We start from the raw sequence: 111,415 nt of genomic DNA, 5'->3' as shown, positions 1-111,415 counted from the left end.
TGCCCGAACACAAGACCCGCATGACCATCAAGAGCCAGACCCACAAAGGCGATGGTTTCAACGAGCTGCGCTTCGAGGACGAACTCGGCAAGGAAGAAGTGTTCATCCATGCCCAGCGGGACCAGAACAATGTAGTCGGCAATGATGAGACCACGCGTGTGGGGCGTAATCGTGTCGAGCAGGTCGGCAATGATGAGCACTTGAATATCGGCAATGACTTCCGCCAGGAAACCGGGGGTGACCATACCCAGCTCATTGGGCAAACCTGCCACGTAGACATCAAGCAGGACCTGATCGAGAAGATAGGCAACGACCGTAGCGAATCAACAGGGGCCAATCACCGGGCCCTTGTCGGGAAAGACGCCGAGCTGGTCGTCAAAGGTACGCAAAAGGTCACCGTCGGGCAGGGCATCGAGCAACATACGACGATCTATCAGCTGCGCGCCAGTGAGCGCATCGAGTTCAGAACCGCGGGCGGCAGCATTGTGCTGGACGGGCAGGGCATCACTATCAACGGGCTGAAGCTCGAGCTGTTGGGGCAAACCAGCGCGGCTGCGTCAGGGACTGGAAACAGCCAGCCACTTACGCTTGCGCCTGACGCCAGCAACAAGTGCGAGGCCAAGGCCTGATGCGCACTGACAACCTGGCGAGGCTCATCGAAAGCCATCATGGGGCGCACTTGTACTGCCATGTGCTGATAGATCCGCTTGCGACTGCTCACGATGGCGACCACGCCGTGCTTGCCCCGCTGCGCAATGCCCTGGGTGAGCAGGCATTGACCCGTGTGCACCGGGCCGACCTGGCCCATGCCCCCCAACTGCATCCCGTACTGGTCTGCTTGGCTTCGCCCGGCATGGTCCCCAGTCGCCGTCTGCTGGAACTGACCGCCCGAGCGGCGCAGAGGGCGTTGTTTCAGCAACGGCGTTACCTGTGTGGCTGGCTGTTCAGTGAGGCGCCTTCGGCCACTGTCGCGTCCCATCTCACGGCCTTGTGTCGGCTACCCGATTCCAATCGGGAATTTGGCTGCTACCCGGTCTACGAACCCGTCCGGCTGGAGTTGCTTGCGGCGACGTTCGAGCGGCTTGAACAAGGCCCATGGTGGCCGATCAGTGACTGGTTGTTCCTGAGTAGCGGTGGGAGGTTGGCAAGCCTGAAAGGGCAGAGCGGGCAGCGACACCCTTTGCCGACCCCTGCGCGGCGAATTCAGGATGACGTGGGGCTGATCGAATGTGTGCTGGCTACCTGGAGAGTGTTGCGGGCGGGTTCGCAGCACATCAATCAGTGTCAGATTCCACCGTTTGCTGCGGTGCGTGCTTCGAACCATATCGATGATGCACGCAGGTTGGGCCTGAGCGCGATGGAGGACATCGTGGCCTTCGCTCTCCATCACCTGTGCATTCACCCGAGGCTGCATACCGTGCCTGCGGTGGGCGAAATGATCGATGCAGCGGCCAGAGGTCAGGCGCCTCTTGCCGCGTTGCTCGCCCGCTACTCCGAGGCGCAATGGCGCCAACTGATCGAATGCCTGCCGAAATCCGAGAATCGCTCATGACCATCAGCCAACGTATTGCCCTCGCGATCGCCGAAGCCGGGCTGCCGCACGACCAGTGCATGTTCTGCGAGCGCCAGGGCCTGCCGATCCTGCCGCTGCGCCGCGCCCTGGTGCCCGATGCCCGCCCCGAGTGTGTCTCCACCGTGGCGGATAACCGGCATATCTCGACAAAGATCGGCTTGCGCACCTTGCGCAGGGGCTTCCTGTATGTGCTGCTCGACCAGCAGGTCTGGCATGCCTATGCCGTCAGCGAGCAAGGTCATCTGCGCCGCTTCAACCCTTACGAGCCGCCAGATGGCCCGCCTTCGCCGCTGCCCGAAAAATGCGTGAACGCAGATCACGACATTCCTTCGGCCTTTCTCAACCTCGATACCGGCAGGTACACCAGCGCCTGGCTGGCCTTCTCCAGTGACGCCTGGCCGGTGAGCGTGCTGAACGCCTACAAGAGCGGCGCGTCGCCTGCGCATCGCTTCGAGGGCCTGGACCTGATCCAGGCCCGCAACAATCCCGAACTGCTGGGCATCGCCATGACGCCCGATAAGCTTGGGGTCGACCAGCAGGTGTTCGAATATGCCCAGCATGGCTGTGCCCCCTTCGACAGTGCGCATGGCTTCCACAGCCGCTGGTTGCGCCGGTTCGCCCTGCGAGGGTATCTGGTCAATGCGATCAACCGGCACAAGCTGGAAAACGGCGTGCTGGCAGTGGTGCTCGACGACACTGTCGGGCTGATTCAGGAGTACAACCATCAGCGGCTGAACTGGGTACTGAAGCGTCAGGCCTGGCGTGAAGACCCGATGCGCGCCTATCAGCTGCAGACCTCGCAGATCCTGCAGATCATTCGTGCCACGCACAGGGAATGGGCGGCGCAGAAGGTGCCGTCGCTGGAACCGATGACGGGTGATGGGCCGCCGGTGTTCACCGACCCGGCAGTCGAGCGGCAGCTGTTGGTCGAGCGTGCACAGCAGGAGAGTGACGAGCGGCTTGAAGAGCGCTACCACGAACCGCAGCGGGCCGCCTTCCAGGCCGAGTACGACCAGCAGGAACGTGAGTTTCAGCGTTACATCGACAAGGACGCGCAGGCGTACGTTGCCTTGTTCGATACGCCCATGTTCAAGGTGGCCGAGGCATACGACTACGACGGTAACGATCGTGAGTCCGGGGTGGCCTACGCCAAGACCATGGCACTGTGCCTGGGCGGTGGGGTTACGGAAGCTGTCGTCCCCCGCCTTGAACCGCATGTTCCCGCTTCCGGCACCAGCGAACTGCTCTGGCTGAAATGGCTGCAGGACCCTGACAGCCCGCCCTACCGCGCCTTGCTGATGCGCGACCAGGCACTGCTGGCCGGGCTGCTGCCCAGTTTCTCCGCCACAGAAGCGATCAACTGGAACGACAGCGACAAGCTTTACGGCATGCTGAGCAAGATCATCGCCAGCGATGACGCCGGCCTGCGCACGCGCAATACCCTCAAGCAGGCCATTGCTGAAACGCAGGGTGCGCTCAATGCGGCCAGTCAGCGGCTGGCGCCATGTCTGTCGCCAGGTATTCAGAAGGCTGTGCGGCATTTGAACAGCGCCACGCAGTTTCTCTACAACGGCGTCCATCTGATCGAGTTGGAAGTGAAGATGAAGCTGGGCGAGTACTACGCCTTGCAGAGCGCCCACCTCCGGGAGTTGCAGCACAAGGCCAACGCGTCGATCGCCGAGGCGCGGGACCGGATGCACCGCAATATCGATGACTTCGAGTTTGGCTCGATGAAGGCCATGCGCAAGGTGCGGCCGATCATCCAGCATGGCTTGATGAGCCTTGCAATGCTCGACCCGCGGTTCACCAATACGATGATCAGCGTGACGGTGTGGGTCGAGGGCAAGGCCGAGGAAGTGCATGGGCGGTTGTTCAAGGAGGCCAGCATGGGGGTAACCCAGGCGAGCAGCGCGGCACAGCTTGCCTTGGTGAATATCTCGGTGGCGGCGGGGACGTTGGAAACCGATGCGCGCAGGTTGTTGCACGGGATGAAGATCACGACGCAGCAGGCGGCTCGATTGGTAAAAACCGGTTTTTCTGGGTTACGCGGGATTGCTGGCAGCTGGGAGGTCCTGCTGGCGATAGGCGGGTTGTATTTACAGCAGGACAGCCTGGGCAGGAATCAGGAAAAGGCGGAAACGGAGATCGGGCCGAAGGCGCATGAGGCCAGGTTGGCATTGCAAGGATCGTACTTGGGAATATTGGGAGGGAGTATCGAGCTAATAGGGCTCTTGTTGAACTCAAGTACTAAGCATACTGGAATATCGTGGGCTAAGGGCGCCTCAGAAACTGGAGTGTCGCTGATAAAAATCGGTGCGATGATAGGTGCAATAACCGGGGTTTTGGATACGGCACAAGCATTTTCTGCCGCTAACCGTACACGAGCAGCTGGGGACAACCTAGCAGCGAGGAATTATTTTAGTGCAGGTCTTGTGTACATCTCTTCAACTGGAATGTTTGTCTATGCAATTTTCAAACCCGTCCTATTAGGGCCTTTAGGTCTGGCTATCGTACTGGCTCTCATCGCTTACGCATTTGCCAAGTCAGCTGAAGAAAGCGAATCTAATGCATTAGAGCGCTGGGTGCGACGCTGCTGCTTTGGGACTAACGATGAAAATCCGGTCGTGTCTTGGAAGACACCTGAATATGCAGATATAGCGTTTGCAGAGCTCAATGCCGCCACGCTCGGCGTACATGCGGCGATTCATTTCGAATCCAAGCGTTTAAGCGACCCGGCCACTTCTAAGATTGGTGGGTTGCTTAGCTTGGAACTAGAGCAAAAGCTAAAATTCCAAATCATATTGCCCAAATACCGTGATGAGCATTCGGCCTATCGTTTGATGCTTGTTGTACATCGTCATGGTGACGGAACCTTCCCCGACTTCAGTGGCGGAGAGACTGTTGTTCTTGATGAATACCAACCTGTCCGAGCCGAGGCGCTTACCAAAGCGGCAACATTCCATGACTTTTTTCAGCCGAGGTTGCCCGATTATAAGAGTGATATTTTAGTTGAAAAAATACTACGGTCGCCTAGCCAAAATGAGCCGCATATGTCTTGGCTAGAAATTACGGGGGCTGTGAATCTGATAGCTACGATTGGGTCGCATACCATTAGAGCCGCGACACTGCTAATAAGTTATTGGCCGGATAGAAGGCTGCCAGACGCATATGTTGAGGTCTGCATTAAGGAGGCTAACGAATGAAAACTAAGCCCAGGATCCTTTCGGAGCGAGCTCTGTGTTGGAGTCATGATCTGCCTGGTGTCAGTTCGGATGAAGCTCCGCGCTTAAGCTTTGAAGATATAGATCCGCCACCAAACTACTGTGATGATGTGTTCCTGGAGCTTCCCCGATCTACTGTCAGTTTGCGTGGTGTCGCAGTGCTGATAGGGGGACCAATTCTGGTTTTTTCTGTGGGTGCATTAATCTACATGCATTGGAGGTTTTTTGGTATCTACTGGTCGAATAATTGGGGCGTTGACATCCTCTCATCGCTAGCGATTTTGATTGGCATGTGGGCTACTGCGACATATGTAAAAATGGACCTATTGCTCCCACGGGACGAACCCATTCGCTTCAATCGCCTACGACGCAAAATCTATCTCTATCAATTCAGATTCCACTACATCTATCTGTTCAGCCGCAAACACTGGGGCGTCAAACCGGTCGCCTACAACTGGGACGACGTAACCGCCGAAGTCTACCGAGTCTACGCCCCAGGCCACGGTGGCCTGATCGAGAACGTCATGCTGTCGGTCCGCAACCCGGAAACCAACGAAGTCATCGACCGCGTCTTCTTCACCCACGACCTGTATCACGGCGAAGCCTACTGGGCCATCGCCCGGCTATTCATGCAGCAAGGTCCCGAAGCCCTGCCGAAGTTCGTGCACCCACCCCGTGACTGGAACGATGACGATGGCCTGAGCCACATGCATTGCCTGGCACCCAAGGTTAATTGGCCAGAGGAGATAGACCGTGAATCTCGCACCGGGCCATCAGAAGGAGAGGCCCAATGAATCCTGTCGTACTTGTAGGCCATCGACATGTCTGTCCGCTGCATGGCATCAACGAAGTGGAAAGCGGCAGTGCCACGTACACCTTCAATGGCAGGGCGGTTGCCAGGGTGGGGGATCGGACCACGTGCGGTGCCGTGATTGAGAGTGGAGCCGAGCATTTCCTGATTGAGGGCGCGGCTGTGGCGCGTAAAGGAGACCGGACGGATCACGGTGGTGTGCTGGAGGAGGGCGATGATGGGTGGATGCTGGACTGATCAAATGTCTCTTGTACAAGATCGGGCCCACAGATCTCTGTGCGGCTTTGGCCGCGAACACCGACGCAGCCGGATGGGTTTGCTATCTCGGTGTTGACACCGAGTGCGCCGCGCCACCATTATCCAGCCATATCCACGCAACGGGCTTGCCGGCATGTCCATTTCCAACCACGCCATTTTCGCTTCGGGCTTCATCGCCCAGGCAGGCGCGTGCGTTGCCGTTGCCAAGAAATCCAAGAAACAGCCGCTCATCTGACCGAGGCGCGCTGTCTCGTCAGGTGGGCTGACGAGACAGAAGGCGCCAGGTATCCCTGCCAGACCACTTCGACTCTCCGCCCTGCTGACGCTGACTTTCGGTCAACATCAGGAGTTTCTGCATGTCGAATTTCCGTGGTATCTGGATTGCCCTCGTCACGCCATTGCGCGCCAATGAAGTCGACTTCGCCGCCCTGGAAAAACTGGTGAAGAAGCTGCTCGAAGAGGGTGTGGCCGGTTTTGTGGTATGCGGTACCACGGGCGAGGCGGCGGCGCTGTCCAAGGCCGAACAACTGGCTGTGCTGGATGCCGTGCTGGCCTGGGTGGAGCCGGGCAGGGTGGTGATGGGCCTGTCGGGCTACAACTTGCGCGAGCTGTTGGCCTTCCAGGCTGAAATCCAGCGGCGTGAGATTGGCGGGCTGCTGGTCCCTGCGCCGTGCTACATCCGGCCTTCGCAGGCCGGCATCGAAGCGTTCTTCAGCACCGTGGCAGATGCCGCCAGCGTACCGGTGATCGTCTACGACATACCCTACCGCACCGGGGTACGTATCGAGCGTGAAACCCTGCGCCGCATCGTGCGCCACCCGCGCATCGCGGCGGTGAAGGACTGCGGCGGTGACAGCGAGACCACCATGGCACTGATCCAGGACGGCCACGCCCAGGTGCTGGCCGGTGAGGACGTGCAGATCTTCAACAACCTGTGCCTGGGTGGCGCAGGGGCCATTTCGGCTTCGGCGCATGTGCGGGCCGACCTGTACGTGCGCATGCTGCAGCAGGTCGACCATGGCGACTGGGTAGCCGCGCGCGGCACGTTCTACCAATTGCTGCCTTGGATGAAGATGGCCTTTGCCGAGCCCAACCCGGCTGTGGTCAAGGCGGCCTTGCAGCTACAGGGGCTGATGAGCGACGAACTGCGAGAGCCCATGCAGCCGTGCACCGAGATGACCCGGGGCAAGCTGCAAGGCGTGCTGGATTCGCTCGGTGCTTGAGATAGAACGGCACATAACTCATTGAATCAGCAAGGCCCCTGTGGGAGCGGCTTTAGCCGCGAACACCGGCGCAGCCGGTGCCATGCAGCGCGTTGGATTCTTCGCGGCTAAAGCCGCTCCCACAGGGTACGCGGATCGCTTGCTTCTGAATCTATGAGAACGACCTGGCCTCACCAATCAGGATGTCTTCGAAAAACGCCCCGACCGGCTCGCTAGGGTGGCACAACTGGATCTCCAGCACCCACACCACTTCGCTCGGGACGATTTCCACCTCGGCCAGTTTGTCCTGCCCATACAGCACATGCGGGAAGTCGGCGATGCGATGCCCGGCCAGGTTGCGCTCCAGCTGCCAGCCTTTTACCTGGGCACTGCGCTCGGCGAAGTCGTACAGTTCGCGCCCGGTCAGGCCACGGCCCCAGGCCTGGCGGGTTTCGTCGAACACCTCATGCAGTGCCTTGACGCAGGCGTGGTGCAGCTCGTGCTGGCCGAACACGAAGGTGTCGCCATAGTCGCCCTCATAGCCATCCCATACCGGGCCGACGTCGACCACGACGATATCCGTAGTACGTAATACACGTTGCAGATCAATGCCTTGGCGCGGCGTGCGCACGGTGTCGTCGCCAAAGCGGATGTAGGTCGGGTGCCAGGTGTGCGATGCACCCATCGCCTGCAAGGTTTGCGCGGCCATCTCCAGCGCCTGGGCAGTGGTCATGCCGACTTTCAGCTGGTTCGCTATCGCAGCAACGGCCCGCACCGACTGCTCGCGGGCAGCGAGCATGCCGTCCAGCGAGTAGCGTGGGCCGACTTTTTCCAGCTCCGGGTGCAACGGGCTGGCTGTTGAAGCCTCTGGCGCCAGTGTGCCGCTGGCAACGAAAGCCTCCGCGACAAAACGATGGGGCTGCAGGCCTGCTGCGAGGCACTGCTCGCGAACCTGGCTGATCATCGTGGCATTGCCGCAGGCATAGACCTGGGTGTCGGCCCAGCGATGGGCCTGGGCCAGCGCCACCTGCTGCACGCGCGCCTGGTCCGACAGCACCGGGTGCCAGCGAAAGTGAGCGTGTGCACGGCTGGCCTGGTCGAGAAACTCACGGTCATAGAAGTCGGCGTCCGATCTGCCGCCCCAGTACAACGTGACCTCGGCATCACCTGCCAGGGCGGTCAGCAGCAATGGCTTGATGCCGGCGTAACCTGTACCGGTGGCGAACAGTACCAGGGGGCGCTGGGCCTCGTGCTGCCAGGTGCAGGCACCCACCGGTCCTTCCAGTTTCAAGGTGTCACCTGCTTGCAGGGTTGGCAGCAGGAGTTCGGTAAACAGGCCGCCACTGACCTTGCGGATGTGAAACACCAGTTTCCCCTGGTCCCGGTCGGGCAGGTTGGCGATGGAAAAACAGCGGCTGTCGCCGTTGGCGAGCCGAAAGCGCACGTACTGGCCAGCCCGTACCGCCAACGGCTGCGCAGGCTGAAGCACCAGTTCGACGATATCGGCGCTCAGTTCGCGTTTGCCATGAACCTGCGCGTGGATTTCCAGCGCCTGGGTTTCCAGGGACCAGCCGGGGATTTCCAGGCGCATGTCGCTGCAGGCGTGGCTCTGGCACAGCAACATTTCGTCGGCGGCGAGGGGGTAGCAGGGCGCGGGCATGTCTGCCGTCCGCTGCTTGTCCCGATACTGCCCCGACACCACCTTGACCTTGCACGAGCCGCAGGCGCCGCGGCGGCATGAGAAGGGCACCGGCAGACCGCTGGCGAGCATGGCATCGAGCAGCAGCTCCTGGCTGGCGTCGAAGGTTTTGCCCGAGGGCGACAATTCAATCACGTGGCGGTTCTGCATAGGCACCTCGGGGCAAGTGGAGGTTCGATTGTTGCTATAGTCCAGGACCAGTAGAACCTCCAGTTTCGGTTAATTCACATGGTCCAGCTTCGCAAATGGCAGCCGCTGCTCAAGCTCGACGGGGCGCAGCCGCAGGCTTCGTACAGGCAGATCGTCGAGGGCCTGGTAGCCGCTATCACCGAGGGCCGCCTGCGCCCCGGCACGCCGTTGCCTGGCACGCGGGAAATGGCGCAACTGCTGAACGTCAATCGCAAGACGGTGATCCTCGCCTACGAGGAAGCCGAGACCAAGGGCTGGCTGGAAAGCGTGCAGCGCCGTGGCACCTTCGTCAGTCGGCAGCTGGCGGCTGGCACCCTGACCGAGCCCGACGCAGCGCAGCCCTTTGCCCTGGTGCTCCAGGAGGAGCCTGCCGTTGCCTACTTCGCGGCCAACGAACAGGCTGCCGCGCAGCAGGATCGGCCGGGTGCGCTGTTCTTCGACAACGGTGCCTGTGACCACCGCCTGCTGCCGCAGACCGTTCTGCACCGCTATTACCGTAATGCCTTGCGCAACAGCTTTGCCGCCAACACCGTGCGCCATGGCAGCGCGTGCAGCAGCCACTCCCTGCGCAGCGCCTTGGCCGACATGCTGCGGCACAATCGCAGCCTGAACGTTGGCGCCGAGCATATCTGCCTGACCCAGGGCGTGCAGATGTCGCTGTACCTGGTGGCCAGCGTGCTGCTCAAGCCCGGTGACGTTGTGCTGGTAGAGCGCCTGAGCTATCCGCCTGCGTGGGAGATCTTCCGCCAGCTGGGCGCCCGGCTGGTCACCGTAGAACTGGATGAGGAGGGCTGTCGGGTCGAGCAGATCGATGCATTGTGCCGGCTGCACCAGGTACGCATGCTGTACATCACACCCCATCACCAGTTCCCGACCACGGTCAGCCTGCCTGCCGGGCGCCGGCAGCAGTTGCTGGAACTGGCGCGGCAGCACGACTTCTGCGTGGTCGAGGAAGACTACGACCATGAATACCACTTTGCCGGGAGGCCTTACCTGCCGCTGGCCAGCGACCGTCAGCAGCGGCATGTGATCTACATTGGCTCATTGTCCAAGTCCTTGGGCAGTACGTTCCGTTGCAGTTTCATCGTGGCGCCGGCGGAGGTGGCCGCAGCGCTCGAACGCAGGGCGACGCTGACCCTGGGGCAGGGCGATGCGGTGATGCAGCAGATGCTGGCGGACTTGATCAATGATGGCGAACTGAAGAAGCACTTGCGTCGGGTCACCCGGGAGTATCGCCGACGTCGAGAGACACTGTTGGTTTGCTTGCGCGATGCCTTTGGCGAGCAGGTAACCGTGCGCGAGCCGGAAGGTGGGCTGGCGCTGTGGGTGAGGTTTGCTGACGAGATCAATGTGGATCAGTTGGTTGGCAAGGCGTTGGAGTTGGACCTGGTGGTACGCAGTGGCCGGCAGTTTTCGCCGTTTGGTCATGCGGAAAATGCCTTGCGCCTCGGGTTCGCCTCGCTGGACATGGATGAAATCCGGCTGGCTACACAACGTTTGGCGCAGGCGGCGAAGGCGATTACCGGGTAGTAGAATGGACAGCCTGCCTGGCAGTCCTGACCAGCGACGAAGTTGCCTATATCACCGGGCAGAACAATAGCGTCGCGCGCAGCGTCTTGCCGCCGTCAATGCGCAGCCGTCGGCAGCATGCCCGAGCCCTGGGCCTTGTGCGCGGCTTCTATCAGCTGCAGGTTGCGGCTGCGCAGGGCGTGATTGTTGCCAACACGCAGGTTGGAGCGAAGCGCCAGGGTTTCGGCCTGTTCATACTGCCCTTGCTGAAGGCGCAAAACACCAAGGTAGTGCAATGTTGCCGGGTTGTTCGGCTGAATGTGCAGCGCACGCTCCAGGGTGGCCGCCGCCTGGTCCAGCTGGCCGTCGGCATACTGTTGCGAGGCGGTTTCGATCAGCACCGTCGAAGCATTGTTGCTGCGTGTGGGCGCGTAGCGTTCGCCGGCCAGTGCGCCCTGTGCCGTGATTGCGCTGAACAACAGGAGCAGGGCTGACAGAACAGGTGTGCTGGGCATCGGCGGAAGACTCGGCAGGGCTTGGGCGGGCCAGGTTGGAGGGCGAGGGGATGCTATCGACCGAATTGGAGCGTTGAAGTTCCCGCCTGGTCGGCTTGTTGCCCGTTGCCGGTATGTGCCTCGACAACATCTGTTCGGTTACCGCCCATAACCGCACTCCGGCGCCTCAAGCCTGGGGTAGTACCTCCGATAGCAGCACACCCACCGTCGAATCATCGACCAGAAGTGGTGCCAACAAGGAGTACTGCCCCCATGCTTGCCAACCTGAAGATCCGCACCGGAATGTTCTGGGTGCTGTCGCTGTTCAGCGTGACCCTGCTGTTTTCCACCGTCAGTGCCTGGCGGGCGGCGGTGGGCAGCGACCAGCAGATCACCGAACTGGACCAGACCGCGCACCAGTCGGACCGGTTGAACAATGCGTTGCTGATGGCGATTCGCGCCAGTGCCAATGTGTCCTCGGGCTTCATCGAGCAGCTGGGTGGTCATGAGGAAAGCGCCAACAAGCGCATGGCGCTGTCGGTCGAGCTGAACGACAAGAGCCAGAAGCTGGTGGACGAGTTTGTCGAAAACGCCCGCGAGCCTGCGCTGCACGCACTGGCAACGGCACTGCAGGCCACCTACGGCGAGTATGCCAAGGCGGTCGCCGGGCAGCGTGAGGCAACCCGTCAACGTTCACTCGAGCAGTATTTCAAGGTCAACACCGACGCCGGCAACGCCATGGGCCGGCTGCAGGCGCTGCGCCAGCAGCTGGTTGGCGCATTGAGTGAGCGCGGTCAGCAGATCATGCTGGAATCCGACCGGCGCCTGGCGCGCGCCCAACTGCTGAGTCTGGGGCTGCTGGGCGTGACGTTGGTGTTGGCGGTGCTGTGCTGGGCCTTTATTGCCCAGCGCGTGCTGCACCCGCTGCGCGAAGCTGGCCGGCACTTCCAGCGCATTGCCGGCGGCGACCTGAGCGTGCCGGTGCAGGGGCAGGGCAGTAACGAGATCGGCCAGCTGTTCCATGAACTTGAGCGCATGCAGCAGAGCCAGCGCGACACCCTGGGGCAGATCAGCAACTGTGCCAGGCAGCTGGACGCAGCCGCCACGGCGCTGAATATGGTCACCGAGGAAAGCGCCAACAACCTGCGCCAGCAGGGCCAGGAGCTGGAGCAGGCCGCTACCGCCGTTACCGAAATGACCACGGCCGTTGAGGAGGTTGCGCGCAATGCCATCACCACCTCGCAGACCACCAGCGAATCCAACCAGCTGGCGGCGCAAAGCCGCCGGCAAGTCAACGACAACATCGACGGCACCGAGGCCATGACTCGGGAGATCCAGGCCAGCAGCGCGCATCTGGAGCAACTGGTCGGGCAGGTGCGGGACATCGGCAAAGTGCTGGAAGTGATTCGCTCGGTGTCCGAGCAAACCAACCTGCTGGCACTCAATGCCGCCATCGAGGCCGCCCGTGCGGGCGAGGCCGGGCGCGGCTTTGCGGTGGTGGCTGATGAAGTGCGTACACTGGCTTACCGCACGCAGCAGTCGACCCAGGAAATCGAACAGATGATCGGGCGCGTGCAGGCGGGTACCGAAGCGGCCATGACCTCGATGCAGGCCAGTACCAGCCGCGCCCAGTCGACGCTGGACGTGACCCTGGCCTCGGGGCAGGTGCTTGAGGGTATCTACAGTGCGATCGGCGAGATCAACGAGCGTAACCTGGTGATTGCCAGCGCAGCCGAAGAGCAGGCCCAGGTGGCGCGAGAGGTAGACCGCAACCTGCTGAACATTCGCGAGTTGTCGACATCCTCGGCTGCGGGGGCGCAGCAGACCAGTGAGGCGAGCAAGGCGTTGTCGGGGTTGGTGGGGGAGATGGCGGCGTTGGTGGCGCGGTTCAGGGTTTGAGGTTTGGCGGGCACCAGACTGTGGCAGTGGGCGCGCCCGCGAACACCGGCGTAGCCGGTGCCTTCCACCGCGTCGCCTGCTTCGCGGGTAAACCCGCTCCCACAGGGACCCCACCAGCTGAAGGAATGCGCCATACCTGTGGGAGCGGGCGCGCCCGCGAACACCGGCGCAGCCGGTGCCATCCACGGCGTCGCCTGCTTCGCGGGCATGCCCGCTCCCACAGGGACCCCACCAGCTGAAGGAATGCGCCATACCTGTGGGAGCGGGCGCGCCCGCGAACACCGGCGCAGCCGGTGCCATCCACGGCGTCGCCTGCTTCGCGGGCATGCCCGCTCCCACAGGGAGCCCATCAGCTGAAGAAATGCGCCGTACCTGTGGGAGCGGGTTTACCCGCGAACACCGGCGCAGCCGGTGCCATCAACCGCATCGCCCGGTTCGAGGGCACGCCATCTGCGCTTTCAGTTATCGATCGTGCTTCGAAGAGGAGCGCCCGGCCTTGTTGTGTTCCTTGGAATGGGCAATGCCGGACCGGGTAGTGCCACGGCCGTTGTCATCATTGCGCAGGCTTCCATAGTGATTGCCGCTCTCGCCATGGTTGCGGGTGGCCTTGCCTGCATGATCACTCTCGTAGCCGGCGCCATTACCGTTGAACCCACCTTTGCCACCGCCATTGCCATTACCTTTGGCATATGCGGAACCAATCGGCGAGACATCGGCAGGCAACAATGCAGTTACGCCGAGCGCCAGCGCACAGGTAAAGACGGCTACCAGGGTTTTTTTCATGTTTGTTCGCTTCCAAAAGGCGCAGGGGGGAAATTTGAGTGCGGATACGACATAAGGTTGCCTTTTAAGTTCCGCAGTGCGCAGCCTTTCGACGAAGCGGCTGCCAGGCCCTTTCAGTACCTGGCAGCCTTAAGCTCATCGATCATTCTTGGAGGAGTTTTGTACCGCGCCGCTCAGCCCCTTGGCATTGTGATCACCGGGCGTAGTCCCCGAGATAGCGGTAGATTTCGTCAAGCCGCGAGTATCCTTGGACTGGGCAATGCCTGAGGTGGTGGTCCCATGGCCGTTGTCCTGGTTACGTGAGCTTCCATAATGATTGCCGCTCACACCATGATCGCGCGTAGCCTTGCCGGCATGATCACCCGCGAGACCCGCACCATTGCCAGTACCATTGTGCCCACCCATGCCGGCGCCACGTCCACCGCCATTGCCGCCGCCGTGGCCACCACCACCACCGTGGCCGCCACCGCCACCGCCACCGCCACCGCCACCGCCTTTGGCATACGCGGAACCCATCGGCGAGATATCGGCAGGTAACATTGCCGTCGCGCCGAATGCCAGAGCACACGCAAAGACGGCCACCAGGGTTTTTCTCATGTTGTTTCGCCTCCAACGGCGCAGGTAGAGCTCAGGTGCTGGTAAGACAAGCAGCGGCTTTGCAAGTTCTGTCGTCCTGACAAAAGGATCGTGGTCCATGACTGCTCAGATCTCGACCTGGGTGCCAAGCTCGATCACCCGGTTCAGCGGCAGCTTGAAGTACTTCAGGTTGCTGTTGGCATTCTTCAGCAGGAAGACAAACAGGTGCTCACGCCAGCGGGCCATGCCCATTTGCCTGCCTGCAATGACCGTCTCCCGGCTGAGGAAATAAGTGGTGCGCATGGGGCCGAACTCAAGGTCCGCACGCTGACAGCGGCTTAACGCCAACGGCACGTCGGGCTCCTCCATGAAGCCGAAATGCAGGCTCATGCGGAAGAAACCATCACCAAATTCCTCGACCTCAAAGCGCTTGCCAGCGTTGACCCGTGGCTCGTCCTCGAACACGACGGTCAACAGCACCACTTGTTCATGCAGTACCTGGTTATGCAGCAGGTTGTGCAGCAAGGCGTGAGGCACCGCCTCGGGCCTGGCGGACAGGAATACGGCAGTACCGCCCACGCGGTGAGGCGGCTGGGCCTTGAGGCTGGTAATGAACAGGTCCAGCGGCAGCGAACTTTCGTCCAGCCGCTCGACGATCATCCGTCGCCCGCGCTTCCAGGTAGTCATCAGGGTGAACAGTGCAAGGCCGGCAATCACCGGAAATGCACCGCCCTGGAGGATCTTCGGCGCATTGGCGGCGAAATACAGGCTATCGACCAGCAGGAATGCCAGCAGCATCGGCAGTGCCAGCCAGCGGGGTGCCTTCCACAGCAACAGCACCACTGCCGAAGCCAGCAGTGTGGTGATCAGCATGGTCCCGGTCACGGCTACGCCATAGGCTGCTGCAAGCGCCCCGGACGACTCGAAGCCGACCACCAGCAGCACCACGCCAACCATCAGTGCCCAGTTCACCATACCGATATAGATCTGCCCCTGTTCCTCGCTGGAGGTGTGCTGGATGAACATGCGCGGTACGTAGCCCAGCTGGATGGCCTGGCGCGTCAGCGAGAACGCACCGGAAATCACGGCCTGGGACGCGATGATGGTGGCCAGCGTGGCCAGCCCGACCATAGGCAGCAGGGCCCATTCGGGCGCCAGCAGGTAAAACGGGTTGCGCACTGCCTGCGGGTCGCCGAGGATCAGTGCGCCCTGGCCGAAGTAGTTCAGTACCAGGCCGGGCAGCACCAGCAGGAACCAGGCCCGGGCGATGGGTTTGCGGCCGAAGTGCCCCATATCGGCGTAGAGCGCTTCGGCGCCGGTCAGCGCCAGCACCACCGCGCCCAGGATCGCCACGCCCATGCCCGGGTGCAGCACGAAGAACTTCACCGCCCAGAGCGGGTTGAGTGCCTGCAGCACCTCCGGGCGCTGGACGATGCCGTGCAGGCCCAGTGCACCCAGCACGACGAACCACAGCACCATGATCGGCCCGAAGAGGATGCCGATGCGCGCGGTGCCATGCTTCTGGATCAGGAACAAGGCCACCAGCACCACCACCGACAGTGGCACGACCCAATGCTCGATACCGTCGAAGGCCAGTTGCAGGCCCTCGACGGCCGATAGCACGGAAATCGCCGGCGTGATCATGCTGTCGCCGTAGAACAGCGCGACGCCGAACAAGCCGAGCAGCACCAGTATCCTGCCCAGGCGCTGGTAGGGCGCCGCCGCCCGATGCGCCAGGGCGGTCAGGGCCATGATGCCACCTTCGCCCTGGTTGTCGGCACGCAGGATGAACAGTACGTACTTTAGCGATACCACCCAGAGCAACGACCAGAACACCAGCGACAGCACTCCGAGTACGCCAGCGGTGTTGGCCTGTACGCCATAGTGCCCGGCGAACACCTCCTTGAGGGTGTACAGCGGGCTGGTGCCGATGTCGCCATACACCACGCCGACAGCGGCGACGAGCATGCCGACAGGGTTGGACTTGGCGGGAAGGGATTGATTTGCGATGACGGTGGGCTGGCTCACGAAAGGTTTCTCTGGACTGGCGGGTATAAATGCATGCCATCCCTGAGCATCGCGCGCCCAGTATTCCTTCTGTCTGCCGGCTCAGTCGTAAAAAGAGCGTAAAAAATCAGCCAGCGCCCCAATATTTTGTCAGTTAAGCAATTCGGGGCCGCTTTGCGGCCCGGCCAGCTCCCACAGGTACAGCGCAGACTTCAAGAGTTTACGTGGTCCCTGTGGGAGCTGGCCTGCCGGCGATGGTTTGGTCAGCCAGGTTGCGCCGCCAGGCTGTTGCTGACGTTACGCCCCAGCACCAGCACCGTAGCGAAACCGCAACCCACCAGGGCCGTGGCCAGGCTCAGCAACACCGAGCTGCCCAGCTGGTCGACGATCCGACCGCCGAAGAACGAGCCCAGTGCAATGATCACCTGAAACATGGCAACGAACAGCGGCATGCCACGTTCGACATCCTTGGGCGCGACGACGAACATCCAGATACTGGCGCAGGCCGGGAACGCGCCGAAGGCGAAGCCCCACAACCCGATCAGCATCGCGGCACCGGTCATGCCGGTGGCGAAGTGAGGGAACAGGGCAGTGCTGGTGCCGATCATCAGCGCTACCAGCAGCAGGGTGTGACGTACGCTGCGGTTGGCGGCGAAACCGGCAAAGATATTGCCGAATACCCCGGCCACGCCATAAAGCAGCAGCAACGAGCCAATGGTAGGCCCATCGAAGCCGGAGCTTTGTTTGAAGAAGGGCGCGACATAGGTGTACGCGGCAAAGTGCGCCAGGCCGATCAGCAACACGGCAATCAGGCCAACCCGCGCCTGTGGGTTGATGAACAGGGCCGGCAGGTCGCTGATGCGAATGGCTTTGTCCGGGTTGAGCCGCGGGAGCAACAGGATCTGCGCCAGCAGCACCGGTATGCCCAGTAGCGCGGTTATCAGGAAGGTCATGCGCCAGCCCATCAGGCCACTCAACCAGGTGCCTACCGGCACGCCCAGCACGGTGGCCAGGGTTACACCGACCATGATGATCGAGGTGGCCTGGGCTACGCCCACGCCCTTTGGCGCCAGGCGGCCGCTGAGGGCAATGGCCGTTGCCCAGAAGCCGCCGATACTCACGCCCAGCAGCACGCGGCCGAACAGCAGCAGGTTGAAGTCGCTGGCGTAGGCCACCACCGCATTGGCGATGATCATGATCAGCGTCAGGCCGATCAGCAGGTAGCGACGGTCCAGGGCGCCAATGCCCACCGACAGTAGCGGGGCGGCGAGGGCGGCCATGATGCCGGGCAGGGTGACCATCAGGCCGGCGTGGCCTGCACTGATGCCAAGGTCGCTGGCAACATCGTTGAGTACGCCCACCGGCAGGAACTCGCTGGTCACCAGGGCGAAAGCGCCGACGGCGACCGAAAGGATTGCCAGCCACTGCTGGCTGACGCTTTGTTGATCATGTTCGGGGAGGCCGCGAGGGGCCTGGCTGGCACTTGGCATGGTATTGGATTCCAAGAGAGGGATGTCGCCTGAAGCAGGCGCAAGGAGCGGGGGAAATTTGCCGGGGATTATAGGGGGCGGTTTCGCCTGGCCAACATGCGGGTCGCTCGATAGTAATCATCAGCGCAATCGATGAAACGCCTTGCGCAGAGCGCCCGCTGTTGGAGGGGAGAAATGCTTTGGTGCCTGAAGCCAGAAAAAACAGAGGGCGCTACGGTCGTGCCCACAACCTGAAGGCCAGCGCGATCCATGTGGGAGCGGGTTTACCCGCGAAGCAGGCGCCGCGGTGGATGACGGGTGCTTCGGTGGAGGACACGCAAGCGTCCTCCACATCACTTGCATCCTATGGCGATACCAGCACATCGCACTGGGATTCGTTCAGCACATGCTTGGTGACGCTGCCTATCAGCAGCTCTTCAAGCGCGCTTTCCCCTTGCTTGCCAACCACGATCAGGTCGCATTCCAGTTCTTGTTCCTGCTCGGCAATCCGCCAGGCAGGGTCGCCATGCACCACGATTTGCCGAGCATCTGCCACTCCGGCGGTTTCGCTCAAGGCCGCGAGCTGCTGGACCGCATCCTTGCGGATGACATTGCGGTAGTGTGCAAGGGTGTCATGGTCGATGTGGGCGAAACGCATGCTGCCTTCGAACGGCGCTTCGTAAACATGCAACAGAATGATCTCGGCCTGTGGGGCAATGGCTTTTGCCAGTTCGATGGAGCGCAGTGACGAAGGCGAAAAATCAACTGCAACCAGCAAGGTCCGGTAGGCATCGCGTGGCGCCTGCTTGACCACCAGCAAAGGGCAGGGCATGCGGTTCAGCATCTTCTGCACCGTGGAGCCCAGCAGCAGGCGCCGCGCTACGCTCTGGCCCTTCGCCCCGCATACCAGCAGGTCGCTGCGTTTATCCTGCACCACACGGGTGATCTCCGTGGTCACCGAGCCATGCGCTACCTGCACGCCAGCGGCGATGTCATGGCGCTGGAACAGCATTGCAGCCAGTGCGCGGATTTTTTCGCCAGCGGTATCCAGCACGCGCTTCAGCAGATCATCACCAGGTGCGACCAGCTGCTTCAAGCGCTCGAAGGGGGCCGGGTTGGCAACGTACAGCAGGTCCAGCGATGCCTGCTGCGCCTTGCTCAGGTGCGCAGCGCGCTCTGCCGCGTTGCGGGCGGAGGTGGACATGTCGGTTGCTACCAGTACGTGGTTCAGGTGGCTCATGTGGGACTCCTTATCCAAGGCCGCGCACAGTGATCGATGGCGATGGCCTTGAGCACAATGCGCATGGCGGTTTTCGATTCGTTCCTTGCTGACAGCCATCGTCGCGCGAACCCGGCCCAGCGGCTTGACGTGCGTCAAGGGAGCACTTCGGCTGATAGGCTCGCAGGGCTATTGCGATTGTTTGCATGAGTCAACTTGATGCTTTCCCGTAGCAGTACTAATACTAAGAGACTGCCGGGAGGGGGATGATCATGCAGATGCGCTTTGTTGTGGTTCCCGCTGTGCCGCTCAAGAAAGAGATTTACCCGCGTAGTATTGGCTTTCCCGCAACGTTAGGGGAGGGCTATGACCTTTATGACACACAGGAAAAGCTGCGCCTGACCCTCAACTACCCCACACGTGCCGAGGCGGAATTCGTATGCGCATCCCGCAACAGTTGCCGGGATGCCGACACGGCGGATATCGCCGGGAATGGTTGATGCTGTGGCGGACACCGGCGTAGCCGGTGCCATGCATCACATTGCGTTCTTCGCGGGCACGCCCGCTCCCACAGGGATTGCGCCCGGTTCAGGGCTTGCGGTCATGCGTGCTTGAGCGCTTCCACCAACTGTGCCTTGGTCATGGTGGAGCGCCCTTTGATGTTTTTGCTGCGCGCTTCCTTCATCAGGCTTTGCTTGCTCTGGGTTTCCAGGGAGCTGCCCGATGTGCGGGAATGACCTTGGCGCGACTTCGCCGCCCGTTTGGCCGAGTCCGACCGGGCAGTTTTCTTCTCGCTGGAGGATGTAGCCTTACCCGAGCCACCTTTCTTCTCGCCTCCACCGGACTGTTTGTTCACGGTGGCCCAGGCACGCGCTTCGGCCTGGTCTTTCGGCACGCCTTTGTGCTCGTAGCTTTCCTCGATATGTTCGGCCTTGCGCTTCTGCTTGTCGGTGTATTTGTCCTTGTCGCCGCGTGGCATGGCATTCACTCCCGTCTGGTTTACATGAGCGGTTGAATGCCGCGGCAACGCCAGAGTGCCCGGTAATCGACCAGCGGTGCCAGCAAACCGGTTGCCCTCTCTAAACAGTCATTCAACCGACACATCGAAGCCGTAGGGTTCAGACAGGAACCGCTCCAGGGCTCTGGCCCCTGATGTTGCCGTGATGGCGCCGCCAGACGGCTCTACCGTGCGGCCTGCCATTCATCGGTCACAAAGCTGTAACATTGCTGCTGCAAAGTGTGCCGGCCATCACACGGAGCGCTTTTCGATGATACGCCTGATGAAATCTGCTGCACTCGCCGTTGCCGTTTCTCTTTGCGCCACTTCGGCATCCTTTGCCGCAGAGAACATCCGCCTGACCGGTTCCGGCGCAAGTTTCCCGGCACCGATCTACCTGACCTGGTTCAAGGCCTTCAGCAAGGAAACCGACGGTGTCACCGTTGACTACCAGTCCAAGGGGAGCGGGGCGGGTGTTCAGGACTTTCTGAACAAGACCGTCGACTTTGCCGCCAGCGACTCGGCAATGAAAGCCGAAGAAATCGCCAAGGTCGGCGAAGGCGTGCAGTTGCTGCCAATGACCGCCGGTGAAATCGTCCTGGCTTACAACCTGCCAGGCAACCCCAAAGGGCTGAAGCTGCCACGCGATGTGTACTCCAACATCTTCCTCGGCAAGATCACCCAGTGGAACGACCCGCAGATCGTCGCGGCCAACCCTGAGCTGAAACTGCCAGCTACCCCGATCACCGTGGTCGTGCGTGCCGACTCCAGCGGCACCACTGCGGTATTCACCAAGCACCTGTCGGCCATCAATGCTGACTTCAAGCAAGCGCTGGGTGAAGGCAACACCGTCAACTGGCCGGCCAGCGACAAGTTCATCAAGTCGCCGAAGAACGATGGCGTAACCGCCACCGTCCGCCAGACCCCAGGCGCCATCGGCTACATCGAATACGGCTTTGCCAAGCTGGCCAAGGTCGACTTCGCCCAGCTGCAGAACAAGGCCGGCCAATACGTAGTGCCGAACGCCGAGAGCGGTGCCGAGGCGCTGGCTGCGGTGAAGATGCCGGAGAACCTGGTGGCCTGGCTGCCTGACCCGGACGGTGCCAAGTCCTACCCGATCACCTCCTACACCTGGATGATCTTCCGCAAGGACAACGGTAACCCGGCCAAGGCCAAGGCCATGCGCGAAATGGTCGAATACAGCCTGACCGAAGGCCAGAAGATCGCCGACTCGATGGGCTACATCCCGCTGCCAGCGTCGGTTGTCGACCAGGTACGCAAAGCGTCCGCCAACATCCAGTAACACGCCCAGGCGCTCCCGGTGTGGTCTGGCGGCCATGCCGGGTGTGTTTGCCCTCTGTCCCGGAACTTGCCCATGAACACTCCTTTTGCCATCCCGGCTAACCCCGACTCCGCGTGCCAGCCACCGTCTGCGAAAGACTTCCTGGTTGATCGCACCTTCCGTGCGCTTGCACGCATCGGTGTGGTGCTGGTGCTGGCGCTGGTCTTCGCGCTGGTCTACGAAGTGGGCCGCAAGGCACTGCCAGGCATCGAGAAGCACGGCTTTGACGTGCTGTTCGGCAGTGTCTGGGACGTCAACCAAGGCAAGTACGGTATTCTGCCAGCGATCTGGGGCACGCTCTACAGCGCCCTGATCGCCCTGTTGATCGCCGGTTTCTTCGGCGTCAGCATGGCCATCTTCCTGACCCAGGACTTCCTCCCGGCCCGGCTGGCGGCGGTGTTCCGCACCATCGTCGAGCTGCTCGCTGCCATCCCCAGCGTCGTCTACGGCCTGTGGGGGATCTATGTGGTCATCCCGGCCATTCGCCCGCTGACCACCTGGTTAAACAGCGAGCTGGGCTGGATTCCCTTTTTTGGTACTTCCCTGAGCGGCCCAGGGCTGCTGCCTGCCGCGCTGGTGCTGGCGATCATGATTCTGCCGACCATCGCCGCCGTTTCGCAGGACGCCCTGACCAGCGTGCCGATGAAGACCAAGCAGGCCGCCTACGGCCTGGGCGCCACCCACTGGGAGGCCATTCTCAAGGTAATGGTGCCATCGGCAGCTACCGGTATCTTTGGTTCGCTGGTGCTCGGCCTGGGCCGTGCGCTGGGTGAAACCATGGCGCTGGCCATGCTGGTGGGCAATGCCAACAACATTTCCCTGTCCTTGTTCGCCCCGGCCAACACGCTGGCGGCCTTGCTGGCCCTGAACTTCCCGGAGGCCGGCCCGAACGAGGTCGAGGTGCTGATGTACGCCGCACTGGTGCTGATGTTCATCACCCTGCTGGTGAACGTGCTCGGCTCGATGATCATGCTCTACGCCCAGCGGGGTAACAAATGATGACCAACCTCACCACCCCTGCAAACGCGTTGCCCAGCCTGCAGCGCAAGCTGGAAGGCCGTTCCCTGCGCAGCCTGGTGTTGACCACGCTGGCATGGTTCGCGGCACTGGTTGCCAGCGTGCCGCTGATCTCCGTGCTGTACATGCTGATCACTCGCGGTGGCGCACGCCTCAACCTGGAGGTGTTCACCGAGCTGCCACCCACCGGCTTCGAGATGGGCGGGGGCTTTGGCAACGCCATGGCCGGTACTTTCGTCATGGTCGGCATTGCTGCTGCCATCGCCGTCCCGGTCGGTATCCTGGCCGCGGTGTTCCTGGCCGAACTCGGCCCGGACAGCAAGCTGGCCAACGCCGCGCGCTTTGCCGCCAAGATGCTCACCGGCCTGCCGTCGATCCTGGCTGGCGTATTCGCCTATGCCCTGGTGGTGATGACCACCGGCACCTACTCCGCGCCGGCAGGTGGTGTGGCCCTGGCGGTACTGATGCTGCCCATCGTCGTGCTGACCGCTGAAGAGTCGATGAAGATGGTGCCCAAGATCATGAAGGATGCTGCCTACGGCATGGGCTGCACCCGTGCCCAGGTGATCTGGAAAATCGTCCTGCCCACCGGCCTGCCGGCCATCCTGACCGGCGTCATGCTGGCCGTGGCCCGTGCCGCCGGCGAGACCGCGCCGCTGCTGTTCACCGCGCTGTTCAGCAACTACTGGATCCTGCACGACGGCGACCTGGCAGTCATGAACCCGACGGCCTCGCTGGCCGTACTGATCTACAACTTCTCCGGCATGCCATTCGACAACCAGCTCGAGCTCGCCTGGGCGGCCTCGCTGGTACTGGTGATGATCGTGCTGGTAATCAACATTCTGAGCCGAGTATTCGGCAAGCCCAAGTATTGAGAAAGGGAGCATCCGACCTTGAACGTATCCACTGCGCCAAAAGCCGCTCCCGTGGTCAGCGAAGCCCCCATCGTCATGGACTGCAAGCTGGACAAGATCTTCTACGGCAATTTCATGGCCGTTCGCGACAGCCATGTGCCGATCCGCAAGAACGAGATCACCGGTTTCATCGGGCCGTCTGGCTGCGGCAAGAGTACCGTCCTGCGTAGCCTCAACCGCATGAACGACCTGGTGAAGGGCTTCCGTTTCGAAGGCCATGTGCACTTCCTGGGCCAGGACGTCTACGGCAAGGGCGTCGACCCTGTGGTGGTGCGCCGCTACATCGGCATGGTGTTCCAGCAGCCCAACCCGTTCTCCATGAGCATCTTCGACAACGTCGCCTTCGGCCTGCGCCTGAACCGCTACAAGGGCGACATCGGTGACCGCGTCAAGCACGCGCTGCAGGGCGCCGCGCTGTGGGACGAGGTGAAGGACAAGCTCAAGGTCAGCGGCCTGGCACTGTCCGGTGGCCAGCAACAGCGTCTGTGCATCGCCCGCGCCATCGCCACCGAGCCGGAAGTGCTGCTGCTGGACGAACCCTGCTCGGCACTCGACCCGATTGCCACCCGCCGGGTGGAGGAGCTGATGGTCGAGTTGAAGAAGGACTACACCATCGCCCTGGTGACCCACAACATGCAGCAGGCAATTCGTGTGGCCGACACCACCGCGTTCTTCTCGGTCGATATCTCCAAGGGCACCCGTACCGGTTACCTGGTCGAGATGGGCCCGACCACGCAGATTTTCCAGAACCCGCGTGAGCAGCTGACCGCCGACTACATCAGCGGCAAGTTCAGCTGAGGCCGCACGTGCCAAGGTGGCCGGGTGTTGCAGTCAGGAAGGCTGCAACACCCGGCCGCATTACCTTCCGTCAAGTGTTACCAGGGATTTCCAATGCCAGCGACGCGTCGTATTGATCTGCCAGCGGTAGAGCGCGCACTGCGTGAGGTGCAGGCCCGCTTTGCCGAACTCAGCCAGCATTTCACCGAACCGCGCGATCCGTTTACCGACGAGGTGCTGCTGAATGTGGTTGAAGGCTATGCCCTGATTGACGACTATGTCGCCCGGGGTGTCGACCTTTTCGACCTTCAGCAACTGAACCTGATGCTGGAGATCAACGCCACCGTGCTGTGCGGCAGCGACCCGGCACGCAGGCTGGAGTTTGCCCCGCACCTGGCGGCGACCGAGGCGCACTTTTTCAACAACGTGGAGGGCGGCATCAAGGACCTCTACAACTGGTATTGCTCGTACGGCAGCGATTCGATCTGGAAGCGCGCGGCGGGTGTCTACGTTCGAATTCTGAGCAAGCCGCAGCTGTTCATCGAAGGCAACAACCGCACAGGGTCGCTCATTGTCAGCTACCTGCTGATGCGCGCGGGGTTACCGCCATTCGTGTTGTCGCTGGACAATGCCGAGGGTTACTTCAACCCATCCTCGGTCATACGCAACTCTGCCAAGCATGGTGTCAAGGCTTTGTACGAACTACCCAAGATCAAGAAAAAGTATGCAGCTTTCCTTGAAGCGCACGCGCCTGAGCCCGGCAAGTTCTTCCTGGACGTCACATCCATGCCTGCGCGCGAGAGGTGCCGCTGATGCAAAGCTCTTCTCTGTTCCAACGCGGGCGGCAAGCCATCGAGCGCACGTTCAACCGCCCGCAGATACGCATTTCGTTCGATATCGACGACACGCTCGCCTGCCAGGCCGACCATGCCGCCGCCGAGGACAGCAAGCTGCCGGCGTTCCTCCACCGCTGGTTGGGTGAACCCCTGCGCAGTGGCACGCGCTCGCTGATCCGCGACTTGCGCCGCCAGGGCTGCAGCATCTGGATCTACACCTCGTCGGGGCGCACGCCGTCCTACATACGCCGTTGGCTGATGCTCTACGGTATCCGCGTCGATGGCGTGGTCAACAGTGACCGGCACCAGCATATCCTGGCCGTGAACGGGCTTGAGAATGCGCCTTCCAAGTTGCCGTCGGCCTTCGATATCGACCTGCATGTCGATGATTCCGAGGGCGTGCGGCTGGAAGGCGTGGACCACGGTTTTCGCGTGGTGGTGGTGTGCCCCAAGGATGAGAACTGGGCGCAGAAAGTGATGGATGCGGCGGTCGATGTCCAGGCACAGCTGGCCTGGCAGCAACCGCACCGCTATGAAATGCCGGTACAGCAGCGTTCGCAGGCCCTCGCTTCCTGAGGGCCTCAAGGTACTTTTCTCGTTACGCCTCTTCGCTACTTGTTGCCCCCCAACACCTCCATTCGCGGCTTCCCATTTTCAGCTTCGGCTTGACTCGTGAAATTTTTCATGTAATTTTTCATGAAAAATAACTCTAAAAATTTCACGGCAGTCTCAAACGATGAAGATGCACGAAGAGGTTGAAGCCCTCGCGATCCTTATTCACGACCTGCGCAAATTCAAGAACCTGACCCTGGGCGAACTGGCCGAGCGCATCAACCGCTCGGTCGGCTTTCTGTCCCAGGTCGAGCGCGGTGTTTCGCGCCCTACCGTGGCCGATCTCACCGCCATCAGTGAAGCGCTCGGCGTATCCACCGCGTACTTCTACAACCTGAGCAAGCCCCGCAGCGTCAGCTGGGTCACGCGCCCCCACGAGCGGCGCACGCTGTACCTCGAGTCGGGCATCACCGATGTGCTGGCTTCGCCCACCATCGGCGGCGCGTTCTCCATGCTCGACAGCCATCTCGAGCCAGGCGCCAGCAGTGGCGAGCTGTACCTGACCGACCGATCCGAGCAGGGCTGTTTCGTGCTCGAAGGCGAACTCACGGTCTGGCTGGACCACGGCGACGCCGTGACCCTGCAGGCCAACGACTGCTTCCAGCTGCACCCCCACGCGCAGTTCCGTTACGCCAACCTGACGGAAAAAACCACCCGCGTGCTCTGGGTCTTCAACTGAATTCGTTCACCTCACAAGGACAAGAAGATGAGTGTCGTCTTTCCGGATCTGCTGACTGAAGTGCGCTCGTTCCGAGCGAAACACCCAGAAATACGTTATGTCGACCTGATTGCGCTGGATATCCCCGGGCACTTCTACGGCAAGCGCTACCCCATGGACATGCTGGAAAAAGTCGCAGCCGGCACGCCGCTGAAGTTGCCGCAGAACTGCGTGTTGCTGGGCACCCAGGGGGGGCTCTACCCGATCGGTGACTACTGCTTCGCCGACGGCGACCCGGATGCCGCCCGCCGCCTGGTGCCGGGTACCCTCAGGCCGGTGCGCTGGGAAAAGGAACCGATCGCGCAGATGCTCATCACCTCCGACGGCACCGCCAAGCCCATCGAGTTCGAGCCCCGTGAAGTGCTGGCCCGGGTGATCCAGCGCCTGGCCAGGCGCGGCATTCGCCCGGTGGTGGCCTTCGAGCTGGAGTTCTACCTGTTCGACCGCAAGCTCGATAACGGCCTGCCACAGTACCCACGCGACAAGGCGACCGACGACCACGACGACCAGCCGAACATGCACATCGAGCGGCTGTCGCGCTTTGCACCGGTGCTGCACGAGATGGTCGATGGCGCCAACGAGCAGGGCGTGCCGGCGAACGTGATCACCGCGGAGCTGGGCCCCGGCCAGTTCGAGATCAACTTCTCGCACAGCGACGATGCCATGAGCGCGGCTGACTGGTCGGCGCTGTTCTGCCGCAGTACCCGCGGTATCGCGATGAAGCACGGCTACCGCGCCAGCTTCATGAGCAAGCCGTACCTCGATGCGCCGGGCAGCGGCATGCATGTGCACGTCAGCATGTACGACAACGCCGGCAACAACATCCTCGCCGGCGATGACCAGCGCAAGCTGCGCCATGCGGTGGCAGGGTGCCTGGAGTTGCTGCCCCACTGCATGCCGATCTTCGCCCCGAACCACAATGCCTACCGCCGTTACGGCGCCATGGTCAACGCGGCGAGCAAGGCCAGCTGGGGTTTCGAAGATCGCGATGCGTGTATTCGCATCCCCGAGTCCGACCCCCGCAACCTGCGCATCGAACACCGCCTCGCCGGTGCCGATGCCAACCCGTACCTGGTGCTGGCGGCCATCCTGACCGGGATGGAGCATGGCCTGGAGCGTGGCGTCGAGCCCATTGCCCCGCTGAACGACAACCGCCAGAGCGGCATCGAGTTCCCCAAGGATGCCTTCAGTGCCCTGGCGGCCATGCGTCACCACCCGGAGGTGAACGAGGGCCTGGGCAGTGAATTCGTGATGGTCTACTGCGAAAACAAATACCAGGAGCAACTGGACTTCATGCGCCACATCGATGCCCGCGAATACCGCTGGTTCCTGTAGCTGCCGGGGTCGGGGCAGCGCCGCTGCACCCTGCCTTTCTACCGTTTCAATACAACGCGCAATATGGATTTGCCGGAGGAAGATATGCCACGTGTGCCCGTTATCGGCATTACCGCATGCACCAGCATGATCGAGCTGCATGCAACCCAGACCATCAGCGAGAAGTACGCGCGCGCGGCGGCCAAGGCAGCGTGTGGGCTGCCCATCGTGATACCCAGCCTCGCAGACCTGATGGACAGCGCCGATATTCTCGACGTGGTGGATGGGCTGATCTTCACCGGTTCGCCGTCCAACATCGAACCGTTCCACTACAACGGACCGGCCAGTGCAGCGGGCACCCATCACGATCCGCTGCGTGATGCCACCACACTGCCACTGATGCGTGCGGCCATCGCCGCCGGAGTGCCGGTGCTGGGCATCTGCCGTGGTTTCCAGGAAATGAACGTGGCGCTGGGTGGCACCTTGCACCAGAAAGTGCATGAGACCGGCATGTTCATGGACCACCGCGAAAGCAAGGGTGAGCCCATCGAAAAGCAATACGGCCCGCGTCACGCCCTGCATATAGAGCCCGGCGGCATGCTCGACCGCATGGGTTTGCCAGCGGTCATCGATGTCAATTCCATCCACGGCCAGGGCATCGATGTACTGGCCCCCGGGCTGAGGGTGGAGGCGCTGGCACCCGATGGCCTGGTGGAAGCTGTTTCGGTCGAGAACAGCAAAGGCTTTGCCCTGGCCGTGCAATGGCACCCCGAGTACCAGGTCATGGACAACCCGCATTACCTGACCATCTTCCAGTCCTTTGGCAAGGCCTGCCGGCATCGCTCGGTACTGCGCCAGATGCTGTTGAAGACCGCCTGACAGCGATCTTTCCCAATTACAAAAAAAGTACCTGCGCAGCACGGCTGCGCAACTTGATGGAGTGAAGTCAATGAGTGAGCAGAATTCGCAGACCCTTGCCTGGCAAGCCATGAGCCGCGACCACCACCTGGCCCCGTTCAGCGATGTTCGGCAGCTGGCCGAGAAAGGCCCGCGCATCATCACCTCGGCCAAAGGTGTGTACCTCTGGGACAGCGAGGGCCACAAGATTCTCGATGGCATGGCGGGCCTGTGGTGTGTGGCGGTGGGCTATGGGCGCGATGAGCTGGCCGACGTCGCCAGCCAGCAGATGAAGCAGCTGCCGTACTACAACCTGTTCTTCCAGACCGCGCACCCGCCCGCGCTGGAACTGGCCAAGGCGATCGCCGATGTGGCCCCGCAAGGCATGACTCACGTGTTCTTCACCGGCTCTGGCTCCGAAGGCAACGACACCGTGCTGCGAATGGTCCGCCATTACTGGGCGCTCAAGGGCCAGAAGAACAAGAAGGTCATCATCGGCCGAATCAACGGTTACCACGGCTCCACCGTGGCCGGCGCGGGCCTGGGCGGCATGAGCGGCATGCACCAGCAGGGCGGGCTGATCCCGGATATCGTGCATATCCCGCAGCCATACTGGTATGGCGAAGGCGGCGACATGACCGAGGCCGACTTCGGCGTGTGGGCGGCCGAACAGCTGGAGAAAAAGATCCTCGAAGTTGGCGTGGACAACGTTGCCGCCTTCATCGCCGAACCGATCCAGGGCGCTGGCGGGGTGATCATTCCACCGCAGACCTACTGGCCGAAGGTGAAGGAGATCCTGGCCAGGTACGACATCCTCTTCGTCGCTGACGAAGTGATCTGCGGCTTCGGCCGTACAGGCGAGTGGTTCGGTAGCGACTACTACGACCTCAAGCCCGACCTGATGACCATCGCCAAGGGCCTTACCTCCGGCTATATCCCCATGGGCGGCGTGATCGTGCGAGATGAAGTGGCCAAAGTCATCAGCGAAGGCGGCGACTTCAACCACGGCTTCACCTATTCCGGCCACCCGGTGGCGGCTGCGGTCGGCCTTGAGAACCTGCGGATCCTGCGTGACGAAAAGATCATCGAGCAGGTGCACGACAAGACCGCGCCTTACCTGCAACGACGCCTGCGCGAGCTGGCGGACCACCCGCTGGTAGGCGAGGTACGCGGCCTGGGCATGCTCGGTGCGATCGAGCTGGTGAAGGACAAGGCCACCCGCGCGCGCTATGAAGGCAAAGGTGTCGGCATGATCTGTCGCCAGCACTGCTTCGACAACGGCCTGATCATGCGTGCCGTGGGCGACACCATGATCATCGCGCCGCCGCTGGTTATCAGCATCGAGGAGATCGACGAACTGGTGGAAAAAGCCCGCAAGTGTCTGGACCTGACGTACGAGGCTGTTCGCTGAGCGTCTGGGTCTGATACCTGTAGGAGCGGGTTTACCCGCGAAGCAGGCGCCGCGGTGGATGGCACGGACTTCGTCCGTGTTCGCGGGTAAACCCGCTCCCACAGGGATCGCACAAACTTCTGGAGTCTGGGCTAGACAGTCGCAGGCATATCGTCGCCGGCATCTTGCAATGCCGCGAAGCATCTTGCTTTGTGAAATGAATCATGTACTTTTCAGGGCATCAATTTTCCCATCCGTAGTCGCGATTCAACCATGAAAGTGCACGAAGAGATCGAAGGCCTGGCCGTACTGATTCGCGACCTGCGCAAGTTCAAGGGCCTGACACTGGGCGAACTGGCGCAGCGCATCGGCCGTTCGGTGGGCTTTCTGTCCCAGGTCGAACGGGGCGTATCCCGCCCAACCGTGGCCGACCTCACGGCTATCAGCGAAGAGCTCGGCGTCTCCACGGCCTATTTCTACAAGCTGGACCAGCCCCGCGAGCTCGACTGGGTCACCCGCCCTCACGAGCGTCGTACCCTTCACCTGGCCGGTGGCATCACCGATGTGCTGGCATCCCCCACGATAACGGGCGCGTTCTCCATGCTCGACAGCCACCTGGAGCCGGGGGCCAGCAGTGGCGAGGAGTACCTGGATGACAGCTCGGAGCAGGGCTGCTTCGTGCTCGAAGGCGAACTGACCGTCTGGCTGGATGGCGGCGAGCCGGTAACGCTGCGCGCCAATGACAGTTTTCAGCTGCAACCCCACGCGAGCTTTCGTTACGCCAACCTGACAGACAAGCTCACCCGCGTGCTCTGGGTATTCAGCTGAGAGGGGAATCCAGGCTGGCTCTGGAGTCACCAGGCAATCGGTGTCCCGTCCCACGCCCAGAATGTACCGCTCTGTTCCGGGCCGTGTCGGCTCACCAGCGCTAGGATGCATGTCGCTGCAAACGCCGGCGAGAACAGTTTTCCTGGCGCCACATTGCCCTGAAAGGGTTGGGAAAGGCGGGTGTCGGTGGTCCCGGGATGCAGCAACAGTACCGTGGAAGCAGGGTTCAGTCGCTTGAGCTCGATGCTCGCGGTACGCATAAGCTGGTTGAGCGCGGCCTTGCTGGCGCGATAGCTGTACCACCCGCCAAGATGATTGTCGCTGATCGACCCGACCCGCGCCGACAGCGCCACATAGGTCATCGGTTGCTGTCGCAACAAGGGCAGCAAGTGCCTGAGCAGCAGGACAGGGGCGAAACAGTTGGTCGTGAAGCTGGCCAGCAGCCCCGCCATATCTACCTGTGTCAGCGCTTTTTCGGCCCGCGCGGGCGGCGCTTGCAGCACCCCAAGCGTGCAAAATACAAGGTTCAAGTGGTTGCAGCAGGCTCCCACCCGCGCCGCCAGTGTTTGCAGTGCCACTTCGGAACACGCGTCGCAGTCGATGCGAACCAACTGTCGTGGGTGCTCGGCGAACAAAGCATCCAGCGCAGGGCTGCTGGTGGCATGTCGCGAGACGGCAAACACCCGTCCGATGTCGTCGCGCGCCAGCAGCTGGGTGCACAGTGCAAGGCCGATCCCCTGGCTGGCTCCGCAGACCAGTACGTTGGCGGGGGTATGAAGGTTATTGATAAGGCTCACTGAACTGCCTCCTTTGCCGGCGCCGACGCTGGTATGCCACTGTCACTGGCTCTGCCGAAACAAGGCCCTGAGACCCGCAAGTAAAAGTTGTACAACCTCATAAAAAACTGTACATAGTTTCTAATATTGTATAGGTATTTCACGTGCTCGAGGTCAGTATGGGGCACACAACTCGTTGGGCCTGGCTTTGCCTGCTATTGACTGCCCTGTCGGAGGCGGCGGACTGGCGAGCGGAGCTGCCGGCAGCGCAACGGCTGGGCGTCGGTGAGTTCAGCTGGTTTGGCTTGCGCCTTTACACCGCACAGCTCTGGGCGGCAGGTCCGGTCCAGGACTGGAGCCGGCCTTTTGCCCTTGAGCTGGCCTATCACCGAAGCCTGTCCAGGGACACGCTGGTACAGGCCAGCCTCGAGGAAATGTACCGGCTGGCACCTGAAAACGTGACGCCGCAGCGGCGCGCGGCGTGGTCCCAAGCCATGCAGCAGGCGTTTGTGGATGTACAGCCAGGCATGCGCATCACCGGCTTGTACATGCCGGGGCAGGGCTGCCGCTTCTACGTCGATGGCAAACTCAGCCGGGCGGTCGCCGACCCCGTTTTTGCACGGGCGTTCTTCGCCATCTGGCTCGATCCGCGGGCCAGGGATCAACAACTGCGTCAGCGTCTGCTGGGGGGCATGCCATGAATCTGCATAACGGTAACGCTGACCAGCCAGGGGTAGCCTGAAGATGCGCCTGGGTCTGGTACTGGGTGACCAGCTGTCCTTCGACCTGGCAAGCCTCAACGCCCTCGATCCTGCCCGCGATGCTGTGCTGATGGCGGAAGTGGAAGGGGAGGCCAGGTACGTGCCGCATCATCCGCTGAAGATCGTCCTGATCTTCAGCGCCATGCGGCACTTCGCACTGGCACTGCGCGAGCGCGGTTGGCAGGTGCATTATGTGCAACTCGATGATGACGGCAACAGCGGAACCATCGTTGGCGAGTTGCGGCGCTGGCAGCAGGCCCTGGGAGCCACGCATATTCACCTGACCGAGTGCGGAGAGTGGCGCCTGGAGCAGGCGTTGCGCGATGCCGCACTGCCGCTTGTGTGGCATCGCGACACGCGATTTCTATGCTCTCGCGAAGCTTTCGCGCGCTGGGCCCGGGAGCGCGGCCAACTGCGCATGGAACACTTCTACCGTGGCATGCGCAAACGCACCGGCCTGCTGCTGGAGCCTGACGGCAGCCCGGCAGGTGGAACCTGGAATCTCGATGGCGACAACCGCAAGGCCTTGCCTCGCCAGCTACGTGGCCCCTTCGCCGCACATTTCGCACAGGACGACATCACAGCTGCAGTCATAGCCCTGGTACGGCAACGCTTCAGCGACCACTACGGAGCCATCGACGGTTTCGACTACCCGGTGACCCATGCCGAGGCACAGCAGCTCTGGCAACACTTTCTGGATTTCGGCCTGGCGGCTTTCGGTGACTACCAGGATGCGATGGCCGAGGGCGAGCCGTACCTGTTCCATGCGCGCATCAGTGCAGCACTCAACATCGGGCTTCTTGATGTGCGTTTTCTATGCGACGGGGTCGACAAGGCCTGGCGCGAGGGGCGAGTGCCGCTCAATGCAGCAGAGGGCTTCATCCGCCAGCTGATCGGCTGGCGTGAGTATGTACGCGGCATCTATTGGCTGCGCATGCCGGAGTATGCCGCGCTCAATTACCTGGGTAACGAGCGAGCGTTGCCGGAATTCTACTGGACCGGTCGCACCCGCATGCGCTGCATGGAGCAGGCCATCGGGCAAACCCTTCGCTTGGGTTACGCTCACCATATCCAGCGCCTGATGGTCACCGGCAACTTCGCCTTGTTGGCCGGTATCGCGCCCACCGCAATCTGTGAGTGGTACCTGGCTGTCTACATGGATGCCTTCGACTGGGTCGAACTGCCCAACACGCTTGGTATGGTGATGTACGCCGACGGCGGCTACCTGGGCTCCAAGCCTTACTGCGCCAGCGGTCGCTACATCCAGCGCATGTCCGATCATTGCAAGGCCTGCAGTTACAGGGTTGACCAGGTGGCCGAGGAAGGTGCCTGCCCGTTCAATGCCCTGTACTGGCATTTTCTCATCCGTCATCGCCACCTGCTTTCGGCCAACCCGCGTCTGGCGCTGGTCTATCGAAACCTCGATGGCATGTCGGCTGACCGTCGCGATGCCATCTGGCAGCGTGGCCAGTCACTTTTGGCGCGACTCGATGCGGCGCAACCGATATGAAAAAGGGTCTTTTGCCCAGCAAGGTCTGCGTGGTGTGTGGGCGGCCGTTCAGCTGGCGCAAGCGCTGGTCACGTTGCTGGGAGCAGGTGCGCTACTGCTCCGAACGATGCCGCAAGTCAGCACCGCACCGCAAGGCGCACGAGCAGGGGGAGGGTAACGGCCCATATCGGCATCAGTAGCAGGCCGGTTACCAGTGGGCCCATGGGCAAGTCGACATTTGCCAGCCCCGCTCCGCCTACATAGGCCAGCGGGCCGCCAACTGCACCCAGCAGTGCACCGAGCTGCCAGTGCCTGTCGGCCCATGCCAGGCTATGGCGCATGCCGCTGGCCAGTACCAGCCACAGCAGCACAAGCCACAGCGGCAATGGCCAGGTGTCGAAGCTGAACACGCCCAGCGCGCCCAGCACGCTATCCAGCACACACCCGACCGGCGTTACCAGCAACAGCGCCTTGACCTCTGCGTGGACGGCCGGGCACAGGCTCAGATGCACGGCCAGGCCAGCAATCACCAGCATCGACAGGAAGGGCTTTTCGGCCCCCAGTACGCATAGCCACCAGCCAGCCTGTAGCCACAAGGCATTGGCGAGCAGCCAGCCACGGCTCATCAGGCACTGCCAGGCAAGGGCGCGCGCCGTGCCTGGGGCGCTGCCCAGAGCAGATGCGCGACACCGATGGTGCGCTCCTCGAAACCGCCTTGGCAGTAACACAGGTAGAACTCCCACAGGCGCTGGAACATGTCGTCGTAGCCCAGGTCCGTCAGCGCTGCGCGTGCCTGGCGCAGGTTTTCTCGCCAATGCCGCAATGTGTGGGCATAGTCCTGGCCGAAATCTTCCATGTGCAAGAGGTTGAGTGCGGTGTGCCGGCTGGCAGTTTCCAGCATCACGCTCAATGAAGGCAGTGCGCCACCGGGGAAGATGTAGCGCTGGATGAAATCGACCGACCGCCGCGCCTGCTCATAGCGCTGGTCGCGTATGGTGATCGCTTGCAACAGCATCAGGCCGTCGGCCTTGAGTAGCGAGGCGCACTGGCGGAAATACACCGGCAGGTAACGGTGGCCGACAGCCTCGATCATCTCGATCGAGACCAGTTTGTCGAAGGTGCCTTGAAGATCGCGGTAGTCTTCGCGAAGCACTTTCACCCGCTGCTCCAGCCCCAGGGCCTGAACGCGTTGCAGGGTATGGCTGTACTGCGCCTCGGAAAGCGTGGTGGTGGTGACCTTGCAGCCATATCGGGTGGCGGCGTGGATCGCCAGGCTGCCCCACCCGCAGCCGATCTCCAGCAGGTGGTCGGCAGGGCTCAGCTCCAGCTTCTGGCAGATGCGCTCCAGCTTGTGCAGCTGTGCTTGCTCCAGTGTCTGCCCCGGGTGTTCGAACTGAGCTGCCGAATACATCATGGTGGGGTCGAGCAGCCGCTCGAACAGGGCATTGCCCAGATCGTAGTGCGCCAGAATATTGCGGCGGGCACCACGCCTGTTGTTGCGGTTGAGTTTGTGCTGCAACCGCAGGGCAGGGCGGCCGAAGCGGGCCAGGCCCCCCTCGAGGGCGTCAAGTACCTCAAGGTTTGCGACGAACAGACGAGTCACCAGCGCCAGGTCGGGACTGCGCCAATAGCCGTGAATGTAGGCTTCGCCAGCACCGATCGAGCCATTGCCGGCTATCAGGCCCCAGGTGATGTCATCAAGGATCTCCACCTCGGCCTGCAACGGGCTGTGGGCGTCACCGAAACTCCACTGCTGCCCGTGGCTGAGCAGGCGCAGGTGGCCATGGCGCAGCCTGCCCAGCCGGGCGAGCACGGCATTTCGTGCCAGCCCGCCGAACAATGGCCCGAGGCCTGCGAACTTGCTAACGCTCAGGGTGGGGTTCGACATCATCAGGGTCCTCGCAGGAATGGCCGAGCGCCAGGTCACGCTGGCTGGCCGTGTGGTCATGGACGGGTGTGCGTTTGAACAGCAGGCGCAATGCCTGCCAGTAAATGGCCGAGACGGTGCGCAGGCTCATCCATGGGAAGGCCAGTACGTATCGGTGCACAGCGGCTCTATCCAGCGCCTGGCGTTGCAAGGCCAGGTCGGCCTCGAACACCTTGCTATCGCCTTGCCAGTTCTCCATGTGGATGCGCACATGTTCAGCGTCCAGGGCGAAGCGCAAGCGATAGTCCATGTGCAGTGGCATGAACGGCGACACATGGAAGGCCTTGGCGACGGTGAAGGGTCCGGCAAGGTTTCCGCGCACCGGCAGCACGTAATGGAAGCGTTCACGCCATGGTGTGTTTCGCACCTCCAGCAGGATTGCCGTCAGCCGTCCGTCGCGGTCATGGCAGAAATAGAAACTGACCGGGTTGAACGACAGCCCCCAGCAACGCAATTGCGTGAGCAGGTGCACCGGCCCCTCAGGCATTTCTCCCGTCGCGCTGCGCACCAGCAAACGTGCGGCCTGGGCCAGGGTCTCGCCCCGGCGGGTCTGGGCTGGCAGGTAATCTGCCTGGTTCCAGCTCAGCGGCGCCAGGCGCCAGCGCCACAGCCAGCGTGACAGGCCTGTCAGCAAGGCTTGCTCGTCCAGGTCCAGGTAGAACATGCCGATCCTGTAGCGGAAGGCGTGGGGGCGCGGCGCCAGGCGCCGGTGGCTGACCCAGCCCACGCAAAGGCTGCTGTTCACAGGTGCTCTCCGAAATGCGCGGCCACCTTCAACGCACTGACTACGCCATCCTCGTGAAAGCCGTTGCCCCAGTAGGCGCCGCAGAAGTAACTGTGGCGCTGGCCCTGCAGCTGCGCCTGGCGCGCCTGCGCGGCGCACGCCGCAAGGCTGTATTGCGGATGGTCGTACTGGAAGCGGGCAATGATCTGCGCCGGATCCACCAGCGCGGTCTGGTTGAGGCTCACGCAGAAGGTCGTCGGTGCCTGGATACCTTGCAGAATGTTCATGTTGTAGGTCAGCGCGGCAGGCGCCTGCTGCGGCCCGCCGAGACGGTAGTTCCAGCTGGCCCAGGCGCGCTTGCGGCGGGGTAGCAGACGGGTATCGGTGTGCAGCACCACATCGTTGCTGGCATAACCGATGGCGCCGAGCACTTCCCGTTCCTGCACGCTCGGCGCTTCGAGCAAAGCCAGGGCCTGGTCGCTGTGGCAGGCGAACACCACATTGTCGAAACGCTCGGTACCGGCAGCGCTCGTCAGGGTGACGCCACCTTCGTCGCGGCTGACCCGGAAAACCTTGCAGTCGAGGCGGATGCGCCCGGCAAACGGCCGGCACAGCGGACTGACATAGCTGCGCGAACCCCCTTCGATCACGCGCCACTGTGGACGTTGGTTGACCGACAACAAGCCGTGGTTGCGACAAAACCGCACAAAGAACGCAAGTGGGAAGCCGAGCATGTCCGCGCGGGACATCGACCAGATCGCCGACCCCATCGGTACGATGTAATGGTCGATGAAGCGCTGTCCATAGCGCTGAGCCCGGAGGTAGGCGCCCAGGGTCGCGTTGGCATCGATACGCTGGTTATCCAGGTCGGCGAGTGCCTGACGATTGAAACGCAGAATATCCCGTAGCATCCCCCAGAACCCCGGGGACACCAGGTTGCGGCGTTGGGCGAACAGGGTATTCAGGTCGTGCCCGTTGTATTCCAGGCCAGTGACCGGATCATGCACCGAGAAACTCATTTCGGTCGGCCGTGAGGCGACCTTCAGGTGGTCGAGCAAGCGGATGAAGTGCGGGTAGGTCCAGTCATTGAAGACGATGAAGCCGGTATCTATTGCATGGCGTTCACCCTGCCAGATCACATCGAGGGTATGCGTGTGGCCCCCGATCCATTTCTCGGCTTCGAAAACCGTCACCTCATGCTTGCGTGACAGCAGATGAGCGCAGGACAGCCCTGCAATGCCGCTGCCGATGATTGCTATACGCATGGATCATCATTCCTGTTCATGACGGGCAAGGCGTTGCCCAAGCCCCAGGCGCAGGCGCGCGGGCAGTGCGCCAAGCAGGCGCAATACCAGGATGAAAAGCCGGGGGAAGTTGATTTCCAGCGGGCGCTCGGGAAGGCGTTTGGCAATATGGCTGGCTGCGCGCTGCGCCGACCACAGCTGCGGCATGGGGAAATCGTTGCGACGGGTCAATGGCGTGTCGACAAAGCCCGGGTTGACGAGGGTGACGGCGATGCCTTCGCGGGCCAGGTCGATGCGCTGCGATTCCACCAGATAACGCACGGCTGCCTTGGACGCGCCATAGGCGCCGGCACGGGGCAAGGCCAGCCAGGTCACCGAACTGCCCATGACCACCAGATGAGGGCGTTGACCGGCGCGAAGCAAGGGCAGGGCCGCTGCCAGGCAGTAGCTGACAGCAAGGAAATTGGTACGGACCACACGCTCGACCAAGGCAGGGTCGAAATGGTCCGGCTCCAGGTACTCGCAGGTGCCTGCATTGAGGATCACCCTGTCCAGCGCTCCCCAGGCCTGCTCGATACGGGTTGCGATCCCGGCGACCTGTACGGGGTCGTCCAGGTCGCCAATGGCCAGCAGCACCTGCCCGGGAAAACGTTCAGCCAACGGGGCCAGACGATCTGCATGCCGTGCGCCCAAGGCGACCTGGTGGCCTTGCTCCAGCAGGCATTGTGCAAGTGCGGCACCGATACCGCTGCTTGCGCCTGTCAGCCAGCAGCGGCTCATGCCATCCGGCCTTTGAGCCATCGAATCGCACCGCCCATGACCGGAACATGTTCGTAGAGCAGGGCTGCTGCGTCGAAATAGTCCTGGTGAAAATGGACCCGGTCATGCCATTGCAGGTAACTGCATCCCTGCAAGCTGATCTGCTGACCGCGGGCCAGGCGTGGGTGGCGAAACTGCAGGGTCCAGCGCAGGTAACCTTGCCCGGGCATCACTTCGTCGATGCTGGAAAAGGCATAGCGAATGTCATGAGCGTTGGCGTACAACTGCGCGAAATAGGTTCGCAGAGCCCGCAGCCCCTGGATCTGATGCAACGGATCGCGAAAGGTGACATCGTCGCTGTACAGCTTTTCAAGGGGGCCGAGGTTGCCCCCGTCGAGTCTGCTGAAGTGCTCGGCGAATTGCTGCAGATACGCTGACATGCTGGACTCCAGGAAATCCTGTACAGAAATGGCTTGTTGTACAGGTATATCTGAAGTCTAAGCGTAAATCTATACAAGTCAACGATCTTGTATAGGTTTTGTTCAGCGCTCCGCCTGGCCCAGTTGTCGGCGCAATTCAGCCACCTCGGCCTCCAGCTCGCGTAGTTTCTCCTCAGCGAAAATCTGCGCTGTGACATCGCGCTGGATGCCGATGTAGTACGTCAACTGGTCCGCCTCGTTGTACACCGGCGTGACGGACAACTCGTTCCAGAACAAGCTTCCGTCCTTGCGGTAATTGCGCAGCACCTGGCAGCACGGCAGGCCTCCACGGATCGCCTCGCGGATGTTGGCAAGGCCGGCCTGGTCATGATCGTCGCCCTGCAGAAAACGGCAGTCCTGATACAGGATGTCCTCGGCGCGATAGCCGGTCAGGCGCTCGAAGGCGGGGTTGGCGTAGATAAGGATGCTGTCGTCGCCCTCCTGCTCTGCGACGACGATGCCATCGTTGGAATGCTCGACCATCAGTTGCATGAGTTTCGCGTTGATCATGGGGCCCACCTACAGGCATTTAGGATGCGAAGTGCGTAGCCTGGCCTGCGTGGAGAAGGCCTCGGCGCCGTTTGTTGCATGATGACCCAAGGAGGCTCGCCGCAGAAGGTGCATATGGGTTTAGAATGTGCCACCCCCCAGATAAACCCTCATCATGACTGACGCCACCCCAGCCGATTTGCTACCCATGCGCGATGTGGTCAGCCTGACCGGCATCAATCCGGTGACCTTGCGGGCATGGGAGCGGCGCCATGGGTTGATAAGCCCGCAGCGCACCGAGGGCGGCCATCGCCTTTATAGCGCTCGCGATGTCCAGCGCATACGCGACATCTTGCGCTGGACCGGCAATGGGGTGCCCATCAGCAAGGTAGGCGGCATGCTCGCAGGCCAGCCGGATGCGCCGGTGCAGCAGCACTCGGCGTTCGACGACTGGCGCGCTGCCGTGGAGCGTGCAACCAAGGCATTCGATACACAAGCGCTGGAAAGCATCCATGGGCAGTTGTTCACCGTCCTGCCCAAGGCCACCGTGCTGCGTGATGTGCTGATGCCAGTCTGGCATGGCCTGGCCTCAGGCATTGCGCCGGGCCAGCGTAGCCAATGGCTGTTTCTGGACATGTTCCTGCGCGCCCGCCTGCTGATGCGCCTGCAGATGAACCAGGCCGATGCACCGCGCGTGCTGCTGGCAGGCACCGAGGGGCAAGCCGAACTGCAGGTGTTGTGCACCGGGCTGCTGTTGAGCAGCGAGCAGCAACGCATCGAAGTGCTCGGTTGCGGGCAGCCGCTGGAAGAAATACCCATGCTGTGTGCAGCAATGCAGCCCGCGGCAGTGGTGATCAAGGTCCAGGTGCCGGTGGACCCTGCCTTGGCCAGGCGGCTGCGTTCGCTGCAAATGGCAATCGTTTGTCCGCTGGCCTTGATTGGCGAGGGATTGGCCGATTTACAACCAGCCTGGCAAGGCCTCCCGCTGTGTCTGCTGGACGAGCAGCGCGCTGACGTCGCACCCATGCTGAACGCCTTGCTCAGTGGTGCCCTGGACCTTTGACAGGGGCCCGCCGTAGTCTGCCGTACTGATCCTCGCCTGCTCCTGTGGGTTACGCCAGAAGTCTTGCCTCTGGGCGTAACCCGGTCCTGGGCCGGAATCATCACGCCGCGCGCGCAGGCCCAAAGCATCTGGCAGCCCCCTCCAAGGCAGCGTTTCTGGCTGTTTGCCAGCTTCTGATAATCGCCTCCGACATCCCGTCCCCGTTTCGGAGCGCGCCATGTACAACAATAAGAATCTGTCCCCACGTTTGCTGGCGGCTGTTACCGTCAGCCTGTCGACCCTTTGCCTGAGCAGCCTGGCCCAGGCCGAGATCATGCTGTACGACAAGGACCAGACGACGTTTTCCACCGACGGCTATATCAACGCCTTCTACGTCAACAGCGATGTCGATCGGCAGGGCGAGCAGTTCGATCGCCGCCAGTCACGGGTGAAGATGGGCTTTCTGCCCAACTACCTGGGCTTCAACATGGGCAAGCAGGTGGATGACCTGAAGCTCGGCGCGCGAGCCTCGTTCTGGGTGACCATCAACGACAGCGAAACCAACGGTACCGACACCGCCATCGACGTGCGCCAGTTCTACGGCACCGTGGCCAACCCCGAGTGGGGTGAGGTGCTGATCGGCAAGGACTTCGGGCTGTTCGCCCGTTCCAATATCCTGCTCGACGAACTGCTGGCCGGTTATGGCCAGGTCAGTGACACCCTGGGGCTGGTTGACGGCGGCGGGGTCTCGTTCGGCAACATCGGTAGCGGCTACCCGTACCCGTTCCCCACCTCGCAGATCACCTATCGCACCCCAGTGATGGACGGCCTGCGGGTGGCGGTGGGCATCATGGACCCGGTGGACACCAACGACAGCAGCCCGACCGGCAAGGCCTACCAGGAAAACCCGCGTACCGAAAGCGAGATCACCTACCAGTTCGACCTGGGTGGGGCGCAGATCTACAGCTGGCTCAACGGCAGCTACCAGACCTCCGACAACACCGACCCGGCGGTGCAGTCGGTCACCTCCAAAGGTGTCGGCTACGGTGTGCAGGCGAAGATGGGGGGGCTGTCGCTGACCGGCTCGGGGTTCCAGGCCAAGGGCATCAACCCGTTCTTCACCAACAACGCTGGCGAACCGACCTTGCGCAATGTCGACAGCGACGGCTACCTGCTGCAGGGCTCCTACAAGGTCGGCAAGAACCGGGTGGCGCTGTCGTATGGCAAGACCAAGGACGATGGCAACGGTGCGGTGGGCAGTGGTGCGGATTATGAAACCCGTGGCGTGGCGCTGTTCCATGACGTCAACGACAACCTCAAGCTGGTTGCCGAGTACAACCAGTTTTCCATCGACGGCCATGAAACCAGTGACCAGAACGAAGACACCGATACCTTTGCGGTGGGGGCGGTGTTGACCTGGTAAGCCCTCGGCCTCGACTCAAGACTGCTGGGGCTGCTGTGCAGCCCTTTCGCGACGCAAGGCCGCTCCCACATCGACCGCGCAAGCCCATGTGGGAGCGGCCTTGCGTCGCGAAAGGGCCGCGCAGCGGCCCCGGCAATCTTCAGGAAAAGCTATTACAACCATGGAACCGCCCACCCGCTACCCAAGTAGCATTCGTCCTCGATGATCGCCTTCGTACACTCATCACTCAGCCACCCCGCGCCGGAGACCACGATGCAGCAGGCTCACAACGACGGTGTGGTCAGCGCCATGTCCCAGGCAACCGATGCCCGGCAGGCAGCCCAGGAGCTGGCGGCGCAGTTGCTGCACCCGCACCTGGGCTTCGTGCTGTTCTTCTGCTCCGCCGAATACGACCTGCAGGCCCTGGGCGAAGCCCTGGAGCAGGGCTTTGGCGGCATCCGCCTGGTCGGTTGCACCAGCGCCGGGGAAATCACCCCGCAGGGCTATGGCCGCAACTGCATAACGGCAGTGGGGTTCGATCATCGGCACTTTTCCATAGCCACCGAGCTGATCGACGAAATGGAGCGCTTCAGCCTGATCGACGCCCAGCAGATGGTCGAGCGCCTGGTCGGCACCTGTCGCAGCAATAACCTGGCGCCGATCAAAGGCCACAGCTTTGCCCTGACCCTGCTCGACGGCTTGTCCAGCCGCGAGGAAATGGTGCTTGCCGCCCTCAGTGCGGCCCTGGGCGACATCCCGCATTTTGGCGGCTCGGCCGGCGACGACAACTACCTGACCCGCACCCATGTGTATTTCGGCGGCGCGTTCCACCACGGCGCGGCGGTGGTGGTGCTGGTCAATACCTGGCTCGACTTCGAAGTGTTCACCACCCACCACATCCTGCCGCGCCAGGAAAAGCTGGTGGTCACCGGCGCCGACAGTGCCCAGCGCCGGGTCTTCGAACTGAATGCCGAGCCAGCTGCCGAGGAATACGCCCGGCACATCGGCGTGCCGGTGGCCGAGCTCGATCATCGTGTGTTCGCTGCCCATCCGCTGGCCGTGCGCATCCACGACCAGTATTACGTGCGGGCGATACAGCAGGTGCACCCGGACCTGAGCCTGAGTTTCTACTGCGCTGTGGAAAACGGCATCGTGCTTACCGCCATGACCCCGGGCCCGCTGTTGCCAAACCTGCACCAGTTGTTCGACGGCTTGCAGCAGCGCCTCGGCCCGCTGCTGCTGACCATCGGTTGCGATTGCTTCCTGCGGCGGCTGGAGCTGGAAGCCCGGGACGGGCTGGAAGCGGTCGGTGCGTTCCTGCGCGAGCAGCGGGTGATCGGCTTCAACACCTACGGAGAACAGTTCGATGGCATGCACATCAACCAGACCTTCACCGGAGTCGCCATTGCCCGCAACCGGCCTCCTGTCGGTCGCTGAACTGCAGGCCGAGGTCGCCCGGCTGCAGCACCAGAACCACAAGCTGCAGCGTATCAACGGCGCACTGATCGAGCGTATCGAGTCCGGCGTCACGCGTGGCAACGACCCTTATGCCGCGTTCCAGCATTCGGTGGTGCTGGCCGAGCAGGTGCGCGAACGCACCGAAGCGCTGAACCAGGCCATGGCCGAGCTCAAGGCCGTCAACCACCTGCTCAGCGAGGCCCGGCAGCGGGCCGAGACGGCACACCAGCACCAGATTCGCCTGATCACCGACCATGTGCCGGCGCTGATCGCTTACCTGAATGCCGACCTGGTCTACGAATTTACCAACAAGGTCTATGAAGAATGGTATTGCTGGCCTCGCGGCGTGATGCTGGGCCAGAGCCTGCGCGAAGCCCACAGCGAGCAGCATTACCAGCGCCTGGAGGCCTACGTGGCGCGGGCGCTGGCGGGGGAGAGCGTAACCTTCGAATTTGCCGAAACCAACATCAACGGCCAGGAACGCTACATGCTGCGCTCCTACGTGCCGAACCGCCTGGCCAATGGCGAAGTGGTGGGCATCTTCGTGTTGATCCGCGACATCACCGAGCGACGCAATACCGCACAGGCGCTGCACCAGGCGTATCAGCACCTGGAGCAACGGGTACGCGAGCGCACGGCCGAGCTGACCAGCCTCAACGAGCAGCTGCTGCGCGAAATCGAGGAGCGCAGCCGGGTGGAATCGCGCCTGCGCGAGGCCAAGCGCGAGGCCGAGCAGGCCAACCTGTCGAAAACCAAGTTCCTTGCCGCCGTCAGCCATGACTTGCTGCAGCCACTGAACGCGGCGCGGCTGTTCACCAGCGCCTTGCTCGAACACCGCGAGCCGCACAACAGTGCCCATTTGGTGCGTAATGTCAGCAACTCGCTGGAGGATGTGGAGAACCTGCTAGGTACCCTGGTGGATATTTCCAAGCTCGATGCTGGCGTGATCAAGGCCGATGTCGCCCCGTTCGCCCTGCGCGAACTGATGGACAACCTCGCTGCCGAATACGCCCAGGTGGCGCGCAGCGAAGGGCTTGAACTGCATTTCGTGGGCTGTTCCGCCGTGGTGCGCAGTGACATTCAGCTGCTGGCGCGGATCCTGCGCAACCTGCTCAGCAATGCCATTCGCTATACCCGCAGTGGGCGCGTGGTGCTGGGCTGCCGGCGCCAGCGTGGCGGCTTGCGGATCGAAGTATGGGACAGCGGGATCGGTATCGCCGAAGAGCACCTGGAAGAAATGTTCCAGGAGTTCAGGCGCGGCGATGTGCAGCGCCCGGACCAGGACCGAGGGTTGGGTCTGGGCCTGGCGATCGTGGAAAAGATCGCCGGCATTCTTGGCCACCGGATTCGGGTGCGGTCATGGCTTGGCAAAGGCTCGGTGTTCGCTGTCGAAGTGCCGCTGAGCACCACCGCGCCCAAGGCCCAGCCGAGCCAGGCAATCAGCGAGCCGATGCTCGAACGCCTGCGCGGGGCGCGGGTGTGGGTACTGGATAACGATGCGGCGATTTGCGCCGGCATGCGTACCCTGCTGGAGGGGTGGGGCTGCCGGGTGGTCACCGCGCTGTCGGAGGAAGACCTTGCGCGCCAGGTGGACAACTACCATGCCGAGGCCGACCTGCTGATCGCCGACTACCACCTGGACAACGACTGCAATGGCGTCGACGCCGTGGCGCGGATCAATGCCCGCCGTACCCAGCCCTTGCCGGCGATGATGATCACCGCCAACTACAGCAACGAGCTCAAGCAACAGATCCGCGAGCAGGGCCACACCCTGATGCACAAGCCGGTGCGGCCGATGAAGCTTAAGGCGGCGATGAGCCATTTGCTGGGCAGCAGTGTGGCATAGCCGCCGGCCTCTTCGCGGGCTTGCCCGCTCCCACAGGATTCCCGCAGGTTTCTGTGTTGCGCAATACCTGTGGGAGCGGGCAAGCCCGCGAAGAGGCCGGAATAGGTCAACGCCGCAGATAATCACCGAAATCGATATCACCGGCACTGAGGATGGCCTGCACCCGGTTGTGTACGTTGAGCTTGCGCAGGATCGCCGAAACGTGGGCCTTGACCGTGGTCTCGGCGATATCCAGGGTGTAGGCGATCTGTTTGTTCGACTCGCCCTTGGTCATGCGCTCGAGCACCAGCAGCTGCTTGCGGGTCAGGGCCTGGAGCATCTCCGGCGGGAAGCTCGGGGCATCGTTCAGGCGCCGGCTGGTGCTGCTTTTCTGGGCTCGGATGATGTCGGGCGGCAGGTAGACATTGCCGTTGAGGATCTGCTCGATCGCTTCGATCATCTGTGAACGTGGCGAGGACTTGGTGATGAAGCCCACCGCGCCATAAGTGATGGCCTGCAGCACGATCTGCTTTTCCTGCTCGGCCGAGACGATCACCACCGGCGTGGTCGGTGCCTCGTTGCGCAGGGTGATCAGGCCATTGAGGCCATGCATGCCGGGCATGTTCAGGTCGAGCAGGATCAGGTCGAGGTCGTCATGTTCGTGGGTCAGCGCCAGGGCGCTGTCCAGGTCGGCAGTTTCCATGACTTCGCTGCCCTGGAAGCCATCGCTGATAACGTTGTGGATGGCTTCGCGAAACAGGGGGTGATCGTCGGCAATCAGAATTTTGTACATGGCCTTTTCACCTCGTTTTTATTGGATGGAGCGGGCACGCGTTTGCAGGCGATGAATTCAGGGGAAGGGTTCCGGCTGCGCTGGCTGCAGCGGCAGGTTGGCCTGTTGCCAGGCGTCCAGGCCATCGCGGTACCAATACAGATTCTTATAGCCCAGGGCTTTCGCGCGTTTTACCGCGTTCCAGCTTAACCAGCAATCGGAGCGACAGTAAAAGACCAGCGGTTGCTCCGTGCGCCCGGCGGTGGCTTGTTGCAGGTTGCGCACGAAGTAATCGTGCCACGCCGGGCTCAGCTCGCCGTCGCCGGTGTTGGCCAGCCAGCGGCTGCCGGGGATGTTGGCGTGGGGTTCATCTTCGATGAAGCGGCCTTGCAGCCATTGGCGGCGATAGACGTCGATCAGCACCGGCTTGGGGGTGTGCCCCAGCAGGTCTTGCAGCATGGCGGTGTCGATGACCTGGCCGCCCTCGACCTGCTGTGGGGTCGGGCTGCGGTAGAGGGTGGTGCGGTAGCCGTCGGCAGAGAATAGCGGCGTGGTATCCGCCTGGGCAGCGCCTAGCGTCAGGCTCAGGGAAAGCGCCGCCAGCAATGGGCGTGGCAGCCGGGGCAGGGCACGTGGCATGGGGGTTGTCCTTTTTGTTATAGGCCCATTACATGCCAGTGGCGGTGCATTGTGAATGCGACGATCAGACAGCAAAGGCAGTACCAAAGTAGTAGAAAGCCGGGCGCCTCTGGCCTGATCCTGCCCAATATCTGAATGCAGGCGCGATCCCTGTAGGAGCGGGTTTACCCGCGAACACCGGCGTAGCCGGTGCCATGCACCGCTTCGCCTTCTTCGCGGGTGAACCCGCTCCCACACGGACCGTGTTCCTTCAACGGGTTCGGCGAAAGGTCCGATGGGAGACAGCTGCCGCTCAGCGCGGCTTGCGCAGCGCCGCATGCTGGGGGTTGAAGGTGAGGATCGCCAGCAGGGTGAACAGCACGGTCAGCCCCAGGCATACCGCCAGCGCCAGCGGGTTGAAGCGCTCATACAAGGCAAAGCGCACCAGCTCCACGGCATGGGTGAACGGGTTCACTGCACACAGCCAGTACAGCCACTGGCTGGCCTCGCGCATCTTCCACAACGGGTACAGCGCCGAGGACAGGAAGAACAGCGGGAATATCACGAAGTTCATCACCCCGGCAAAGTTCTCCAGCTGACGAATCGCATTCGATAGCAACAGGCCCAGGGCGCTGAGCATCAGCGCCACCAGCAACAACGCCGGCAGCGCCAGCAACAGGCCCGCAGCCGGTGGCTGCACACCATACAACCAGGCGATGGCAAGGAAGGCGTACACCTGCAGCAGGGAGATCAACGAGGTCGCCAGCAGCTTGCTGCCGAGCAGGAAGGGCCGCGGCAACGGGCTGGTCAGCAACACGCGCATGCTGCCCATCTCCCGGTCATAGACCATCGACAGCGAGCCCTGCATGCCGTTGAACAGCAGGATCATGCAGGCAAGGCCCGGAATGATGTACACCTCGTAGGGGATGTAGGTGTCGTAGGGCTCGATGATCGCAATGCCCAGGGCCGCGCGAAAGCCGGCGGCGAACACCAGCAGCCACAGCAGCGGGCGCACCAGGGCGCTGAGAAAACGGGTGCGTTGCAGGACGAAACGCAGGCATTCGCGCAGGAGAATGCCGTTGAAGCACTGCCAGTAAGCGTTCATCGGGCATTGGCTCCTGTGGGGGCGCTGGTCAGGCGGGCAAAGGCATGGTCGAGGTCACCGCCGTGCTCCAGGCTCAGGGCATCGGCCGTGCCGCTGGCCACCAGGCGCCCTTGATGCAGGATCAGCAGGTCATCGCTGGGCTGCACTTCGTCCAGCAGATGGGTGGTCCACAGCACACTGAGGCGCTGCTCGCGGCACAGCAGCCGCAGGTGCTGGTTGAGCGCCAGGCGGCTGGCCGGGTCGAGGCCGACGCTGGCCTCGTCGAGCAACAGCAAACGCGGCTCATGCAGGAGCGCGCGGGCAATCTCCACCCGGCGCCGATGGCCGATGTTCAGCGCCCGGACCGGTTCGCGCCGCCGCTCATCGAGGCCCTGGCGGGCCAACTCGGCATCGACCCGAATATTGCCCTGGCGCCGCGACAGGCCGTGCAGCGAGGCGTGGTAGCGCAGGTTCTGCTCCACGCTCAGGTCCAGGTCGAGGGTGCTTTGCTGGAACACCACGCCCAGCTGGCGCAAGGCCGGGCGTGTGGCGTTGCGCAGCGAGCAGCCGCACACGCGGATGTCGCCATGCTGCAGGTCGTACAAGCGGGTGAGCAGGGCGATCAAGGTCGACTTGCCGGCGCCATTGGGGCCCAGCAAGGCGGCAAAGCGCCCGGGCGCCAGGCTGAAGCCGACTTGCCTGAGCGCCTCGCGCTGGCCGTAGGCAAAGCTCACGTCACTGACTTCGAGGGTATTCATGGCGTCACCACCACGCCCCAGGGGTAGCGGCCGACCTTCACCGACTTGAGCACCTTGAGGTTTTTTGCATCGATCACCGAAACGTCGCCACTGACCCCGTTGGTGGCCAGCAAATGGCTCTGGTCCGGGGTGAACGCCAATTGCCAGACCCGCCGGCCCACCAGCAGGTAGTCGAGTACTTCGTAGGTCTTGGCATCGACCACCGCCACATGGTTGGCCGGGCCCAGGGCGACGAACGCGTACTTGCCATCGGCGCTGAGCTTGATGCCTACCGGCTGGACCTTGTCCGGGTGCACGCCCTTGATCTGGAAGTTCAGGGTTTTCAGCACCTGGCGGCTGGCCACGTCGAGGATGGTCACCGTGCCGCCGATTTCTGCCGAGGCCCACAGCCGCGAGCCGTCCTGGCTGAACTCGACGAAGCGCGGCCGCTGGTCCACCGGGGTGCTGTCCGCCAGGGTCTGGGTGCTGGTGTCGATCCAGTGCAGCATGTTGGTGGTTTCGCTGGTGTTGACTGCCCATTTGCCATCCGGGCTCACCGCCATGCCTTCGGGCTCGATGCCGACGTCGATCTGCCCGAGCACCTTGTCGGTCTGGGTATCGATTACCGTCACCAGCGCGTCGTCCTCGTTGGACACATACAACCAGCGGTCGTTGGGGTGCAGGGCGAACTGCTCGGGGTCCTTGCCGGAGGGCAGTTCCTTGATGATCTTGCGGGTGGCCACATCCATCACTTGCACCCGGTCCGAATCGCTGGCGCAGATGTACAGCAGCGTGTTGTCGTGGGACAGCAGCAGGCCGCGCGGGCGCTGGCCCACTGGCAGGGTCTCGGTGACTTGCAGGGTCTGCATGTCGATCAGGCTGAGGCTGTTGTCCTTCTCGTTCGATACCCAGGCGGTGGCGGCCACGGCGTGCCCGCTGGCAAGGGCCAGGGCGCCGGACAGCAGGCTGGGGTAAAGCAGTGCCCGGTGAAAAGGGGAGCGACGCATGGCGAAATCCTTTTTTGTTGTGGTTATCGGGTCAGGGGTAGCCGCAGGTCACTTCGGGCCTGTCGTAGCCCAGGCTGTCCATTTCGTTGAACGGGTGCAGGAAGCCCTCCTGCGGTGAGGTACTGACCAGGGCCCGCGGCTGCACCAGCGGGATCGGCTGGCGCAGCTCGCCGTTCCACGGGCGGTAGCTGAGCTTGCGGCCCTTGAAGCCGTCCAGCGGCAACTGCTCGCTGAGCAGCAGTTGCTGCAGGGCGCGGGGCTCGGCCTGGCGCAGTTTGCTCACTGCGCTGGCGACGCTGCGCACGGCCATCCAGGCGGCGAAGTCGCGGTCGTTCATCCAGCGCCCGGCCTGGGCTTCGAAGCGCTTTTGCAACTGCGCCGCGCCGAAGGTTTCAACGGTCTTGTGCCAGCCGGTGGGGGTCAGGCCCTGGGTGCCGGCTACCGGCCGCGGATACCAGGTCTGGTAGGGCAGGTACTCGCCGAAGTCGCCGCGTTCGTCGGCCACCAGCACCACGTCGTACTCGGCGGTTTGGGTGAACAGCGGCATGTCGGCCTGGGCGCTGCGGCGCTGGTCGTTGTCGAATGTCCAGGCTTTCTCCGCGACCAGCTGCATGCCGAAGCGCTTCATGGCGCGGCGCAGGGCCGCCGCATAGGCCCGGTCATCGTCGGTCTGGCCGACGACCAACAGCGCCCGTTGCCATTTGCGCATTACCAGGAACTGCGCCAGGGCATCGGCCAGCATGGCGCGGCTGGGCAGGCTGTGCAGCACATTGCCCAGGCACTGGCTGCTGCGCAGGCTGTCGTCCGGGCTGCCGGCGTTGAACAGCAGGCTGTCGGGCAGGGCGGCAGATAGCGCGCGCAGGCTGGCGGCGGGGGCATTTACCACGAACAGCCGCAGGCCCTGGTCATGCTGGGCCTTGGCAGCCTGCAGCAGGGCTTCGGGGCTTTCGACCGTGGCATTGGCCAGGTGGAATTCCTGTTTGAGAAAACGCCCGCTGCTGTTGCTGTCGACAATCGCCAGTTCGGCGCCCTGCAGCCCGGCATCGGTGGGTTCGGGAATGATGTTGGACAGCAGCGGGCCGGGAGCGGGGCGATAGCCGAGATAGCCGATGCGCACTTGCAACGGTTCCCCGCCCGGGGCCTGCGCGGCGGGTGCCGGGCTTGCAGAAAACGTCGCGGCCAGGGCCAGCAGGCAGGTCATGGCAAGGTGGGCAGGCAGGCGCATAAGGCAACTCCACGGCAGATGGCGCCAGCATAGGAAGCGCGCCGGGAGGGGGGAATATGCAGAAAGTAGCGCTCGCCCGGTACCAAGGTAGTAATTCACCACATGGGCGCGGGTTTTACGATGGCCGCAGCAACCCCGAGGAGAACTGCCCATGCGCCTTGTCAACCTTTCGGCCCTGTGGCGGATCAACCTCTGGGTCACTTGTTGCTTCGCGATGTTGACGCTGGCCTGTGCCGTGGTGCTGTTGCGCCAGGCGGTGGCTGACGTGGAGCGGGAGCTGCAGTCGGCGCAAGCCGTGGTGGCATACCTCGGCGACACTGCCGAGCGCGACCCGCAGAGCCTGCAACCACGGCTGACGCAAAGCCTGCGCCATGTGCGGGTGCACTGGCTGGCGGCGGATGAACCTGCGCGGCTGCCGCAAGCAACCGGCCTGGATGCCTGGTTGGGCCGCCAACTGCTTGGGCAGCGCCACGACAGCAGCCGGCTGCTGGAGCTGGGGGATGGTCGCCGGGTAATGATCGCCGTGGATGCACGAGATGAAATCGACGAGGTGCGTGACTCCCTGCAGCAGTTGTTGGTCTTGTGCGGCCTTGCGTTGCTGCTGAGCTTGTTGACCATCCGTTGGGCGGTGCGGCGGGGCATGGGCTTGCTGGACGATCTGCTGCAGGCCTTGCGCCAGGTCTCGGGTGGGCAATTGACCGCACGCCTGCGCGAGGCCGGCCTGCCGGAGGCGCGCCAATTGGCGGAGCACTTCAACCGCATGACCGCGTCTCTGGAGCAGGCCCGCTGCGACAATACCCAACTTACCCAGGCCCTGCTGGCGGTGCAGGAGCAGGAACGCACCCAGTTGGCGCAGACCCTGCACGACGACCTCGGGCAATACCTGGCGGGTATTCGGGCCCAGCTCTGCCTGCTGCGCATGGTCGCCGACCAGCCAACCGCGGTGGCGCAGACGACACGCACCCTGGAGCTCGATTGTGAACGCCTGCAGCAAGGTTTCCGCGCCCTGGTACATGATCTGTACCCGCTGGCGTTGCAGCACATGCCGCTGGCCGAAGCCTTCGGCCTGCTGGTGAGCCAATGGCAGGCCAGCCAGGGTATCGATTGCCGCCTGCGGGTAGGCGAGCATTTGCCGGCACTACCCGGGCCGAGTCGCACGCATTTGTATCGTTTGCTGCAGGAGGCGTTGACCAACGTCGCCCGTCACGCCGGCGCAAGCCAGGTGCGGGTGCGCCTGCAACGCAGCGCCAAGGGCTTGCGCCTGCTGGTTCGCGACAACGGTTGCGGTGCCAGCCAGCCCCAGCGCCCCGGGGTAGGCCTGCACTCGATGGCCGAGCGCGCCCGCAGCCTGGGCGGTGAACTGCGCATCCTCAGCCGACCGGGTGCCGGCTGGGCGCTGGCCCTGAACATTCCCATGGAGGTGTGATGAATATCGTGTTGGTCGATGACCACGCCGTGGTCCGCCAGGGCTATGCCAGCCTGCTGCGAGCGGTGCTGCCGAAGGTACAGGTGCGTGAGGCTGCCAGTGGCGAAGAGGCGCTGGCGCGGGTTCAGGAACAGGTGCCCAACCTGGTGATCATGGACTTTGGCCTGCCAGGCATCAGCGGGCTGGAAACCACCCGGCGCCTGCGTCAGCGCCTGCCGCAGTTGCGGGTGCTGTTCTTCAGCATGCATGACGAACTGCCGCTGGTGCGCCAGGCGCTGGATGCTGGTGCCTCAGGATACCTGACCAAGAACTCGGCGCCCGAAGTGCTGATCGAGGCGGTGCAGCGGGTGTTGGCCGGGCATGCCTATATCGAACAGCCCTTGGCCACCCAGTTGGCCTGCACGTCACAGCAGAATGCCAGCGACCCGCGCCTGCAGCGCATGACCCAGCGTGAGCTGGAAATCTTCGTGATGCTGGCCAAGGGCACCCCGGTGCGAGGGATTGCCGAGCAGTTGTGCATCAGTGCCAAGACCGTGTCCAACCACCTGACCTTGCTCAAGAGCAAGTTGCAGGTCAGCTCCCATGCGGAGCTGGTGCATCTGGGGATTGATCTGGGGGTGGTGCGGGTGGCGGGGTGAGGTTTCTTTGAAGGCCAACATATGACTGATGGATTTAGCAGTGACTCTGTGGGAGCGGGTTCACCCGCGAATGAGGCGACTCGGTATATGGCACCGGCTTCGCCGGTGTTCGCGGGTGAACCCGCTCCCACAGGGGAACAATGTGCCCAAGCACGCTTTGCTCAATTGTCCCAGGTCTCGGGGCACCCCTTGCACCCCTCCATGTTGGCCTCTTGAAAATTCCCGTAATGCTGCCGCGCCCCGCGCAAGTCGGCGCGGGCCAGGTTGCTCTGGCCAAACTTGGCCTCCTGCAGGTTGGCATCGCCAAGGTCGGCCCCTTGCAGATCAGCCTTGCTCAGCCAGGCCATTTCCAGGTCCGCCGCGCGCAGGTTGGCCTGCTGCATCTTCGCCCCTGACAACCTTGCGAACTGCAGGTAGGCCGCGCTGAGGTCGGCCTTGGCAAATTGCGCACCCTGGGCAAACAGGCCCCAGCCCTGAATCGCAACGAGCCGGCTTTGGCTCAGGTCGGCCAGGCGCAGGTTGCTCTGCTGCAGGCTGGCGCGGGTCAGGTTGGCGCCTTGCAGGTTGGCCTTTTCCAGGTTGGCCAGGTCCAGCCGGGCATGGCGCAGGTCGGCATCGCGCAGGTCGGCGCCGGCCAGGTTCATCTTGCGCAGGTCCTGGTTGGCCAGGTTGGCGCCCCGCAGGTCGGCCCCCGGGCACTGGCTGGCTTCGGCAATCACGCAGCCGTTGATGGTCAGGGGGGTATCGTTGCCAGCGTCGTCGGCATTCTCGGCCATGGCAGGGGTCAGCACGATCAACAAGGCAAGTGGCAGGTAGTTCATGGCGAAAGGCTCTTGGCAGGAGAAAGGCAGAAGCGGGGAGGGGCGCAGGCCCGCTCCCCGCTGCAAGTCAACGCTGTGCAGTCTTGTTGTCCCAGCTTGGGATCTTGAACACCCAGAACGAACCACCCTGGGCCACCGGCTTGGTCAGTTCGGCCATGTCGCCGCCCCACAGCGGTACCGCGCCGCCGTAGCCCACGGTCACGCCGATGTACTGCTCGCCGTCCTGTTCCCAGGTGATCGGCGGCGAGACGATGCCGCTGCCGGTCTGGAACTTCCACAGCTCCTTGCCCGTCTTGGCGTCGAAGGCCTTGAAGAAGCCGTCGCCGGTGCCGGTGAACACCAGGTTGCCCTTGGTCGCCAGCACGCCGGCCCACAGCGGCAGGTGCTCCTTGTGCTCCCAAACCAGCTTGCCGGTGGTCGGGTCCATGGCGCGCAGGGTGCCGACGTGGTCGTCGTACATGCGCTTGATGCGGAAGCCCATGCCCAGGTAGGCCGAGCCCTTCTTGTAGTTCACTTCCTCGGTCCAGTACTCCTCCTTCCACTGGTTGCCGGGGATGTAGAACAGGCCGGTGTCCTGGCTGTAGGCCATGGGGTTCCAGTTCTTGCCGCCAAGGAAGGGTGGCGAGACCTCCACCGGCTTGCCCTTGGTTTCTCCCGGCAGCGGTTTGGCCGGGCGCTGCCCAGGGTTTTCCACCGGGCGCCCGGTCTTGAGGTCGATGTGGCTGGCCCAGGTGATGTTGTCGACGAAGGGGAAAGCGTTCTGCAGTTTGCCGTTGCTGCGGTCCACCACGTAGAAGAAGCCGTTGCGGTCGGCGTGGCCGGTGGCCTTGACCAGCTTGCCGTCCTTGCCCTTGTAGTCGAACAGCACCAGCTCGTTGTTGCCGGAGAAATCCCAGGCATCGTTGGGCGTGTGCTGGTAGAACCACTTCACTTCACCGGTGCTCGGGTCGACGCCGACCTGCCCTGAGGTATACAGGCTGTCGAAGTCATGCGGGTTGCCGTCCTTCGAGGTGCGCGCCCAGGTGTTCCAGGGGCCAGGGTTGCCGGCGCCGACAATGATGGTGTTGGTCTCGGGGTCGAAGCTGGCGCTTTGCCAAGGCGCGCCGCCGCCGTGGCTCCAGGCTTCGACCTTGCCGGTTTCGGTAGTGGGGTCGTCCGGCCAGGACGGCGCCTTGACGTCACCGGTCGGCGTGCTGTCCTTGCCGTTCAGGCGGCCCATGTGGCCCTCGACGAAGGGCCGCATCCACACCTCTTCACCGGTGTCCGGGTCGCGGGCGAACAGTTGGCCGACCACGCCGAATTCATCGCCGGAGCTGCCGTGGATCAGCAGTACCTTGCCGCTGGTCTTGTCCTTGATCAGCACCGGGGCACCGGTCATGGTGTAGCCGGCGGCGTGGTCGCCGAACTTCTTGTTCCACACCACTTTGCCGGTGCGCTTGTCGAGGGCGATGACCCGCGCGTCGAGGGTGCCGAAGTAGATCTTGTCGCCGTAGATCGCCGCGCCGCGGTTGACCACATCGCAGCAGGGGCGAATGTTGTCCGGCAGGCGGTGGTTGTAGGTCCACAGGCGTTTGCCGGTTTTCGCATCGAGGGCGAACACCCGCGAATATGAGCCGGTAACGTAGACCACACCGTCGCTGACGATGGCCTGGGATTCCTGGCCGCGTTGTTTCTCGTCGCCGAAGGAATAGGACCACGCCGGGGTCAGCTTGAACACGTTCTTGTCATTGACCTGGGCCAATGGGCTCCAGCGCTGGGCGTTGGTACCCATGCCGTACTGCAGCACATCCTGGGTGGTCAGGTGGTCGTTGGCGATGTCTTCCCACGTCACGTTCTTGCTGGCAGGTGCCGCAGGGGTGGTGGCTGCCGTGGCCACGCTGCCCAGGGCCAGGCTACCGGCCAGCAGCAAGGCCCGCACGCTCAGGGCCAGAGGGGAAAGGGCGGGTAGCGTTCTTGTTGTCATGGTTGCAGTTCCCAGTGGAGGTTTTGGCCTGCACAGGGTGGGACGGGGCGGGCCTTGCGGGATACGGAAAAAATCCCGCCCTTGCCGGGAATAGTTCCCACGGGGCACCTCATTTGGCCCTTCGCCACAAGCCCTACTACCAAGGGAGTAAGGCGCGGCCACCAAAGCAGCATTCGGCCGCCTGCGGGCTGTTTCTAAGATGGCGACACGGCCTCTGTGGTTGAGGCCTTGCGTGCAATCGTGAGGGCATAAAAATGACAACAAAACGCAACGTCTTGCTGGCTGCCGGGCTGCTTGCCAGTGCAGTGCTGACCGGCACTGCCTGGGCACATGGCAATGTGGTGCCCCAGGCCGTGGAAACCAAGGGCCTGACCCCGATCAAGGACGCTGGCGTAACCCTGGACGGCGATGGCTGGGCAGCGGTCAACCCGTACCGCAGCTCTCCCGAGCACGACAAGGCCGTGGAGATCGGTGCCTCGGCCTACAACCAGAACTGCGCCGCCTGCCATGGCCTGGAGGCCAAGTCGGGGGGCATCGCCCCGGATCTGCGCATGCTCGATGCCGGCGAGGCCGGGGATGAGTGGTTCGTCGAGCGGGTACGCCACGGTGCGGTCCGCGACGGCCGGGTGTACATGCCGAAAATGGCCGACTACCTGAGCCAGGAGGCCCTGTGGGCGGTGCGCACCTACCTGGACAGCGTGCACGTCGAGGAATGACGGCCATGCGTCTGTTGGCGGTGCTGTTCAGTGGCTTGCTGCTGTGCTGCGCGGCGGCGCAGGCGCAGGTGCGCAACTACGACGCGATCATCGCCGCCGGCGAATTGAAGGTGGCTGTGTACAAGGACTTTGCGCCCTACAGTTTCGAGGACCACGGCCAGCCGCGAGGTGTCGACGTGGAGCTGGCGCAGGCCCTGGCCACGGCGTTGGGGGTGCGCTTGCAGCTGATCTGGGCGCCACCCGGGGAAAAGCTCGACGACGATCTGCGCGACTACATCTGGCGCGGCAGCCCGTTGCGCCACCAGCAACTGGCCGACCTGATGATGCGGGTGCCATACGACCATGCCTATGCGCAGCGACGCAACGAGGTAGGCGAGCTGGAAAACGCCCAGGTGGTCATGTTCGGCCCTTATCAGGAGGAGCGCTGGCAGGTCGCCTATGATCGCCGCCGCCTGCCCTCGGTGGCCAGTGTCGCGGTGTTCCAGCAGCACCCGATCGGGGTCGAGGTGGACAGCGTACCGTCGTTCTATCTGACTTCTGTGTTCAACGGCATGCTCAGTGCCAGGACCCATCACTACCCCAATGTGCAGCAAGCTTTCGGCGCCATGCAGGCCGGCCAGGTGGACGCGGTGATGGCGATGCGCGGCGAAGTTGACTGGCAACTGCATCAAGCCGCCGACCCGCAGCTGGCCCTGGCGGAAAACGCCTACCCGAACCTTGGCAAGCAGGCCTGGGAGATCGGCATGGCGGTGCATGAAAGCAACCGGCAGCTGGCCTATGCGGTGGAGGAAGCGCTTGAGACGCTGATTCGTGATGGGCGGATGAAGGCGATTTATGCCAGTTATGGCCTGCGTTACCAGGTGCCGGAGATGTATCAGTAACAGGCTTCGCAGGCTTGTGAGTTTGTAAAAGCAACACATCCCCCTGTGGGAGCGGGTTCACCCGCGAAGAATGCGACGCGGTATATGGCACCGGCCTCGCCGGTGTTCGCGGGTGAACCCGCTCCCACAAGGACCGTGCACTGTCAGCCAGGTTTGCGTTGATCAAAAGGAGTGGGCGATGAACTGGCGAGCGACTTTCCTGCTGGCCTGCTGGGTGCTCTGGGCCGCACAAGCCCTGGCCAGCGAGCCAGGTAGCCAAAAGGACCCGGTGCCGTCGGTGATGTGGGACTTCTACCACAAGCAGCTGCTGGGCCAGGCCGCATTCGTGTTCGATGATCGGGTCAAGCTGCTGGCGCCACCCTTTGCCGAGGACGCACGCCAGGTGCCGTTGGAGATCGACGCTCGGGCGTTCAGCGGCCAGGTGGTGCGGATCATCGCCTGGGCCGAACTCAACCCGCTGCCGCGTATCGTCGACTTCCAGCCTGGCGAGCGCGTGCTGCCCTGGTTGTCGATCCGCATCCGCGTCGAACAGGCCACACCGCTGCGTGCCGCGGTGCTGACCCGCGACGGCCTGTGGCATGTCGGCTCGACCCTGATCGATGCTGCCGGCGGCGGTTGTACCGCGCCCAGCGTGGTACGCACTCAGCCCGGCTGGGAGGAACACCTTGGCGAAGTCCTGGGCGGACGCTACCCGCGCGGCGACAGCAGCCGCTTGCGCCTGCAGGTGGCTCACCCCATGGACAACGGCCTGGTCAGCGGCATTCCCGAATTCTTCCTCAACCATGCCGAGTTGCAAGGCGCGGACGGCCAGCGCCTGGCCAGCCTGGAACTGTACCCGGCGGTCAGCGAAAACCCCAACCTGGGCTTCGACATCCAGGGCTCCGGGCCGACCCGGCTGTTGTTGCAGGACAACAGCGGCAACCAGTTCGAGGCGGCAGTGCCCTGAACGCGTTGCCGACTCCATCCCTGACCAGAGGCGCCCGTCATGCGTTGCATTCTGCTGTTGCTACTGTGCCTGGGCCTGCCGGCCTGGGCAGACCTGGACTATCGGCTCAAGCCCCGGCAGATCGCCGAAGGCACCTGGCTGCTGGAGGGCAGCACCGACAATTTCGCCAAGGATAACGGCGGCAATATCGTCAACACCGCGTTCATCGTCACCGACAGCGGGGTGGTGGTGATCGACAGCGGGCCGTCGAAACGCTACGGCGAAGCCTTGCGCCAGGCCATTGCCGCCACCACCGACAAGCCGGTAGTCGAAGTGCTGCTGACCCATCATCACCCCGACCATGTGCTGGGCAACCAGGCCTTTGCCGATGTGCCCATCGGCGCCCTGGCCGGTACCGGCGAGCTGTTGCGCCAGCAGGGGGAGGCCATGGCCGAGAACATGTACCGCCTGGTTGGCGACTGGATGCGCGGTACCGAGGTGGTGCTGCCGACCCGCGTGCTGGAGCCAGGTATTCACGAGGTGGGTGGGCACCGCCTGCGGCTGCTGGCGCTGGGCGGGCACACCGGTGCCGACCTGGCGATTCTGGATGAAAGCACCGGTGTGCTGTTCGCCGGCGACCTGGTGTTCTACGAGCGCGCATTGACCACGCCCAACAGCCCGGGGCTGGAGGTGTGGCTGAAGGACCTGGACACCTTGCAAGCGCTGCCCTGGAAGCAGCTGGTGCCTGGTCATGGCCCGCTCGCCAGCGATGCCCGGCCGTTTGCCCAGATGCGTGATTACCTGGGCTGGCTGGACGGACTGATGCGCGACGGCGCGGCGCGTGGCGATGACATGGCCGAGATGATCCGCAGCCCCATACCCGAACGGTTTGCTGCTATCAGCCTGACCCGTTACGAGCTGATTCGCAGTGTCAGCCACTTGTACCCCCGTTACGAACGCCAGCAGCTGCGGCGTGTCGACGCCAAGCCCCCAATCTGAGGGTGTAACGCGGCCCCCTGTGGGACCGCGCAAGTTCACTGCTACCAAGGAACTAGAAAACTCAGCACTGCGGGCAATTGTTGGCAAGCAGGTCGGGACCAAGAATTCCCGACACACCGGGAAGTTTTCCCGGATACAACAAAAAAACCAAAGGTAGCCGTCATGACCCGATCCACACGTCGTCCCGTGTTCGCCTTGAGCCTGGTGCTCAGCGCCATGCTGCTTGCCGGTGCAGCCCACGCCGCTGTCAGCAATGAAGAAATTCTCCAGGACCCGAAGAACCCGCAGCAGATCGTGACCAATGGCCTGGGCGTGCAGGGCCAGCGCTACAGCCCGCTGAACCTGCTCAATACCGACAACGTCAAGGACCTGCGGCCGGTCTGGGCATTTTCCTTCGGTGGTGAGAAGCAGCGCGGCCAGCAGGCCCAGCCGCTGGTCAAGGACGGGGTGATGTACCTGACCGGCTCCTACTCACGGGTGTTCGCCGTGGACGCCCGTACCGGCAAGAAGCTGTGGCAATACGATGCGCGCCTGCCCGATGACATCCGCCCGTGCTGCGACGTGATCAACCGCGGCGTGGCGCTGTACGGCAACCTGGTGTTCTTCGGCACCCTCGATGCCAAGCTGGTGGCGCTGAACAAGGACACCGGCAAGGTGGTATGGAGCAAGAAAGTGGCCGACCACAAGGAAGGCTACTCCATCAGCGCGGCGCCGATGATCGTCAACGGCAAGCTGATCACCGGCGTCGCCGGCGGCGAGTTTGGCGTGGTGGGCAAGATCCAGGCCTACAACCCGGAAAACGGCGAGCTGCTGTGGATGCGCCCGACCGTGGAAGGGCACATGGGCTACGTGTACAAGGACGGCAAGGCGATCGAAAACGGCATTTCCGGCGGCGAGGCGGGCAAGACCTGGCCCGGCGACCTGTGGAAGACCGGTGGTGCGGCGCCTTGGCTGGGTGGCTACTACGACCCGGAAACCAACCTGATCCTGTTCGGCACCGGCAACCCGGCGCCGTGGAACTCGCACCTGCGCCCGGGCGACAACCTGTATTCCTCGTCGCGCCTGGCCCTGAACCCCGACGATGGCACCATCAAGTGGCACTTCCAGAGCACGCCGCATGACGGCTGGGACTTCGACGGCGTCAACGAGCTGATCTCGTTCAACTACAAGGACGGCGGCAAGGAGGTCAAGGCCGCCGCTACCGCTGACCGCAACGGCTTCTTCTACGTGCTGGACCGCACCAACGGCAAGTTCATCCGCGGCTTCCCCTTCGTCGACAAGATCACCTGGGCCACCGGCCTGGACAAGGACGGCCGGCCAATCTACAACGAGGCCAGCCGGCCGGGGGCGCCGGGTAGCGAGGCCAAGGGCAGCTCGGTGTTCGTCGCCCCGGCGTTCCTCGGGGCCAAGAACTGGATGCCGATGGCCTACAACAAGGACACCGGGCTGTTCTATGTGCCGTCCAACGAGTGGGGCATGGACATCTGGAACGAAGGCATCGCCTACAAGAAGGGCGCGGCGTTCCTCGGTGCCGGCTTCACCATCAAGCCGCTCAACGAAGACTACATTGGCGTGTTGCGCGCCATCGACCCGGTCAGCGGCAAGGAAGTGTGGCGCCACAAGAACTATGCGCCACTGTGGGGCGGGGTGCTGACCACCAAGGGCAACCTGGTGTTCACCGGCACGCCGGAAGGCTTCCTGCAGGCCTTCAACGCCAAGACCGGCGACAAGGTCTGGGAGTTCCAGACCGGTTCCGGCGTGCTCGGTTCGCCAGTGACCTGGGAAATGGACGGCGAGCAGTACGTTTCGGTGGTTTCCGGTTGGGGCGGCGCGGTGCCGCTGTGGGGCGGTGAAGTGGCCAAGCGGGTCAAGGACTTCAACCAGGGCGGCATGCTCTGGACCTTCAAGCTGCCCAAGCAACTGCAAACGGCAAGCGCCAGTCGCTAAGCCTGCAACCTGCCGCTTGCTGCCAGGGACCCTGTGGCAAGCGGCCCTACTACCAAATGACGAGAGCCCCGCTGCCAACGATGCATTCGCCCGGCAGGCGGGGCTTTTTACCATCGGCTCATCGCCTGTCGCCGGACAGGCATCGACCCACAGAGGCTCAGCATGATCTACGCACAACCCGGAACCCCAGGCGCCGTCGTGTCCTTCAAACCACGCTACGGCAACTTCATCAACGGTGAATTCGTGCCGCCGCTGGGCGGCCAGTACTTCACCAACAGCTCGCCGGTCAATGGCCAGCCGATTGCCGAGTTCCCGCGCTCCGGCGCCCAGGACATCGAGCAGGCCCTGGACGCCGCGCATGCCGCTGCCGAGGCCTGGGGCAAGACCTCGGTGCAGGACCGCGCCCTGGTACTGCTGAAGATCGCCGACCGCATCGAACAGAATCTCGAAGTACTGGCCGTTACCGAGAGCTGGGACAACGGCAAGGCCGTGCGCGAAACCCTCAACGCCGACGTGCCGCTGGCGGCGGACCACTTCCGCTACTTCGCCGGCTGCATCCGTGCCCAGGAAGGCGGCGCCGCCGAAATCAACGAGGGCACCGTGGCCTACCACATCCACGAGCCATTGGGCGTGGTCGGGCAGATCATTCCATGGAACTTCCCGCTGCTGATGGCCGCCTGGAAACTCGCCCCGGCGCTGGCAGCCGGCAACTGCGTGGTGCTCAAACCGGCGGAGCAGACGCCGTTGTCGATCACCATTTTCGCCGAGCTGATCGCCGACCTGCTGCCAGCAGGCGTGCTGAACATCGTCCAGGGCTTTGGTCGCGAAGCCGGTGAGGCACTGGCCACCAGCAAGCGCATCGCCAAGATCGCCTTCACCGGTTCCACCCCGGTGGGCTCGCACATCATGAAGTGCGCGGCCGAGAACATCATCCCGTCCACCGTCGAACTGGGTGGCAAGTCGCCGAACATCTTCTTCGAAGACATCATGCAGGCCGAGCCCGCGTTCATCGAAAAGGCAGCCGAAGGCCTGGTGCTGGCGTTCTTCAACCAGGGCGAAGTGTGCACCTGCCCGTCGCGGGCGCTGATCCAGGAATCGATCTACGAGCCGTTCATGGCCGAGGTGATGAAGAAGATCGCCAAGATCACCCGTGGCAACCCGCTGGACACCGCGACCATGGTCGGCGCCCAGGCCTCGGAGCAGCAATACGACAAGATTCTTTCCTACTTGCAGATTGCCCGGGAGGAGGGCGCGCAGCTGCTCACCGGTGGCGCTGCCGAGCGGCTCGACGGCGACCTGGCCAGCGGTTACTACATCCAGCCGACCTTGCTCAAGGGCAACAACAAGATGCGCGTGTTCCAGGAGGAGATCTTCGGCCCGGTGGTGGGCGTGACCACCTTCAAGGACGAAGCCGAAGCGCTGGCGATCGCCAACGACAGCGAGTTTGGCCTGGGCGCGGGGCTGTGGACCCGTGACATCAACCGTGCCTACCGCATGGGCCGCGGGATCAAGGCCGGGCGCGTGTGGACCAACTGCTACCACCTGTACCCGGCGCATGCCGCGTTCGGTGGCTACAAGAAGTCCGGGGTGGGCCGCGAGACGCACAAGATGATGCTTGATCACTACCAGCAGACCAAGAACCTGCTGGTGAGCTACGACATCAACCCGTTGGGCTTCTTCTAAAGCCTGAGCTGGCCTCGGGGGCTGCCTTGCAGCCCATCGCAGGCAAGCCAGCTCCTACAGGGACCGCGCAGGCCATGGATCTTGCGCAATCCCTGTGGGAGCGGGCGAGCCCGCGAAGAGGCCGGCACTGCCATGCACAAACCACAGCTGCTCCGTGTTACCCCTACCAACGCACCCCGCAAACCTGTCCCAAAGTAGCATTCGGCCCCGTCGCCCCTCGTGCATTAATGCCTCTACCGGAATCGCCCGGCACCAAGAAGAGGAATGCCCCATGTGGACTAAACCCGCCTTTACCGACCTGCGCATCGGCTTCGAAGTGACGATGTACTTCGCCAATCGTTGATGCCTGTCCGGCCATCAGCGCGATGGCCGGTTCTTCATTGAGCATGCCCGTTGTGAACCTGATCGATCGCGAACAAGCCCTGGCCTTGCGCAAGGGCTTCCGCCTGCGCTGGGAGCCCTGCCGGGCCTGCCATGTGCTGCTGTACCCGGAGGGCACCATCGAACTCAATGCCAGTGCCGGCTGGGTGCTCGAGTTGCTGGACGGCCGGCGCAGCGTGGCGGCGGTCATCGACCGCCTTGCACAGCGCTTCCCCGGGGTGCCGGGGCTGGACGAGGACATCCTGGCGTTCCTGGAGGTGGCCCGTGCCAAGTACTGGATCGAATGAGCCGTGGCCAGGCTTTGGTCTGGTTGCTTTCGCTGCGGGATGCTTTACGCTGGCGGTTACCTTCCAGAACAATAAGAACAGGCTTCCCGATGAGCCAGAGTTTCAGCCCGCTTCGCAAGTTCGTTTCGCCCGAGATCATCTTTGGTGCCGGCTGCCGGCATAATGTCGCCAATTACGCCAAGACCTTCGGTGCGCGCAAGGTGCTGGTGGTCAGCGACCCCGGTGTGATTGCCGCCGGTTGGGTGGCGGACGTGGAGGCCAGCCTGCAGGCCCAGGGCATCGACTACTGCCTGTACAGCGCCGTATCGCCCAACCCGCGTGTGGAAGAGGTGATGCTTGGCGCCGAGATCTACCGGCAAAACCACTGTGATGTGATCGTCGCGGTCGGCGGCGGCAGCCCGATGGATTGCGGCAAGGCCATCGGCATCGTGGTCGCCCACGGGCGCAGCATCCTCGAATTCGAAGGCGTGGACATGATCCGCGTGCCCAGCCCGCCGCTGATCCTGATCCCGACCACGGCCGGCACCTCGGCGGACGTGTCGCAGTTCGTGATCATTTCCAACCAGCAGGAGCGCATGAAGTTCTCCATCGTCAGCAAGGCGGTGGTGCCGGACGTGTCGCTGATCGACCCGCAAACCACCCTGAGCATGGACCCGTTCCTGTCGGCCTGCACCGGTATCGATGCGCTGGTGCACGCCATCGAAGCCTTCGTTTCCACCGGCCACGGCCCGCTGACCGACCCCCATGCGCTGGAGGCCATGCGCCTGATCAACGGCAACCTGGTGGAGATGATCGCCAACCCCACCGATATCGCCCTGCGCGAGAAGATCATGCTGGGCAGCATGCAGGCGGGGCTGGCGTTTTCCAATGCGATCCTGGGTGCGGTCCACGCCATGTCGCACAGCCTGGGCGGGTTCCTCGACCTGCCGCATGGCCTGTGCAATGCGGTGCTGGTGGAGCACGTGGTGGCGTTCAACTACAGCTCGGCACCGGAGCGTTTCAAGGTGATTGCCGAAGTGCTGGGTATCGACTGCCGCGGCCTCAACCACCGGCAGATCTGCGCGCGCCTGGTGGAGCACCTGATCGCGCTCAAGCGTGCCATCGGCTTCCACGAAACCCTGGGCCTGCATGGGGTGCGCACGGCCGATATCCCGTTCCTGTCGCAACATGCGATGGACGACCCGTGCATCCTCACCAACCCGCGTGCGTCGAGCCAGCGTGATGTCGAGGTGGTCTATGGCGAGGCCCTCTGACGAGCAGCAACGGGCGCTGGCCGGGCTGCTGGGGCTGGGCGACCACTCGGCGCGCAAGAGCCATTACCCGGAGCTGGCGGCGCGCCTGGACGAACTGGAGGCCGAGCGCAACCGCTACAAATGGTTGTTCGAAAACGCCGTGCACGGGATTTTCCAGGCCAGCCTGCAAGACGGCATGCGTGCCGCCAACCCGGCGTTGGCACGCATGCTCGGTTACGACAACCCGCAAGCGTTGCTGTTTCCGCTGACGGACCTTGCCGCCAACCTGTTTGTCGGCGGGGCCGAAGAGTTGCACGCCATCACCGCGACCCTCGCCCGTGAACGCAGCCTGCACGGTTATGAAACCCGCTTGCGGCGCAAGGACGGCAGCCACCTTGATGTGTTGATGAACCTGTTGCTCAAGCCAGGTCAGGAAGGGCTGGTGGAAGGGTTTGTCGCCGACATCACCGAACGCAAGCTGGCCCAGCAGCGCCTGCAGCAACTGAATGACGAGCTCGAGCAACGGGTGGCTGCCCGTACCGATGAACTGCTGGAGGCCAACCGCAACCTGCAACAGCAGATCGCCGAGCGCAAACAGATCGCCCGCGCCCTGCGCGATGCCCGCGACGCCGCGGAAACCGCCAACCGCAGCAAGGACAAGTACCTCGCTGCCGCCAGCCATGACCTGCTGCAACCGCTGAATGCCGCGCGGCTGCTGATCTCGACCTTGCGCGAAAGACCGCTGCCAGAAGCGGAAAAAGTGCTGGTGGAGCGTACCCATCAGGCGCTGGAGGGCGCTGAAGACCTGCTGACCGACCTGCTGGACATTTCCCGGCTCGACCAGGCGGCGGTCAAGCCGGACGTGGCGCTGTACCGCCTCGATGAGCTGTTCGGGCCACTGGTCTCGGAGTTCCGCACGGTGGCCGATGCGGCAGGCCTGAAGTTGCGTGCGCGCATTGCCGACTACGCCATCAGCACCGACCTGCGGCTGATGACGCGTATCCTGCGCAACTTTCTCAGCAACGCCTGCCGTTATACCGATGAGGGCAGGATTCTGCTGGGCGCCAGGCGCCGCGGCGATCACTTGCGCCTGGAGGTGTGGGATACCGGGCGGGGCATCGCGGCCGATCGGCTGCAGGCCATTTTCCTCGAGTTCAACCAACTTGACGTAGGCCGTGCCGCCGATCGCAAGGGTGTGGGGCTGGGGCTGGCGATCGTCGAGCGGATCGCCAAGATTCTCGGCTATCGCGTCGAGGTGCGTTCATGGCCGGGGCGTGGCTCGATGTTCAGTATCGACGTGCCGATCGGCGAAGCCATGCCGCTGCCTATCCACCAGGCCGCGCCGCAGCCTGGCGCCGGCAACCCGTTGCCGGGCCGCCGCCTGCTGGTACTGGACAACGAAGTGAGCATCCTCGAGAGCATGGGCGCGCTGCTCGGGCAGTGGGGCTGCGAAGTGGTTACCGCGACCGACCAGGCCGGGGCCTTGCTGGCCTTGCAGGGGCGGGCACCGGAATTGATCCTGGCGGACTTTCACCTGGACCACGGTGTTGTCGGCTGCGAGGTGGTCAGGCACTTGCGTGAACATTTCGGCGCCGCCATTCCTGCGGTGATCATCACTGCCGACCGCAGCGATCAGTGCCGACGCTCCTTGAACAAGCTCGGTGCGCCGTTGCTGAACAAGCCCGTCAAACCGGGGAAGTTGCGTGCGGTATTGAGCCAGTTGCTGGGCTGAAGCCTCAACCCCATGGCCTTGCGTGACAGATAACTGAATTCGCAAGCGATCCTCGTACCCTGTGGGAGCGGCTTTAGCCGCGAAGAATCCAACGCGGTGCATGGCACCGGCTGCGCCGGTGTTCGCGGCTAAAGCCGCTCCTACAGGGGGGCGCGCAGTGCCAGGTGGCTGTTCCTGAAATGGGACTCTGTATGGCCCTGGTGGATCATAAGTCAGTTGTGTGCCGCCGGTGCCTTTGCCTCCAGCAGGGCGGTACCGAGCGTTTGGTGATAGTGCCCGGGGCCAAGCAGGCGCAAGATTCCGGCCTTTTCGAGCTTGCCAAGTACCTTGCCGTTGGCTTCGCACAGTTTCACAACGATCTGGCGTTCATGCAGTTGCTGGATCACTTCCTCCAGGGTCTGCAGCCCGGTGATGTCCATGAAGGGCACCCGCTTCAGGCAAATTACCAGCAGTTCAGGGTCGGTATGCGTTTGTGACAGGGCGCGCTCGAAGGTTTCAGCGGCGCCAAAGAACAGCGGGCCTTCGATGGTGTACACCAGCACGCCGGGGGGCAGCGATTTCTGGCCGTTGCTGTGCAGTTCATTGGCCAGTTCCTCTTCGACCACCTGCTGGACTTCGACGGACGATGCCATGCGGCGCATGAACTGAAGCATGGCGAGGATGACGCCGATATTCACGGCGATCACCAGGTCGCTGAACACCGTCAAGGTGAAGGTGACGAGCAGGATGGCGATGTCGGCTCGCGGTGCGCGCTGCAGCATGCGCTTGAAATGCTTCAGCTCGCTCATGTTGTAGGCGACGACGAACAGGATCGCTGCCAGTGCGCAGAGTGGAATGTTCGACGCCAGTGGCGCCAGGAACAGAATGATCAGTACCAGTGTCAGCGCATGGATGATGCCGGCCAACGGCCCGGTAGCACCATTGCGGATGTTGGTCGCTGTCCGGGCAATGGCACCTGTGGCGGCAAAGCCCCCGAACAGCGGCACTACCAGGTTGGCGACCCCTTGGCCGATCAGTTCCTGGTTCGAGTCGTGCCTGGTCCCTGCCATGCCGTCGGCGACAACAGCAGAGAGCAACGATTCGATGGCCCCCAGCATGGCGATCGCAAAGGCTGGCCCGATCAGTTCGATCACCCGCGCCAGGGAGACTTCGGGCCAGGTCAGTGACGGCAAACCTTGTGGGATAGCCCCGAAGGCGGTGCCGATGGTAGCCACACCGTCAAAATGAAACAGGGATTGGACCAGCGTCGCGAACACCATGGCTACCAGTGGCCCGGGCAGGCGTTTCAGCACGGGCAGCCTTGGCGCCAGGATCAGCAAAGCAAGGCTGCATGTCGCGAGCAGCGTCGTGGCAATGTGGAGGTCCGGCAGGGCTAGCAACAGATGCCACAGTTTTTCGTGGAAGTGCCCACCTTCGATTTCGGGCAGGCCGAAGAAGTCACGCCATTGCCCAACCCAGATGATGATGCCGATGCCGGCGGTGAAACCTACGATCACCGGGTCGGGAATGAACTTGATGACTGCACCCAGGCGGGTAATGCCAAGCACCAGCAGTATGGCGCCAGCCATCATCGTGGCCAGTTGAAGGCCTTCCACTCCGTACTTCGCCGTCACCCCTGCGAGGATCACGATGAAGGCCCCGGTCGGTCCGGCGATCTGCAATCGACTGCCGCCCAGCAAGGAAACCAGCAGCCCGCCTATGATCGCCGTGTAGATGCCTTGCTCCGGCTTGACCCCGGAAGCGATGGCGAAGGCCATGGCGAGGGGCAGCGCAACAACCCCGACGATGAGGCCGGAGACAAGGTTGCGCATCCAGTGTTCACGCTTGAACAGGCCGGCGTTCCAGGCTTCGCGAACCGCGATCATTGCAGGCTCCTTGATAAGGTGCATGCACATAGTATTTAGCATGCCATGGGCCTGTTGTGCCTCTGAACGAACTGATCGAGCTGAACGAGGCGGAGCAGGGCAGGCGCGGCATCTGCACCCTCAAGCGTTCATATTCGTGAACAGTGCACAATATTGATTTGTTCGCGGCGCTATTTCTCTTGCCCCCGCAATTCCCAAGAATTCGCCTCACTTTCAAATACCGAGGCTTTCCCCATGACCGCTATCAAGCACGCCCTGCTCGCGTTCGCCACCCTGGTCACCCTGTCGTCCACCCTGGCTGTTCACGCCGAGGAGTCGTCGGCATTCGTCGAGCGCAACCATTCCCTCAACGCCCACGCCTTCAGGAAATGACGCCGGTTATGGAGATCATGAACGTGAAACTGCCCGTAACGGGCAAAAGGGCGCTGTTCGCCTTGTCGCTGGCGGCATTGCTGGTCGGCTGTGGCCCGCAGGCGCAGGAGAGTGCTCCGGCGGCGCCGAGTGTGGTGGTGAGCCAACCGTTGAAGTCGACCATCAGTGACTGGGACAGCTTTACCGGCCGGTTCGAGGCAACCGATTCGGTAGAGGTACGCTCGCGCGTCAGCGGCTACCTGGAGAAGGTAGCCTTCCGGGACGGTGCAATCGTGAAGAAGGGCGATCTGCTGTTCGTCATTGATTCGCGCAGCTTCCAGGCGGCGGTGACCCAGGCCCAGGGCAAATTGGCCCAGGCCCGTTCGCAACAGGCTCTGGCCGAACAGGAGTATGCCCGCGCCAAGGTGCTGATCGATTCCAGGACCATTGCGCAGAGCTTGTACGACCAGCGCCTGCAAGCGCGCGAGGCGGCCCGCGCCGAAGTGCTCAGCGCCGAAGGCGCGCTGGCCAGCGCTCGTCTGGACCTCGAGTTCACCCGTATCACCGCGCCCATGAGCGGGCGTATCAGCCGCAAATTGATCAGCGAAGGCAACCTGGTCAACGGTGGCAGCAACGATGCCACCCTGCTGACCACCATCGTCTCGCTCGATCCCATCGACATCTACTTCGACATCGACGAGCAGAGCTACCTGAAGTACCGCCGTCAGTCGGCCGGCAACATTGCCGGGAGCCAGGTGCGCATCGCCCTGCCAGGCGAGCTCCAGGCATCGCTGAGCGGGCGCATGGATTTCATCGACAACCGCCTGGACCCATCCACCGGCACCCTGCGCCAGCGCGCGCGAGTCAGCAACCCGGACCTGGCGTTGAGCCCGGGCCAGTTCGGCCGCGTGCAGTTTTCCGCGCGCCCGGCCTATGAGGCCTTGCTGGTGCCGGATACCGCCGTAGGCATCGATGCCACGCGCAAGGTGCTGTATGTGCTCGATGCACAGAACCGCGTCGAACTGCGCCCGGTACAGCTGGGCAAGCTGCATGACGGCCTGCGCGAAGTGGTCAGCGGCCTGCAGGCCGACGACCGGGTCATTGTCGATGGCCTGCAACGGGTACGCGCCGGGGATACTGCGATCGGTGAACAGCGCAGCCTGACCCGGGTTGCCGCCGCCAACCCGGCCCAGGAGGCGACGCTATGAACCTGGGACGCACCTCGATCGACCAGCCGGTGCTGGCGATAGTCCTCTCGGTGGTGCTGATGATCGTCGGCGGCCTGGCCTACCTGGTGCTGCCGACTGCCGAGTATCCCGACATCGCGCCACCCACGGTAGTGGTCCAGGCCACCTATCCGGGGGCCTCGGCGCAGACCGTCGCCGAGACTCTGGCGATCCCGCTGGAGCAGGAGGTCAACGGTGTCGAGGACATGCTCTACATGTACAGCCAGGCCACCTCCGATGGCAGCCTGAACCTGACCGTGACCTTCAAGGGCGGCACCGACGTCGACAAGGCCCAGGTGCTGGTGCAGAACCGCGTGGCCCTGGCCACACCACGCCTGCCCGAACCGGTGCAGCGCAGCGGTGTGTCGGTGCGCAAGTCCTCGCCGACCCAGCTGTCGACCATTTTCATTTCCTCGCCCAAGGGCACCTATGACCAGCTGTACGTGTCGAACTTCGCCATTCGCACAGTGGCCGATACCCTCAAGCGCATCGACGGCGTTGGCGACATAAACCCGCTGGGCGCGCGTGAGTATTCGATGCGCATCTGGCTGGACCCGGAGCGCGTCGCCGCCTTCGACCTGACCCCGGGCGACATCATCGCCGCCGTGCGTGCGCAGAACACCCAGGTGGCCGGCGGCGTCATCGCCCAACCACCGGTGGCCTCCCAGGCGTTTCAGCCGAACCTGATCTTCGAAGGGCGGCTCAAGGAGCCGGCTGACTTCGACAACATCGTGCTCAAGTCCGGCGAGGCGGGCCGCCTGGTGCGCCTGAAGGACGTGGCGCGTACCGAGATCGCCGGGCTGGCCTACGTCAACAACACCTACTACCTGCGCAACCCGGCCATCGGCCTGCAGGTGCTGCAGCGTCCGGGCGCCAATGCCCTGGCGACCATGCAGGTGGTGGAGCAGACCATGCAGCAACTTAGCAAGGACTTCCCGGAGGGCATCGAATACAGCATTGGCTACAACCCCACGGCGTTCATCGCAGACAGTATCGGTGAGCTGGGCAAGACCATCTACGAGGCGGTAATCCTCGTGGTGCTGGTGGTGCTGTTGTTCCTCCAGGGCTGGCGGCCGTCGATCATTCCGATCCTGGCCATCCCGGTGTCACTGGTGGGTACCTTCGCAGTGATGGCGCTGCTGGGTTTCTCGATCAACAACCTGACCCTGTTCGGCCTGGTGCTGGCGGTAGGGATCGTGGTCGACAACGCCATTGTCGTGGTGGAGAACGTCGAGCGCCACCTGGGCGAGGGCAAGAGCCCGCTCCAGGCGACCATCGTCACCATGCAGGAGATTGGCGGTGCGCTGGTGGCGATCACCCTGGTGCTCTGTGCGGTGTTCATTCCCACGGCGTTCATCCCGGGGATTTCCGGCGAGTTCTTCCGCCAGTTCGGCGTGACCATCGCGGTGGCCACGGCCATTTCGCTGTTCAACTCGCTGACCCTGTCGCCGGCGCTGGCGGCGATGATCCTGCGCCGTCACGGTGGCCATGCGCCGCTGCGTGCCGGTCTGCCGGGCCTGCCGCGGCGCGCTGCCGAAGCGTTCAACCGGGGCTTTGCCCGGCTGTCCAATGGTTATGCCGGCAGCGTCCGCGGCCTGGTTGCCAGGACGCCGCTGATGCTGGCCGTGTATGCCGTACTGATCGCCGCTACCGCCTACCTGATGGTGTCCACGCCCAAGGGCTTCATCCCGGCCCAGGACCGTGGCTACCTGGTGGTGATCGTGCAATTGCCCGACGGCGCATCGCTGGAGCGTACCAATGCGATTTCCCAGCAGATCGAAGCCATCGCCCTGCAGGTGCCGGGTGTGGACAGGGTGCCGACCTTCTCGGGCTTCTCGATGGTCACCGGGACCAACTCGTCCAATTCGGCGGGCCTGGCCCCGGTGTTCGAACCCTGGTCCAAGCGCAAGCTGAAGGGCCGCACATCGGACGTGATCGCGGCCGACTTGCGCGAACGCCTGAAAGCGGTCAGCGGTGCGTCGGTGATTGTCGCCACGCCGCCGCCGGTGCAGGGGCTGGGCAGTACCGGTGGTTTCTCCCTGCGTCTGCAGGACCGTGCCGGGCTAGGCAGTGACGCGCTGGCCAAGGCCACGGCGCAGCTGATTGCCGCCGCCAACGCCACACCGGGCATGACGGGTGTGTATTCGCCGTTTTCGGCCAGCACTCCGCAGGTGTTCGTCGAGCTCGACCGTGAGCGCGCCGAGATGCTGGGCGTGCCAAGCAGCCAGATCAACCAGGCCATAGAGACCTACTTCGGCTCGACCTACATCAACGACTTCAACCTGGTCGGCCGCACCTACCGTGTCACTGCCCAGGCCGACCTGCCTTACCGGGTCACGCCAGAGGACCTGGCGCGGGTCAAGGTGCGCAATCAGGCCGGGCAGATGGTTCCGCTGGCCAGCGTGACGCAGCTGCACGAGGCCCTGGGGGTAGAGCGCTTCCCGCGTTACAACCTTTTCCCTACTGCCGAGATCAACGGTGACACCTTGCCAGGCCTGGGTTCGACCTATGCCATCGAGACCATGGAGCGCCTGGCCAAGGTGAATCTGCCGGCGGGCATCAGCTACCAGTGGACCGACCTGAGCTACCAGCAGACCACCGCCGGCAACATGGGCCTGCTGGTCTTCCCGCTCTGTGTGGTGTTCGTCTACCTGGTGCTGGCGGCGCAATACGGCAGCTGGAGCCTGCCGCTGGCGATCCTGCTGATCGTGCCGATGTGCCTGCTGGCCGCGGCCGGTGGCGTGCGCCTGATGGGCCAGGACATCAACATCCTCACCCAGATCGGTTTCATCGTTCTGGTGGGCCTGGCGGCAAAGAACGCCATCCTCATCGTCGAAGTGGCCCGGCAGCTGGAGAAGGAAGGGCAGGGTACGGTCGAGGCGGTGGTGGAAGCCTGTCGCCTGCGCCTGCGGCCGATCCTGATGACCTCGCTGGCGTTCATCCTTGGCGTCTTGCCGCTGGTGCTGTCCGAGGGGGCCGGTTCCGAGATGCGCCTGGCGGTGGGGGCTGCGGTGTTCTTCGGGATGATCGGGGTAACCCTGTTCGGCCTGGTGTTCACACCGATTTTCTATGTGCTGGTTCGTCGCCTTGCCGGCGGCGAACGGCAGGTATCGTCACAGCCTTCGGCTGTCGAACAGGACTTCCAGCAATGAACATGCGTCTTCGTTTCCCCGTACTGGGTTTTACTGCGGCGCTGCTGGCTGCATGCGCTGCCCCGAGCTTGCCGCCGCCCAGCGCTGCACCTGTGCAGCATTACCTCAATGCCCGCTCCGAAGCACCGCTGGCTGTGACCGAACAGTGGTGGCGCGGCTATCACGATCCGCTGCTCGACCGCCTGGTGCAGCGGGCATTGGATGATAACCTCGATCTGCAGGTTGCCCTGGCGCGCATCGATGCAGCCCGGGCTCTGAGGGCAGTCAGCGCTGCGGCCGGCAGCCCGGCCCTGGACTTCGGCGCCAGTGCCGCACGCCAGCGTACCTCGGCTTACCAGACCGGCTACAGCGAGGCACTGATCGATGCGCCGATCTCGTTGGGCCTGGGCGCCAGCTGGGAGCTTGACCTGTTTGGCCGCATCCGTGAAGGCGTCCGCGCTGCTGACGCCGAGGTGACGGCAAGTGAAGAGCAAGCCCATGCAGTAAAGGTTGCGCTAGTGGGTGAAGTGGTCCAGGCCTATGCCCAGGCCCGAGGCCTGGAGCAGCGCCTGGAGATCGTCCGCCAGAGTGCCCAGAGCCAGGCCGAGACCTTGCAGTTGAGCGAGCAGTTGTACGCGGCGGGCAGCAGCCCGGAGGCCGACCTGCTGCGGGCCCGCGCCCAGGCCGACCGCACTGCGGCCCGGGTGCCGGCGCTGCGCCTAGAGTGGCAGCGCACCGTGCACCGGCTTTCGGTGCTGCTGGCCATGTCCAGTGCCGAGTTGTACGGGCAGATGCATGCCAACCCGGCGAGTGTGCGTGAGGTGGCCTTGCAGGATGCTGGCACGCCTGCGGACCTGCTGCGTCGGCGTCCTGACGTGAAGGCTGCCGAGGCACGGGTGGTTGCCGCCTATGCGCGGGTTGGCGTGGCCAAGGCAGAGCTGATGCCACGTCTGAGCCTGTCGGCGGCGTTGGGTTCGTTGATCAATGGCATGAGCGCGGCCACGCTGGCCAACTCGACCTTCTGGCTGGCCGGCGTCAATGCCAGCGCGCCATTATTCGATGGTGGCCGGCGCAAGGCGCAGGTGCAGGTCCGGGATGCCGAGGCGCGGGAGGCGTTGCTGAGTTACCGGCGCACGGTACTGGTGGCGGTGTCGGAGGTGGAATCGGCACTCGCGGCGGCCCAGCGCAATGCGGAGCGCCAGGTACTGCTGGCACGTGCCAGCGAGCAGTCGACCTCGGCCTTCGAGCAGATCCGCCGTTCGTGGCAGGCTGGCGAGGCGCCGTTCCTTGATGTGCTGGAGGCCCAGCGCAACCAGCTCAGTGCCCTGGATGCCCTGGCCACGGTACGCACTGCCCAGTGGCAGAACCAGGTGGCACTGGTCAGTGCGTTAGGCGGGTAAGCGTAATGGGGGCTGCCTGGCAGCCCCAGCGTCTACGACTCAAACCTGATCGATCGGAATGCCGTGGTTGTTCTTCCACATCAGTACCACGCCACTGGCAATCAGCGCCACGACGATCAGGTAGACGTTGAACACCCAGCCAATCTGCTCCGAGTAAAGCCAGGTTGTCACATACGACGCAGTTCCCCCGAATACCGCCACACCCAACGAAATGCACACACCGAACATCCGCGTGCGATAACGGGTAGGGACTTGCTCGGAAATCGATGCGGGCTTGCAGCCGGTGATGAAGGCCACCAGCATCAGGCCGGCAGTCTGCGCCACCATCAGGGTCCACGGCTCGCTGGAGATCATGCCCCACAGAGGGAACAGGGTTGCCGCGATACCCAGCAGCGAAATCAGTGCACAGACCTTGCGCCCCACCTGGTCCGAAACCCAGCCGCAGACCGGCAGGAAGGCGAGATAGATGACCTGGGCGACGCAGCTCATCATGAAGGCGTTGTGCGGGTCCATGCCCTTCACGCTCATGGCATAGATCGATGCCGACGTGACCCAGGTGTAGTAGGTCAGGGTGGCGCCTGCTTCATACAGGAACAACCGCACACCATGTTGCAGTACCTGCCCGCGGCTCCAGCAAGTAGTGTGCTGCGTTGCGCTGGCGGTGCTAGGGCTGTGGTCGCTTTCCATCATGTTGCGGCGCAGCCACAGGGCAACCACCGCCAGCAGGCCACCGGTGGCGAAGGGGATGCGCCAGCCCCAGTCCTGCATCTGCTCGGTGCTCAGCATCGAGGTCAGCAGGGCCATGTAGAAGGTTGCCAGCAGCGAGCCGCTGCCCACCGCGAAGAACACCGTGCTCGACCACAACCCCCGGCGCTTTGGCGGGGCGATCTCGGCGATGTAGGCGTAGGACGTGGTGGTCTCTCCACCGTGGGCGAAGCCCTGGACCAAGCGCGCACAGAGCAGCAATCCGGAAGCCCAGCTGCCGATCGATTCATAGGAAGGGATGAACGCGATCAGCAGGCTGGCGCCGGCCATCAGCAGCATGGTGCTGAGCAGCACGGTGCGTCGGCCGAGGCGGTCGGCGAGGATACCGAAGACGATGCCGCCCAATGGCCGCAACAGGAAACCTGCGGCGAACACCGCCAGGGTGGCGAGCAGCGCCGAGGTGGGGTTGCTCTTGTCGAACAAGGCACTGGCAATGTAGACGGAGGCAACGGTGTAAAGGGTCCAGTCGAACCACTCCAGCAGGTTGCCGACGCCGGTAGCAAGCAAGGACTTGCGACGCAGGCGCGTGGCGTCAGGTGCAGCGTAGGCAACGCTGCCTGGCAGGGTCTCGGTCATGTTGTTCATTGTAGTCTCCGAGCGAATGGGGCGGGCAGCACCCAAGACGGCGCTGCCCGTATTGCGGGGCGGGTCAGCTCGCCATGTGGGCCAGGGCCACTTCCTCGATACCGGCGGCATCGAGCTTGTAGTGCTGGTACAGGTGGGTCGGCGGCGCGATCAGGCTGTATTCGTCGTAGATGCCATGACGCTTGAGCTTGACCCCGACGCCTTCGTCGGCCAGCACCTCGGCCACCGCGGCGCCCAGGCCACCGAGCACGTTATGCTCCTCGACGGTCATCATCCGCTTGCTGCGCGCAGCGGCCTGGAGGATCGTCTCGCGGTCGATCGGCTTGATCGAGGCCATGTCGATCACGCCCACCGAACGGCCTTCGGCATTGAGCTTGCGGGCCGCGGCAAGCGCCGGGTGTACGGTGATGCCACAGGCGATGATGGTCAGCTCTTCACCCTGCAAGTGCTCGGTGGCCTTGCCGAACTCGAAGGTTGTGCCGTGCTCGTAGATGATCGGGTCGCGGCCGCGACCGATACGGAAGTACACCGGTTTGTCGTAGCTGGCCGAGGCCTTGATCGCTGCCGCCAATTGCGGGCCGTCGGAGGGCGAGACCACCGCCAGGTCGGCGATCGAGCGCATGGTGGCTATATCCTCGGTGGCATGGTGCGAGGTGCCGTAGAAGCCCAGCGAGATCCCGGTATGGTGGCCGATCAGGCGCACCGGCTGGGCCGAATAGGCCACGTCCATGCGGATCTGTTCGCAGCACAGCAGGCCCAGGAACGAGGCGAAGGTCGCCACGAACGGCATCACCCCGCAGGTGGCCAGGCCGGCGGCAGCGGTGACCATGTTCTGCTCGGAGATGCCGAACTGGATGTAGCGGTCGGGGAACGCCGTGGCGAACTTGTTCAGGCCATTGGAATACTGCAGGTCTGCCGAGCCTGCCATAACCGGATGGCCTTCACGGGCCAGCTCGATCAGGGCATCGGAGAGGTAGGACAGCCCTGGGTTCATGGCATTCAGGCCACGGTATTGCCAGGAGTTGGGGGACAGGGGGGCGTTCATGTTTCAGATCTCCTTGGCTTCGATTTCAGCGATCGCGCGTTTGGCGTCTTCAGGGTCCAGGTAGCCCAGGTGCCAGCCCGGCTCGGTTTCCATATAGGAAACACCTTTGCCCTTGACGGTCTTGGCGATGATGCACACCGGCTTGTCGCGGTTTTCGTCGGCCTTGACCTTGCGCAGGGTGGTGGCAACCGCGCGGATGTCGTGGCCATCGATGACGTGCACTTCCCAGCCGAAGGCGCGCCATTTTTCGTCCAGCGGCTCGACGCCGATCACGTCGTCGACGCTACCGTCGAGCTGGAAGCCGTTGCGGTCGACGATCGCGATCAACCGGTTGGCCTTGTGGTGGGCGGCACCCATGGCAGCTTCCCAGACCTGGCCTTCCTGCATTTCGCCGTCACCGAGCATGACGAACACGTCGTAGCTTTCGCCAGTGAAACGCTGGGCCAGGCACATGCCCAGGCCCCCGGAAAGGGCGTGGCCAATGGAGCCGGAAGAGAAGTCGATGCCGGGTACCTTGCGCATATCAGGGTGATCACCCAGAGGGCTACCCAGTCGCGTGTAGTCATCCAGCCACGCTTTGGGGAACATGCCGAGGTCGGCAAGTATCGGGAACTGGCCAACGGCCGCGTGGCCCTTGCCCATCAGGAAGCGGTCGCGCCCGGCCCAGCCCGGCTCCTCGGGGCGCAGGTTCATCACGTCGTAGTACAGCGCCGAGAACAGTTCGGCAGCGGAGAACACCGAGGTGTAGTGGCCGGTCTTGGCGATCTCGATCAGGCGAATGGTTTCCAGGCGGACGAATTTCGCCCGTTCGCGCAGGTGGGCGACGGTCTCGGCGCTGGGCACGAAATCGCTGGCTTTCCAGGCCTCAAGGGTTTTACGGGGTGTAGCCATCTCTACCTCCAAATGCAGGCATAGCAGGGTGGGTGTTGCCGGGGGAAATCAGCGGGTCAGGGATTCGAGTGCGCGCATGGCTTCGATCAGTTCACCGCTGTGTAGGGGTTGGCCGTTGCCACGCACGAAGTTGCGTGCGTGGGGGGCTTGCAGGGTGGGTTCGGCGACCTTGAGCAAGATGGCGTCGTCGACGCCCGTCACACCCAGTTCGGCCAGGTTGCAGGGCAGCCCGATGCGTCGGTAGAAGGCCAGCAATTCGGCCATGAACGCCGCTTCGCGGTCTTCAAGTACCAGTTGCACCAACAGACCATAGGCAACCTGCCAGCCATGCACCTGGTCGCGGGCACCGGGGATCTTCGACAGGCCACGGGTCATCGCGTGGGCGATGGACAGGCCGCCACTCTCGAAGCCCAGGCCGCTCATCAGCAGCACGGCTTCGATCAGACGTTCGAACGCTTCGTTGACCTGGCCGCTGCCGGCCAGCGCCAGGCCCTCTTCGGCATGGGCGCGCAGCACGGTATAGCATTCGCGGGCCAAGGTGACCCCGGCAATCGACGGGCGAGCGCCAAACATGTTCACGCCGCCGGCTTTGAGGCATTGCTCGGCTTCGAACTTCTTGGTCAGTGCGTCGGCGATGCCGGCCAGAAGGAAGGGGCGCGGGGCCTGGGCTATCAGGCGGGTGTCGACCAGGACATAGCGTGGGCTGCTGAGCAGGTGGCCTACTTCGCTGAGTTGGTGATGCTCGTCGTATACCACGAAATTTTTCGAAGTAGGCGCATCGTTGGAGGCAACCGTGGGCATGCTCACCAGCGCCGCACCGCAGGTGTGGGCCAACGCCTTGCCGGCATCGATCGATTTGCCGCCACCGACCGCCAGGACCACGTCGAAGTCGAAGCGCGCGGCCGATTGGCGCAGGCCGGCGATGCCCTTGGCGGTGATTTCGCCATCGAAGGTGATGTAGTGCAGTTGCACATCGGCGCGAGCGCAGGTGGCGTCGAGGCGCTCCTTGACCAAGCCGATCACGAAGCTGTCGATGACCACCACGGCTCGGCGGCCGCAATGGGCCAGGTACTGGCCTGCCTCGTCAAGAACATCGGGGCCTTGCACATAGCGCCCGGGTGAGCCGAATACCAGATTCATACGGCACCTCTTTATGACTGTTTGTTGTTGTTATGCGAGACCTCAGGGGATCTGCGTCATTTGTGATGCATCATATATCATGCGTGATGGCCGTCAAGCTTGTTCGGGGGCAGTGGTAGCCATCTGTCTGTCGAATGGGATATCAGGCGATGGAGTAGCCGCCATCGACGGCCAGCGTGGTGCCGGTGATATAGCGGGCGCTGTCAGACGCCAGGAAGGCGATGGCATTGGCCACGTCCTCGGGTTGGCCCCAGGCGTTCATCGGGATGCGTGACAGAATGCCGGCCGAGCGGGTGGGGTCTTCATAGGCTCGGCGCGACAGCTGGGTGAGGATCCAGCCCGGGGCCACGGCATTGGCGCGCACACCGTCGGCGGCCCAGGCCACCGCCTGGCAACGGGTCAGCTCGCTGATCGCGGCCTTGCTCGAGGCGTAGGCGGGGGTCTTGGCCGAGCCGAAGATGCCCCACATCGAAGCGAAGTTGATCACCGCGCCGCGCGCCACTTTCAGGCCCGGCAAGGCGGCATTGCTGATGCGCAGGACGGCGGTCAGGTTGACGTCGAGCACGCGGTTGAAACCGTCGATTTGCCATTCCCGGTTGTGGTCGATCACGCCGGCGGCATTGACCAGGGCATCGACGCGCTCGAAGCGGCTGAAGAAGCCATTGACCTCGGCATCGCTGGTCACGTCCAGCACCTGATAGTGGATGCCTTCGACCCGTGCTTCAGGTTCGCCCAGGCCCAGGGTGTGCACCTGATAGCCATCGGCAAGCAGGCGCTGCGCGGTTGCCAGGCCGATGCCCGAGCCGCCGCCGGTGATGATTGCAATCTTGCTCATGGGTGTAGCTCCTTTCGGGATGTGTACATGGGTGGGGCCTGACCCAGGCGCCCCGCGAACAGGCCGACAAAGGCACAGGGCGCGTCAGCGACCGGGCGCTGCGCCAAACAGGTAATCGGCCAGCAGCTCGAGCTGCCCGGTGAGCATGTGCACGCCCTTGTGGATGGGGCAGCCACGGGCCTGGGCCGCTTCGAGCAACGGGGTGACATCAGGATTCATCACCACCTCGCCCACCAGCGTGCCTGGCTGCAGGGTATCGGCCGCCAGCGGCAGCGGATCGTCCGCCTTCAGGCCCAGTGCGGTGGCGTTGATCACCACATCGAAGCCGCGTGCATCGGCCGCACCCGCAGCGATATCTCGACCAGGCATCAGCGTGCGCAACTGCGCGGCGAGTGCTTCAGCCTTGGCCAGCGAACGGTTGGCGACCACCAGCCGGGTGATCGGCTCACTGAGCAGGGCATGGGCGATACCGGTGGCGGCACCACCGGCGCCGAGCAGCAGCACACGCCGGCCGCCCAGGTCATGGCCCTGGTTCTTCAGGCCACGTACGAAGCCTTCGCCATCGAACATGCGCCCGACGAAGCGGCCATCGGGCAGACGACGCGCGACGTTGCACACCTTGAGCACTTCGGCGATGCCCAGCAGCTCGTCGCACAGGTGGGCCACTTCGATCTTGTGCGGCACGGTCACGATCACCCCGGCGAGGTTTTCGATACCACGCAGGCCAGCCCAGGCCGAGGCCAGGTTGTCGGGCGAAACCTCCCAGGGGACCAGCACCCCGTCATGCCCCAGGCGTTCAAGAAGCGGGTTGAACAAGGACGGTGTTCGCAGGTGCTTGGCTGGGTAGGTGAGATGTACCACCACCCGGGTAGTGCCGGTGACAGGCATGGCTGTTTCCTTGAAAGCTGGCGTGAAAAGGCAGAGCGCGGGCCAGCGCCGCGTTCGTTATTAGATTCATAAATGCATCATATATCATTAGTCAATCCCCATCCTGGCCGCAAAAGTCTTTTGCATGAAAGTCAAAAGACTTGATCTTGCGATTTAAAAATAAAACATGATATATCATGCCTCCAGTCGGCTGCGGCCGCTGAACGTCCTGATATCAAAAACAACAAGGCCTTCTACGAAAGGCGAGGATGACCTCATGCACGGAATGCTTCATGCATTGCCGGCCCTGTGTGACGGGAGGTGCGAATGACCCAGATATTCGCCGCGCCCGGTCGCTACATTCAGGGCTACAAGGAACTTGAACGCCTTTACCGGCATATCGCCTGGTTTGGCCAGCGCTTCCTGATCATCACCAGCCAGGGCCGTCTGGATAGCCTGCAGCAGACCCTGGCCATCAGCTTCGACAAACCTGAACATGCCCTGCGTTACGCCGTATTCGAAGGCGAAGTCACCCGAGCCGAGGTGCAGCGGCTGTGTGCGTTGCGCGAGCGACTGGGCTGTGACGGGGTGGTCGGGGTGGGTGGTGGCAAGGTGCTCGACGCTGCCAAGGCGGTTGCCCAGCAGGGCCGGCTGCCGCTGTGTATCGTGCCCACGGTGGTCTCCAACGATGCCCCCACCAGCGCCTTGTCGGTGCTCTACCACCCGGACGGTGCCTTCGACGATGTACTGTTCCACGAGCGCAGCCCGGACGTGGTGGTGGTGGACACCTGGATCATCGCCCAAGCGCCGGTGCGCCTGTTGGTGGCTGGCATCGGCGATGCTCTGGCGACCTACTACGAGGCACGCACCTGCGTGCAGGGCGACCACGACAACTTCCTTGGCCTGGCCGGCGGTGGCCTGCAATCGAGCGCGGGCGGCGGCAAGCCGACCCTCACATCGATGGCCATCGCCCAACTGTGCCACCAGGTTTTGCAAGCCAATGCGGTGCAAGCCGTGCGGGCCTGTGCGCAGCAGCAGGTGACCAAGGCGCTGAACCGGGTGATCGAGGCCAACGCACTGATGAGCGGCATCGGTTTCGAGAGCAACGGGGTGGCCACCGCTCATGCCGTGTATTGCGGCTTCAGTGAGCTGGGTCCACGGGCCACGGCCTACCACGGCGAATACGTTGCCTTTGGCACCCTGGTGATGCTGGTGCTCGAGGGTGCGCCGGCCGGTGAACTGGATGGCCTGCTGCGACTGTGCCTGGCGGTTGGCCTGCCGGTGTGTTTCGCCGACCTGGGCCTGGCGGACCTCAGCGAGCAGGAGCTGCAACGGGTGGTGCAGGTGGCGGCCTCGCCGCAGCAGACCAGCCGCGTCGAGCCCTTCGACGTCACTGAGTGGGAGATGCGCGCAGCGCTGCTTGCCGCCAGCGACCTGGGGGAGTTCTACAAGAAAGGCGGATCGGTTCTGGCAAGTTCGGCCAGCCCGCGTTTGCCATCAGTCATTCGCCACGAACAGAGGTAAGTAGATGAAAGCATTTCAGGCAAGCCTGCCGGTCAAACTGGACTTCGAGGCCGGTGCAATCCGCCGCATGGGTGAAAAGGTCGCGCCGTTCGGCAACAAGGTGCTGTTGATGGTCGACCCGTTCCTTGAAGGCAGCGAGCTGGTCGCCCAGGTGCTCGGCAGTTTCGCCGAGCGTGGCATCACTGTCCTCGAGTTCTACGACATCGTGCCCAACCCGCGCCATACCACCATTGACCGCGCAGTGGCGCTGGTGCGTGACAGCGGCTGCCAGGCTGTGGTGGCGATCGGCGGCGGCAGCGCCATCGACTCGGCCAAGGCCGTGGCGTTCGTCGCTGTACATGGCGGCCGCTGTTGGGACTACACCGAGCGTCTCGGTGAGCCGGTGACGAGGCCGCAGTCCCGTGGTCTGCCGCTGCTGGTGGTGCCGACCACCTCTGGGACCGGGACCGAGGCGACACCATTCGCGGTGATCAACAATCCTGAGCTGGGCCTCAAGTGTGCCATTGTCAACCCGCACATCTACCCGGATGTGGCGTTGATCGACCCGCAAATCCTGGTTTCCAAGCCGCCACGGCTGACGGCGCTGACTGCCGTGGATACTTTCTGCCACGCACTGGAAGCATTCATCAGCATCCATGCCACACCCTGGGTGGAAATGGTCGCGCTGGAGTCGATCCGCCTCTTTGCCGCCAATGCCCTGCGCTGCGTGGAGCATGGGGACGACCTGGAGGCGAGGGCGCGCATGGCCTTTGCGTCGACCCTCGGCGGCATGGCCATTGCCGGCGCCGGGGTCACCGTATCCCATGCGCTGGGCCAGCCATTGGGCGCCATGACCGATGCGCCCCATGGCGGCACGGTGGCAGCCAGTACGCCGCAGGTGATCCGCTGGACCCTACCGGTGGCCGAGGACAAGTTTGCCCGGGTGGCCGAGATCCTCGACCCGGGCACTCATACCTTGCCGCTAAGCGAGCGCGCCGCGCGCCTGCCTGACATCGTCAGCGCCCACTTCACCCGCCTGGGCGTACGGGACACGTTCGGCAGCTATGGCCTCAAGCCCGAGCAGGTCGATGAGTTCGCTCAGGTGGTGTGGACCAGCTTCAACCAGGACCTGGCCTGCCACCCCAAACCCATTCGTGACCAGCAGGAGGTGGCCGAAATCGTCCGCCAATGCCTGTAGTTGGCGTCACCCAGCCCTGGCCGCCTTGCGCGCGGCCAGGTCAGTGACGCCAGGCGCCCTCGTTGCACGCTCGCAAAGCTGAACAAAAACCACAAGAAAACAGTTTCGGGAACAGATCGCAATGACAAGATCCACCTTGATCGGGGTCGGGTTGCTGGGCGTATGCGCCTTGCAGCAGGCCCAGGCCGACAACTACTCACCCGGCAATTTCCTGTTCGGTGACTGGCAGGGGCAGCGCACCCGTCTGCATGAGAAGGGGGTAGACCTGCAGTTCACCTATGTCAATGAACTGGCCTACAACACCCAGGGAGGGGCGCAGCACAAGGGCACCTACAGCGACCAGCTGATGGCCGATGCCCGCTTCGACCTGCAGCGCCTGTTGGGTTGGCAGGGGGCCGCGTTTCGCATCACTTTCACCAACCGCAACGGTGAAAGCCTGACCCGCGAAGCCGACACCGGCACCCTGCTGGCCGCCCAGGAAATCTAAGGCTATGGCAGTGTTACCCGGCTGGTGCAGTTCTATTACCAGCAGGCACTGCTCGATGAGCGTTTGCTGTTCAAGATCGGCCGGCTGCCCATGAGTGGCGATGTATTTCCGTTTTCCTGCACGTTCCAGAACCTGACCTTCTGTGGAACGGTGCCTGGCTACATCACCCCCAACTGGTTCACCTGGCCGGTCAGCCAATGGGGCGCGAGCCTGGCGGCGCAGTTGGCCGATGACTGGTGGCTGAACACCTCCGTGTACCAGGTCAACCCGCACTTTACCGAGAACAGCCAAGGGTTGAACTTCGGCAGCCCCTCGGGCACCACCGGTTACCTGGCGGTTGGCGAACTGGCCTGGAAGCCGGTGCTTGGTGGCCTGCCTGGCAGCTACCGGGTTGGCGTATGGCGCAATACTGGCGACTTTGATGACCTGTACCAGGACATCGATGGGCAACCCATCGGCTTGACCGGCGCGGCACCCGCGCAACACGACCAGGCAAGCGGCTACTACGCCATGGCCGAACAGCAGGTCTACCGCAACCCGGACAATGCTGCGCGTGGCCTGACGCTTTTCACCAACTTCATCCAGTCCGACCGGGACGTTTCCAGTGTCGAGCGGCTCTGGCACCTGGGCGCGTTCATCCGTGGGCCCCTGGCCCAGCGCCCGCAGGACGAGATCGGGCTGGCGTTGGGCCGCCTGGAGGTCAACCCGCGTTCGGCGCGGCGTGTGCAGCAGGCCAGCGGCGTGCCCCGGCGGGCCGATGTCGAGTACCCGGTCGAACTCTATTACGGGTTGCAGCTGACACCGGCACTGACCCTGCGCCCCAACCTGCAGTACGTACGCAACCCCGGCGGCTTCGAGCATGACCGCAGTGTGGTGGTCTGGGGCCTGAAGACCGAAATCAGCTTCTAGTGCAGTGCCGGCGTCAGGCCGACGTCTCGCTGTTTTTATGATGCATCATGTATCCAATGGAGAATCCCATGAGCCTTGCCAGTTTCATTGACCTTACCACCGTGCAGCAGCGTGCCAGCGAACTCCAGCTGCTCGGCCAGGCCTTCATCGACGGCCGCTTTGTCGATGCCTTGAGTGGCGAGACCTTCGCCAACATTTCGCCGCGCGACGGGCGCGTGCTCAACCAGGTTGCCTCGTGCCAGGCCGAGGATGTGGAGATGGCCGTGAAGGCCGCGCGGCGTGCCTTCGACAGTGGTGTGTGGTCGCAGCGCACACCGAAGGAGCGCAAGCGCGTCATGCTGCGCTTCGCTGCCTTGTTCGAGCAGCACATGGAAGAGTTGGCGTTACTGGAAACCCTCGACATGGGTAAGCCCATCAGCGAGAGCGCCGGGTTCGATGTGCACGCGGTGCTCGATTGCCTGCAGTGGTACGCCGAAAGCTGCGACAAGCTGTATGACGAAGTCGCGCCGTCGGGGCCCTCGGCCGTGGGCTTGGTGACCCGCGAAGCGATCGGCGTGGTGGCGGCGGTCACCCCCTGGAACTTCCCGATGCTGATGGCCATGTGGAAGGTCGCACCCGCCCTGGCCATGGGCAACTCGGTGGTCCTCAAGCCCGCCGAGCAATCACCGCTGACTGCCCTGCGCATTGCCCAGTTGGCCGCCGAAGCCGGTATCCCGGCCGGTGTGTTCAACGTGTTGCCGGGCTTTGGCCCCACCGCGGGCAAGGCGCTGGGCCTGCACATGGACGTTGATACCCTGGTGTTCACCGGCTCCGGCGAGGTCGGCAAGCTGTTCCTGCAGTACGCGGGGCAGTCGAACATGAAGCGGGTGTGGCTGGAGTGCGGCGGGAAGACCCCGAACATCATTCTCGATGACTGCCGTGACCTGGAGAAGGCCGCGACCACTGCGGCGCGCTCGATGTTCTTCAACCAGGGCGAAGTCTGCGTGGCGCCCTCGCGGCTGATTGTCGAAGCTGGCATCCGCGCCGAGTTCGTTGCCGAGGTGCTCAAGGTGGCACGCACCATCGCCGTCGGAGATCCACTGGACCCAACCACCCAGCTTGGCGCTATCGTCGATGCCAGCCAGTTGCAACGGGTATTGGGTTATATCGACAAAGGCGTGCAGGAGGGCGCACAGCTGATCCTCGGTGGTGAACGGGTCAAGCACGGCCTGGGCGCCGAGGGCTTTTACATCCCGCCGACCATTTTCGACAACGTCAGCAACGACATGACCATCGCCCGAGAGGAGATCTTCGGCCCGGTACTTTCGGTCATCACCGCCCGTGACCACCTCGATGCTCTGCGCATCGCCAACGATACCCCGTATGGCCTGGCCGCCAGCCTGTGGACCCGCGACCTCTCGCGGGCCCACCAAATGGCCCGGGGCCTGCGTGCCGGCAGCGTGTGGGTCAACTGCTTCGATGGGGGCGACATCAGCATGCCGTTCGGTGGCTTCAAGCAGTCCGGCAACGGTCGCGACCGCTCGTTGCATGCCCTGGACAAGTATTCGGAGCTCAAGTCCACCTGGATCGAGTTGTGACCTTTTGCCTGGCAACCCTGGAGAACAACAATATGAAAAGCACAGTTGCCCGTACCCTGGCCACCTTCGGCCTTGCCACGCTGCTCGCCGGGCCGACCGCCGCCGAGGCGCGCCACCCACTGTACCAGCTGATACCCAACACGGCGTTGTCCGGCCTGGTGGACCCGCAAATGGCCGATCGTACCGACATCGACAAGGGCTTGCCCTTGAAGCAGAAGGGGGAACGGTTACGCATTGGCTGGACCGACATCACCCTGGGTAACCCCTGGTTCGTCTCGATGATCGACGACGCGCGCAGCCTGGCCGAGCGTTACGGCTATGACATGCAGGTGCAGGTGGCCGACGGCGATGTGGCCCGCCAGAGCGCCCAGGTCGACAACTTCATCACCCTGGGGGTGGATGTGATCGTCATCGACCCCACCGACATCCTCGGTTCCGTTGCCGATGTCGAGCGAGCTGTGGCGGCCGGGATCCCGGTAATCACCGTCGGCACTGCACCCGACGCGCGAGCGCCGGTGATCACCACCAGCACCGGAAACCCCTACGGCAGCGGTGTCGAGGCCGGGCGCTATGTGGTCGAGCACACTGACCCGGGCAGCGAAATCAACGCTGCCATGGTCATCGGTGTAATGGGCAACTCGACCTCCGAGAGCCGCCTCAACGGCATGATCTCGGGGATCGTCCAGGCCCGTGCCGAGCAGCGCCAGCTCGGCCTGTCGAAGGAGGATGCGCTGCTTAAGGGGTTCGAGCTGTTCCAGCAGGTCAAAGCCAAGGGCAGTTTCAGCTGGCCTGAAGGGGGCTTCAACGTGCTGGCCTGGGGCCGTGGCGAATGGACCGAGGAGGGTGGCCTGGCCGCCACCGAGGACATCCTCAGTGCCCATGGCGAGCGCCTGAACCTGATCCTGGCGGAGAACGACTTCATCGCCATCGGCGCCATCAACGCTGTGGACAATGCCGGCAAGGCCGGGCAGGTACGGGTCGCTGCGGCAGCTGGCAGCTTCAAGGTTGCGCTGGATCTGATCAAGCAGGGCAAGCTGCTGGTTAGCGCCAGTAACAGTGGTTCGCAGACCGGGGTGGCGGCCATCGAGCTGATCCACCAGATACTTGACGGCCGGCTGCAGGCCAACAACCTGCCGTTGGCGTCGTACTTCCCGGTGGAGCTGATAACCCCTGGCAACGTCGACCACTTCATCCAGCTCGAACAGGGCCCGGCCACGGTCGAGCGGCTACCCGCATTCCGCTCAATCGACCAGCTCAAGGCAGCCATGCGCTGACCCGAAGGTTGCGGCGCCTGCCTGGCAACGCGCCGCTTGCAGAGGTAAGACCGATGAATGCAATACACAAGACCGCCGTCGAGTTGCGCGACATTCACAAGGCGTTCGGCGGCATCAGTGCGCTCAGTGGTGCGAGCTTCAGCGCCAACGTGGGTGAAGTGCATGCGCTGATGGGTGAGAATGGCGCGGGCAAATCGACCTTGATGAAGATCCTCGCCGGCGCCTACGTGCGCGATGCTGGCGAGGTGCTGTTGCACGAGCAGCCGGCGAGTATCGGCAAGCCGGCCGATGCGCTTCGCCTTGGCGTATCGGTGATCTACCAGGAGTTTGCCCTGGCGCCGCACCTGTCGGTGGCGGAAAACATCTGCATCGACGACCTGGGCGCGAACAGGTGGCGGGTGCAGTGGCCGATGCTGCGTGACAAGGCGCGGTGCATACTCGATGAGCTGGGGTTTGCCAACATCGACGAACGCCGTGCAGTGGGCGAGTTGCCGGTGGCCCATCAACAGGCGGTGGAAATCGCCAAGGCCCTGTCGCGCAACGCCTCGGTGCTGGTGTTCGACGAACCGACCGCGGTGCTCACCACCCACGAGACCGAGCAGTTGTTTCGCATCCTGGCGGAATTGCGGCGCAAGGGCGTGTGCATCATCTATGTCTCGCATCGCATGGACGAGATCTTCCGCATCTGTGACCGCGCCACGGTGCTCAAGGATGGCCGTACCGTCGGCACCCTGCCGCTGTCAGCCATCGACGAGCGCGGGCTGGTGCAGATGATGATCGGCCGTGAGCTGAGCGACCTGTTCCCGCCACGCCAGGCAAGCATCGGCGAGGCCCGCCTGCGGGTCGAGGGGCTGAGCGCCGGGCCACTGGTACGCAATGTGAGTTTTCAGGTACACGCCGGTGAGGTGCTGGGCTTCAGCGGACTGGTCGGCTCGGGGCGCACCGAAACCATGCGCGCGCTGTTCGGCGCCGAGCGCAGCAGCGCCGGCACTGTTCACCTGGATGGCCGCCAACTGCGCAACCGCAGCCCGCGCGAAGCGATCGGCAATGGCATCGGGCTGCTGCCCGAAGACCGCAAGCAGCAAGGCGTGCTGCTGGAGATGTCGATCCGCGTCAACGCAGCTTTACGGCCCGGCTCGCCCTACACCAGTCGCTTTGGCTGGATCGATGGTGCCCGCGAGCGCGCCGGGGTCGAGGCGCTACGTCAGCAGTTGCGTCTGAAGACCGGCTCGATCGAGCAGGCGGTGGGCGATCTGTCCGGGGGTAATCAGCAGAAGGTGGCGCTGATGAAGTGGATCGACGCCGGCTGCCGGGTGCTGATCCTCGACGAGCCGACCCGTGGTGTAGATATCGGCGCCAAGACCGAGATCTACCGGGTCATCAACGAACTGGCCGAGGCCGGGGTGGCGATCATCCTGGTGTCCTCGGAAATGACCGAGCTGATCGGCATGTGCGACCGGGTGCTGGTGATGCGCGATGGTGCCATCGCCGGCGAGCTTGGCGGTGATGCAATCGAAGAACACGCAATGATTTGTCTGGCGATGGGAGTCGAACACCATGGATAACAACTTGAGCAAACTGGCCGCCCCCTCGCTGTCGGGCGAGTCCAGGCAGCCGCTGGGGCGCGTTGTGCGCCGGCTTTTTCTGCAACACAACGCACTGGTGATGCTGCTGGTGCTGGTGGCCGTGGCCAGCAGCCTGTCGGCGGACTTTTTCACCTGGCAGAACCTGGGTAACCTGCTGCGGCAACTGACGCCGCTGATACTGGTCAGCATTGGCATGCTGATCGTCATCCTCACCGCGGGTATCGACTTGTCGGTTGCCTCGGTGGCAGCGGTGGGCGGGGTGGTCGTGGCGATGAGCCTGAATCTGCTGCCGCTGGAGGACAGCCTCGGGTTGTTGCTGGCGGTGGCCATCGCGGTGGGGGCAGGGGTGTTGATGGGCCTGGTCACCGGCAGCTTCGTGGCCTACTTTCGCATGGCCCCGTTCATTTCCACCCTGGCGATGATGACCATTGCCCGAGGGCTGGCGTTTATCCTCTCCAACGGCCAGCCACAGCGGCTGGCCGACAGCCAATCGGCTGCCAGCCTGTTGCGAGACTTCGGTCGTCAGGCCGATGGAGTGTTCGGGGTGCCTTGGCCGGTGTGGCTGGCGGTGCTGGTGATTGGCATGTTCGCCCTGATCCTGCGCTACAACGCTTTTGGCCGGTTGATCATCGCCAGCGGCAGCAACGAGACTGCCGTGCGCCTGGCGGGGATTGCAGTGGAGCGCTACAAGCTGGCGGCCTATGCGATTTGCGGCGGGCTCAGCGCCCTTGCCGGGGTGGTCATCGCCTCGCGTTCCGGGGTCGCCACGCCCAGTGCCGGCATGGCCCTGGAACTGGATGCCATTGCCGCCTGCGTGATAGGTGGTGCGCTGTTGTCCGGCGGCAAGGGTAGTTTGTTCTACACCGTGGTCGGGGTGCTGGTGCTTGGTTTGATCGGCAACATCATGAACCTGCTCAGCGTCCCGGCGTACCCGCAACAGATCATCAAGGGCGCGATCATCGTGGTGGCGGTGCTGCTGCAAGGGGTGGGTCGACGCGACACGCGGATCTGAACCGTTCGCACGAGATGGCACGGCATGGGCGATGATGTATCATGCGTCTTCGCCATGTCGCCCAGTGTTTCCTCCGGCGGTTGGCCCTGTGCTATTCATCAGACAAGAGAGAACAAGCGTGACAGTTCACAAGCCACTGGATAAAGGCAACCTGAGCGAGCGGGTCTACAGCATCATCCGCACGGCATTGATGGACGGCCAGTATCAACCGGGTGACCGCCTGCGCATCAGTGCCTTGGCCGAGGAGTTTGGTGTGTCGATCACGCCGGTGCGTGAGGCGATCTTCCGCCTTGTCAGTGATCATGCACTGGACATGAAGGCCGCTACCTCCATCTATGTGCCGGAGCTGACCGTCAGCCAACTACGGGAAATCCAGCTGATCCGCCATCTGCTGGAGGGCGAGGCGGCGGGCATGGCGGCCGAGCGAATTTCCGCCGCCGAGCTGAAGCATCTGGAAGAGGTGCAAACGGCCTTCCAGGCGGCTGTCAGCACCGACTACAAACAGGCTTCGCTGCTCAACCGCGAGTTCCACTTCGGTCTGATTGCCGCCGCACGCATGCCGGTGATCTTCAAGACCCTGGAGAACATGTGGGTGATGATGGGGCCGCTGCTCAGCACCTTCCATGCCGAAGTGCCCAAAGCGGAACTGGCCAGCGCCAAGCACAAGCACTTCGAAGTACTCGAAGCCTTGCGCAAGCGCGATTCGGCAAAGGCCAAGGCGGCCCTGCAAGCGGATATTGCATGGGGGGAGTTGATGGTGGAGTGGTTGGAGCGCAAGTCGCTGGCCCAAGGTTGATGGCGGATGCCTTGATCGCCGTCCGGTCCCCAGTGAGTCGGCGATGACATGACCGCCGTCAGCATCCGGCCGAACATCGTGTCGCCCAGCGTGGCCCAAGGATAGTGACGAACGGTCAAGCAGGCTTGTGCAGGGCACATCACCTGCACAAGCGTGCCTGACCGCAATGCCTCACTGCACCTCGCACGCTTCCTGCGAAGGCACACCGTAGGACACGTAGTACGCCAACCCCACGAAGATCGCCCCACCCACCGCATTCCCCAGGAACACGGCCATCAGGTTCTCCACCAACTGCCCCCAGCTCAGGTAGCCGGCAAAGATCGCTGCCGGAATCAGGAACATGTTGGCTACCACATGCTGGAAACCGATGGCGACGAACGCCATGATCGGGAACCAGATGCCGAGAATCTTGCCGCTCATTTCACGGCTGGCATACGACAGCCACACTGCCAGGCACACCAGCCAGTTGCAGCCGATTCCGGACACGAAGGCGTGGAGGAAGTCGGCGTTGGTCTTGCTGGTCGCAGCCGCCAACACCTTGTTCAGGTAGGCCCCCTCGGTCAGGCCCAGCAGGTGACCGAAGCACCCGGCAACGAACAGTGCACCGAACAGATTGGCGACGGTCACCAGCAGCCAGTTGCGCGCCACGGCGCCTGGGCCGATACGCCGGGCGAACATCGCCAACGGCAAGCTCATCATGTTGCCGGTGAGCAGTTCGCCACCGGCCAGGATCACCAGGATCAGGCCGATGGGAAATACCGCGGCGCCCAGCAGCGTGCCGAACGAGGCCCACTGTACCGGGATCATGGTGCTGACGTGGATAGCCAGGAGAAACCCTAGCGAAATGAATGCACCTGCGAGGAACCCCAGGACCAGTGTCGCATGGGTGGATAGGTGGGCTTTCTTGACGCCGCTCTCGATGACGAGCTCGGTGATACGGGTGGGGCTATTGACGGACATTTCGGAAACTCGAACACGGTGACGGCGACGCGACTGGCGCGCACGCCGTGGTGGGGCTTGATCAGTACGGGGGTAGGCTACGCAACTGGTGCAAAGGTGTAACGCGCACCTTTGAGCCAGCGGCGAAGAGGGCGGCAAGCTACATGAGTCAATTTGACGCGGTCAAATCGATGGAATGGATGATCTGATAGACCGCGTCGATGAGGCTTGCAGGTCTGCGCGCATGGATCTGCTTCCCGGCAAACCAGGCCTGGAACATCACTTGGGGGTTCACCCAGGGCAAATTGAGCCCGCTGGCAGGCTGAAGATGACAGACGGGTTGCCGACCGCCCGTTATGATCGGAATGTAGCTTGCCGGGCCTGACTGATGGCACTTTAGGCACGGTCACCTGGAAAACGAGATCTGCGAAACAGCGGAATAGAGCATTCAAAGTCATTTGCGAAGTTTGGATCCAGTTGTCGATAAAACTTTCCGCTCGGTCAAATTACAACAACTTAGCAAACTAACTAACTTGATTTAGTGTACCGCCTGTCGGTCATTTTGCTCGAGAAATGAACGATTTGGGTGACGCTGACTCCTATTTGCCAGCAGGTGCCTTCAATGTGATTGCAACTCGCGCCTTTCCCCCAGAACTTATGGACGTTCAACCTCATTAGCATCGCAGGGATGCTCATGGGGCTTTTTTTCCTGAATAGTGGAGCAACGCCATGCCCAACCGAGGCTCTTCGGGTGAGCCACCGTGTGTATTGAATAATTATCTGCTTTTTCATTTAACGATTCGAATTTGGCTTTGCCACTGCGATTAAATCGTTCGCACGCCTATTGCAAGGTCATCTAGCGCTAACGCATTACGTGGAGAAAACGTCGTGGAGATTAATACAATTATTAGCCTGTTCGGGCAGAAAGAATCCATGGAGCTGGTGCGGTTGTCGGTGATTTACGTTCATTTATTGGCCTGTTGCATTGCCATCGGCCTGGTATTCGCCAGTGACGCCGAGATGGTCAGGAACTTGTTGAAAGGTCATAAAGAAGCCGGGCATGACAGTAAGCATATGACGAGCTTGCAGAAGTCCGTGGCCAATGCCCTGATATTCTTGTGGCTCACGGGCGCCGCAGTGATTGGAATTGACTACCTTGATAAAGGTATGAACTATTTTGCCAATCCGAAACTTCAAGCGAAGGTCATTATTGTCATGTTGCTGACCTTCAATGGCATGCTGTTGCATCGTTATGTATTGCCTGCCCTGCTCAAAGCGGGCAACTTGCTCGACCTTAATTTTGGCGTGCGGATGTTCGCACTGTTCTCCGGCGCACTGTCGGGTGTGTCCTGGTTGTATGCGGCGATGCTGGGCGTTGGCCGGCCACTGGCCTGGAAATACTCGCTGACCGAGTTGCTGCTGGCTTATCCGGTACTGATCTTGCTGGGCTTTGCCATGATGGCTGCCCTGACCCAGTGGGCACGCAAACGCAGCCAGGCCGAACCGGTTCCGGCGCCTGTCTGGCGACTGGCTGGTATTCCTACCTGATTGCCTGAGTAACGCTTCAATTACGCCGCGAACCGGGAAACCTGGTTCGCGGCGAGCTCGTTTCATGCGCAGCCTCTGGGCGGTTCGGCTGGCGGTTGGTAAAGGCCTGAAGTGATGTGTCGCCTGATCTGGCCTCTTCGCGGGCGCGCCCGCTCCCACAAGGTCCCGCGCAGTTCTGTGGGAGATCGCCCAGTCCTTTGGGCTGCGCTGTCGCGTAGGGAACTGAATCCGCAAACAGTGCGCGTACCCTGTGGGAGCGGCTTTAGCCGCGAAGAATCCAACGCGGTACATGGCACCGGCTGCGCCGGTGTTCGCGGCTAAAGCCGCTCCCACAGAGTCCCGGTTAATTCAATGAGTTATGTGCAGTTCTGTGGGAGCGGGCGTGCCCGCGAAAGGGCCGGAACAGGCAGTCGAGAAATTTCAGGACTTTCACTTCTACCAAGATTGCGAACCAGCCCCATCCGCTGACGGGTCAGGCGCGAACCAATAGAAATATCGCCGGTAGCAGCTGCCCATCGTCAGGCGGCAGGCCGCCTGCATTGGTTTTTTGCGCTCGTTGCAGCGTGGTGGCGATGGTGATTTCCGTTCGCGACTCGATACTCCGCGCCACACCTCCCACCGAGCCTTCACCGAAGCCCAGCAGCGAGCAGCCGTTGTTGATGAGCACGAAGAAAACGATCACCCAGAATGGGCCGCAGTTCATGGTGCAAGCCCCAGGGCGTCGATGGCTGCGCACGAAACGATGGAAACGCTATCGCCAAGGTCCGCTACATCAGCGCCTTGTCTCATTGAGTTGAAAATGGGGGAGGCCATGTACCCGCTCCAGATGTTGCTTGTGGAGCTAATGGTGACGGCGCGGTGATTCAATGAAAAACGATGCTCAGTGATCCAGGATATCGATCCGCTTGATCATTGAACGTAGCGATCAGCGTTGGATTTGAACGTCGCTGCATGGTTGAGGTTCTTAATGCAAAGGACACCGTGAGGGCTCCCTTATGAGCATTGAACGCAGCATCCCTGAGCTCGAAGCCTGGTACGCCCAATACGACGACATCAGTTACCGCCGTGAGTCGCCGGATGCCTACCACCATGAACTGCTACGCACGGCCGAGGCGCTGCGTGACGATGGTGCCATCGACTGGGACGACTGGCTGGCACTCAAAGCATTGGCCGATGACGCCCATGTGCGCGCCCTGGAAGATGCCGTGCAGGCCCATGTCAGCGACCCCGACGCATGAAAGCGCTGAAGATTGCCACGTTCAACATCAACGGCATTCGTAGCCGGCTGCCGGCACTGCTGGCTTGGCTGGAGCGGGAAAAGCCCGACATCGCCTGCCTGCAGGAACTCAAGGCGGCGGATCAGCAGTTTCCTCGCCAGGCGCTAGAAACGGCGGGTTATGGTTGCCTCTACCAAGGGCAGCCTTCGTGGAATGGCGTGGCCATTCTGGCACGGGGCAGCGAACCGCTGGAAGTACGTCGTGGCCTGCCTGGCATGGAGGACGACAACCAGAGCCGCTACCTCGAGGCAGCGGTACAGGGAGTGCTGGTGGCTTGCCTGTATCTGCCGAACGGCAACCCGCAACCGGGGCCGAAATTCGATTACAAGCTCCGCTGGTTCGAAAGCCTGATCGCCCATGTGAAAGGGCTGCATGACAGTGGCCATCCCGCGGTGCTGGCGGGTGATTTCAATGTGGTGCCTACCGACATGGATATCTACAACACGCGCTCCTGGATGAAGGACGCGCTGCTGCAGCCCGAATCACGCGCGTGCTACCAGAAACTGCTCCAGCAAGGCTGGCTCGACGCCATTCGCCATCTGTATCCGGACGAGCGCATTTACACCTTCTGGGATTATTTCCGCAACCACTGGGCACGCAACGCCGGGTTGCGTATCGACCACCTGCTGCTCAACCCCGAGCTCGCGCCTTACCTGAAGCGGGCTGGTGTCGATGCCTGGGTGCGTAACGAACCCAAGGCCAGCGACCATGCGCCCGTCTGGATCGAGCTGGGCACGCGTCGCCGGCCATAGGGCAGTTCGAGCGAACCTTCAACTACCGGAACCACCGCTGGAGCCCGAACCACCAGAGCCTCCGGTCCCGCTACCCGTCCCGGTGCCGCGTTCCGATCCACTGCGGTCACTACCGGATCGGTCGGTGGTGCCATCGCCACCGGTATTGTCAGTGTCATTGCCATCGGTTCCGCCGGAACCTGTCCCCATGGCATCCGCAGGCGTGCCGGAGCCGGTCGCTCCGCCTTGGTTGTTCATGTGCCCGCTGTCATGCGGCTGCGTGCCAGGAGCACGCTGATCGTTCAGGTCGGTGGCTGCCAGCACCACAGGTGCGCTGAGCCCCAGGCACAGCGCGAGCAGTAACGAATGAGGCTTCATGATCTTCATGGCGATACTCCGTTGCGGGTTGGTCACCTTCTGTTCGGCCTGCATCACCCACGGGCGTGCCGTGAAATCGACGGAATGCATGGAGCGCAGACATGCACGGGGACGGGTTACCCCACGTGAATACTTTGAGGCCCGCGCTTCGATTCCTCTGGCAAGGCCGTGACCTTGATCGCGCGTACCGGTACGGCGAATTTTGCACCTACCTTCGAGAAGCGCTCGAGCAGGTGGAAATTGATGGCTTGCTGGATGTCCATGTACAGGTTGTAGCCCGGGTCCTTGACGATATACACGCACTCGAATTCCAGCGCCTCCTTGCCGAAGCCGCGCAGGTGGGCACGGTCGAAGCGCACCTGCTGTTGTGCCTTGATCGCTTCCTCGACGATGGCGGGTGCCTTTTTCACGGCCTCGGTTGGCGTGTCGTACGACAGGCCGAACTCGAACACGATCCGTCGTTCCTGCAGGCGCTTGTAGTTCTGGATGGTGCTGCTGATCATGCTGGCATTGGCCATGACGATCTGCTCGCCGCCCAGGCTGCGGATGCGTGTGGTCTTCAGCCCTACGTGCTCCACCGTGCCGGCCAGCGGGCCGATGACGATGAAGTCGCCCACCTCGAACGGCTTGTCGACGGCGATGGACAACGAGGCGAACAGGTCGCCGAGGATGTTCTGCACGGCCAGTGCAACAGCGATACCGCCTACCCCAAGGCTGGCGACGAAGGCGGTGATGTTCACGCCCAGGTTGGACAGCATCGCCAGCAGCACCACTGACCACAACAGTACCCGCGCACCCCATGCCGACAGCGTGGCCAGCGCGCTGCCCTGGTTCAAGCCGTCGGTGCGATGCCGGGCGAAGTAGCGACTCAGGCCCAGGCCGATGGCGCGGTTGGCCCACAGCCCGATCTGCAATGCCGCGACCACGAACCACAGGCTACCGACCCGGGTCAGCCAGCGCTCGGGCAGGTCGAGCATGCTCAGGCCCACCAGCAGCGAGGCAAGGAACAGCAGAAAATTGCTGGTCCCGGCGAGCACCTTGGCCAGCACCTGGCTTAGCGCGCCGTCATGCTCGGACCAGCGCCTGACCCGATGCAGCATGAAACTGATGGCCGCCCGCGCCACGAGGAATGTCAACAGCGCTACCGTCAGTGCCAGCAACAAATTGAGAACGGAAACTCCGAACAGTGTGGTATCGGTGAACAAGGCGATGATGCGATCACTCATGAGACACTTGCCTCCTTCCATAGGATTGGGTGACTGGTGGAGCGGCATTGCCGGCGAAGCAGGCAATGCCGCTCGCCAGGTGAGCCTCAGCCGTCGGACTGCTCCTCTGGCGGCACCTGGCCTTCGGGCCAGTCGGGTGCTTCCTTCTCCTGTTCCTGTTCAGGCACAGGTTCGCCCGGGTTGTGGGGTACTTCGTCCACGTACGGGTCGGGTTGGTTGGGGTCGATCATGGTCTGGCTCCTCGCCGTTGGGCTTTCAGGCATGTGTCCGGGCGTTCAGCCCGACTCCGCGGCAGTGTTTTTCTTCCAGCCCCGCAGGTTCATGGCGCACAGGCAACCCTGCAGGATGATCAGCGCCCAGGCTTGCGCCTGCCACCCCCAGGCGGCCCACAGCACGTTGCTGGCAATGAAGCAGCAGAAACCCAGCTTGCGCCGGCCTGGGCGCCGTGAGCCGATGCACCAGGCGGCAAGTACCGTCAGGGCCATGGCAGGCCATTCAAGAAAGTCGATCCAGGCTTCCATCACGCAGCACGCTGTTCGCCCTTGAGCAGTTTTTTCTGCGCTACCATGGCCTGGCCGAGCTCATCCAGTTGCTGCTTGCCCAGCAACTTGCGGGCGGTCGGAAACAGCTCGCTTTCTTCTTCCTCGATATGGTGTTCCAGCAGTTCCTTCATCACTTTGACCCGCCCGGCGAACTCGACGGTGCCGGTCTCGGTTTGCAGCAGGTCCGGCAGCACCAGGGAGTCCACGGTGCGGTGTTCCTCCTTGGCTTCGTAGTACATCTTCGCTTCTTCCTTGCCGCCGGCCTGCTTGATGGCCGGATACAGGATTTCTTCTTCCAGGGCGGTATGAATGCTCACCTCCTGCTTGATGCGTTCGAGCAACTCGGCGCGCTTTTTCACCGCGCGCTCAGTGGTGGAGGAGAGTTCCTCCAGCAGCTTCTTCACCAGCTCATGGTCCTGGATCAACAAATCGATAGCGTTCATGCGACACCTCTTCGGGGCTGAAAAAATCACGATTGCCTTCGATGGAGTAGGGGCCGCGCGCCAAGGTTCAAAGCGGATGATCAGCGTACTGCTGTCGCGAAAGGCGGCTCTCACCGGAATCCGCGCGGGTTGCGCCGGCCAGGCAGGGTCACTCCTGCGGAATGATCGAGATCTTGCCGTTGCGCTCGACGATGGCGAACTTGATCTGCCCGACGCTTTCGATTCCCTGGCTGTCCCGGGCGGACTCGAGAATGTCGTCTTCGGTCAGCCGCGCCCGCCGCATTCGGTGGTGGAGAAAGCGCCCGTGATCCACGACGAGTGTCGCGTGGCCGTCGACCAGCCGGGCCAGGCGCTTGGAGTTGAGCTTGGCCAGCGACAGGCCGACATCCAGGACGATCAGCGTGGCGATCACCAGCATGGCGTTGGTGAACGAGAAGTCCTCGCCGAGCAATGCCTGCTGGGTTGCTTCGCCGATGATCAGCAGCAGGACGAAGTCGAAGGTGGTGAGGTCTGCCAGCGAGCGCCTGCCAGCCACGCGAAACAGCAGCATCAGCGCGATGTACATGCCGGTCGCACGAAGAATGGAGTCCATGTCGCGCTCCTACGGGTAGAGAAAGGTGGAGAAACGCACTGCGCTGCCTGGGCCGGCGCTGACAATACCTTCGAGAGTGCCGACATGTTCGCTGCGCAGGGTCAGGTAGAGGGTGGCGATACCCTCTTTGCTGGTGCCAAGCTGGAGCAGGAGCGACCTGCCATGGGAAAGCGATACTTGCGGCTCTGGCTGCAGCGTTTCGATGCTGGCTTCGCGTAGCAAGGTCCCCCCGAGCAGCAACATCACAGGCTCCCCGGCATTGCCGCGAACCGTGATGCGCAGGTTGTCGGTGGTGCCGCTGCGGCTGAGGCGCTGATACTCCACATGCACCCGGCCGTCGTCGCTCATGACCTGGGCGTCACTGAGCGGACCGTTGCCGAACAGCCCGGCCAGGCCCAGCAGCATGACCAGCACCAGCGCGTACCATCCCACACGTTCGAAACGCCAGACCCGCTGCTGCATCCGCATGTCTTCCTCGACGGGATGGTGCCTTGAAGCCAGCTCGTCTTCGTCCATGCACCTAGCCCTCACGTAGCCCTCAGGCGCGCTCACCGCGCAGCCAGCGTTGGTGGTAATGGGCCAGGTGCGACAAGCCGTAGAGCGCGCCTTGGCGGATTACATCCGCGCGCTCGCCAAAAAAGCGCTGGCTGCGTGTGAATACCGCCAAAGGCTCGCCGGCAAAGGCCCAGGCAAAGCACACAGTGCCCGGGGCGATGCCATCCTGCGGCTGTGGCCCGGCGACACCCGTGCTGGCGATGGCGACGGTGGCGTCGCTGTCTTTCAATGCGCCGAGGGCCATCTCCCAGGCTACCGCCTCGCTGGTCAGGCCGTAGCGTTCGATAGTCTGTGGGCTGACGCCGAGCAGGCGTTTCTTGGCGCTTGGCGAGTACACCACGTAGCCGCTTTCCAGAACCTCTCCTGTCCCCGGCACTGCTGCCAACAGCGCAACCATGGCACCGGCCGTGCAGGATTCTGCGGTGGTCAGTACCAGCTTGTGGGCCTTGAGGTAATCAAGGGCCTCGAGTACGGGGTCGGTCGTCATGGCCGGTCACTCGTGCGTTGTTTTTTGGTGGACGTGTTTCCTGCGGGATTGGTTCATTGCTTGTGTGCCACCCATCAATGGTGGGGAAAGCTTCCTGAACTTTGTTCCGTTTGCCGGCTTCCTCTAGGTAGGAGGGCGGCGGTGCGGGCCTCGCGCTGCGGCCGGACTAACAGAGGAGAAGCGATCATGACCGAGCCTGTGACATATTTCTGGATCGCTGTTGCAGCGATCATCGTGTTGCTCGATCTGTGGGCCATCGTCAGTGTTTTCCGCAGTGACAAGAGCGACGTGACGAAGGCGATGTGGGCACTGTTGCTGTTGGCGTTGCCCATCGTCGGCCTGGCCATCTGGGGCGTGCTTGGGCCGCGTGGAATCAAACGCGGTACCGGGCCGTCGTCGCCTGAACATAGCAAGGGGTAGGAGGGTAGATGAAGAAAGGATCGGAGACACCTCGTAGCGGAACCCGAGGTGAAGAGGAACGGGACAATGATGCGCAGCGTCCTGATGGGTCAACTGGCACGTCCCATGATTCCACTGCGCAGAAAACAGCTCGTGATGAAACGCAACGCAAGCGTTGAGCAGGTCGGTGTGAAGAACTGAATTCGCAAGCGGTCCGCATAGCCTGTGGGAGCGGCTTTAGCCGCGAAGAATCCAACGCGGTGCATGGCACCGGCTGCGCCGGTGTTTCGCGGCTAAAGCCGCTCCCACAGGGTCCCTGCTAATGGTCAGGTCCCAATGTACCGGCAGCAGCGCCCGGCACGAGGATGACCTTGCGACAGTCGTCCTGTTTCTGGTCGAACAACTTGTAACCCAAAGCCGCTTCTTCCAGGGCCAGACGGTGGGTGACGATGAGTTCCGGCTCCAGACGCCCGGCCTCGATATGTTCGAGCAGTTCAGGAAGGAACTTCTGCACGTGGGTCTGGCCCATCTTGAACGTCAGGCCCTTGTCGAAGGCATCACCAAACATGAAGGCGTGGATAAAACCCGCATAGACCCCAGGCACGCTGACCACGCCGCCCCGGCGCACCGCGGCGATACTCTGGCGCAGCGCCTTGCCGCTGCTGCTCTCGATCTTCAGAGTGGTCAGTACCGTTTCGGTGGTACTGCCCTTGGCCTCGAAACCGACCGCATCGATGACGGCGTCCACGCCGCGCATGCCGGGGGTCAGGCGGATGATGGTGTCGGCCGGGTCGTCATCCTGCTCGAAGTTGATCGGCACCACGCCGTAGGCATCGCGGGCGAACGCCAGGCGGTAGTCATTGTCGTCGACCATGAAGATCGTCTGGGCGCCCAGCATGCGCGCGCAGGCTGCGCTCAGCAGGCCGACCGGCCCGGCGCCATAAATCGCAACTGTCGAGCCTGAGCCGACCTGCGCATTGGTGACGGCCTGCCAGGCTGTGGGCAGGATATCCGAGAGGAACAGCACCTTGTCGTCCGGCAGGGCGGTAGGCACCTTGAATGGGCCGACGTTGGCCTTGGGCACCCGCACGAAATCCGCCTGGCCACCGGGCACGCCGCCATACAGATGGCTATATCCGAATAGCGCGGCCCCTGGCGGGATGCCTTTCTTGTTGATGATTGCACCCCGGCCGGTGTTGGTCGTTTCGCAAGCGGCGAACTGGTCGAGTTGGCAGAAGAAACAGCTGCCGCAGGCGATCACGAAGGGAATCACCACGCGGTCACCGACCTGCAGGTTGGTTACCCCGCGGCCGGTATCCTCGACGATACCCATGAACTCGTGGCCGAAGATATCTCCCGGCTCGGTCTGTGGAATCTTGCCATGGTAGAGGTGCAGGTCGGAGCCGCAGATGGCGGTAGCGGTGACCCGGAGGATTATATCGTCCTCGTCCTGGATAAGTGGGTCGGGGACATTGTCGACCCTGACGTCCTGGGTTCCGTGGTATGTCAGTGCTCTCATTGGTTCATCTCCTGGGGCCGGGTGGTCTATGCAGGGGAAGCCAAGGAGGGAGGTAAAGTTCAGGTGGAATCATCCATCGGTAATTTTCAGTGCTACTGGCCCCACCAACATCATGAAGAACTGTCGTTGAGGTGACATGGCAACAGGTGAAGCCGGCGCCCGGAGGAAACTTTAGCTGCCCTGCGAGGCTCAACCGTGCTCAAGCCGAGCGTAAAACCATGAACAGGAATCCAGCATTGCAAACAAGCTTTGCCCCTTCGGCCACGCCACGCCAAGCCGCGGGCTTGCTGACATCTGCCATGTTGCTGATGCTTGCCTCGGGGGTTGCGCCGCTTGATCGTGCGGATTGGTGGGTCGAAAACGTTTTGCCGCTGGCGCTTCTGCTCACCTTGGCTGCGACCAGCCGTTATTGGCGCTTTTCTCGGCATGCTTACCTGGCAATCGTGGTGATGCTGGCGATTCACGAGCTAGGAGCGCATTTTACCTATGCCAAAGTCCCCTATGACGCTTGGCTGCGTGCGCTTACCGACCACTCTCTGAATGCCTGGATGGGCTGGCAGCGCAACCAGTTCGATCGTCTGGTGCATCTGAGTTACGGCCTTTTGTTCGTCCTGCCGATCAGGGAGCTGCTCCAGCGCCAGGCCCGGTTGCGAGGTGGTTGGTTGGCGTTGTGTACCGTTTCCTTCGTCCTTGCCACATCGGCGCTGTACGAGCTGCTGGAGTGGATAGGTGGCCAATACCTGGGTGATGACCAGGCACAAGCCTTTCTCGCGACCCAGCAAGACCCTTGGGATGCACAAAAGGACATGGCCCTGGCTTTGCTTGGTGCACTTGTCACCTTGTTGATCCAGCGGTTTGGGGCAAGCAGGGTCTGGGGCAGAAGGGTAGTGAGTTTGGAGGGGGAGCACGGGTGACGGGTAGAAATAAAAACGCTTTTTTACCACTGGAAAGGCTTTTCGCAATCAGCCTGTGACCGTTGAAAATCCCTTAAGTTTCCATCGGGAAAACAATAACTTGGAGAATTTTTCCAAGTCGTGTCACTCGTCGGATTTCCATTGTAAGGCCCTGTCCAGAGCCTCAGGATCGCCTCCGTATCCCTCTGAGGCTTTCACAAATGAAGTACTCCTCGATTCTCTTGTTGTCACTTGGCCTGCTGAGCGGCGTTGCGTCGGCAGGCGGCAATACCGGAGCAGGTATAGGTGGCGCATTGGGTGGAGTATTGGGCTCGGTAGTCGGCCAGTCGATCGGCGGCAGCACCGGCTCGGCAATCGGCGCCGGCCTGGGTGGCGCGGCCGGTGGTGCGGTGGGTGCCGACAAGCACAGCCGTGGCGAGGCGGCCATTGGCGGCGCACTGGGTGCAGCTGGCGGCAACGTGGTGGGTCGCAAGATGGGCGGCACCACTGGCAGCATGATTGGCGCAGCAGCCGGTGGCGGTGTGGGTGGTGCCTTGGGCAACCACATGGGCCGGGAATACGATGACGAGAGCGGGCATCGCTACCGGGATTATGACGACGATGACGACGACCGGGGCTGGCGCCGTCACCGCCACGACCGTGGCCATCATTATGGCTGGCGCAACAATCACCGCTACGACGACTGATCCCCGCGTTACTGGCCCATCGCCGGGTTGGCTGCAGCTGTCACTCGGCTAGGCATCATGCGTGCTCTGCTGTAGCCACTCCCTCGGGCTTGCACCCACCTTGCGGCGAAAGGTGCGGGCCAACGCAGACGGGCTTTCGTAGCCGACCTCATCGGCAATCAGGGCGATGGGGCGGCCTTCGCGCAGCCGTTTCTGGGCAAGGCTGATTCGCCAGTTCGCCAGGTAATCGGCAGGGGTGATGCCCACGGTCTCGCGAAAGTGCGCAGCAAAGCTCGCGCGCGACATGCCTGAGCGGTCAGCCAACTCTGCCACGGTCCAATTGTGCTGTGGCTCGTTATGGATACCCACGAGCGCACGGGACAGCTGTGCATTGGCCAGCCCGGCCATCATCCCCGAAGCAATGCTGCGGCTGGCGATCAGATGGCGAAGTAGCTGAATCACCATCAACTCGAACAGCCGATTGAGAATGACATCCCGTCCACACTCGTCGCCGAAGGCTTCTTCGAACAGCCATTCGAGGGTGCCATCGAGGCCCTGCAATTCGCGCAACGGCTTGATGATGAAGTCCGGCAAGGCCTGGGTCAGCGGATTGTTGGCGCCACCATCGAACTGCAAGGTGGCGCACACCAACTCCGCTTCGTCTGCTTCGATCGCCAGCAACTGATGCTCCTGCGGACGTACCGCAAGTATCAGGCTTGGCTCCGCCAGCTCCATGAGCTGACCACGTTTGTCACTGAAGGTCAGGCGACCCGAACGAAGCAGGTGCGCGTGGCCGGAACTTTGCTGCCCATGAAAGCGGGTCGTTCCACAAAAACCACCGTGGTGGAAGGTAGACGCATGCAGGTTGAAGTGCTTGAGCAGTGTCGATAGTCGGTCCATGGGGCGCTCAGGTTTGGACGATCGGTTGCATAGATTCGACGATCTGAAGCCGAAAGGATAGTCGTCTTCCCTAGTATTGACTCCAGGCTTGATCGACAAGCTGGTTAATCACCCTACTGGAGAAACTACCATGACTCGTATCGCTGCTCTCTCGCTGGACCAGGCCCCTGCTGGCTCGCGCACTGCCCTTGAAGGCATTCAGAAAGGCCTTGGTTTCATACCCAACGCCTTCAAGACCCTGGCTCACTCCCCAGCCGCTCTCAATGGGTACCTGGGCCTCGCCCAGGCTCTGGGCAAGAGCTCACTGAGCGCCGCGGAGCGTGAAGTGGTTGCGCTTGCCACCTCGGAAATCAATGGTTGCGACTATTGCCTGGCCGCACACAGCTTTTTTGGTGCCAAAGCCGGCTTGAGCGATGAGGCCATTAGCCAGGCGCGTAGTGGCACGCTCAGCGCGGTCGCCGCGCTGGCGCATCAGATCACCGAAAGCCGCGGCCAATTGAATGACGATCAGGTCGCCGCAGCACGCGAGGCTGGTCTCAGCGATGGCAAGATCGTGGAGGTGGTGGCACAGGTCACGCTGTTGACCCTGACCAACTACCTGAACAACATCGCCACCACCGATATCGACTTCCCGCCGTTGGCACACTAGGAGGGCAACCGACATGAGCCAAGTGACAATCTATACCACCCAACACTGCCCTTACTGCGTGAGCGCCAAGCGACTGCTGGCGCACAAGGGGGTCAGTGCCGTGGAAATCGATATCGAGGCTTCGCCGAACCATCTGGCCGAGATGCTGCTGCGATCCAGGCGCAGGACCGTGCCGCAGGTCTTTGTGGGGAGTGTCCATGTGGGAGGTTTTGATGATCTGAAACGCCTCGATCAAAAGGGCGAGCTCGAAGTATTGCTCAGTGCCTGAAGGGCTGATTCAGCGATATTTGCCTTTGGCCGTTAGCCGCCCTTGGCAAGGGCAGCTAACGGTTCAAAGCGGTCACTTGCGATCCCTGTTTCACCGACGCTTTGTTGCATTCGTCGATGATCAGCACTGAGCCGCGGCAACCTGCTTGCGTTCACCCATGGGAGAGACGCCGAAGAAACGGCTGTAGCATTTGGAGAAATGCGCCGGCGAAACGAAACCACAGGCAAGGGCGATATCCCGTACTTGCGATTCGCTGTGCAGTAACAGTTGTCGGGCGCGCGACAGGCGTAATTCAAGGTAGTACTGGCTAGGGGTACTTTGCAGATGCTTGTGGAACAGGCGCTCCAACTGCCGAACTGAGATGTCGTTCAACTGCGCCAGTTCCTCCAGGGTCACAGGGTCTTCGAGATTGGCCTCCATGATGCTGACTACCTGGCTGAGCTTGGGTTGGGACGTCCCTAGCCGCTGTCGCAGGGGCACGCGCTGGCGTTCCTGCGAACTGCGAACGCGGTCGCACAACAGCAATTCGGCCGCATGTTCGGCAATCTCTCGCCCGCCGGGTTCGCGTGCGATCAGTTGCAGGCACATGTCCATTGATGCCACCCCACCCGAGCTGGTGTACCGGTCACGGTCAAGTTCAAACAACTGGCTGGAAATGATGATCCCGGGAAAGCGCTCTTTCAGCGCTTCGATATCTTCCCAGTGGATGGTGCAACGGTAACCCGTGAGCAGATTGGCACGCGCCAACAAATGGCTACCCGTGCAAATGCCACCCAATGCCACTTGGTCATGGGCCAGCTTGCGCAGCCAGTTCACGATGGCGCGGGTATTGTGGTCGGAGACGATGGGGTTTGGCCCTACCACAAACAGCATGTCCAGCTTGGGCGCATCCTTGATGGTGTATTCAGGCAGGATGCGCATGCCGTTGCTGGCGCTCACCGGCTCCATGTCGGCGGCGATGATGAGTGTCTGGAACATGGCCCTGCGCGCAGCAAGGTTAGCCATGCGCAAGGTCTCCACCGCAGAAGCGAACCCGATGGTGGTGAAATTGGGGATCACCAGAAACCCGACGATCTTGGGTGTGGGGGCATCGACAGGGTAACCCGTGGCCAGCGGGGAGGATCTCGGCGTAGCCATCAATACGACTCCTACAATGCAAGATGACGTGTTCAGCGCCTGTCTCCCGATACAGGCAATTTTTTGTGTAAAAGGGCTCCAAGCCTGCGGCGGCATACTACACGCAGCAATCAGGCTACAGGGTGCGCACTGGCCGATATTCGCCCTCTGTTTTCGGTTTGACGCAAAAAGGCGACACCCTGCGAACGCATAGCCTTCGCAGGGCGAAGCGGCTGAGCCAGCCTCAGGCCGATTTGGTTGCGACACGGGGTAGTGGGCGCTTCCTGGGCGAGAAGATCGAACTCATGCACACGATGGCAATTGCCAGCGCGCCGGTTGTCATTACTTCCATGCGGTGGCCGGGCATGATCAGCATCATTGCCAGAATCCCGATGATGGAGGCGACGACCAAGTAGCTCAGCCAGGGGAACAACCACATCTTGAAGGCCATGACCTCACCTCGACGAGCCATCTGCTTGCGCAGGATCAGTTGCGATACCGCGATGGCCAGGTAGACCAGCAGTGCCACGGCACCGGAACTCGCCAGCAGGAAGGAGAACACCTCGTCCGGCGCAAAGTAGTTCAACGCGGTGGTGAGGAAGCCTACAGCGGTGCTGGCCATGACCGCGACGAATGGCACACCGGCCGATGAGGTGCGCTGGAGAACGGCAGGGCCGTCGCCACGTCTGCTCAGCGAGTAGACCATGCGCGATGCGGTGTAGATTGCCGAGTTGAGGCAGCTGGCCACGGCAATCAGCACGACGACATCCACGATCATCTTGGCGTGAGGGATGTTCATCAGCTCAAGGGCCCTCTGATAGGAGCCGACCTGCACCAGCATGGGGTCGTTCCAGGGCACGATCGAGACGATCAGGAACACCGAGACGATGTAGAAGATGCCCATGCGCCACACGACCGAGTTGGTAGCGCGGGTGATCTGTCTGGAGGGGTCCTTGGATTCTGCGGCGGCGATGGTGACGATTTCGGTGCCCATGAAACTGAACACCGTGGTCAGCATGGCGCCAATCACCGCTGCCATGCCGTTGGGCATGAAACCGCCGAAGTCGTTGCTCAGCTTGGCCACGCCACTGACGCTGAGGTTTGGCACCACGCCGGTCAGGGCCAGCGCACCCAGGGCGATGAAGGCCAGTACGGCGATGACCTTGAGCATGGCGAACCAGAACTCGAACTCCCCGTAGCGCGCAACGCTGAACAAGTTGGTCAAGGTGAGCAGGGCAGTAACGGCCAGTGCGAATTCCCAGGTTTCGATCGCGGGGAACCAGGCATGCAGGATTGCCGCTGCGGCAATTGCCTCGATGGGAATGACCAGCACCCAGAACCACCAGTACAACCATCCAATGGTAAAACCGGCCGAACGACCCATTGCGCGTTCGGCATAGGTGGAAAACGAACCGGTATCAGGGGAAGCAACTGCCATTTCACCGAGCATGCGCATGACCAGCACAACCAGTGTGCCGGACATGATGTAGGCCAGGATGGCCGCTGGGCCGGCCGCTGCAATTGCATGCCCCGATCCGATGAAAAGGCCGGCACCGATAGCGCCGGCTATCGAGAGCATGGTGACGTGGCGCTGCTTGAGGCCGGGGGCCAGAGTTGAATGGCTGGACATTATCATTACCCTTGTTGTTATAGATGGCGGGTTAACAGCTAATGCGAATCGTGCTCTGGTAGATCAATGCGGTGTTGCGGCGCTTAACTGAATGCCTCGCGGACAGTGTTGCTGATGCCTTCGGTGCAGACACGCAGAATCAGTTCGCCTTTCTCGCGGCTGGCGCCTTTTGGCGATGACAAGGTTCCACACGCCGGCGTGCGCTCGGCAATGATCGGGAACACATCGTAGGGGGGGAAGGTGGCTGGCGGATGATCGACGGCACGGGTCAGGTCGACTTTCTCGGGGTGCAGGGCCAGCATCAACGAAGTCTCGAAGACGCCACCGTGTTCAATGTCCCAGCCGAGGAATCCGTCAGGGTAGAGTTCCTGGATGACCTCAGGCGCGTTGACGAAGTCCCAGTAGGACAGGACCACGACCTTGAAATCGGTGATGCCGGCATAACGGAGTTCGCGCAGCGCCAGGTCGATGCCTTCCACGATGAACATGGAGTTCTCGTAGTGCCCGTTCATCATCACCAGCTGACGCGCGCCGTGCCGGGCCAGCTCCCTGATGATGTCCTGGATGGTATGTGTCAGTGTTGCGCCATCCAGGCTGGTGGTGCCGGGAAAGTGGTTTCCGCCGCCCGATTTTTGCTGCGACTTGTAGCCGTAGGCCAATGCGGGGAGCACCAGGCCGTCGACATTGCGCGCTACGGCCTTGCACAGCGCGGTCGGTAGCAGTACATCCACTTCCATGCACATGTGGTGGCCGTGTTGCTCCAGGGCGCCTACAGGCAAGAATATCGGGCTGCCGGATGCAACACGCCGGGCGTACTCGGGCCAGGTGAGTTCGCCAATTACAACGCTATCGTTCATCGGGTGGTCTCTCTATGTTCTTGTAATTGCAAAAGCTCGTCCGGTTTGCAGCAGTAGCAGATGTCCCAATTTGATCAGATCGCCATCGGCTGGAATTGTCAGTTTCCGACCTGGAATTGACAAAAGCTGCCGTGGCTCTATCCCGTAGGTCACGGCATGAGTTGATTCACGAGTTCAGGGGCGGCGAAAACGTTCATGTCGGACGAACTGATTTGCTTGCCCATTCTGCCTGGCAATTAGGGGTCGAAATCTGACATATCTGGCCAGGCAACTACCGGGACAATATTACTGTTCGCAGTAGACGCTGCGTGGGTAAAGTTGGAGGTAGTACATGCAGCAATTGACCGAAGTGGGCCAGCCATTGGCAAGCACAGTGCGCATTGGTTTCCTGTTGAGTGAAGGGTTTGATTTCTATGCGTTGGCCGCCGCATTGGAGCCGTTGCGCATCGCCAATGAAATTGCCCGGTGCGAAGTGTGCCAGTGGCAGATCATCAGCCTTGGCGGCCGGCCGTTGAAGGCCAGCAACGGCATTTCCACGGCCACCGTGGAACTGAGCCAGGCAAAACCGCTGGATATACTCATTGTCTGCCCGGGTGATGAAATGCGTTCACGCACAGGCACCCCGCATCTGCGCCACCGTGTATCGGGGCCGAAGGTGCGCTGTGCGGCAAAACAGATGACGTGGTGGTTGCCCACCGTTGACGATCACGCAGACCTGCCTGTCGGCCAGATCAAATGTGTGCATGCACCGGCCAGTGTTTCGGAACAGGTCAAGAAGACCCTGGCTTTGTTCCCGCCGTCTACATCCCACCTGCTTGGAGTCAGCGAACTGGCAACGCTGATCGGCGTTTCGCGGCAGCTTCTCGAGCGCTTGTTCGCGCACCGACCCCACTGAATCCTCACTATCGGTTGATTGCGCTGGTGCCTCGGATTCTGCGTCGCCTTTGCGGTGTTTGGCCTCGTTTGCACGGCGACGGATCTGGTCATTTACGGGTCGGATTCGCGCAAAAAAGCATTCGGCTTATCTGGTCGAATGGTCACCAGTGGCACCGATAAACAAGTTTCTCCGCTGTTAACTACAAGGAATAAAAAACATGCAAATGCCAAAAACCATTCAGATCAAGAACGGCGAAAAAGTCAAACCGACGTTCTCGCAACAGGAATATGCCAACCGTCAGTCCAAGTTGCGCACTTACCTGGCACAAAACAATATCGATGCTGCGGTCTTTACCTCCTACCACAATATCAACTACTACAGCGACTTCCTGTACTGCTCGTTTGGCCGCCCCTATGCACTGGTTGTCACTCAGGAAGCCGTCGTGTCGATCAGTGCCAACATCGATGGTGGCCAGCCATGGCGCCGTACGGTCGGTACCGACAACATCATCTACACCGACTGGCAGCGTGATAACTATTTTGTCGCGATTCAGCAGGCACTGCCCAAGGCCGGGCGCATCGGCATCGAGTTCGACCACCTGAACCTGATGAACCGGGACAAACTGGCCAGCCGTTACCCGCAGGCCGAGCTGGTGGACATCGCCGCGCCATGCATGCGCATGCGCATGATCAAGTCGGCTGAAGAACACGCGATCATCCGCCAGGGCGCCCGGGTAGCCGACATCGGTGGCGCTGCAGTGGTGGAGGCCCTGCGTGACCAGGTACCTGAGTACGAAGTGGCATTGCACGCTACCCAGGCGATGGTGCGTGAGATCGCCCGCACCTACCCGGACTCCGAGCTGATGGATACCTGGACCTGGTTCCAGTCGGGCATCAATACCGACGGCGCCCACAACCCGGTGACCTCGCGCAAGGTCAACAAGGGCGACATCCTCAGCCTCAACTGCTTCCCAATGATCGCGGGTTATTACACCGCACTGGAGCGTACGCTTTTCCTGGACCACTGTTCCGATGAGCACCTGCGCCTGTGGGAGGTCAACGTCAAGGTGCATGAGGCTGGCCTTGAACTGGTCAAGCCCGGCATGCGTTGCAGCGACATCGCGCTGCAGCTGAACGAGATCTTCCTGGAGCACGATCTGCTGCAATACCGTACGTTCGGTTACGGCCACTCGTTCGGTACGCTTAGCCATTACTATGGTCGCGAGGCAGGCCTGGAGTTGCGTGAGGACATCGACACCGTACTCGAGCCGGGTATGGTGGTGTCGATCGAGCCGATGATCATGCTGCCCGAAGGCCTGCCGGGAGCTGGCGGTTACCGTGAACACGACATCCTGATCGTCAATGAGCACGGCAGTGAAAACATCACCAAGTTCCCGTACGGTCCGGAACACAACATCATCAAAAAGTGATTGAACCCGCCGCACAGTCACCCTGTGCGGCTTTCTCCCTGCACCGGCGATTTGCGCGGTGCGCCTGAAGGCGTGAACCGCGGTTGACTGAATTACGCCGGATATAACTGCTCCTCTATCGAAACCGTGAGTGATGAAGTCTCTGCGCCGGTGTGGAGGGTGGTATCCGTTTCGATCAGCATGACCGCACATTCTTCCTCGGCAATCGGCCGGTGTCGCATTTGCTTTGGAATCACGCAGAATTCTCCTGCGTTCAGGACAATGGTGCGGCTTTCGAGCTCGATGCGAAGCGTGCCAGAGACCACCGTAAACATTTCGTCTTCATGTTCATGGGCATGCCAGACGAACGCGCCTTTCAATTTCGCAATCTTGATGAATTGGTTGTTGACGCGGCCGATGACCTTGGGCTTCCAGTATCCGGTCAGCGTATCCAGTTCATGTTGCAGGTTGATGCTGTCCACCGTGTTGATCATGCGCGTACTTCCTTCTGCAACTCAGTCTGAGGCTTGCAATCTAGAGCGGCGCGTGGCTTTTGCGTAGCGACGAATTACAATACCGGTATTAACACTGCTAATGGCCTGGCATGAACAAGAACCACACCCTTGATCTGGCGCTGCTCAGGGCCTTTGTCGAAGTGGCGGATACCGGAAGCATGAGTGTTGCATCGGTAGGGCTGCACCTGACACAAGGGGCTGTCAGCCAGCGAATCAAGCGGCTGGAGGCATTCCTCGGCTGCCCATTGCTGATGCGTGACACTCAAGGCAGTAGCCTGACCTGGCAGGGGAGGTCGTTGTTGCCCGACGCTCGTCGCCTGCTGCGGATGCATGATGCATTTTGCGCCAGTGTCGGGGCCAGGGAATCAGACGCCCCGGTGCGTCTCGGGCTCCCGTTCGATATGGCCGGCGCGCCGCTTGCTCCCGTGCTGAAGGCGTTCGGTGATGCCTTCCCCAAGGCCGAGGTAAAGATCTTCAGTGCTTCGTCCGTGGACCTCGACCAGGTGTTCGCCACGGGCGAACTCGATCTGGTGCTCA

108 protein-coding genes and 2 pseudogenes (1 of these 110 running past the window's edge) are annotated in these 111,415 nt (G+C 62.6%); 63 read left to right on the top strand and 47 right to left on the bottom strand.

Features of this window, described 5'->3' with window-relative positions; translation table 11 throughout:
• The 7 genes and pseudogenes from MJ643_RS02130 to dapA all read left to right on the top strand — a co-directional run.
• Window positions 1-629, top strand: a pseudogene (locus MJ643_RS02130) (type VI secretion system tip protein VgrG); the annotation flags it as partial.
• The gene (locus MJ643_RS02125; RefSeq protein WP_038409327.1) at window positions 629-1,552 is read left to right on the top strand and encodes a hypothetical protein; all 924 of its coding nucleotides are present in this window, start codon (window positions 629-631) and stop codon (window positions 1,550-1,552) included. The pseudogene MJ643_RS02130 and the gene MJ643_RS02125, both read left to right, overlap by 1 nt.
• Window positions 1,549-4,776, top strand: a complete 3,228-nt coding sequence (locus MJ643_RS02120; protein ID WP_247726588.1) for a T6SS effector BTH_I2691 family protein — start codon at window positions 1,549-1,551, stop codon at window positions 4,774-4,776. Before MJ643_RS02125 ends, MJ643_RS02120 begins: the two co-directional genes overlap by 4 nt.
• Window positions 4,773-5,588: a DUF6708 domain-containing protein gene (locus MJ643_RS02115; RefSeq protein WP_230491498.1), complete on the top strand. Its 816-nt coding sequence runs from the start codon at window positions 4,773-4,775 to the stop codon at window positions 5,586-5,588. The genes MJ643_RS02120 and MJ643_RS02115 overlap by 4 nt, the downstream gene beginning before the upstream one ends.
• Window positions 5,585-5,842, top strand: coding sequence for a PAAR domain-containing protein (locus MJ643_RS02110; protein ID WP_024086811.1), 258 nt, complete (start codon window positions 5,585-5,587; stop codon window positions 5,840-5,842). The genes MJ643_RS02115 and MJ643_RS02110 overlap by 4 nt, the downstream gene beginning before the upstream one ends.
• A gap of 103 nt (window positions 5,843-5,945) precedes the next feature.
• Complete coding sequence (locus MJ643_RS02105; protein ID WP_023661540.1) at window positions 5,946-6,098, top strand: hypothetical protein; 153 nt, start codon at window positions 5,946-5,948, stop codon at window positions 6,096-6,098.
• A 121-nt stretch (window positions 6,099-6,219) separates the two neighbouring features.
• Window positions 6,220-7,086 (top strand): 4-hydroxy-tetrahydrodipicolinate synthase, encoded by an 867-nt coding sequence (dapA, locus tag MJ643_RS02100; RefSeq protein WP_013972133.1) that lies wholly within the window; start codon window positions 6,220-6,222, stop codon window positions 7,084-7,086.
• 151 nt (window positions 7,087-7,237) lie between these two features.
• Here the strand turns inward: dapA and MJ643_RS02095 are convergent, their stop codons facing one another.
• The gene (locus MJ643_RS02095; RefSeq protein WP_038409331.1) at window positions 7,238-8,977 is read right to left on the bottom strand and encodes an NAD(P)H dependent flavin oxidoreductase family protein; all 1,740 of its coding nucleotides are present in this window, start codon (window positions 8,975-8,977) and stop codon (window positions 7,238-7,240) included.
• 15 nt (window positions 8,978-8,992) lie between these two features.
• Here MJ643_RS02095 and MJ643_RS02090 point away from each other — a divergent pair, with 15 nt between their 5' ends.
• Window positions 8,993-10,483 (top strand): PLP-dependent aminotransferase family protein, encoded by a 1,491-nt coding sequence (locus MJ643_RS02090; RefSeq protein WP_038409333.1) that lies wholly within the window; start codon window positions 8,993-8,995, stop codon window positions 10,481-10,483.
• Window positions 10,484-10,578: 95 nt separating this feature from the next.
• On the opposite strand, the gene MJ643_RS02085 is transcribed toward MJ643_RS02090, so the two are convergent.
• Window positions 10,579-10,977, bottom strand: coding sequence for a tetratricopeptide repeat protein (locus MJ643_RS02085; RefSeq protein WP_024086815.1), 399 nt, complete (start codon window positions 10,975-10,977; stop codon window positions 10,579-10,581).
• Window positions 10,978-11,229: 252 nt separating this feature from the next.
• On the opposite strand from MJ643_RS02085, the gene MJ643_RS02080 reads away from it, so the two are divergent.
• A complete protein-coding gene (locus MJ643_RS02080; protein ID WP_024088018.1) occupies window positions 11,230-12,855 on the top strand; it encodes a methyl-accepting chemotaxis protein in 1,626 nt (541 codons plus the stop codon).
• Window positions 12,856-13,317: 462 nt separating this feature from the next.
• On the opposite strand, the gene MJ643_RS02075 is transcribed toward MJ643_RS02080, so the two are convergent.
• From MJ643_RS02075 to MJ643_RS02055, 5 genes are all read right to left on the bottom strand, one after another.
• Window positions 13,318-13,638, bottom strand: coding sequence for a hypothetical protein (locus tag MJ643_RS02075; RefSeq protein ID WP_013972138.1), 321 nt, complete (start codon window positions 13,636-13,638; stop codon window positions 13,318-13,320).
• Between the two features lie 135 nt (window positions 13,639-13,773).
• Window positions 13,774-14,235 (bottom strand): hypothetical protein, encoded by a 462-nt coding sequence (locus tag MJ643_RS02070; protein ID WP_235208045.1) that lies wholly within the window; start codon window positions 14,233-14,235, stop codon window positions 13,774-13,776.
• Between the two features lie 105 nt (window positions 14,236-14,340).
• Complete coding sequence (locus tag MJ643_RS02065; protein WP_243899883.1) at window positions 14,341-16,182, bottom strand: potassium transporter Kup; 1,842 nt, start codon at window positions 16,180-16,182, stop codon at window positions 14,341-14,343.
• A 302-nt stretch (window positions 16,183-16,484) separates the two neighbouring features.
• Window positions 16,485-17,711, bottom strand: coding sequence for an MFS transporter (locus MJ643_RS02060; RefSeq protein ID WP_013972141.1), 1,227 nt, complete (start codon window positions 17,709-17,711; stop codon window positions 16,485-16,487).
• A gap of 343 nt (window positions 17,712-18,054) precedes the next feature.
• Window positions 18,055-18,930 (bottom strand): universal stress protein, encoded by an 876-nt coding sequence (locus MJ643_RS02055; RefSeq protein ID WP_208209602.1) that lies wholly within the window; start codon window positions 18,928-18,930, stop codon window positions 18,055-18,057.
• Window positions 18,931-19,175: 245 nt separating this feature from the next.
• Here MJ643_RS02055 and MJ643_RS02050 point away from each other — a divergent pair, with 245 nt between their 5' ends.
• Window positions 19,176-19,409, top strand: coding sequence for a hypothetical protein (locus MJ643_RS02050; protein ID WP_013972143.1), 234 nt, complete (start codon window positions 19,176-19,178; stop codon window positions 19,407-19,409).
• A gap of 101 nt (window positions 19,410-19,510) precedes the next feature.
• Here the strand turns inward: MJ643_RS02050 and MJ643_RS02045 are convergent, their stop codons facing one another.
• Window positions 19,511-19,888 carry a hypothetical protein gene (locus tag MJ643_RS02045; protein ID WP_024086821.1) on the bottom strand — a complete coding sequence of 126 codons (378 nt, stop codon included), beginning with the start codon at window positions 19,886-19,888 and terminating at the stop codon, window positions 19,511-19,513.
• A gap of 289 nt (window positions 19,889-20,177) precedes the next feature.
• On the opposite strand from MJ643_RS02045, the gene pstS reads away from it, so the two are divergent.
• The 11 genes from pstS to MJ643_RS01990 all read left to right on the top strand — a co-directional run bounded on the left by pstS (window position 20,178) and on the right by MJ643_RS01990 (window position 30,551).
• Window positions 20,178-21,209, top strand: a complete 1,032-nt coding sequence (gene pstS, locus MJ643_RS02040) for a phosphate ABC transporter substrate-binding protein PstS (protein WP_003259756.1) — start codon at window positions 20,178-20,180, stop codon at window positions 21,207-21,209.
• Between the two features lie 72 nt (window positions 21,210-21,281).
• Entirely contained in the window at window positions 21,282-22,247 is a 966-nt protein-coding gene (pstC, locus tag MJ643_RS02035) for a phosphate ABC transporter permease subunit PstC (protein ID WP_013972145.1), read from the top strand.
• Window positions 22,247-23,140 carry a phosphate ABC transporter permease PstA gene (gene pstA / locus MJ643_RS02030; RefSeq protein WP_024086822.1) on the top strand — a complete coding sequence of 298 codons (894 nt, stop codon included), beginning with the start codon at window positions 22,247-22,249 and terminating at the stop codon, window positions 23,138-23,140. The genes pstC and pstA overlap by 1 nt, the downstream gene beginning before the upstream one ends.
• A gap of 75 nt (window positions 23,141-23,215) precedes the next feature.
• Window positions 23,216-23,977 carry a phosphate ABC transporter ATP-binding protein PstB gene (gene pstB / locus MJ643_RS02025; protein WP_031324478.1) on the top strand — a complete coding sequence of 254 codons (762 nt, stop codon included), beginning with the start codon at window positions 23,216-23,218 and terminating at the stop codon, window positions 23,975-23,977.
• Between the two features lie 93 nt (window positions 23,978-24,070).
• On the top strand, window positions 24,071-24,769 hold the full coding sequence (locus MJ643_RS02020) for a hypothetical protein (protein ID WP_041506078.1): 699 nt from the start codon (window positions 24,071-24,073) through the stop codon (window positions 24,767-24,769).
• Window positions 24,769-25,368, top strand: coding sequence for a hypothetical protein (locus tag MJ643_RS02015; protein WP_024086825.1), 600 nt, complete (start codon window positions 24,769-24,771; stop codon window positions 25,366-25,368). The genes MJ643_RS02020 and MJ643_RS02015 overlap by 1 nt, the downstream gene beginning before the upstream one ends.
• Window positions 25,369-25,528: 160 nt before the next feature.
• Window positions 25,529-26,083, top strand: coding sequence for an XRE family transcriptional regulator (locus MJ643_RS02010; protein ID WP_013972148.1), 555 nt, complete (start codon window positions 25,529-25,531; stop codon window positions 26,081-26,083).
• Between the two features lie 27 nt (window positions 26,084-26,110).
• Window positions 26,111-27,457 carry a glutamine synthetase family protein gene (locus tag MJ643_RS02005; RefSeq protein WP_024086826.1) on the top strand — a complete coding sequence of 449 codons (1,347 nt, stop codon included), beginning with the start codon at window positions 26,111-26,113 and terminating at the stop codon, window positions 27,455-27,457.
• An 84-nt stretch (window positions 27,458-27,541) separates the two neighbouring features.
• Window positions 27,542-28,315: a gamma-glutamyl-gamma-aminobutyrate hydrolase family protein gene (locus MJ643_RS02000; RefSeq protein ID WP_015270028.1), complete on the top strand. Its 774-nt coding sequence runs from the start codon at window positions 27,542-27,544 to the stop codon at window positions 28,313-28,315.
• Between the two features lie 70 nt (window positions 28,316-28,385).
• Complete coding sequence (locus MJ643_RS01995) at window positions 28,386-29,744, top strand: aspartate aminotransferase family protein (RefSeq protein ID WP_023661869.1); 1,359 nt, start codon at window positions 28,386-28,388, stop codon at window positions 29,742-29,744.
• Between the two features lie 252 nt (window positions 29,745-29,996).
• A complete protein-coding gene (locus MJ643_RS01990; protein ID WP_013972152.1) occupies window positions 29,997-30,551 on the top strand; it encodes an XRE family transcriptional regulator in 555 nt (184 codons plus the stop codon).
• A 26-nt stretch (window positions 30,552-30,577) separates the two neighbouring features.
• On the opposite strand, the gene MJ643_RS01985 is transcribed toward MJ643_RS01990, so the two are convergent.
• Entirely contained in the window at window positions 30,578-31,348 is a 771-nt protein-coding gene (locus MJ643_RS01985; protein WP_023661870.1) for an SDR family NAD(P)-dependent oxidoreductase, read from the bottom strand.
• Window positions 31,349-31,506: 158 nt separating this feature from the next.
• Here MJ643_RS01985 and MJ643_RS01980 point away from each other — a divergent pair, with 158 nt between their 5' ends.
• From MJ643_RS01980 to MJ643_RS31440, 3 genes are read left to right on the top strand one after another with little or no spacing between them, the layout of a single operon-like run.
• Window positions 31,507-32,028, top strand: coding sequence for a chalcone isomerase family protein (locus tag MJ643_RS01980; RefSeq protein ID WP_023661871.1), 522 nt, complete (start codon window positions 31,507-31,509; stop codon window positions 32,026-32,028).
• 43 nt (window positions 32,029-32,071) lie between these two features.
• Window positions 32,072-33,598, top strand: a complete 1,527-nt coding sequence (locus tag MJ643_RS01975) for a cryptochrome/photolyase family protein (protein ID WP_023661872.1) — start codon at window positions 32,072-32,074, stop codon at window positions 33,596-33,598.
• Complete coding sequence (locus MJ643_RS31440) at window positions 33,595-33,777, top strand: DUF2256 domain-containing protein (RefSeq protein WP_003257620.1); 183 nt, start codon at window positions 33,595-33,597, stop codon at window positions 33,775-33,777. Before MJ643_RS01975 ends, MJ643_RS31440 begins: the two co-directional genes overlap by 4 nt.
• Here the strand turns inward: MJ643_RS31440 and MJ643_RS01970 are convergent.
• From MJ643_RS01970 to MJ643_RS01940, 7 genes are all read right to left on the bottom strand, one after another.
• Entirely contained in the window at window positions 33,715-34,203 is a 489-nt protein-coding gene (locus MJ643_RS01970; RefSeq protein ID WP_013972156.1) for a DUF2878 domain-containing protein, read from the bottom strand. The genes MJ643_RS31440 and MJ643_RS01970 overlap by 63 nt on opposite strands.
• The gene (locus tag MJ643_RS01965) at window positions 34,203-35,465 is read right to left on the bottom strand and encodes a cyclopropane-fatty-acyl-phospholipid synthase family protein (RefSeq protein WP_024086828.1); all 1,263 of its coding nucleotides are present in this window, start codon (window positions 35,463-35,465) and stop codon (window positions 34,203-34,205) included. Before MJ643_RS01965 ends, MJ643_RS01970 begins: the two co-directional genes overlap by 1 nt.
• Window positions 35,440-36,249 (bottom strand): DUF1365 domain-containing protein, encoded by an 810-nt coding sequence (locus tag MJ643_RS01960; RefSeq protein ID WP_023661874.1) that lies wholly within the window; start codon window positions 36,247-36,249, stop codon window positions 35,440-35,442. Before MJ643_RS01960 ends, MJ643_RS01965 begins: the two co-directional genes overlap by 26 nt.
• Window positions 36,246-37,493 (bottom strand): FAD-dependent oxidoreductase, encoded by a 1,248-nt coding sequence (locus MJ643_RS01955; RefSeq protein ID WP_013972159.1) that lies wholly within the window; start codon window positions 37,491-37,493, stop codon window positions 36,246-36,248. The genes MJ643_RS01960 and MJ643_RS01955 overlap by 4 nt, the downstream gene beginning before the upstream one ends.
• Window positions 37,494-37,499: 6 nt before the next feature.
• Complete coding sequence (locus MJ643_RS01950; protein ID WP_013972160.1) at window positions 37,500-38,252, bottom strand: SDR family NAD(P)-dependent oxidoreductase; 753 nt, start codon at window positions 38,250-38,252, stop codon at window positions 37,500-37,502.
• Window positions 38,249-38,671, bottom strand: coding sequence for a nuclear transport factor 2 family protein (locus MJ643_RS01945; protein WP_013972161.1), 423 nt, complete (start codon window positions 38,669-38,671; stop codon window positions 38,249-38,251). The genes MJ643_RS01950 and MJ643_RS01945 overlap by 4 nt, the downstream gene beginning before the upstream one ends.
• A 102-nt stretch (window positions 38,672-38,773) precedes the next feature.
• Window positions 38,774-39,220 (bottom strand): PAS domain S-box protein, encoded by a 447-nt coding sequence (locus MJ643_RS01940; RefSeq protein ID WP_013972162.1) that lies wholly within the window; start codon window positions 39,218-39,220, stop codon window positions 38,774-38,776.
• Between the two features lie 154 nt (window positions 39,221-39,374).
• Here MJ643_RS01940 and MJ643_RS01935 point away from each other — a divergent pair, with 154 nt between their 5' ends.
• The 4 genes from MJ643_RS01935 to MJ643_RS01920 all read left to right on the top strand — a co-directional run bounded on the left by MJ643_RS01935 (window position 39,375) and on the right by MJ643_RS01920 (window position 44,947).
• Complete coding sequence (locus tag MJ643_RS01935) at window positions 39,375-40,262, top strand: MerR family transcriptional regulator (protein ID WP_013972163.1); 888 nt, start codon at window positions 39,375-39,377, stop codon at window positions 40,260-40,262.
• A gap of 217 nt (window positions 40,263-40,479) precedes the next feature.
• The gene (locus MJ643_RS01930; RefSeq protein WP_003257627.1) at window positions 40,480-41,664 is read left to right on the top strand and encodes a porin; all 1,185 of its coding nucleotides are present in this window, start codon (window positions 40,480-40,482) and stop codon (window positions 41,662-41,664) included.
• Window positions 41,665-41,916: 252 nt separating this feature from the next.
• Window positions 41,917-43,080 (top strand): nitric oxide-sensing protein NosP, encoded by a 1,164-nt coding sequence (gene nosP / locus MJ643_RS01925; RefSeq protein WP_013972164.1) that lies wholly within the window; start codon window positions 41,917-41,919, stop codon window positions 43,078-43,080.
• Window positions 43,049-44,947: a NahK/ErcS family hybrid sensor histidine kinase/response regulator gene (locus MJ643_RS01920; protein WP_003257629.1), complete on the top strand. Its 1,899-nt coding sequence runs from the start codon at window positions 43,049-43,051 to the stop codon at window positions 44,945-44,947. The genes nosP and MJ643_RS01920 overlap by 32 nt, the downstream gene beginning before the upstream one ends.
• 106 nt (window positions 44,948-45,053) lie before the next feature.
• On the opposite strand, the gene MJ643_RS01915 is transcribed toward MJ643_RS01920, so the two are convergent.
• From MJ643_RS01915 to MJ643_RS01890, 6 genes are all read right to left on the bottom strand, one after another.
• Entirely contained in the window at window positions 45,054-45,719 is a 666-nt protein-coding gene (locus tag MJ643_RS01915) for a response regulator transcription factor (RefSeq protein WP_013972165.1), read from the bottom strand.
• A gap of 57 nt (window positions 45,720-45,776) precedes the next feature.
• A complete protein-coding gene (locus MJ643_RS01910) occupies window positions 45,777-46,337 on the bottom strand; it encodes a PQQ-dependent catabolism-associated CXXCW motif protein (protein WP_023661936.1) in 561 nt (186 codons plus the stop codon).
• Window positions 46,338-46,629: 292 nt separating this feature from the next.
• Window positions 46,630-47,421: an ABC transporter permease gene (locus MJ643_RS01905; RefSeq protein ID WP_013972167.1), complete on the bottom strand. Its 792-nt coding sequence runs from the start codon at window positions 47,419-47,421 to the stop codon at window positions 46,630-46,632.
• A complete protein-coding gene (locus MJ643_RS01900; protein WP_038409366.1) occupies window positions 47,418-48,158 on the bottom strand; it encodes an ABC transporter ATP-binding protein in 741 nt (246 codons plus the stop codon). Before MJ643_RS01900 ends, MJ643_RS01905 begins: the two co-directional genes overlap by 4 nt.
• Entirely contained in the window at window positions 48,155-49,144 is a 990-nt protein-coding gene (locus MJ643_RS01895; protein WP_013972169.1) for a YVTN family beta-propeller repeat protein, read from the bottom strand. Before MJ643_RS01895 ends, MJ643_RS01900 begins: the two co-directional genes overlap by 4 nt.
• A 31-nt stretch (window positions 49,145-49,175) precedes the next feature.
• Window positions 49,176-50,369 (bottom strand): ABC transporter substrate-binding protein, encoded by a 1,194-nt coding sequence (locus MJ643_RS01890; protein ID WP_013972170.1) that lies wholly within the window; start codon window positions 50,367-50,369, stop codon window positions 49,176-49,178.
• Between the two features lie 151 nt (window positions 50,370-50,520).
• Here MJ643_RS01890 and MJ643_RS01885 point away from each other — a divergent pair, with 151 nt between their 5' ends.
• Both MJ643_RS01885 and MJ643_RS01880 read left to right on the top strand, forming a co-directional pair.
• Window positions 50,521-51,795, top strand: coding sequence for a histidine kinase (locus MJ643_RS01885; protein ID WP_015270048.1), 1,275 nt, complete (start codon window positions 50,521-50,523; stop codon window positions 51,793-51,795).
• A complete protein-coding gene (locus MJ643_RS01880; RefSeq protein ID WP_003257635.1) occupies window positions 51,795-52,433 on the top strand; it encodes a response regulator transcription factor in 639 nt (212 codons plus the stop codon). Before MJ643_RS01885 ends, MJ643_RS01880 begins: the two co-directional genes overlap by 1 nt.
• Window positions 52,434-52,594: 161 nt before the next feature.
• Here MJ643_RS01880 and MJ643_RS01875 read toward each other — a convergent pair whose 3' ends face one another.
• Together MJ643_RS01875 and exaA are read right to left on the bottom strand one after the other, a co-directional pair.
• On the bottom strand, window positions 52,595-53,254 hold the full coding sequence (locus MJ643_RS01875) for a pentapeptide repeat-containing protein (RefSeq protein ID WP_013972173.1): 660 nt from the start codon (window positions 53,252-53,254) through the stop codon (window positions 52,595-52,597).
• A gap of 67 nt (window positions 53,255-53,321) precedes the next feature.
• Window positions 53,322-55,217, bottom strand: coding sequence for a quinoprotein ethanol dehydrogenase (exaA, locus tag MJ643_RS01870; RefSeq protein WP_013972174.1), 1,896 nt, complete (start codon window positions 55,215-55,217; stop codon window positions 53,322-53,324).
• 254 nt (window positions 55,218-55,471) lie between these two features.
• Here exaA and pedF point away from each other — a divergent pair, with 254 nt between their 5' ends.
• The 10 genes from pedF to MJ643_RS01820 all read left to right on the top strand — a co-directional run bounded on the left by pedF (window position 55,472) and on the right by MJ643_RS01820 (window position 66,000).
• Window positions 55,472-55,933: a cytochrome c-550 PedF gene (gene pedF / locus MJ643_RS01865; protein ID WP_013972175.1), complete on the top strand. Its 462-nt coding sequence runs from the start codon at window positions 55,472-55,474 to the stop codon at window positions 55,931-55,933.
• 5 nt (window positions 55,934-55,938) lie between these two features.
• Window positions 55,939-56,814, top strand: a complete 876-nt coding sequence (locus MJ643_RS01860) for a transporter substrate-binding domain-containing protein (protein WP_015270051.1) — start codon at window positions 55,939-55,941, stop codon at window positions 56,812-56,814.
• Between the two features lie 178 nt (window positions 56,815-56,992).
• On the top strand, window positions 56,993-57,760 hold the full coding sequence (locus MJ643_RS01855) for a quinoprotein dehydrogenase-associated SoxYZ-like carrier (protein ID WP_024086833.1): 768 nt from the start codon (window positions 56,993-56,995) through the stop codon (window positions 57,758-57,760).
• Between the two features lie 39 nt (window positions 57,761-57,799).
• Complete coding sequence (locus MJ643_RS01850) at window positions 57,800-58,738, top strand: quinoprotein relay system zinc metallohydrolase 1 (protein WP_013972178.1); 939 nt, start codon at window positions 57,800-57,802, stop codon at window positions 58,736-58,738.
• A gap of 162 nt (window positions 58,739-58,900) precedes the next feature.
• On the top strand, window positions 58,901-60,685 hold the full coding sequence (gene pedH, locus MJ643_RS01845; protein WP_024086834.1) for a PQQ-dependent alcohol dehydrogenase PedH: 1,785 nt from the start codon (window positions 58,901-58,903) through the stop codon (window positions 60,683-60,685).
• 162 nt (window positions 60,686-60,847) lie between these two features.
• On the top strand, window positions 60,848-62,368 hold the full coding sequence (locus tag MJ643_RS01840; RefSeq protein WP_024086835.1) for an aldehyde dehydrogenase family protein: 1,521 nt from the start codon (window positions 60,848-60,850) through the stop codon (window positions 62,366-62,368).
• Between the two features lie 271 nt (window positions 62,369-62,639).
• Window positions 62,640-62,711 (top strand): pyrroloquinoline quinone precursor peptide PqqA, encoded by a 72-nt coding sequence (gene pqqA / locus MJ643_RS01835; protein WP_003253598.1) that lies wholly within the window; start codon window positions 62,640-62,642, stop codon window positions 62,709-62,711.
• 52 nt (window positions 62,712-62,763) lie between these two features.
• Window positions 62,764-63,036, top strand: coding sequence for a pyrroloquinoline quinone biosynthesis peptide chaperone PqqD (pqqD, locus tag MJ643_RS01830; RefSeq protein ID WP_003257646.1), 273 nt, complete (start codon window positions 62,764-62,766; stop codon window positions 63,034-63,036).
• A gap of 89 nt (window positions 63,037-63,125) precedes the next feature.
• A complete protein-coding gene (ercA, locus tag MJ643_RS01825) occupies window positions 63,126-64,289 on the top strand; it encodes an alcohol dehydrogenase-like regulatory protein ErcA (RefSeq protein ID WP_013972181.1) in 1,164 nt (387 codons plus the stop codon).
• Window positions 64,273-66,000, top strand: a complete 1,728-nt coding sequence (locus MJ643_RS01820) for a NahK/ErcS family hybrid sensor histidine kinase/response regulator (protein ID WP_015270056.1) — start codon at window positions 64,273-64,275, stop codon at window positions 65,998-66,000. Before ercA ends, MJ643_RS01820 begins: the two co-directional genes overlap by 17 nt.
• A gap of 212 nt (window positions 66,001-66,212) precedes the next feature.
• Here MJ643_RS01820 and MJ643_RS01815 read toward each other — a convergent pair whose 3' ends face one another.
• Window positions 66,213-67,865: a SulP family inorganic anion transporter gene (locus MJ643_RS01815; protein WP_096010110.1), complete on the bottom strand. Its 1,653-nt coding sequence runs from the start codon at window positions 67,863-67,865 to the stop codon at window positions 66,213-66,215.
• A gap of 234 nt (window positions 67,866-68,099) precedes the next feature.
• On the opposite strand from MJ643_RS01815, the gene MJ643_RS01810 reads away from it, so the two are divergent.
• Genes MJ643_RS01810 through MJ643_RS01795 form a run of 4 tightly spaced genes read left to right on the top strand, consistent with a single transcriptional unit; the run spans window position 68,100 to window position 73,973 of the window.
• Window positions 68,100-68,237, top strand: a complete 138-nt coding sequence (locus tag MJ643_RS01810; RefSeq protein WP_023662445.1) for a hypothetical protein — start codon at window positions 68,100-68,102, stop codon at window positions 68,235-68,237.
• A gap of 23 nt (window positions 68,238-68,260) precedes the next feature.
• A complete protein-coding gene (locus MJ643_RS01805; RefSeq protein ID WP_230491499.1) occupies window positions 68,261-69,424 on the top strand; it encodes an efflux RND transporter periplasmic adaptor subunit in 1,164 nt (387 codons plus the stop codon).
• Window positions 69,421-72,594 (top strand): multidrug efflux RND transporter permease subunit, encoded by a 3,174-nt coding sequence (locus MJ643_RS01800; RefSeq protein ID WP_013972185.1) that lies wholly within the window; start codon window positions 69,421-69,423, stop codon window positions 72,592-72,594. Before MJ643_RS01805 ends, MJ643_RS01800 begins: the two co-directional genes overlap by 4 nt.
• Window positions 72,591-73,973, top strand: coding sequence for an efflux transporter outer membrane subunit (locus MJ643_RS01795; RefSeq protein ID WP_013972186.1), 1,383 nt, complete (start codon window positions 72,591-72,593; stop codon window positions 73,971-73,973). The genes MJ643_RS01800 and MJ643_RS01795 overlap by 4 nt, the downstream gene beginning before the upstream one ends.
• Window positions 73,974-74,012: 39 nt before the next feature.
• Here MJ643_RS01795 and MJ643_RS01790 read toward each other — a convergent pair whose 3' ends face one another.
• The 6 genes from MJ643_RS01790 to MJ643_RS01765 all read right to left on the bottom strand — a co-directional run bounded on the left by MJ643_RS01790 (window position 74,013) and on the right by MJ643_RS01765 (window position 80,122).
• Window positions 74,013-75,323, bottom strand: coding sequence for an MFS transporter (locus MJ643_RS01790; RefSeq protein WP_013972187.1), 1,311 nt, complete (start codon window positions 75,321-75,323; stop codon window positions 74,013-74,015).
• Between the two features lie 64 nt (window positions 75,324-75,387).
• Window positions 75,388-76,368, bottom strand: coding sequence for a transketolase C-terminal domain-containing protein (locus tag MJ643_RS01785; protein ID WP_003257656.1), 981 nt, complete (start codon window positions 76,366-76,368; stop codon window positions 75,388-75,390).
• 3 nt (window positions 76,369-76,371) lie between these two features.
• Window positions 76,372-77,259, bottom strand: coding sequence for a transketolase (locus tag MJ643_RS01780; protein ID WP_003257657.1), 888 nt, complete (start codon window positions 77,257-77,259; stop codon window positions 76,372-76,374).
• 48 nt (window positions 77,260-77,307) lie between these two features.
• Window positions 77,308-78,399 carry a glycerol dehydrogenase gene (locus tag MJ643_RS01775; protein ID WP_013972189.1) on the bottom strand — a complete coding sequence of 364 codons (1,092 nt, stop codon included), beginning with the start codon at window positions 78,397-78,399 and terminating at the stop codon, window positions 77,308-77,310.
• Window positions 78,400-78,541: 142 nt separating this feature from the next.
• Window positions 78,542-79,234, bottom strand: a complete 693-nt coding sequence (locus MJ643_RS01770) for an SDR family oxidoreductase (RefSeq protein WP_013972190.1) — start codon at window positions 79,232-79,234, stop codon at window positions 78,542-78,544.
• 84 nt (window positions 79,235-79,318) lie between these two features.
• Window positions 79,319-80,122: a shikimate dehydrogenase gene (locus MJ643_RS01765; RefSeq protein WP_013972191.1), complete on the bottom strand. Its 804-nt coding sequence runs from the start codon at window positions 80,120-80,122 to the stop codon at window positions 79,319-79,321.
• Window positions 80,123-80,428: 306 nt separating this feature from the next.
• Between MJ643_RS01765 and MJ643_RS01760 the strand changes: the two genes are divergently transcribed.
• The 8 genes and pseudogenes from MJ643_RS01760 (at window position 80,429) to MJ643_RS01725 (ending at window position 90,443) form a co-directional block, all read left to right on the top strand.
• Window positions 80,429-81,625 carry a glycerol dehydrogenase gene (locus tag MJ643_RS01760; protein WP_038409371.1) on the top strand — a complete coding sequence of 399 codons (1,197 nt, stop codon included), beginning with the start codon at window positions 80,429-80,431 and terminating at the stop codon, window positions 81,623-81,625.
• 4 nt (window positions 81,626-81,629) lie between these two features.
• On the top strand, window positions 81,630-82,802 hold the full coding sequence (locus MJ643_RS01755; RefSeq protein WP_013972192.1) for an iron-containing alcohol dehydrogenase: 1,173 nt from the start codon (window positions 81,630-81,632) through the stop codon (window positions 82,800-82,802).
• Window positions 82,803-82,923: 121 nt separating this feature from the next.
• Window positions 82,924-84,198 (top strand): annotated as a pseudogene (locus MJ643_RS01750) (carbohydrate porin).
• Window positions 84,199-84,266: 68 nt separating this feature from the next.
• Complete coding sequence (locus tag MJ643_RS01745) at window positions 84,267-85,775, top strand: aldehyde dehydrogenase (RefSeq protein ID WP_128637201.1); 1,509 nt, start codon at window positions 84,267-84,269, stop codon at window positions 85,773-85,775.
• Between the two features lie 32 nt (window positions 85,776-85,807).
• Window positions 85,808-87,049, top strand: a complete 1,242-nt coding sequence (locus MJ643_RS01740) for a sugar ABC transporter substrate-binding protein (RefSeq protein WP_038410395.1) — start codon at window positions 85,808-85,810, stop codon at window positions 87,047-87,049.
• Window positions 87,050-87,102: 53 nt separating this feature from the next.
• On the top strand, window positions 87,103-88,614 hold the full coding sequence (locus MJ643_RS01735; protein WP_013972196.1) for a sugar ABC transporter ATP-binding protein: 1,512 nt from the start codon (window positions 87,103-87,105) through the stop codon (window positions 88,612-88,614).
• Window positions 88,607-89,647, top strand: a complete 1,041-nt coding sequence (locus MJ643_RS01730) for an ABC transporter permease (protein ID WP_013972197.1) — start codon at window positions 88,607-88,609, stop codon at window positions 89,645-89,647. Before MJ643_RS01735 ends, MJ643_RS01730 begins: the two co-directional genes overlap by 8 nt.
• Window positions 89,648-89,765: 118 nt before the next feature.
• Window positions 89,766-90,443, top strand: coding sequence for a GntR family transcriptional regulator (locus tag MJ643_RS01725; RefSeq protein ID WP_013972198.1), 678 nt, complete (start codon window positions 89,766-89,768; stop codon window positions 90,441-90,443).
• A gap of 171 nt (window positions 90,444-90,614) precedes the next feature.
• Here the strand turns inward: MJ643_RS01725 and MJ643_RS01720 are convergent, their stop codons facing one another.
• Window positions 90,615-91,403, bottom strand: a complete 789-nt coding sequence (locus tag MJ643_RS01720; protein WP_013972199.1) for a formate/nitrite transporter family protein — start codon at window positions 91,401-91,403, stop codon at window positions 90,615-90,617.
• A 912-nt stretch (window positions 91,404-92,315) separates the two neighbouring features.
• Here MJ643_RS01720 and MJ643_RS01715 point away from each other — a divergent pair.
• A complete protein-coding gene (locus MJ643_RS01715; RefSeq protein ID WP_038409376.1) occupies window positions 92,316-92,930 on the top strand; it encodes a hypothetical protein in 615 nt (204 codons plus the stop codon).
• Window positions 92,931-93,402: 472 nt separating this feature from the next.
• Here MJ643_RS01715 and MJ643_RS01710 read toward each other — a convergent pair whose 3' ends face one another.
• Window positions 93,403-93,633, bottom strand: coding sequence for a hypothetical protein (locus MJ643_RS01710; protein ID WP_003257675.1), 231 nt, complete (start codon window positions 93,631-93,633; stop codon window positions 93,403-93,405).
• Between the two features lie 292 nt (window positions 93,634-93,925).
• Between MJ643_RS01710 and MJ643_RS01705 the strand changes: the two genes are divergently transcribed.
• Entirely contained in the window at window positions 93,926-94,168 is a 243-nt protein-coding gene (locus tag MJ643_RS01705) for a hypothetical protein (protein WP_003257678.1), read from the top strand.
• Entirely contained in the window at window positions 94,165-94,959 is a 795-nt protein-coding gene (gene xth / locus MJ643_RS01700) for an exodeoxyribonuclease III (RefSeq protein ID WP_013972201.1), read from the top strand. Before MJ643_RS01705 ends, xth begins: the two co-directional genes overlap by 4 nt.
• An 18-nt stretch (window positions 94,960-94,977) precedes the next feature.
• On the opposite strand, the gene MJ643_RS01695 is transcribed toward xth, so the two are convergent.
• The 8 genes from MJ643_RS01695 to MJ643_RS01660 all read right to left on the bottom strand — a co-directional run bounded on the left by MJ643_RS01695 (window position 94,978) and on the right by MJ643_RS01660 (window position 99,161).
• Window positions 94,978-95,406, bottom strand: coding sequence for a hypothetical protein (locus MJ643_RS01695; protein ID WP_013972202.1), 429 nt, complete (start codon window positions 95,404-95,406; stop codon window positions 94,978-94,980).
• Window positions 95,407-95,432: 26 nt separating this feature from the next.
• Complete coding sequence (locus tag MJ643_RS01690) at window positions 95,433-96,542, bottom strand: mechanosensitive ion channel family protein (protein ID WP_013972203.1); 1,110 nt, start codon at window positions 96,540-96,542, stop codon at window positions 95,433-95,435.
• Window positions 96,543-96,628: 86 nt separating this feature from the next.
• Window positions 96,629-96,772: a hypothetical protein gene (locus MJ643_RS01685; RefSeq protein ID WP_024086842.1), complete on the bottom strand. Its 144-nt coding sequence runs from the start codon at window positions 96,770-96,772 to the stop codon at window positions 96,629-96,631.
• 45 nt (window positions 96,773-96,817) lie between these two features.
• Window positions 96,818-97,063, bottom strand: coding sequence for a hypothetical protein (locus MJ643_RS01680; RefSeq protein WP_013972204.1), 246 nt, complete (start codon window positions 97,061-97,063; stop codon window positions 96,818-96,820).
• Window positions 97,063-97,527 carry a hemerythrin domain-containing protein gene (locus MJ643_RS01675; RefSeq protein WP_208209233.1) on the bottom strand — a complete coding sequence of 155 codons (465 nt, stop codon included), beginning with the start codon at window positions 97,525-97,527 and terminating at the stop codon, window positions 97,063-97,065. The genes MJ643_RS01680 and MJ643_RS01675 overlap by 1 nt, the downstream gene beginning before the upstream one ends.
• A gap of 148 nt (window positions 97,528-97,675) precedes the next feature.
• Window positions 97,676-98,119 carry a YetF domain-containing protein gene (locus tag MJ643_RS01670; RefSeq protein ID WP_004376294.1) on the bottom strand — a complete coding sequence of 148 codons (444 nt, stop codon included), beginning with the start codon at window positions 98,117-98,119 and terminating at the stop codon, window positions 97,676-97,678.
• Window positions 98,120-98,128: 9 nt separating this feature from the next.
• Complete coding sequence (locus tag MJ643_RS01665) at window positions 98,129-98,635, bottom strand: hypothetical protein (RefSeq protein ID WP_013972206.1); 507 nt, start codon at window positions 98,633-98,635, stop codon at window positions 98,129-98,131.
• A gap of 22 nt (window positions 98,636-98,657) precedes the next feature.
• Window positions 98,658-99,161 carry a CinA family protein gene (locus tag MJ643_RS01660; RefSeq protein WP_013972207.1) on the bottom strand — a complete coding sequence of 168 codons (504 nt, stop codon included), beginning with the start codon at window positions 99,159-99,161 and terminating at the stop codon, window positions 98,658-98,660.
• A gap of 186 nt (window positions 99,162-99,347) precedes the next feature.
• Here MJ643_RS01660 and MJ643_RS01655 point away from each other — a divergent pair, with 186 nt between their 5' ends.
• Complete coding sequence (locus MJ643_RS01655; RefSeq protein WP_004376302.1) at window positions 99,348-99,581, top strand: PLDc N-terminal domain-containing protein; 234 nt, start codon at window positions 99,348-99,350, stop codon at window positions 99,579-99,581.
• A gap of 298 nt (window positions 99,582-99,879) precedes the next feature.
• On the opposite strand, the gene MJ643_RS01650 is transcribed toward MJ643_RS01655, so the two are convergent.
• A complete protein-coding gene (locus MJ643_RS01650) occupies window positions 99,880-101,079 on the bottom strand; it encodes a zinc-dependent alcohol dehydrogenase (RefSeq protein WP_013972208.1) in 1,200 nt (399 codons plus the stop codon).
• A gap of 218 nt (window positions 101,080-101,297) precedes the next feature.
• Between MJ643_RS01650 and MJ643_RS01645 the strand changes: the two genes are divergently transcribed.
• Both MJ643_RS01645 and MJ643_RS01640 read left to right on the top strand, forming a co-directional pair.
• Window positions 101,298-101,993, top strand: a complete 696-nt coding sequence (locus tag MJ643_RS01645; protein WP_038409378.1) for a DUF2238 domain-containing protein — start codon at window positions 101,298-101,300, stop codon at window positions 101,991-101,993.
• Between the two features lie 200 nt (window positions 101,994-102,193).
• Window positions 102,194-102,679 carry a YMGG-like glycine zipper-containing protein gene (locus tag MJ643_RS01640; protein WP_013972210.1) on the top strand — a complete coding sequence of 162 codons (486 nt, stop codon included), beginning with the start codon at window positions 102,194-102,196 and terminating at the stop codon, window positions 102,677-102,679.
• 48 nt (window positions 102,680-102,727) lie between these two features.
• On the opposite strand, the gene MJ643_RS01635 is transcribed toward MJ643_RS01640, so the two are convergent.
• On the bottom strand, window positions 102,728-103,558 hold the full coding sequence (locus MJ643_RS01635; RefSeq protein ID WP_013972211.1) for a cupin domain-containing protein: 831 nt from the start codon (window positions 103,556-103,558) through the stop codon (window positions 102,728-102,730).
• Window positions 103,559-103,688: 130 nt separating this feature from the next.
• Here MJ643_RS01635 and MJ643_RS01630 point away from each other — a divergent pair, with 130 nt between their 5' ends.
• The gene (locus MJ643_RS01630) at window positions 103,689-104,207 is read left to right on the top strand and encodes a peroxidase-related enzyme (protein WP_013972212.1); all 519 of its coding nucleotides are present in this window, start codon (window positions 103,689-103,691) and stop codon (window positions 104,205-104,207) included.
• A gap of 13 nt (window positions 104,208-104,220) precedes the next feature.
• A complete protein-coding gene (grxC, locus tag MJ643_RS01625; protein ID WP_024086844.1) occupies window positions 104,221-104,475 on the top strand; it encodes a glutaredoxin 3 in 255 nt (84 codons plus the stop codon).
• Window positions 104,476-104,595: 120 nt separating this feature from the next.
• On the opposite strand, the gene MJ643_RS01620 is transcribed toward grxC, so the two are convergent.
• The 3 genes from MJ643_RS01620 to MJ643_RS01610 form a co-directional block, all read right to left on the bottom strand.
• Window positions 104,596-105,612, bottom strand: coding sequence for a GlxA family transcriptional regulator (locus MJ643_RS01620; protein ID WP_023660545.1), 1,017 nt, complete (start codon window positions 105,610-105,612; stop codon window positions 104,596-104,598).
• 223 nt (window positions 105,613-105,835) lie between these two features.
• A complete protein-coding gene (gabP, locus tag MJ643_RS01615; protein ID WP_013972215.1) occupies window positions 105,836-107,221 on the bottom strand; it encodes a GABA permease in 1,386 nt (461 codons plus the stop codon).
• 83 nt (window positions 107,222-107,304) lie between these two features.
• Complete coding sequence (locus MJ643_RS01610) at window positions 107,305-108,078, bottom strand: creatininase (RefSeq protein ID WP_038409380.1); 774 nt, start codon at window positions 108,076-108,078, stop codon at window positions 107,305-107,307.
• Window positions 108,079-108,427: 349 nt separating this feature from the next.
• Between MJ643_RS01610 and MJ643_RS01605 the strand changes: the two genes are divergently transcribed.
• Window positions 108,428-108,973, top strand: a complete 546-nt coding sequence (locus MJ643_RS01605; protein ID WP_169775148.1) for a hypothetical protein — start codon at window positions 108,428-108,430, stop codon at window positions 108,971-108,973.
• 199 nt (window positions 108,974-109,172) lie between these two features.
• Entirely contained in the window at window positions 109,173-110,384 is a 1,212-nt protein-coding gene (locus MJ643_RS01600) for a M24 family metallopeptidase (RefSeq protein WP_013972218.1), read from the top strand.
• A 92-nt stretch (window positions 110,385-110,476) separates the two neighbouring features.
• Here the strand turns inward: MJ643_RS01600 and MJ643_RS01595 are convergent, their stop codons facing one another.
• Complete coding sequence (locus MJ643_RS01595) at window positions 110,477-110,857, bottom strand: cupin domain-containing protein (RefSeq protein ID WP_013972219.1); 381 nt, start codon at window positions 110,855-110,857, stop codon at window positions 110,477-110,479.
• A 110-nt stretch (window positions 110,858-110,967) separates the two neighbouring features.
• Here MJ643_RS01595 and MJ643_RS01590 point away from each other — a divergent pair, with 110 nt between their 5' ends.
• On the top strand, window positions 110,968-111,415 hold the 5' portion of the coding sequence (locus tag MJ643_RS01590) for a LysR family transcriptional regulator (RefSeq protein WP_013972220.1). It continues 404 nt past the right edge of the window; the window shows 448 of its 852 coding nt (coding positions 1-448); its start codon is at window positions 110,968-110,970; its stop codon lies beyond the right edge, outside the window.

The sequence above is a fragment of the Pseudomonas sp. PNPG3 genome (assembly GCF_023093815.1).
GTDB lineage: Bacteria > Pseudomonadota > Gammaproteobacteria > Pseudomonadales > Pseudomonadaceae > Aquipseudomonas > Aquipseudomonas asiatica.
The sequence above is the reverse complement of the archived record's forward strand: the minus strand, read 5'-3'. Positions and strand labels throughout refer to the sequence as shown.

Bases quoted from the DNA above. Each gene is read 5' to 3' on its own strand.
- MJ643_RS01760 (WP_038409371.1), top strand. From the start codon at position 80,429: ATGACCCAGATATTCGCCGCGCCCGGTCGCTACATTCAGGGCTACAAG.
- MJ643_RS31440 (WP_003257620.1), top strand. From the start codon at position 33,595: ATGAAAAAGGGTCTTTTGCCCAGCAAGGTCTGCGTGGTGTGTGGGCGG.
- MJ643_RS01785 (WP_003257656.1), bottom strand. From the start codon at position 76,368: ATGAACGCCCCCCTGTCCCCCAACTCCTGGCAATACCGTGGCCTGAAT.
- MJ643_RS02075 (WP_013972138.1), bottom strand. From the start codon at position 13,638: ATGAAAAAAACCCTGGTAGCCGTCTTTACCTGTGCGCTGGCGCTCGGC.
- MJ643_RS01875 (WP_013972173.1), bottom strand. From the start codon at position 53,254: ATGAACTACCTGCCACTTGCCTTGTTGATCGTGCTGACCCCTGCCATG.
- MJ643_RS01685 (WP_024086842.1), bottom strand. From the start codon at position 96,772: ATGATCGACCCCAACCAACCCGACCCGTACGTGGACGAAGTACCCCAC.
- MJ643_RS02120 (WP_247726588.1), top strand. From the start codon at position 1,549: ATGACCATCAGCCAACGTATTGCCCTCGCGATCGCCGAAGCCGGGCTG.
- exaA (WP_013972174.1), bottom strand. From the start codon at position 55,217: ATGACAACAAGAACGCTACCCGCCCTTTCCCCTCTGGCCCTGAGCGTG.
- MJ643_RS01665 (WP_013972206.1), bottom strand. From the start codon at position 98,635: ATGGACGAAGACGAGCTGGCTTCAAGGCACCATCCCGTCGAGGAAGAC.
- MJ643_RS01975 (WP_023661872.1), top strand. From the start codon at position 32,072: ATGCGCCTGGGTCTGGTACTGGGTGACCAGCTGTCCTTCGACCTGGCA.
- MJ643_RS01895 (WP_013972169.1), bottom strand. From the start codon at position 49,144: ATGCGTCGCTCCCCTTTTCACCGGGCACTGCTTTACCCCAGCCTGCTG.
- pedH (WP_024086834.1), top strand. From the start codon at position 58,901: ATGACCCGATCCACACGTCGTCCCGTGTTCGCCTTGAGCCTGGTGCTC.
- MJ643_RS01635 (WP_013972211.1), bottom strand. From the start codon at position 103,558: ATGGACCGACTATCGACACTGCTCAAGCACTTCAACCTGCATGCGTCT.
- MJ643_RS01645 (WP_038409378.1), top strand. From the start codon at position 101,298: ATGAACAGGAATCCAGCATTGCAAACAAGCTTTGCCCCTTCGGCCACG.
- MJ643_RS01705 (WP_003257678.1), top strand. From the start codon at position 93,926: ATGAGCATTGAACGCAGCATCCCTGAGCTCGAAGCCTGGTACGCCCAA.
- MJ643_RS01820 (WP_015270056.1), top strand. From the start codon at position 64,273: ATGGCGAGGCCCTCTGACGAGCAGCAACGGGCGCTGGCCGGGCTGCTG.
- MJ643_RS01915 (WP_013972165.1), bottom strand. From the start codon at position 45,719: ATGTACAAAATTCTGATTGCCGACGATCACCCCCTGTTTCGCGAAGCC.
- MJ643_RS01745 (WP_128637201.1), top strand. From the start codon at position 84,267: ATGAGCCTTGCCAGTTTCATTGACCTTACCACCGTGCAGCAGCGTGCC.
- MJ643_RS01890 (WP_013972170.1), bottom strand. From the start codon at position 50,369: ATGCGCCTGCCTGCCCACCTTGCCATGACCTGCCTGCTGGCCCTGGCC.
- MJ643_RS02010 (WP_013972148.1), top strand. From the start codon at position 25,529: ATGAAGATGCACGAAGAGGTTGAAGCCCTCGCGATCCTTATTCACGAC.
- MJ643_RS02110 (WP_024086811.1), top strand. From the start codon at position 5,585: ATGAATCCTGTCGTACTTGTAGGCCATCGACATGTCTGTCCGCTGCAT.
- MJ643_RS01600 (WP_013972218.1), top strand. From the start codon at position 109,173: ATGCAAATGCCAAAAACCATTCAGATCAAGAACGGCGAAAAAGTCAAA.
- MJ643_RS02055 (WP_208209602.1), bottom strand. From the start codon at position 18,930: ATGAGCCACCTGAACCACGTACTGGTAGCAACCGACATGTCCACCTCC.
- MJ643_RS01730 (WP_013972197.1), top strand. From the start codon at position 88,607: ATGGATAACAACTTGAGCAAACTGGCCGCCCCCTCGCTGTCGGGCGAG.
- MJ643_RS01950 (WP_013972160.1), bottom strand. From the start codon at position 38,252: ATGAGCCGCTGCTGGCTGACAGGCGCAAGCAGCGGTATCGGTGCCGCA.
- MJ643_RS01795 (WP_013972186.1), top strand. From the start codon at position 72,591: ATGAACATGCGTCTTCGTTTCCCCGTACTGGGTTTTACTGCGGCGCTG.
- nosP (WP_013972164.1), top strand. From the start codon at position 41,917: ATGCAGCAGGCTCACAACGACGGTGTGGTCAGCGCCATGTCCCAGGCA.
- MJ643_RS02000 (WP_015270028.1), top strand. From the start codon at position 27,542: ATGCCACGTGTGCCCGTTATCGGCATTACCGCATGCACCAGCATGATC.
- MJ643_RS01640 (WP_013972210.1), top strand. From the start codon at position 102,194: ATGAAGTACTCCTCGATTCTCTTGTTGTCACTTGGCCTGCTGAGCGGC.
- MJ643_RS02020 (WP_041506078.1), top strand. From the start codon at position 24,071: ATGCCAGCGACGCGTCGTATTGATCTGCCAGCGGTAGAGCGCGCACTG.
- MJ643_RS01815 (WP_096010110.1), bottom strand. From the start codon at position 67,865: ATGATCGCGGTTCGCGAAGCCTGGAACGCCGGCCTGTTCAAGCGTGAA.
- MJ643_RS01910 (WP_023661936.1), bottom strand. From the start codon at position 46,337: ATGCCACGTGCCCTGCCCCGGCTGCCACGCCCATTGCTGGCGGCGCTT.
- MJ643_RS01900 (WP_038409366.1), bottom strand. From the start codon at position 48,158: ATGAATACCCTCGAAGTCAGTGACGTGAGCTTTGCCTACGGCCAGCGC.
- MJ643_RS01800 (WP_013972185.1), top strand. From the start codon at position 69,421: ATGAACCTGGGACGCACCTCGATCGACCAGCCGGTGCTGGCGATAGTC.
- MJ643_RS01690 (WP_013972203.1), bottom strand. From the start codon at position 96,542: ATGAGTGATCGCATCATCGCCTTGTTCACCGATACCACACTGTTCGGA.
- MJ643_RS01970 (WP_013972156.1), bottom strand. From the start codon at position 34,203: ATGAGCCGTGGCTGGCTGCTCGCCAATGCCTTGTGGCTACAGGCTGGC.
- MJ643_RS01775 (WP_013972189.1), bottom strand. From the start codon at position 78,399: ATGAATCTGGTATTCGGCTCACCCGGGCGCTATGTGCAAGGCCCCGAT.
- MJ643_RS01710 (WP_003257675.1), bottom strand. From the start codon at position 93,633: ATGAACTGCGGCCCATTCTGGGTGATCGTTTTCTTCGTGCTCATCAAC.
- MJ643_RS02015 (WP_024086825.1), top strand. From the start codon at position 24,769: ATGCAAAGCTCTTCTCTGTTCCAACGCGGGCGGCAAGCCATCGAGCGC.
- MJ643_RS01840 (WP_024086835.1), top strand. From the start codon at position 60,848: ATGATCTACGCACAACCCGGAACCCCAGGCGCCGTCGTGTCCTTCAAA.
- MJ643_RS01765 (WP_013972191.1), bottom strand. From the start codon at position 80,122: ATGCCTGTCACCGGCACTACCCGGGTGGTGGTACATCTCACCTACCCA.
- MJ643_RS02005 (WP_024086826.1), top strand. From the start codon at position 26,111: ATGAGTGTCGTCTTTCCGGATCTGCTGACTGAAGTGCGCTCGTTCCGA.
- MJ643_RS01855 (WP_024086833.1), top strand. From the start codon at position 56,993: ATGAACTGGCGAGCGACTTTCCTGCTGGCCTGCTGGGTGCTCTGGGCC.
- MJ643_RS01780 (WP_003257657.1), bottom strand. From the start codon at position 77,259: ATGGCTACACCCCGTAAAACCCTTGAGGCCTGGAAAGCCAGCGATTTC.
- xth (WP_013972201.1), top strand. From the start codon at position 94,165: ATGAAAGCGCTGAAGATTGCCACGTTCAACATCAACGGCATTCGTAGC.
- MJ643_RS01740 (WP_038410395.1), top strand. From the start codon at position 85,808: ATGAAAAGCACAGTTGCCCGTACCCTGGCCACCTTCGGCCTTGCCACG.
- MJ643_RS02125 (WP_038409327.1), top strand. From the start codon at position 629: ATGCGCACTGACAACCTGGCGAGGCTCATCGAAAGCCATCATGGGGCG.
- MJ643_RS01675 (WP_208209233.1), bottom strand. From the start codon at position 97,527: ATGAACGCTATCGATTTGTTGATCCAGGACCATGAGCTGGTGAAGAAG.
- MJ643_RS01810 (WP_023662445.1), top strand. From the start codon at position 68,100: ATGACCGCTATCAAGCACGCCCTGCTCGCGTTCGCCACCCTGGTCACC.
- MJ643_RS01655 (WP_004376302.1), top strand. From the start codon at position 99,348: ATGACCGAGCCTGTGACATATTTCTGGATCGCTGTTGCAGCGATCATC.
- MJ643_RS01650 (WP_013972208.1), bottom strand. From the start codon at position 101,079: ATGAGAGCACTGACATACCACGGAACCCAGGACGTCAGGGTCGACAAT.
- pstA (WP_024086822.1), top strand. From the start codon at position 22,247: ATGACCAACCTCACCACCCCTGCAAACGCGTTGCCCAGCCTGCAGCGC.
- MJ643_RS01955 (WP_013972159.1), bottom strand. From the start codon at position 37,493: ATGCGTATAGCAATCATCGGCAGCGGCATTGCAGGGCTGTCCTGCGCT.
- MJ643_RS01715 (WP_038409376.1), top strand. From the start codon at position 92,316: ATGGAGCTGGTGCGGTTGTCGGTGATTTACGTTCATTTATTGGCCTGT.
- dapA (WP_013972133.1), top strand. From the start codon at position 6,220: ATGTCGAATTTCCGTGGTATCTGGATTGCCCTCGTCACGCCATTGCGC.
- MJ643_RS01880 (WP_003257635.1), top strand. From the start codon at position 51,795: ATGAATATCGTGTTGGTCGATGACCACGCCGTGGTCCGCCAGGGCTAT.
- MJ643_RS01680 (WP_013972204.1), bottom strand. From the start codon at position 97,063: ATGGAAGCCTGGATCGACTTTCTTGAATGGCCTGCCATGGCCCTGACG.
- MJ643_RS01945 (WP_013972161.1), bottom strand. From the start codon at position 38,671: ATGTCAGCGTATCTGCAGCAATTCGCCGAGCACTTCAGCAGACTCGAC.
- MJ643_RS01860 (WP_015270051.1), top strand. From the start codon at position 55,939: ATGCGTCTGTTGGCGGTGCTGTTCAGTGGCTTGCTGCTGTGCTGCGCG.
- MJ643_RS02045 (WP_024086821.1), bottom strand. From the start codon at position 19,888: ATGCCACGCGGCGACAAGGACAAATACACCGACAAGCAGAAGCGCAAG.
- MJ643_RS01885 (WP_015270048.1), top strand. From the start codon at position 50,521: ATGCGCCTTGTCAACCTTTCGGCCCTGTGGCGGATCAACCTCTGGGTC.
- pstB (WP_031324478.1), top strand. From the start codon at position 23,216: ATGGACTGCAAGCTGGACAAGATCTTCTACGGCAATTTCATGGCCGTT.
- gabP (WP_013972215.1), bottom strand. From the start codon at position 107,221: ATGTCCAGCCATTCAACTCTGGCCCCCGGCCTCAAGCAGCGCCACGTC.
- MJ643_RS01620 (WP_023660545.1), bottom strand. From the start codon at position 105,612: ATGGCTACGCCGAGATCCTCCCCGCTGGCCACGGGTTACCCTGTCGAT.
- MJ643_RS02080 (WP_024088018.1), top strand. From the start codon at position 11,230: ATGCTTGCCAACCTGAAGATCCGCACCGGAATGTTCTGGGTGCTGTCG.
- MJ643_RS01980 (WP_023661871.1), top strand. From the start codon at position 31,507: ATGGGGCACACAACTCGTTGGGCCTGGCTTTGCCTGCTATTGACTGCC.
- MJ643_RS01905 (WP_013972167.1), bottom strand. From the start codon at position 47,421: ATGAACGCTTACTGGCAGTGCTTCAACGGCATTCTCCTGCGCGAATGC.
- MJ643_RS01755 (WP_013972192.1), top strand. From the start codon at position 81,630: ATGAAAGCATTTCAGGCAAGCCTGCCGGTCAAACTGGACTTCGAGGCC.
- MJ643_RS01850 (WP_013972178.1), top strand. From the start codon at position 57,800: ATGCGTTGCATTCTGCTGTTGCTACTGTGCCTGGGCCTGCCGGCCTGG.
- MJ643_RS01930 (WP_003257627.1), top strand. From the start codon at position 40,480: ATGTACAACAATAAGAATCTGTCCCCACGTTTGCTGGCGGCTGTTACC.
- pstC (WP_013972145.1), top strand. From the start codon at position 21,282: ATGAACACTCCTTTTGCCATCCCGGCTAACCCCGACTCCGCGTGCCAG.
- MJ643_RS01940 (WP_013972162.1), bottom strand. From the start codon at position 39,220: ATGATCAACGCGAAACTCATGCAACTGATGGTCGAGCATTCCAACGAT.
- MJ643_RS02065 (WP_243899883.1), bottom strand. From the start codon at position 16,182: ATGCTCGTCGCCGCTGTCGGCGTGGTGTATGGCGACATCGGCACCAGC.
- grxC (WP_024086844.1), top strand. From the start codon at position 104,221: ATGAGCCAAGTGACAATCTATACCACCCAACACTGCCCTTACTGCGTG.
- ercA (WP_013972181.1), top strand. From the start codon at position 63,126: ATGAGCCAGAGTTTCAGCCCGCTTCGCAAGTTCGTTTCGCCCGAGATC.
- MJ643_RS01790 (WP_013972187.1), bottom strand. From the start codon at position 75,323: ATGAACAACATGACCGAGACCCTGCCAGGCAGCGTTGCCTACGCTGCA.
- MJ643_RS01735 (WP_013972196.1), top strand. From the start codon at position 87,103: ATGAATGCAATACACAAGACCGCCGTCGAGTTGCGCGACATTCACAAG.
- MJ643_RS01720 (WP_013972199.1), bottom strand. From the start codon at position 91,403: ATGTCCGTCAATAGCCCCACCCGTATCACCGAGCTCGTCATCGAGAGC.
- MJ643_RS02085 (WP_024086815.1), bottom strand. From the start codon at position 10,977: ATGCCCAGCACACCTGTTCTGTCAGCCCTGCTCCTGTTGTTCAGCGCA.
- MJ643_RS02070 (WP_235208045.1), bottom strand. From the start codon at position 14,235: ATGAGAAAAACCCTGGTGGCCGTCTTTGCGTGTGCTCTGGCATTCGGC.
- MJ643_RS01595 (WP_013972219.1), bottom strand. From the start codon at position 110,857: ATGATCAACACGGTGGACAGCATCAACCTGCAACATGAACTGGATACG.
- MJ643_RS01670 (WP_004376294.1), bottom strand. From the start codon at position 98,119: ATGGACTCCATTCTTCGTGCGACCGGCATGTACATCGCGCTGATGCTG.
- MJ643_RS02090 (WP_038409333.1), top strand. From the start codon at position 8,993: ATGGTCCAGCTTCGCAAATGGCAGCCGCTGCTCAAGCTCGACGGGGCG.
- MJ643_RS01995 (WP_023661869.1), top strand. From the start codon at position 28,386: ATGAGTGAGCAGAATTCGCAGACCCTTGCCTGGCAAGCCATGAGCCGC.
- MJ643_RS02050 (WP_013972143.1), top strand. From the start codon at position 19,176: ATGATCATGCAGATGCGCTTTGTTGTGGTTCCCGCTGTGCCGCTCAAG.
- MJ643_RS01965 (WP_024086828.1), bottom strand. From the start codon at position 35,465: ATGTCGAACCCCACCCTGAGCGTTAGCAAGTTCGCAGGCCTCGGGCCA.
- MJ643_RS01610 (WP_038409380.1), bottom strand. From the start codon at position 108,078: ATGAACGATAGCGTTGTAATTGGCGAACTCACCTGGCCCGAGTACGCC.
- MJ643_RS01935 (WP_013972163.1), top strand. From the start codon at position 39,375: ATGACTGACGCCACCCCAGCCGATTTGCTACCCATGCGCGATGTGGTC.
- pstS (WP_003259756.1), top strand. From the start codon at position 20,178: ATGATACGCCTGATGAAATCTGCTGCACTCGCCGTTGCCGTTTCTCTT.
- MJ643_RS02060 (WP_013972141.1), bottom strand. From the start codon at position 17,711: ATGCCAAGTGCCAGCCAGGCCCCTCGCGGCCTCCCCGAACATGATCAA.
- MJ643_RS01630 (WP_013972212.1), top strand. From the start codon at position 103,689: ATGACTCGTATCGCTGCTCTCTCGCTGGACCAGGCCCCTGCTGGCTCG.
- MJ643_RS02115 (WP_230491498.1), top strand. From the start codon at position 4,773: ATGAAAACTAAGCCCAGGATCCTTTCGGAGCGAGCTCTGTGTTGGAGT.
- MJ643_RS01660 (WP_013972207.1), bottom strand. From the start codon at position 99,161: ATGACGACCGACCCCGTACTCGAGGCCCTTGATTACCTCAAGGCCCAC.
- MJ643_RS01695 (WP_013972202.1), bottom strand. From the start codon at position 95,406: ATGCATTCCGTCGATTTCACGGCACGCCCGTGGGTGATGCAGGCCGAA.
- pedF (WP_013972175.1), top strand. From the start codon at position 55,472: ATGACAACAAAACGCAACGTCTTGCTGGCTGCCGGGCTGCTTGCCAGT.
- MJ643_RS01770 (WP_013972190.1), bottom strand. From the start codon at position 79,234: ATGAGCAAGATTGCAATCATCACCGGCGGCGGCTCGGGCATCGGCCTG.
- MJ643_RS01990 (WP_013972152.1), top strand. From the start codon at position 29,997: ATGAAAGTGCACGAAGAGATCGAAGGCCTGGCCGTACTGATTCGCGAC.